99 protein-coding genes, 5 tRNA genes and 1 riboswitch (2 of these 105 cut by a window edge) are annotated in these 113,015 nt (G+C 66.9%); of the genes, 68 read left to right on the top strand and 36 right to left on the bottom strand.

Annotation, left to right across the window (positions count from 1 at the left end; translation table 11 throughout):
• From KK131_RS01045 to KK131_RS01035, 3 genes are all read left to right on the top strand, one after another.
• A protein-coding gene (locus tag KK131_RS01045; RefSeq protein WP_214556614.1) for a 3-hydroxybutyrate oligomer hydrolase family protein crosses the window boundary here: on the top strand, positions 1 to 1,645 show its 3' portion. Its footprint begins 149 nt before the window's first position; only the last 1,645 of its 1,794 coding nucleotides appear in the window; the start codon falls outside the window, past its left edge; the stop codon is at positions 1,643 to 1,645.
• A gap of 217 nt (positions 1,646 to 1,862) precedes the next feature.
• On the top strand, positions 1,863 to 2,372 hold the full coding sequence (locus KK131_RS01040; protein WP_214554635.1) for a peptidylprolyl isomerase: 510 nt from the start codon (positions 1,863 to 1,865) through the stop codon (positions 2,370 to 2,372).
• Positions 2,373 to 2,535: 163 nt separating this feature from the next.
• Positions 2,536 to 2,967, top strand: coding sequence for a YidB family protein (locus KK131_RS01035; RefSeq protein ID WP_214554633.1), 432 nt, complete (start codon positions 2,536 to 2,538; stop codon positions 2,965 to 2,967).
• Between the two features lie 39 nt (positions 2,968 to 3,006).
• Here KK131_RS01035 and KK131_RS01030 read toward each other — a convergent pair whose 3' ends face one another.
• Complete coding sequence (locus tag KK131_RS01030) at positions 3,007 to 3,261, bottom strand: GlsB/YeaQ/YmgE family stress response membrane protein (RefSeq protein WP_214554631.1); 255 nt, start codon at positions 3,259 to 3,261, stop codon at positions 3,007 to 3,009.
• A 162-nt stretch (positions 3,262 to 3,423) separates the two neighbouring features.
• Between KK131_RS01030 and KK131_RS01025 the strand changes: the two genes are divergently transcribed.
• From KK131_RS01025 to prpE, 3 genes are all read left to right on the top strand, one after another.
• The gene (locus KK131_RS01025; protein WP_214554630.1) at positions 3,424 to 4,623 is read left to right on the top strand and encodes a pyridoxal phosphate-dependent aminotransferase; all 1,200 of its coding nucleotides are present in this window, start codon (positions 3,424 to 3,426) and stop codon (positions 4,621 to 4,623) included.
• Between the two features lie 91 nt (positions 4,624 to 4,714).
• A complete protein-coding gene (locus KK131_RS01020) occupies positions 4,715 to 5,698 on the top strand; it encodes a malate dehydrogenase (RefSeq protein WP_214556613.1) in 984 nt (327 codons plus the stop codon).
• A 177-nt stretch (positions 5,699 to 5,875) separates the two neighbouring features.
• On the top strand, positions 5,876 to 7,777 hold the full coding sequence (prpE, locus tag KK131_RS01015) for a propionate--CoA ligase (protein WP_214554628.1): 1,902 nt from the start codon (positions 5,876 to 5,878) through the stop codon (positions 7,775 to 7,777).
• A gap of 131 nt (positions 7,778 to 7,908) precedes the next feature.
• Here the strand turns inward: prpE and ahpF are convergent, their stop codons facing one another.
• From ahpF to KK131_RS01000, 3 genes are all read right to left on the bottom strand, one after another.
• Complete coding sequence (gene ahpF, locus KK131_RS01010) at positions 7,909 to 9,504, bottom strand: alkyl hydroperoxide reductase subunit F (RefSeq protein WP_214554626.1); 1,596 nt, start codon at positions 9,502 to 9,504, stop codon at positions 7,909 to 7,911.
• Between the two features lie 133 nt (positions 9,505 to 9,637).
• Positions 9,638 to 10,201, bottom strand: coding sequence for an alkyl hydroperoxide reductase subunit C (gene ahpC, locus KK131_RS01005; RefSeq protein ID WP_214554624.1), 564 nt, complete (start codon positions 10,199 to 10,201; stop codon positions 9,638 to 9,640).
• A gap of 179 nt (positions 10,202 to 10,380) precedes the next feature.
• The gene (locus KK131_RS01000; protein ID WP_214554622.1) at positions 10,381 to 11,697 is read right to left on the bottom strand and encodes a dicarboxylate/amino acid:cation symporter; all 1,317 of its coding nucleotides are present in this window, start codon (positions 11,695 to 11,697) and stop codon (positions 10,381 to 10,383) included.
• 163 nt (positions 11,698 to 11,860) lie between these two features.
• Between KK131_RS01000 and prpB the strand changes: the two genes are divergently transcribed.
• The 7 genes from prpB (at position 11,861) to KK131_RS00965 (ending at position 18,554) form a co-directional block, all read left to right on the top strand.
• Entirely contained in the window at positions 11,861 to 12,745 is an 885-nt protein-coding gene (prpB, locus tag KK131_RS00995; RefSeq protein ID WP_214554620.1) for a methylisocitrate lyase, read from the top strand.
• 70 nt (positions 12,746 to 12,815) lie between these two features.
• Positions 12,816 to 13,961: a 2-methylcitrate synthase gene (prpC, locus tag KK131_RS00990; protein WP_214554618.1), complete on the top strand. Its 1,146-nt coding sequence runs from the start codon at positions 12,816 to 12,818 to the stop codon at positions 13,959 to 13,961.
• Positions 13,962 to 14,389: 428 nt separating this feature from the next.
• A complete protein-coding gene (locus KK131_RS00985) occupies positions 14,390 to 15,349 on the top strand; it encodes a hypothetical protein (RefSeq protein ID WP_214554616.1) in 960 nt (319 codons plus the stop codon).
• Between the two features lie 62 nt (positions 15,350 to 15,411).
• A complete protein-coding gene (locus tag KK131_RS00980) occupies positions 15,412 to 15,867 on the top strand; it encodes a hypothetical protein (protein WP_214554614.1) in 456 nt (151 codons plus the stop codon).
• Complete coding sequence (locus KK131_RS00975; RefSeq protein WP_214554612.1) at positions 15,864 to 16,568, top strand: C39 family peptidase; 705 nt, start codon at positions 15,864 to 15,866, stop codon at positions 16,566 to 16,568. Before KK131_RS00980 ends, KK131_RS00975 begins: the two co-directional genes overlap by 4 nt.
• Positions 16,569 to 16,666: 98 nt before the next feature.
• The gene (locus tag KK131_RS00970; RefSeq protein WP_214554610.1) at positions 16,667 to 17,095 is read left to right on the top strand and encodes a hypothetical protein; all 429 of its coding nucleotides are present in this window, start codon (positions 16,667 to 16,669) and stop codon (positions 17,093 to 17,095) included.
• Positions 17,096 to 17,159: 64 nt separating this feature from the next.
• Positions 17,160 to 18,554, top strand: coding sequence for an autotransporter outer membrane beta-barrel domain-containing protein (locus tag KK131_RS00965; protein ID WP_214554608.1), 1,395 nt, complete (start codon positions 17,160 to 17,162; stop codon positions 18,552 to 18,554).
• 54 nt (positions 18,555 to 18,608) lie between these two features.
• Here the strand turns inward: KK131_RS00965 and KK131_RS00960 are convergent, their stop codons facing one another.
• Positions 18,609 to 19,295, bottom strand: coding sequence for a TerC family protein (locus KK131_RS00960; protein WP_214554606.1), 687 nt, complete (start codon positions 19,293 to 19,295; stop codon positions 18,609 to 18,611).
• Positions 19,296 to 19,579: 284 nt separating this feature from the next.
• Between KK131_RS00960 and KK131_RS00955 the strand changes: the two genes are divergently transcribed.
• The 3 genes from KK131_RS00955 (at position 19,580) to KK131_RS00945 (ending at position 23,401) form a co-directional block, all read left to right on the top strand.
• The gene (locus KK131_RS00955; RefSeq protein ID WP_214554604.1) at positions 19,580 to 21,031 is read left to right on the top strand and encodes a bifunctional 2-methylcitrate dehydratase/aconitate hydratase; all 1,452 of its coding nucleotides are present in this window, start codon (positions 19,580 to 19,582) and stop codon (positions 21,029 to 21,031) included.
• A 361-nt stretch (positions 21,032 to 21,392) separates the two neighbouring features.
• Positions 21,393 to 22,502 (top strand): OmpA family protein, encoded by a 1,110-nt coding sequence (locus KK131_RS00950; protein ID WP_214554602.1) that lies wholly within the window; start codon positions 21,393 to 21,395, stop codon positions 22,500 to 22,502.
• A 125-nt stretch (positions 22,503 to 22,627) separates the two neighbouring features.
• Complete coding sequence (locus KK131_RS00945; protein WP_214554600.1) at positions 22,628 to 23,401, top strand: pseudouridine synthase; 774 nt, start codon at positions 22,628 to 22,630, stop codon at positions 23,399 to 23,401.
• A 6-nt stretch (positions 23,402 to 23,407) separates the two neighbouring features.
• Here KK131_RS00945 and kbl read toward each other — a convergent pair whose 3' ends face one another.
• The 3 genes from kbl to tdh form a co-directional block, all read right to left on the bottom strand.
• A complete protein-coding gene (kbl, locus tag KK131_RS00940; RefSeq protein WP_214554598.1) occupies positions 23,408 to 24,607 on the bottom strand; it encodes a glycine C-acetyltransferase in 1,200 nt (399 codons plus the stop codon).
• 79 nt (positions 24,608 to 24,686) lie between these two features.
• Complete coding sequence (locus KK131_RS00935; RefSeq protein ID WP_214554596.1) at positions 24,687 to 28,313, bottom strand: DUF748 domain-containing protein; 3,627 nt, start codon at positions 28,311 to 28,313, stop codon at positions 24,687 to 24,689.
• 186 nt (positions 28,314 to 28,499) lie between these two features.
• The gene (gene tdh, locus KK131_RS00930; RefSeq protein WP_214554594.1) at positions 28,500 to 29,534 is read right to left on the bottom strand and encodes an L-threonine 3-dehydrogenase; all 1,035 of its coding nucleotides are present in this window, start codon (positions 29,532 to 29,534) and stop codon (positions 28,500 to 28,502) included.
• Positions 29,535 to 29,685: 151 nt separating this feature from the next.
• Between tdh and KK131_RS00925 the strand changes: the two genes are divergently transcribed.
• The 9 genes from KK131_RS00925 (at position 29,686) to KK131_RS00885 (ending at position 40,908) form a co-directional block, all read left to right on the top strand.
• Positions 29,686 to 31,848: a S46 family peptidase gene (locus KK131_RS00925; RefSeq protein WP_214554593.1), complete on the top strand. Its 2,163-nt coding sequence runs from the start codon at positions 29,686 to 29,688 to the stop codon at positions 31,846 to 31,848.
• 118 nt (positions 31,849 to 31,966) lie between these two features.
• Positions 31,967 to 34,129: a S46 family peptidase gene (locus KK131_RS00920; RefSeq protein ID WP_214554592.1), complete on the top strand. Its 2,163-nt coding sequence runs from the start codon at positions 31,967 to 31,969 to the stop codon at positions 34,127 to 34,129.
• Between the two features lie 366 nt (positions 34,130 to 34,495).
• Positions 34,496 to 35,461, top strand: a complete 966-nt coding sequence (gene miaA / locus KK131_RS00915) for a tRNA (adenosine(37)-N6)-dimethylallyltransferase MiaA (RefSeq protein ID WP_214554591.1) — start codon at positions 34,496 to 34,498, stop codon at positions 35,459 to 35,461.
• A gap of 131 nt (positions 35,462 to 35,592) precedes the next feature.
• On the top strand, positions 35,593 to 35,880 hold the full coding sequence (hfq, locus tag KK131_RS00910) for an RNA chaperone Hfq (protein WP_214554590.1): 288 nt from the start codon (positions 35,593 to 35,595) through the stop codon (positions 35,878 to 35,880).
• 57 nt (positions 35,881 to 35,937) lie between these two features.
• On the top strand, positions 35,938 to 37,239 hold the full coding sequence (gene hflX / locus KK131_RS00905; protein WP_214554588.1) for a ribosome rescue GTPase HflX: 1,302 nt from the start codon (positions 35,938 to 35,940) through the stop codon (positions 37,237 to 37,239).
• Between the two features lie 180 nt (positions 37,240 to 37,419).
• A complete protein-coding gene (hflK, locus tag KK131_RS00900) occupies positions 37,420 to 38,493 on the top strand; it encodes an FtsH protease activity modulator HflK (RefSeq protein WP_214554587.1) in 1,074 nt (357 codons plus the stop codon).
• A complete protein-coding gene (gene hflC, locus KK131_RS00895) occupies positions 38,493 to 39,359 on the top strand; it encodes a protease modulator HflC (protein ID WP_214556612.1) in 867 nt (288 codons plus the stop codon). Before hflK ends, hflC begins: the two co-directional genes overlap by 1 nt.
• 10 nt (positions 39,360 to 39,369) lie before the next feature.
• Entirely contained in the window at positions 39,370 to 39,552 is a 183-nt protein-coding gene (locus KK131_RS00890) for a DUF2065 domain-containing protein (RefSeq protein ID WP_214554585.1), read from the top strand.
• Between the two features lie 63 nt (positions 39,553 to 39,615).
• The gene (locus KK131_RS00885; RefSeq protein WP_214554583.1) at positions 39,616 to 40,908 is read left to right on the top strand and encodes an adenylosuccinate synthase; all 1,293 of its coding nucleotides are present in this window, start codon (positions 39,616 to 39,618) and stop codon (positions 40,906 to 40,908) included.
• A gap of 83 nt (positions 40,909 to 40,991) precedes the next feature.
• On the opposite strand, the gene KK131_RS00880 is transcribed toward KK131_RS00885, so the two are convergent.
• Positions 40,992 to 41,504 (bottom strand): winged helix-turn-helix transcriptional regulator, encoded by a 513-nt coding sequence (locus tag KK131_RS00880; protein ID WP_214554581.1) that lies wholly within the window; start codon positions 41,502 to 41,504, stop codon positions 40,992 to 40,994.
• Positions 41,505 to 41,648: 144 nt separating this feature from the next.
• On the opposite strand from KK131_RS00880, the gene KK131_RS00875 reads away from it, so the two are divergent.
• From KK131_RS00875 to KK131_RS00860, 4 genes are all read left to right on the top strand, one after another.
• Complete coding sequence (locus tag KK131_RS00875; protein ID WP_214554579.1) at positions 41,649 to 42,929, top strand: D-amino acid dehydrogenase; 1,281 nt, start codon at positions 41,649 to 41,651, stop codon at positions 42,927 to 42,929.
• Entirely contained in the window at positions 42,929 to 44,002 is a 1,074-nt protein-coding gene (alr, locus tag KK131_RS00870; RefSeq protein WP_214554577.1) for an alanine racemase, read from the top strand. Before KK131_RS00875 ends, alr begins: the two co-directional genes overlap by 1 nt.
• Before the next feature lie 115 nt (positions 44,003 to 44,117).
• Positions 44,118 to 44,591 carry a helix-turn-helix transcriptional regulator gene (locus KK131_RS00865; RefSeq protein ID WP_214554575.1) on the top strand — a complete coding sequence of 158 codons (474 nt, stop codon included), beginning with the start codon at positions 44,118 to 44,120 and terminating at the stop codon, positions 44,589 to 44,591.
• On the top strand, positions 44,588 to 45,862 hold the full coding sequence (locus KK131_RS00860; protein WP_214554573.1) for a type II toxin-antitoxin system HipA family toxin: 1,275 nt from the start codon (positions 44,588 to 44,590) through the stop codon (positions 45,860 to 45,862). The genes KK131_RS00865 and KK131_RS00860 overlap by 4 nt, the downstream gene beginning before the upstream one ends.
• A 148-nt stretch (positions 45,863 to 46,010) precedes the next feature.
• Here the strand turns inward: KK131_RS00860 and KK131_RS00855 are convergent, their stop codons facing one another.
• Both KK131_RS00855 and KK131_RS00850 read right to left on the bottom strand, forming a co-directional pair.
• Entirely contained in the window at positions 46,011 to 47,030 is a 1,020-nt protein-coding gene (locus KK131_RS00855; RefSeq protein ID WP_214554571.1) for a hypothetical protein, read from the bottom strand.
• Between the two features lie 106 nt (positions 47,031 to 47,136).
• Positions 47,137 to 48,387, bottom strand: coding sequence for a S8 family serine peptidase (locus tag KK131_RS00850; RefSeq protein ID WP_214554569.1), 1,251 nt, complete (start codon positions 48,385 to 48,387; stop codon positions 47,137 to 47,139).
• Positions 48,388 to 48,508: 121 nt separating this feature from the next.
• Between KK131_RS00850 and KK131_RS00845 the strand changes: the two genes are divergently transcribed.
• The 3 genes from KK131_RS00845 (at position 48,509) to KK131_RS00835 (ending at position 50,160) form a co-directional block, all read left to right on the top strand.
• Complete coding sequence (locus KK131_RS00845; protein ID WP_214554567.1) at positions 48,509 to 49,000, top strand: RNA polymerase sigma factor; 492 nt, start codon at positions 48,509 to 48,511, stop codon at positions 48,998 to 49,000.
• Positions 48,997 to 49,749: a zf-HC2 domain-containing protein gene (locus tag KK131_RS00840; protein ID WP_214554565.1), complete on the top strand. Its 753-nt coding sequence runs from the start codon at positions 48,997 to 48,999 to the stop codon at positions 49,747 to 49,749. The genes KK131_RS00845 and KK131_RS00840 overlap by 4 nt, the downstream gene beginning before the upstream one ends.
• Before the next feature lie 144 nt (positions 49,750 to 49,893).
• The gene (locus KK131_RS00835; RefSeq protein ID WP_214554563.1) at positions 49,894 to 50,160 is read left to right on the top strand and encodes a hypothetical protein; all 267 of its coding nucleotides are present in this window, start codon (positions 49,894 to 49,896) and stop codon (positions 50,158 to 50,160) included.
• Between the two features lie 58 nt (positions 50,161 to 50,218).
• On the opposite strand, the gene KK131_RS00830 is transcribed toward KK131_RS00835, so the two are convergent.
• Both KK131_RS00830 and KK131_RS00825 read right to left on the bottom strand, forming a co-directional pair.
• Positions 50,219 to 51,271 (bottom strand): DUF4157 domain-containing protein, encoded by a 1,053-nt coding sequence (locus tag KK131_RS00830; RefSeq protein WP_345777235.1) that lies wholly within the window; start codon positions 51,269 to 51,271, stop codon positions 50,219 to 50,221.
• 371 nt (positions 51,272 to 51,642) lie between these two features.
• A complete protein-coding gene (locus tag KK131_RS00825; RefSeq protein ID WP_214554559.1) occupies positions 51,643 to 53,310 on the bottom strand; it encodes an adenylate/guanylate cyclase domain-containing protein in 1,668 nt (555 codons plus the stop codon).
• Between the two features lie 31 nt (positions 53,311 to 53,341).
• On the opposite strand from KK131_RS00825, the gene KK131_RS00820 reads away from it, so the two are divergent.
• Positions 53,342 to 55,999 carry a M1 family metallopeptidase gene (locus KK131_RS00820; RefSeq protein WP_214554557.1) on the top strand — a complete coding sequence of 886 codons (2,658 nt, stop codon included), beginning with the start codon at positions 53,342 to 53,344 and terminating at the stop codon, positions 55,997 to 55,999.
• Between the two features lie 167 nt (positions 56,000 to 56,166).
• Complete coding sequence (locus tag KK131_RS00815; protein ID WP_214556611.1) at positions 56,167 to 57,105, top strand: sensor domain-containing diguanylate cyclase; 939 nt, start codon at positions 56,167 to 56,169, stop codon at positions 57,103 to 57,105.
• Between the two features lie 56 nt (positions 57,106 to 57,161).
• Here the strand turns inward: KK131_RS00815 and gcvP are convergent, their stop codons facing one another.
• A complete protein-coding gene (gene gcvP / locus KK131_RS00810) occupies positions 57,162 to 60,029 on the bottom strand; it encodes an aminomethyl-transferring glycine dehydrogenase (protein ID WP_214554555.1) in 2,868 nt (955 codons plus the stop codon).
• Positions 60,030 to 60,068: 39 nt separating this feature from the next.
• Positions 60,069 to 60,169, bottom strand: a riboswitch (glycine riboswitch).
• 208 nt (positions 60,170 to 60,377) lie between these two features.
• Between gcvP and KK131_RS00805 the strand changes: the two genes are divergently transcribed.
• Positions 60,378 to 60,785 (top strand): VOC family protein, encoded by a 408-nt coding sequence (locus KK131_RS00805; RefSeq protein WP_214554553.1) that lies wholly within the window; start codon positions 60,378 to 60,380, stop codon positions 60,783 to 60,785.
• A 196-nt stretch (positions 60,786 to 60,981) separates the two neighbouring features.
• Here KK131_RS00805 and KK131_RS00800 read toward each other — a convergent pair.
• A tRNA-Leu gene (locus tag KK131_RS00800) sits at positions 60,982 to 61,068 on the bottom strand.
• A gap of 257 nt (positions 61,069 to 61,325) precedes the next feature.
• Here KK131_RS00800 and rnr point away from each other — a divergent pair.
• The 4 genes from rnr (at position 61,326) to sugE (ending at position 65,299) form a co-directional block, all read left to right on the top strand.
• A complete protein-coding gene (rnr, locus tag KK131_RS00795; RefSeq protein ID WP_214556610.1) occupies positions 61,326 to 63,893 on the top strand; it encodes a ribonuclease R in 2,568 nt (855 codons plus the stop codon).
• Complete coding sequence (gene rlmB, locus KK131_RS00790; RefSeq protein WP_214554550.1) at positions 63,890 to 64,636, top strand: 23S rRNA (guanosine(2251)-2'-O)-methyltransferase RlmB; 747 nt, start codon at positions 63,890 to 63,892, stop codon at positions 64,634 to 64,636. The genes rnr and rlmB overlap by 4 nt, the downstream gene beginning before the upstream one ends.
• Positions 64,633 to 64,902 (top strand): hypothetical protein, encoded by a 270-nt coding sequence (locus tag KK131_RS00785; protein ID WP_214554548.1) that lies wholly within the window; start codon positions 64,633 to 64,635, stop codon positions 64,900 to 64,902. Before rlmB ends, KK131_RS00785 begins: the two co-directional genes overlap by 4 nt.
• A 79-nt stretch (positions 64,903 to 64,981) precedes the next feature.
• Positions 64,982 to 65,299, top strand: a complete 318-nt coding sequence (gene sugE, locus KK131_RS00780; protein ID WP_214554546.1) for a quaternary ammonium compound efflux SMR transporter SugE — start codon at positions 64,982 to 64,984, stop codon at positions 65,297 to 65,299.
• A gap of 17 nt (positions 65,300 to 65,316) precedes the next feature.
• On the opposite strand, the gene phoU is transcribed toward sugE, so the two are convergent.
• The 6 genes from phoU to rnt all read right to left on the bottom strand — a co-directional run bounded on the left by phoU (position 65,317) and on the right by rnt (position 70,810).
• Complete coding sequence (gene phoU, locus KK131_RS00775; RefSeq protein ID WP_214556609.1) at positions 65,317 to 66,039, bottom strand: phosphate signaling complex protein PhoU; 723 nt, start codon at positions 66,037 to 66,039, stop codon at positions 65,317 to 65,319.
• A 169-nt stretch (positions 66,040 to 66,208) separates the two neighbouring features.
• Complete coding sequence (gene pstB, locus KK131_RS00770) at positions 66,209 to 67,018, bottom strand: phosphate ABC transporter ATP-binding protein PstB (RefSeq protein WP_214554544.1); 810 nt, start codon at positions 67,016 to 67,018, stop codon at positions 66,209 to 66,211.
• The gene (gene pstA / locus KK131_RS00765) at positions 67,011 to 67,877 is read right to left on the bottom strand and encodes a phosphate ABC transporter permease PstA (RefSeq protein ID WP_214554542.1); all 867 of its coding nucleotides are present in this window, start codon (positions 67,875 to 67,877) and stop codon (positions 67,011 to 67,013) included. Before pstA ends, pstB begins: the two co-directional genes overlap by 8 nt.
• Positions 67,877 to 68,896 carry a phosphate ABC transporter permease subunit PstC gene (gene pstC, locus KK131_RS00760; protein WP_214554541.1) on the bottom strand — a complete coding sequence of 340 codons (1,020 nt, stop codon included), beginning with the start codon at positions 68,894 to 68,896 and terminating at the stop codon, positions 67,877 to 67,879. The genes pstA and pstC overlap by 1 nt, the downstream gene beginning before the upstream one ends.
• Before the next feature lie 75 nt (positions 68,897 to 68,971).
• Positions 68,972 to 70,003, bottom strand: a complete 1,032-nt coding sequence (gene pstS / locus KK131_RS00755; RefSeq protein WP_214556608.1) for a phosphate ABC transporter substrate-binding protein PstS — start codon at positions 70,001 to 70,003, stop codon at positions 68,972 to 68,974.
• Between the two features lie 147 nt (positions 70,004 to 70,150).
• Positions 70,151 to 70,810 carry a ribonuclease T gene (gene rnt / locus KK131_RS00750; RefSeq protein ID WP_214554540.1) on the bottom strand — a complete coding sequence of 220 codons (660 nt, stop codon included), beginning with the start codon at positions 70,808 to 70,810 and terminating at the stop codon, positions 70,151 to 70,153.
• A gap of 195 nt (positions 70,811 to 71,005) precedes the next feature.
• On the opposite strand from rnt, the gene KK131_RS00745 reads away from it, so the two are divergent.
• Positions 71,006 to 72,262 carry a porin gene (locus KK131_RS00745; protein ID WP_214554538.1) on the top strand — a complete coding sequence of 419 codons (1,257 nt, stop codon included), beginning with the start codon at positions 71,006 to 71,008 and terminating at the stop codon, positions 72,260 to 72,262.
• A gap of 121 nt (positions 72,263 to 72,383) precedes the next feature.
• Here KK131_RS00745 and hflD read toward each other — a convergent pair whose 3' ends face one another.
• From hflD to KK131_RS00730, 3 genes are read right to left on the bottom strand one after another with little or no spacing between them, the layout of a single operon-like run.
• Complete coding sequence (hflD, locus tag KK131_RS00740) at positions 72,384 to 73,007, bottom strand: high frequency lysogenization protein HflD (protein ID WP_214554536.1); 624 nt, start codon at positions 73,005 to 73,007, stop codon at positions 72,384 to 72,386.
• 10 nt (positions 73,008 to 73,017) lie between these two features.
• Positions 73,018 to 74,166, bottom strand: a complete 1,149-nt coding sequence (gene mnmA / locus KK131_RS00735) for a tRNA 2-thiouridine(34) synthase MnmA (RefSeq protein ID WP_214554534.1) — start codon at positions 74,164 to 74,166, stop codon at positions 73,018 to 73,020.
• Positions 74,163 to 74,648: an NUDIX hydrolase gene (locus KK131_RS00730; protein ID WP_214554532.1), complete on the bottom strand. Its 486-nt coding sequence runs from the start codon at positions 74,646 to 74,648 to the stop codon at positions 74,163 to 74,165. Before KK131_RS00730 ends, mnmA begins: the two co-directional genes overlap by 4 nt.
• A 122-nt stretch (positions 74,649 to 74,770) precedes the next feature.
• Here KK131_RS00730 and clpS point away from each other — a divergent pair, with 122 nt between their 5' ends.
• Both clpS and clpA read left to right on the top strand, forming a co-directional pair.
• Complete coding sequence (clpS, locus tag KK131_RS00725) at positions 74,771 to 75,097, top strand: ATP-dependent Clp protease adapter ClpS (RefSeq protein ID WP_056385807.1); 327 nt, start codon at positions 74,771 to 74,773, stop codon at positions 75,095 to 75,097.
• A gap of 66 nt (positions 75,098 to 75,163) precedes the next feature.
• Positions 75,164 to 77,434: an ATP-dependent Clp protease ATP-binding subunit ClpA gene (clpA, locus tag KK131_RS00720; protein ID WP_214554530.1), complete on the top strand. Its 2,271-nt coding sequence runs from the start codon at positions 75,164 to 75,166 to the stop codon at positions 77,432 to 77,434.
• 98 nt (positions 77,435 to 77,532) lie between these two features.
• On the opposite strand, the gene infA is transcribed toward clpA, so the two are convergent.
• Together infA and KK131_RS00710 are read right to left on the bottom strand one after the other, a co-directional pair.
• The gene (gene infA, locus KK131_RS00715; RefSeq protein WP_007508585.1) at positions 77,533 to 77,751 is read right to left on the bottom strand and encodes a translation initiation factor IF-1; all 219 of its coding nucleotides are present in this window, start codon (positions 77,749 to 77,751) and stop codon (positions 77,533 to 77,535) included.
• 107 nt (positions 77,752 to 77,858) lie between these two features.
• Complete coding sequence (locus KK131_RS00710; RefSeq protein WP_214554528.1) at positions 77,859 to 78,134, bottom strand: polyhydroxyalkanoic acid system family protein; 276 nt, start codon at positions 78,132 to 78,134, stop codon at positions 77,859 to 77,861.
• 79 nt (positions 78,135 to 78,213) lie between these two features.
• Here KK131_RS00710 and KK131_RS00705 point away from each other — a divergent pair, with 79 nt between their 5' ends.
• From KK131_RS00705 to KK131_RS00655, 11 genes are all read left to right on the top strand, one after another.
• A complete protein-coding gene (locus KK131_RS00705) occupies positions 78,214 to 78,981 on the top strand; it encodes an FHA domain-containing protein (RefSeq protein ID WP_214554526.1) in 768 nt (255 codons plus the stop codon).
• 79 nt (positions 78,982 to 79,060) lie between these two features.
• Entirely contained in the window at positions 79,061 to 80,146 is a 1,086-nt protein-coding gene (gene serC, locus KK131_RS00700) for a 3-phosphoserine/phosphohydroxythreonine transaminase (protein ID WP_214554525.1), read from the top strand.
• A gap of 75 nt (positions 80,147 to 80,221) precedes the next feature.
• Entirely contained in the window at positions 80,222 to 81,310 is a 1,089-nt protein-coding gene (gene pheA / locus KK131_RS00695; RefSeq protein ID WP_214554524.1) for a prephenate dehydratase, read from the top strand.
• Entirely contained in the window at positions 81,307 to 82,617 is a 1,311-nt protein-coding gene (gene aroA, locus KK131_RS00690) for a 3-phosphoshikimate 1-carboxyvinyltransferase (protein ID WP_214554523.1), read from the top strand. The genes pheA and aroA overlap by 4 nt, the downstream gene beginning before the upstream one ends.
• Positions 82,618 to 82,679: 62 nt before the next feature.
• Positions 82,680 to 83,459 carry a 3-deoxy-manno-octulosonate cytidylyltransferase gene (kdsB, locus tag KK131_RS00685; protein ID WP_214554522.1) on the top strand — a complete coding sequence of 260 codons (780 nt, stop codon included), beginning with the start codon at positions 82,680 to 82,682 and terminating at the stop codon, positions 83,457 to 83,459.
• A 39-nt stretch (positions 83,460 to 83,498) separates the two neighbouring features.
• Positions 83,499 to 85,325, top strand: coding sequence for an excinuclease ABC subunit UvrC (gene uvrC / locus KK131_RS00680; RefSeq protein WP_214554521.1), 1,827 nt, complete (start codon positions 83,499 to 83,501; stop codon positions 85,323 to 85,325).
• Between the two features lie 72 nt (positions 85,326 to 85,397).
• Positions 85,398 to 86,009: a CDP-diacylglycerol--glycerol-3-phosphate 3-phosphatidyltransferase gene (gene pgsA / locus KK131_RS00675; protein ID WP_214554520.1), complete on the top strand. Its 612-nt coding sequence runs from the start codon at positions 85,398 to 85,400 to the stop codon at positions 86,007 to 86,009.
• 72 nt (positions 86,010 to 86,081) lie between these two features.
• Positions 86,082 to 86,157: transfer RNA gene (locus KK131_RS00670), tRNA-Gly, on the top strand.
• 145 nt (positions 86,158 to 86,302) lie between these two features.
• Positions 86,303 to 86,378: transfer RNA gene (locus KK131_RS00665), tRNA-Gly, on the top strand.
• An 84-nt stretch (positions 86,379 to 86,462) separates the two neighbouring features.
• A tRNA-Cys gene (locus KK131_RS00660) sits at positions 86,463 to 86,536 on the top strand.
• A gap of 248 nt (positions 86,537 to 86,784) precedes the next feature.
• Positions 86,785 to 87,171 carry an HU family DNA-binding protein gene (locus tag KK131_RS00655; protein WP_214554518.1) on the top strand — a complete coding sequence of 129 codons (387 nt, stop codon included), beginning with the start codon at positions 86,785 to 86,787 and terminating at the stop codon, positions 87,169 to 87,171.
• A 75-nt stretch (positions 87,172 to 87,246) separates the two neighbouring features.
• On the opposite strand, the gene KK131_RS00650 is transcribed toward KK131_RS00655, so the two are convergent.
• The 5 genes from KK131_RS00650 to KK131_RS00630 form a co-directional block, all read right to left on the bottom strand.
• Positions 87,247 to 87,333, bottom strand: a tRNA-Leu gene (locus KK131_RS00650).
• Between the two features lie 77 nt (positions 87,334 to 87,410).
• A complete protein-coding gene (locus KK131_RS00645) occupies positions 87,411 to 88,646 on the bottom strand; it encodes a TraB/GumN family protein (RefSeq protein WP_214554516.1) in 1,236 nt (411 codons plus the stop codon).
• Positions 88,647 to 88,783: 137 nt separating this feature from the next.
• Positions 88,784 to 89,674, bottom strand: a complete 891-nt coding sequence (locus KK131_RS00640) for a carbon-nitrogen hydrolase (protein ID WP_214554514.1) — start codon at positions 89,672 to 89,674, stop codon at positions 88,784 to 88,786.
• A 60-nt stretch (positions 89,675 to 89,734) separates the two neighbouring features.
• Positions 89,735 to 90,784 carry an agmatine deiminase family protein gene (locus KK131_RS00635; protein WP_214554511.1) on the bottom strand — a complete coding sequence of 350 codons (1,050 nt, stop codon included), beginning with the start codon at positions 90,782 to 90,784 and terminating at the stop codon, positions 89,735 to 89,737.
• 107 nt (positions 90,785 to 90,891) lie between these two features.
• Positions 90,892 to 91,257 (bottom strand): hypothetical protein, encoded by a 366-nt coding sequence (locus tag KK131_RS00630; protein WP_214554509.1) that lies wholly within the window; start codon positions 91,255 to 91,257, stop codon positions 90,892 to 90,894.
• 203 nt (positions 91,258 to 91,460) lie between these two features.
• Between KK131_RS00630 and KK131_RS00625 the strand changes: the two genes are divergently transcribed.
• From KK131_RS00625 to zipA, 13 genes are all read left to right on the top strand, one after another.
• A complete protein-coding gene (locus tag KK131_RS00625) occupies positions 91,461 to 93,374 on the top strand; it encodes an ATP-binding cassette domain-containing protein (RefSeq protein ID WP_214554507.1) in 1,914 nt (637 codons plus the stop codon).
• A 2-nt stretch (positions 93,375 to 93,376) separates the two neighbouring features.
• Complete coding sequence (locus KK131_RS00620; RefSeq protein ID WP_214554505.1) at positions 93,377 to 94,297, top strand: phosphoglycerate mutase; 921 nt, start codon at positions 93,377 to 93,379, stop codon at positions 94,295 to 94,297.
• The gene (locus tag KK131_RS00615) at positions 94,294 to 96,060 is read left to right on the top strand and encodes a DHH family phosphoesterase (RefSeq protein WP_214554503.1); all 1,767 of its coding nucleotides are present in this window, start codon (positions 94,294 to 94,296) and stop codon (positions 96,058 to 96,060) included. The genes KK131_RS00620 and KK131_RS00615 overlap by 4 nt, the downstream gene beginning before the upstream one ends.
• Before the next feature lie 66 nt (positions 96,061 to 96,126).
• On the top strand, positions 96,127 to 96,501 hold the full coding sequence (locus KK131_RS00610; protein WP_214554501.1) for an STAS/SEC14 domain-containing protein: 375 nt from the start codon (positions 96,127 to 96,129) through the stop codon (positions 96,499 to 96,501).
• 61 nt (positions 96,502 to 96,562) lie between these two features.
• Positions 96,563 to 96,685 (top strand): hypothetical protein, encoded by a 123-nt coding sequence (locus KK131_RS17705; RefSeq protein ID WP_284731438.1) that lies wholly within the window; start codon positions 96,563 to 96,565, stop codon positions 96,683 to 96,685.
• Positions 96,686 to 96,837: 152 nt separating this feature from the next.
• A complete protein-coding gene (asnB, locus tag KK131_RS00605) occupies positions 96,838 to 98,505 on the top strand; it encodes an asparagine synthase B (RefSeq protein WP_214554499.1) in 1,668 nt (555 codons plus the stop codon).
• A 99-nt stretch (positions 98,506 to 98,604) separates the two neighbouring features.
• Positions 98,605 to 99,730 (top strand): peptide chain release factor 2 gene (gene prfB / locus KK131_RS00600; RefSeq protein WP_214554497.1). Its coding sequence is split into 2 segments (ribosomal slippage): positions 98,605 to 98,679 and positions 98,681 to 99,730, totalling 1,125 coding nucleotides; the frame shifts between segments, so codons are not numbered across the junction.
• A gap of 42 nt (positions 99,731 to 99,772) precedes the next feature.
• Positions 99,773 to 100,099 carry a hypothetical protein gene (locus tag KK131_RS00595; protein WP_214554495.1) on the top strand — a complete coding sequence of 109 codons (327 nt, stop codon included), beginning with the start codon at positions 99,773 to 99,775 and terminating at the stop codon, positions 100,097 to 100,099.
• Positions 100,100 to 100,209: 110 nt separating this feature from the next.
• Positions 100,210 to 101,742, top strand: coding sequence for a lysine--tRNA ligase (lysS, locus tag KK131_RS00590; protein WP_214554493.1), 1,533 nt, complete (start codon positions 100,210 to 100,212; stop codon positions 101,740 to 101,742).
• A gap of 3 nt (positions 101,743 to 101,745) precedes the next feature.
• Complete coding sequence (locus KK131_RS00585) at positions 101,746 to 102,045, top strand: YciI family protein (RefSeq protein WP_214554492.1); 300 nt, start codon at positions 101,746 to 101,748, stop codon at positions 102,043 to 102,045.
• On the top strand, positions 102,042 to 102,302 hold the full coding sequence (locus tag KK131_RS00580; protein ID WP_214554491.1) for a BolA family protein: 261 nt from the start codon (positions 102,042 to 102,044) through the stop codon (positions 102,300 to 102,302). The genes KK131_RS00585 and KK131_RS00580 overlap by 4 nt, the downstream gene beginning before the upstream one ends.
• A gap of 134 nt (positions 102,303 to 102,436) precedes the next feature.
• Positions 102,437 to 105,946, top strand: a complete 3,510-nt coding sequence (gene smc / locus KK131_RS00575) for a chromosome segregation protein SMC (RefSeq protein ID WP_214554490.1) — start codon at positions 102,437 to 102,439, stop codon at positions 105,944 to 105,946.
• 10 nt (positions 105,947 to 105,956) lie between these two features.
• Positions 105,957 to 106,943 carry a cell division protein ZipA gene (gene zipA / locus KK131_RS00570; protein ID WP_214554489.1) on the top strand — a complete coding sequence of 329 codons (987 nt, stop codon included), beginning with the start codon at positions 105,957 to 105,959 and terminating at the stop codon, positions 106,941 to 106,943.
• 31 nt (positions 106,944 to 106,974) lie between these two features.
• On the opposite strand, the gene msrA is transcribed toward zipA, so the two are convergent.
• The 3 genes from msrA to KK131_RS00555 all read right to left on the bottom strand — a co-directional run bounded on the left by msrA (position 106,975) and on the right by KK131_RS00555 (position 109,659).
• On the bottom strand, positions 106,975 to 107,484 hold the full coding sequence (msrA, locus tag KK131_RS00565) for a peptide-methionine (S)-S-oxide reductase MsrA (RefSeq protein WP_214554488.1): 510 nt from the start codon (positions 107,482 to 107,484) through the stop codon (positions 106,975 to 106,977).
• Positions 107,481 to 107,930, bottom strand: coding sequence for a peptide-methionine (R)-S-oxide reductase MsrB (msrB, locus tag KK131_RS00560; RefSeq protein ID WP_214554486.1), 450 nt, complete (start codon positions 107,928 to 107,930; stop codon positions 107,481 to 107,483). Before msrB ends, msrA begins: the two co-directional genes overlap by 4 nt.
• 583 nt (positions 107,931 to 108,513) lie before the next feature.
• A complete protein-coding gene (locus KK131_RS00555) occupies positions 108,514 to 109,659 on the bottom strand; it encodes a carboxylate-amine ligase (protein ID WP_214554485.1) in 1,146 nt (381 codons plus the stop codon).
• 160 nt (positions 109,660 to 109,819) lie between these two features.
• On the opposite strand from KK131_RS00555, the gene KK131_RS00550 reads away from it, so the two are divergent.
• Positions 109,820 to 110,686: a DUF72 domain-containing protein gene (locus KK131_RS00550; protein WP_214554484.1), complete on the top strand. Its 867-nt coding sequence runs from the start codon at positions 109,820 to 109,822 to the stop codon at positions 110,684 to 110,686.
• A 445-nt stretch (positions 110,687 to 111,131) separates the two neighbouring features.
• Here KK131_RS00550 and KK131_RS00545 read toward each other — a convergent pair whose 3' ends face one another.
• Both KK131_RS00545 and KK131_RS00540 read right to left on the bottom strand, forming a co-directional pair.
• Complete coding sequence (locus tag KK131_RS00545; protein ID WP_214554483.1) at positions 111,132 to 112,070, bottom strand: Ku protein; 939 nt, start codon at positions 112,068 to 112,070, stop codon at positions 111,132 to 111,134.
• A gap of 30 nt (positions 112,071 to 112,100) precedes the next feature.
• Entirely contained in the window at positions 112,101 to 112,592 is a 492-nt protein-coding gene (locus KK131_RS00540) for a DUF6496 domain-containing protein (protein WP_214554482.1), read from the bottom strand.
• A 153-nt stretch (positions 112,593 to 112,745) separates the two neighbouring features.
• Here KK131_RS00540 and KK131_RS00535 point away from each other — a divergent pair, with 153 nt between their 5' ends.
• A protein-coding gene (locus KK131_RS00535) for an SDR family oxidoreductase (RefSeq protein WP_214554480.1) crosses the window boundary here: on the top strand, positions 112,746 to 113,015 show its 5' end (the start). 717 nt of this gene lie beyond the right edge of the window; the window shows 270 of its 987 coding nt (coding positions 1-270); it begins with the start codon at positions 112,746 to 112,748; its stop codon lies off the right edge, out of view.

Genomic DNA, 113,015 nt, shown 5'->3' with positions numbered 1-113,015 from the left:
GCCGTTCGCCCATCCGCTGGATCCCGGTGCGCAGGAGCTGCGCCGGCGCGCGATCCAGACCAGTTGGAAAGGCATCGCCGACCTCGGCCCGTTCGGCGGCTACGGCACGGTGTACGGCGGCGTGCCGGACGTGCCGGGCCGCGAGTACCAGGCATTCGCGCGCATTCCCGGCGCCCGTTCGCCGCATCGCGTGCTGTTGCAGCTGCCGGACAACTTCGACAGGCAGAAACGCTGCCTGGTGGTGACGGCCTCGTCCGGCTCGCGCGGCATCTACGGCGCGATCGCGCTGGCCGGCGCGTGGGGCTTGCCGCATGGCTGCGCGGTGGCGTACACCGACAAGGGCACCGGCGCCGGCTATTTCGACTACGCCGACGACAGCGGCGTGGCGCTGGACGGCCGCCGCGCGAAACGCGGCGACGCCACGCTGGAGTTCCAGCCATCATCGGCACCAGCGACGGCGGGCATCGCCATCAAGCACGCGCATTCGGGCGACAACCCGGAGGCCGACTGGGGTCGGCACGTGATCCAGGCGGCGCAGTTCGGACTGGCCATGCTCGACCGCGCGTTCCCCGCCGAGGCGCCGTTCACGCCGCAGAACACGAAGATCATCGCTGCCGGCATCTCCAATGGCGGCGGCGCCGTGCTGCAGGCGGCGGGGCTGGATCAGGAACACTTCTTCGCCGGCGTGGTGGCGCTGGAACCGAATGTGCACGTGCAGGATCGCGGCCGCGCACTGTACGACTACGCCACCGAGGCGGCGATCTGGCTGCCGTGCGCGCTGAGCGCCGATTATTTCGCTGCGGCGCCGTTGGCGCGCGGGCCGCGCGGCGTGCCGTTGCCGGCGTGGCCGATCCGCTGCGCCAGCTTGCGCGCGCAGGGCAAGCTCGGCGGCAACACCGTGTCCGTGCAGGCGGAGCAGGCGCGGCAATACCTGCACGCGCGAGGCTGGACCGACGAGGCGATGGGCACGGCCGCCAGCACGGCCGCGTTCGACCTGTGGCGGGTGATCGCCGCGGGCTACGCCTCGGCCTACCTGCGTCGCGGCGCCACCGACATGCCATGCGGCTTTCACTACGCGGCGATCGGCGTGGGCGGGTTGCCGGGCGTGGCCGATCCTGTCGCACGTGCGACCTGGTGGGCGGATGGTTCGGGCATTCCGCCCGGCAACGGCATCGGCCTGTTCGGCGGCGTGAATGTTTCGACCGACCCCACCCTGATCGGCAGCGAATGCCTGCGCGCACTGTGGACCGGCGACGACCACGAAGCGCAAGCCTTGCGCGCTTCGGTGGCCGCCACCGCGGCGCGGCTGCCGCGCAGGGACCTGCCGCTGTGGGTGTTGCACGGCGCCGGCGACGGCTTGCTGCCTACCGCGTTCAGTTCTGAGCCGTACGTGGCCTGGCTGCGCGACGAAGGGCGCCGGCCGATCTACTGGAAGGTGCCGCATGCGCAGCACTTCGATGCGTTCCTGGCGCTGCCCGGTTTCGGCGAGCACTACGTGCCGCTGCTGCCGTACGGCTATGCGGCGCTGGACCGGTTGTGGGCGCACCTGTACGAAGGCGCGGCGTGGCCGGTCGATGCACCGACGCCTGCGGCCACGCCGCGTGGTGCAGGGCCGCTGGAACGCGCCACGCTGGGCCTGCCCTAGAATCCGCCTCACCGTTCGCCCTGAGCGTAGGCCCGACGGGCCGAAGTCGAAGGGCTGCCCTTCGACTTCGCTGCGCCACGCTCGGGGCGAACGGTGGTTGAGACGCGGCTCGGCACGAAAACCACGGTCGCTGTTTCATCAGGCTCGCTGGGTTATTCTTGACGGCCCTCGTGCCCGTGTCGTGGCGCGGAGCAGCTTTCAAACCCAAGGATTTGCGATGACCATCAACGTCACCTTCACCACCAACCGCGGCCCGATCCACCTGCGCCTGCATGAAGACAAGGCGCCGGTCACGGTCGCCAGCTTCGTCAACCTGGCCCGCCGCGGCTATTACGACGGCCTGTCGTTCCATCGCGTGATCGCCGACTTCATGATCCAGGGCGGTTGCCCCGAGGGCAGCGGCCGCGGCGGCCCGGGCTACAAGTTCGAGGACGAGTTCAATCCGTCGCTGCGTCACGACAAGCCGGGCGTGCTGTCGATGGCGAACGCGGGCCCGCGCACGAATGGCAGCCAGTTCTTCATCACTCACGGTCCCACGCCGTGGCTGGACGGCAAGCACAGCGTGTTCGGCGAAGTGGTCGGTGCGGCCGACATGGACGTGGTCAACACGATCCGGCAGGGCGACACGATCGAGAAGGTCAGCGTGGACGGCGACGTCGATGCGCTGCTGGCGGCGCAGGCCGACCGCGTGGCGGAATGGAACGCGGTGCTCGACCAGCGCGGCTGAACCGGGCGCCATCGGACGACAGGAACCGCCGGCCGGCAGCCGGCGGTTTTTTTTTGTGGCATTTCCCGGCTGGTCTTCACGAAGCGTTGTCATGGCGAATTTCGAGGCGGCTTATGATCGGCGGGCTGCACATCCGATTCATCACTCTCCAGGGAGAACGACGATGTCATTCCTCAACGATTTGCTCGGTGGCCAGGGACAACAGGGAGCGCAGGCCGGCGCCGGTTCGCTGATCGCCGTCGCGGGGCAGCTGATCGAGAAGGCGGGCGGCGTGCAGGGCCTGGTCGGCATGCTGCAGCAGCATGGGCTGGGCGGCGCGGTGCAGTCGTGGGTCGGCACGGGCGCGAACCAGCCGGTGTCGGGCGACCAGTTGGGCCAGGCGCTGCAGAACGGCGGCTTGGGTACGCTGGTGCAGGAAGCCGCAGGCAAGCTGGGCATGGATCCGAATGTCCTGCTGGGCGGCTTGTCGCAGGTGTTGCCGCAGGCGGTCGACCACATGACGCCGGACGGCCGGGTGCCGGGCCAGGCGCAGGGCGGCGGTAGCGGCTTCGACCTGGGCATGCTCGAAGGGCTGGCCGGCAAGCTGCTCGGCTGAAGATCGTCCCGGTGGAGCAGGGCTCCACCGGGACGGCGGTCAGGCCGACTTGCGCTTGACCAGGTGATACAACAGCAGCAGCACGACCGCGCCGATCACCGAGGCGACGAAGCCGGCGGACTGTCCTTCCTGGTACCAGCCGAACACGTTCTGGCCGACCCAGGTCGCCAGCAGCGAACCGGCGATGCCGATGATGGCGGTGATGATGAAGCCGCCCGGGTCCTTGCCCGGCATCAGCAGCTTGGCCACCAGGCCGACAACCAGTCCGATCACGAATACCCAAAGCCAGTGCATGCGGATCTCCTTCGCAGGTGAGGTCTCACGGTACCCGTCGCGCGGGCGCGCCCATCATGCCCGTATCGTGTCGCTGTGGCGTGTAGGGCCGGCAGCCTGCGCCGGGCCCGGGCGGCGTGATAAAATGGACGCCTTTGCTTCCTCCCCCTGCGTGAGATACCCATGCCCCAGCTCGCCCAGCGTGTCGGCCGCGCCAAACCCAGCGCGATCATGGTGATTGCCGAGAAGGCGAAGCAGCTCAAGGCTGCCGGCCGCGACATCATCAGCTTCTCCATCGGCGTACCGAACTTCCTGCCCGGCGAGCATGTGTATGCCGCCGCGCGCGAGTCGCTGTCGCACGACTCCGGCCAGTACGGCAGCAACCGGGGCGCCGACGTGTTGCTGGATGCGTTCCTCAAGCACATCGAGGCGCTGGGCTTTTCCGGCTACGGCCGGATGAACCTGTCGATCGGCATCGGCGCCAAGCACGTGCTGTACAACCTGGCCGAGGCACTGCTGGACGAGGGGGACGAGATCTGTTTCGCCGCGCCGTACTGGACCACCTACCGCGACATCGCCGACATCATGGGCGCGAAGGTCAACGTGATGCATTGCGGGCCGGAGCAGAACTACAAGCTCACCCCGACCCAGCTCGACGCGGCGCTGGCGCGCAAGCCGCGGGTGTTCCTGTTCAACAACCCGTCCAATCCCACCGGCATGGTCTACAGCGCCGGGGAGATCGCCGCGCTGGCCGACGTGCTGGTGAAGCATCCGGATACCTGGGTGATCACCGACGACATCTACAACTCGATGGTGTTCGACGGCATCGGCTATCACAACTTCGTGTTCGCCAGGCCCGAGTTGCGCGACCGGGTGATCTTCGTCGACTCGGTGTCCAAGACCTATGGCATGCCGGGCTGGCGCGTGGGCCTGATCGCCGGCCCCGAGGCGGTGGCCAAGGCGGTGACCACGCTCAACTCCAACCACATCAGCAGCCTGCCGGAAGTGATCACCGCGGCGGCGGTGGCGGCATTCAGCGGTCCGCAGGACGTCCCGCGCGCCAGGTGCGCGGAGTTCGCCGGCAAGCGCGACATCGTGGTCGCCGCGCTCGGCGCGATTCCCGGCGTGGCCTGTCCGCGGCCGCAGGGCGCGTTCTATGCATTCCCCGATATTTCCGTGGCGTTCGGCAAGAGCCATCACGGCGCGAAGATCAACAACGACGTGGAGTTCTGCGCTGCGCTGCTGGAGGCCAAGGGCGTGGCCTGCGTGCCCGGTTCCGCGTTCGGCGAGCCGCGCGCGATGCGCATTTCCTACACTTGCCCGACCGCACAATTGCAGCCGGGCCTGCAACGCATCCAGCAGTTCTTCGCTGAACTGACTTGAAAAACGTGGATCGGGAGCCGGGCATGGGCGATCGCCCCGTGCGGCTCTTCCGATTCCCCATTCCCGATTCCCCATTCACGGAGATCAAATGATGAAAGCCCCCGTTCGAGTTGCCGTCACCGGCGCCGCCGGCCAGATCGGTTATGCCTTGCTGTTCCGCATTGCCGCCGGCGACATGCTGGGTCCGGATCAGCCGGTGATCCTGCACCTGCTGGAAATCACCCCGGCGCTGCCGGCGCTGCAGGGCGTGGTGATGGAACTGAACGACTGCGCGTTTCCGACCCTGGCCGGCGTGGTCGCCACCGACGACGCGAACGTCGCGTTCAAGGACGTCGACTACGCACTGCTGGTCGGTGCCCGCCCGCGCGGGCCCGGCATGGAGCGCAAGGATCTGCTGGAGGCGAACGGCGCGATCTTCGGCCCGCAGGGCAAGGCGCTGAACGCGCATGCCAAGCGCGACGTGAAGGTGCTGGTGGTCGGCAACCCAGCCAACACCAATGCCCTGATCGCCCAGCAGAATGCGCCGGACCTGGATCCGAAGTGCTTCACCGCGATGGTCCGCCTCGACCACAACCGCGCGCTGTCGCAGCTGGCCGAGAAGACCGGCAGCCACACCACCGACATCCGCAGGATGACGATCTGGGGCAACCACAGCTCGACCCAGTACCCGGACATCCATCACGCCACCGTCAACGGCAAGGCGGCGATGTCGCTGGTCGACCAGGCCTGGTACGAGAACGACTTCATCCCGACCGTGCAGCAGCGCGGCGCGGCGATCATCAAGGCGCGCGGCGCCTCGTCGGCGGCCTCGGCGGCCTCGGCCGCCATCGACCACATGCGCTACTGGGCACAGGGCACCGCCGAGGGCGACTGGGTCTCGATGGGCATCCCGTCCGACGGCTCGTATGGCATCAAGCCGGGCGTGATCTACGGCTACCCGGTGACCGTGAAGAACGGCAAGTACGAGATCGTGCAGGGCCTGGCGATCAACGACTTCTCGCGCGCCCGCATGGACGCCACCGACAAGGAACTGCGCGAAGAGCGCGCCGGCGTCGAGCACCTGTTCGCCAAGTGATGCCAGGATGGCGTCATCCCGGGCAGTGCAGGGATGCACGTTGATACGGGATCCAGTGACTCGAAACAGGCCGGCCTTGCCGGCCTGTTTTCATTCGCGCATACGCCGAAAGTCGAGTGCCGCGCCGCATCGTGTCTGGTCTAGGCTTGACCCGTCCCCAAGCCTGATGGAATGCGCATGCAGTACGAGGAATTCTACCGGCGGTCGATCGACGAGCCGGAGCGGTTCTGGGCCGAGCAGGCGCGGCTGATCCACTGGCATACGCCGCCGCAGCAGATTCTCGAGCAGTCGAATCCGCCGTTCCGGCGCTGGTTCGTCGGCGGCACCACCAACCTCTGCTACAACGCGGTCGACCGCCACCTGGCCGAGCGCGCCGGGCAGCTGGCGCTGGTGGCGGTTTCCAGCGAGACCGGCACTACCCGTGAGTTCACCTACCGTCAGCTGCACCGCGAGGTGAACGCGTTCGCCGCCGTGTTGCAGTCGCTGGGTGTGGGCAAGGGCGACCGCGTGGTGATCTACCTGCCGAACATCGCCGAGGCGGTGTTCGCCATGCTGGCCTGCGCGCGCATCGGTGCGATCCATTCGGTGGTGTTCGGCGGCTTCGCCTCGCACAACCTGGCGCTGCGCATCGACGATGCGCAGCCGAAGCTGCTGGTCTGCGCCGACGCCGGCATGCGCGGCGGCAACGTGATCCCGTACAAGCCGCTGGTCGACGCGGCGCTGGACGAGGCCTCGGCACCGCCGCCGCACGTGTTGATCGTCGACCGCAAGCTGGATCCGCAGATGACCCGCGTGGCCGGACGCGACCTCGACTACGCCGAATTGCGCATGCAGCATGAGGGCGCCGAGGTGCCGGTGACCTGGCTGGAGTCGAATGAGCCGAGCTATCTGCTGTACACCTCCGGCACCACCGGCAAGCCGAAGGGCGTGCAGCGCGACGTGGGCGGTTACGCGGTGGCGATGGCGCTGTCGATCCGCTACGTGTTCGACATCGCACCGGGGCAGGTGATGTTCGCCACCTCGGACGTGGGCTGGGCGGTGGGGCATTCCTACAACGTCTACGGCCCGCTGATAGGCGGAGCCACTTCCTTGCTGTACGAAGGGTTGCCGACGCGGCCGGATGCGGGCGTCTGGTGGCGGCTGTGCGAGCAGTACGGCGTGCGCGCGATGTTCTCCTCGCCCACGGCGATCCGCGTGCTGAAGAAGCAGGACGAGAGCTGGCTGAAGAAGTACGACCTGTCGAAACTGAAATGGCTGTTCCTCGCCGGCGAGCCGCTGGACGAGCCGACCGCGCAATGGATCACCGATGCGCTCGGCGTGCCGGCGATCGACAACTACTGGCAGACCGAGACCGGCTGGCCGGCGATCACCCTGATGCCGGGGCTGGAATTGAAGACGGTGAAGTTCGGTTCGCCCGGCCTGCCCGCGCCGGGCTACCGGATGAAGGTGATCGACGAGAACAGCGGCAAGGAAGTCGCGGCCGGGACCAAGGGCGTGCTGGTATTCCAGCCGCCGTTGCCGCCGGGCTGCCTGACCACCGTGTGGCGCGACGACGACCGCTACGTGCACAGCTACTTCAGCCACTTCAAGGAGCTGTTGTACAGCTCGCTGGACTGGGCGGTTCGCGACGAGGATGGCTATACGTTCGTGCTTGGGCGCACGGACGACGTGATCAACGTGGCCGGTCACCGCCTGGGCACGCGCGAGATCGAGGAGTCGGTGGCCAGCCACCCGGCGGTGGCCGAGGCGGCGGTGATCGGCGTGAAGGACGAGCTGAAGGGGCAGGTGCCGATCGTGTTCGCCACGCTGAAGCAGGATGCCGGTGACGGCGCCAGCGCTGGCGCGGTGGCGCGGGCGATGCAGCAGCGCGTGGTCGACCAGCTCGGCGGCGTGGCGAAACCCTCGCGCATCTACGTGGTGAATGCCTTGCCGAAGACCCGTTCCGGCAAGCTGCTGCGTCGCTCGCTGCAGGCGCTGGCGGAGCAGCGCGATCCGGGGGACTTGTCCACGCTGGACGATCCGGGCGCGCTGGACGATATCCGTCGTGCGCTGGAGCGCGGGCCGGATCAAGGGAGCTGAGTTATCAGCTGGTGGCCCTTCGACTTCGCTTCGCTACGCTCAGGGCGAACGGGTTGGCGGGTACCCCCAGCCGTTCACCCTGAGCGTAGGCCCGCAGGGCCGAAGTCGAAGGGCAATCAACACCGCAGTGTTCAAGCAGCTACCGCTTCTTTCTCCGTTGTCGCCACTGAAAGCGGGCTGCGGATCAGGTGGTCGAACGCGCTCAGCGCGGCGGTGGAACCGGCACCCATCGCGATCACGATCTGCTTGTACGGCACCGTGGTGGCGTCGCCGGCGGCGAACACGCCGGGCAGCGAGGTCTGGCCGCGTTCGTCGATGACGATCTCGCCGCGTGGCGACAGTTCCAGCGTGCCTTTCAGCCATTCGGTGTTCGGCAGCAGGCCGATCTGCACGAAGATGCCTTCCAGTTCGAGGCTGTGCGTCACGCCGCTGACGCGGTCCTTGTAGGCCAGGCCGCTGACCTTCTGCCCGTCGCCCAGCACTTCGGTGCTCTGCGCACTGACGATGACGTCGACGTTGGGCAGGCTGCGCAGCTTGCGCTGCAGGACTTCGTCCGCACGCAGCTTGCCGTCGAACTCGAGCAGGGTGACGTGGCTGGCGATGCCGGCCAGGTCGATCGCCGCCTCCACGCCGGAGTTGCCGCCGCCGATCACCGCCACGCGCTTGCCCTTGAACAGCGGGCCGTCGCAGTGCGGGCAATAGGCCACGCCCTTGTTGCGGTACTCGTCTTCGCCGGGCACGCCCATCTGCCGCCAGCGTGCGCCGGTGGAGAGGATCACGGTCTTCGACTTCAGCGTGGCGCCGTTGGCCAGTTCGATTTCGATCAGGCCGCCCGGCCCGCTGGCCGGCACCAGTTTCTCGGCGCGCTGCAGGTTCATGACGTCGACGTCGTAATCCTTGACGTGCTGCTCCAGCGCCGCGCCCATCTTCGGGCCGTCGGTGGCGGTGACCGAGATGAAGTTCTCGATCGCCATGGTGTCCAGCACCTGGCCGCCGAAGCGCTCGGCCGCCACGCCGGTGCGGATGCCTTTGCGTGCGGCATAGATCGCCGCCGCCGCGCCGGCCGGGCCGCCGCCGACCACGAGCACGTCGAACGTGCCCTTGGCCTTGATCTTTTCCGCTTCGCGGGCGCCGGCGCCGGTGTCGATTTTTGCCAGGATCTGCTCCAGGCTCATGCGGCCCTGGTCGAACACTTCGCCGTTGAGGTAGACGGTGGGCACCGACATCACCTGACGCGCTTCGACCTCGTCCTGGTACAGCGCGCCGTCGATGGCCACGTGCCGGATCTTCGGGTTCAGCACGCTCATCAGGTTCAGCGCCTGCACCACGTCGGGGCAGTTCTGGCAGGACAGCGAGAAATAGGTCTCGAAGCGGTACTCACCGTCGAGATTTTGTACCTGCTCGATCACATCCGCCGCGGTCTTGGACGGGTGTCCACCGACCTGGAGCAGAGCGAGTACGAGCGAGGTGAATTCATGGCCCAGCGGAATGCCGGCGAAGCGCACGCCGATGTCGCTGCCGACGCGGTTGATCGCGAACGAGGGCTTGCGCTCGTCGTCGTCGCGGCGAACCAGGGCGATCTGACCGGACAGCGAGACGATTTCCTCGAGCAGTTCGTTCAGTTCGGCGGACTTGGCGCTGTCATCCAGGGACGCAACGATCTCGATCGGCTGCGTGACCTTTTCCAGATAGGCCTTCAACTGGGTCTTGAGGTTGGCATCCAACATGACGGACTCCGTGGGTTTCATCAGGGTGCGCGTGGCGAGCGCCCGGGCGGACCCGGGCGTCGCTTTGTGCGGTATTTCGGTAGAGCGGACCCGGAAGAACTCCGGGTCCGTGGCGCTTTCGCGCGGAGGTGAATCAGATCTTGCCGACCAGGTCCAGCGACGGCGCCAGGGTCTTCTCGCCTTCCTTCCACTTGGCCGGGCAGACTTCGCCCGGATGGGCGGCGACGTACTGCGCGGCCTTCACCTTGCGCAGCAGCTCCTTGGCGTCACGGCCGATGCCGCCGGCCGTGATCTCGACGATCTGGATCTTGCCGGCAGGATCGATCACGAAGGTGCCGCGATCGGCGATGCCGGCGTCTTCAATCAGCACCTCGAAATTCTTCGAGATCTGATGGGTCGGATCGCCGACCATGGTGTAGTTGATCTTCTTCACCGCGTCGGAGGTGTCGTGCCAGGCCTTGTGCGCGAAATGGGTGTCGGTGGAGACCGAGTAGATCTCGACGCCCAGCTTCTGGAATTCGGCGTAATTGTCAGCCAAGTCCTCCAGCTCCGTCGGGCAGACGAAGGTGAAGTCGGCAGGGTAGAAGAACACGACGGACCACTTGCCCTTCAGGTCGGCGTCGCTGACTTCGATGAACTGGCCGGCCTTGAGGGCCTGGGCCTTGAACGGTTTCACTTCGGTATTGATCAGGGACATCTTTGCTTGCTTCCCGTGGTGGTTGAAGGATGAAACGAATGTTACGCACTCCAATTCGATAAATCTAATTGATTGTTGGCATCGATTCGATTGGCTGTGGCTATCATGCGACTATTCACATGTGCGGCCGGACGCGGCAGCTTCAAGCCCACCGGTCGGCTACGTCGTGCGCGGGGGAGTTACGGTGGCGCCGCGAGGCGGTCGCGCAACTGGTGGTCGACCACCGTGGCGGTGACGATGTCGCTGCCGACGTTCACCGTGGTTCGCATCATGTCGAGGATGCGGTCGACGCCGATGATGATGCCGATGCCCTCGGGCGGAATGCCGAACGTCGCCAGCAGGCCGGCGATCATCGGCAGCGAGCCGCCCGGGATGCCGGCCACGGCGACTGCGCTGAGCACCGACAGCAGCATCAGGATGGCCTGGTGGCTCAGGGTCAATTCCACGCCGAACGCCTGCGCCACGAACAGCACCACGCAGCCCTCGAACAGGGCGGTGCCGCTCATGTTCATGGTCGCGCCCAGCGGCAGCACGAAGCCGGCCGTGCTGGGCGCGAGCTTCAGTTCGTCGTGCGCCACCGCCAGCGAGGCAGGCAGGCAGGCGTTGCTGGAGCTGGTCGAGAACGCGGTGATCAGCAGCGGCCGGATCTGCCGGAAATACTCCAGTGGCGGGCGCCCGGCCAGGAAGCGCAGCCACAGCGACATGGTGCCGAACAGATGCAGCGCCAGCGCCACGGCGCAGCCGACCACGAACACCGACAGCGCCAGCAGCACGTCCACGCCGACCTTGACGATCACGCTGTAGATCATCGCCGGCACCGCATAGGGAGCCAGTTCCAGCGCGAAGCCGACGATCTTGGTCATCAGGTCGGTGATCGTGTCCAGCGCCATTTGCACCCGCTTGCGCTCTTTCTCCCGCAACTGGGTGGCCGCCGCACCAACCAGGATCGCGAACAGGATCAGCGGCAGCACGTCGCCCAGCGTATTGCGGCTGGGGCCGGCCACGGCGCCGACCAGGTTGCGCGGCATGAACATCTCCACCAGCGTGCCGAAGCTCATGCTGGGCTGGGCCGCCTTCTTGTCGATCGACTGCTGTGCGCTGCTGCCGTATTCCTGCATCAGCTGGGTGCGCGCCTGCTCGTCCAGGTGATGGCCCGGCTGCACCGTGTTCATCATCGCCAGGCCGATCATCACGGCGATGCCCATGTTGAGGAAGAACAGCAGGAAGGTGCGGCCGGCCAGCGGGCCGAGCCGGTCCAGCCGACCGAGTTGGGCCACGCCGGAGGCCAGCGAGGTGAACACCAGCGGGATCACCACGAAGAACAGCATGCGCAGGAAGATCTGCCCGAACGGGTCGAACACCGCGGCGGAGATCTTCTGCATCAGCGCCAGCGCGGGCGGATGCAACTGGCCGATGCCCAGCGTGGCCACGGCAGCGACCACGCCGATCACGAGGCCCCAGAGGATGCGTTTTGCGAGAGGAGTCGATGTGCTCATCCGGTTGAATGTACGGGGCCACGGAGGATTCGTCACGCAGGAATTTCCGGATCGCGGCGGAGTTCGCCGGGCCGCGCTTTTGCGGCCGCGGCAAGGGTGCCAAAAGGTCCAATCCCGGCGACAAGCCGCCGTAGGCTAAAATAGGCGTTTTGACGGAGGCTACATGACACAGCCAGCATCCCCGGGCGCACGTTTCCGCGCGGAACTTGCCGCCGAGCAGCCGTTGCAGGTCATGGGGGCGATCACCGCCTACGCCGGCCTGATGGCCAAACGCGTCGGCTACAAGGCGCTGTACCTGTCCGGCGGTGGCGTGGCCGCCAATTCGCTGGGCATGCCTGACCTGGGCATCAGCACGATGGAGGACGTGCTCACCGACGCGCGCCGCATCGTCGACGCCACCGGGCTGCCGTTGCTGGTCGATATCGACACCGGCTGGGGCGGCGCATTCAACATCGCGCGCACGATCCGTTCCTTCATCGGCGTCGGCGTGGCCGCGGTGCACATGGAGGACCAGGTCGGCCAGAAGCGCTGTGGTCATCGTCCGGGCAAGGAAGTGGTGCCGAAGGAGGAGATGGTCGACCGCGTCAAGGCAGCGGTGGATGCGCGTACCGATCCGGGCTTCGTGATCATGGCGCGCACCGATGCCGCTGCCGTGGAGGGCGTCGATTCGGCGATCGAGCGCGCCTGCGCCTACGTCGAGGCCGGTGCCGACATGATCTTTCCCGAGGCGATGAAGACGCTGGATGACTACCGCCGTTTCAAGAGTGCGGTGAAGGTGCCGATCCTCGCCAACCTCACCGAGTTCGGTTCCACCCCGTTCTTCACCACCGACGAATTGCGCGAAGCCGGCGTGGACATCGCGCTGTATTGCTGCGGCGCCTATCGCGCGATGAACAAGGCCGCGCTCAATTTCTACGAGACCGTGCGCCGCGAAGGCACGCAGAAGAACATCATCGGTACCTTGCAGACGCGCGAGGAGTTGTACGACTTCCTCGGCTATCACGCCTACGAGGACAAGCTCGACACGCTTTTTTCGAAGCAAAGTTGACCGTTGCCGCGCGGAGGGCCCGTAGCGGTCCTTCGCCAAAGAGCACAAACCTGCACCCTGGAGATTTCCGATGAGCGAGCAAGTCCTACCCAAGGCCAAGAAATCCGTCGCCCTGTCCGGCGTGGCCGCGGGCAACACCGCGCTGTGCACGGTCGGCCGCAGCGGCAACGACCTGCACTACCGCGGTTATGACATCCACGACCTGGCCGCCAAGGGCTGCTTCGAGGAGGTGGCTTACCTGCTGGTGCACGGCGTGCTGCCGAACTGGACCGAGTTGAACAACTACCGTGCGCGGCTGAAGCGCCTGCGCGGCCTGCCGGCGCCGGTCAAGGCGGCGATGGAGCTGCTGCCGGCCGCCACCCACCCGATGGACGTGCTGCGCACCGGCTGCTCGGTGCTCGGCACCGTGCTGCCGGAGAAGGACGACCACAACGTCACCGGCGCGCGCGACATCGCCGACCGCCTGATGGCCAGCTTCGGCTCGATGCTGCTGTACTGGTACCACTTCAGCCATAACGGCAAGCGCATCGAGACCGAGACCGACGACGACTCGATCGCCGCGCACTTCCTGCACCTGCTGCATGGCAAAAAGCCGAGCGATCTGCACGCGCAGGCGCTGGACAAGTCGCTGGTGCTGTACGCCGAGCACGAGTTCAATGCCTCGACCTTCGCCGCCCGCGTCATCGCCGGCACCGGTTCGGACATCTACTCGGCGATCACCGGCGCGATCGGTGCGCTGCGCGGCCCGAAGCACGGCGGCGCGAACGAGGTGGCGATGGAGATCATCGCGCGCTACCGCAGCGCGAACGACGCGGAAGCGGACATCCGTGCCCGCGTCGAGCGCAAGGAAATCATCATCGGCTTCGGCCACCCGGTTTACACCGTGTCCGACCCGCGCAACGAGATCATCAAGGAGATCTCGCGCAAGCTGTGCACCGACGGCGGCAACCCGACCCTGTTCGACGTCTCCGAGCGGATCGAAAAGGTGATGGGCGAGGTCAAGAAGATGTTCCCGAACCTCGACTGGTACTCGGCCAGCGCGTACCACATGATGGGCGTGCCCACCGCGATGTTCACGCCGCTGTTCGTGATCGCGCGTACCTCCGGCTGGAGCGCGCACGTGATCGAGCAGCGCGAGGACGGAAAGATCATTCGCCCCAGCGCGAACTACACCGGCCCGGAAGACCAGGCCTACGTGCCGATCGACAAGCGCTAGGCAGGCATTTTCCGATACGAGAAAGGGAGGGAGCCGCGAGGCTCCCTTTTCGTGTCGGCGAGGTGAAGATTGCTTGAACCGAAACTGACTCGCGGGACGGTCGGCGCGCGAGGGACCTTCTCGCTGTATCACTCCTGTTACAGGTGTAAGTACCTTGCTTCCAGTCCATCCGTATAGCTAACCGTGCTGCAGTGCGGTTTACCGGTCTGACAGCGGCGAGGACTGTTGCAGGGGCGAATCGGGTTGCCGTGTCATGGGTGTGAACAAAGCTGCAGTTCATTGGCAGGTTTGTGGGTCAGTGGACTGATTTTTCGCGAGATTGCGCCGGTCCCGGTGAAATTTTCCCGCTGGCTCAAAAATTGCCTCGGAGTGTTTGCTGCAAAGCGAGCAAAAAACAGGGGGTCACCGCATCGTTCGGGAGAACAAACATGCGAAAGACTCTTTTAATGACAGCGATATGCATCGGTTTGGGGATCACGCTCCCCGCCCTGGCCGACGATACCCAGACCGGCGGTGCCGGAGCGACTGCGCAACGGCACTCCACAGCCACCCAGATCAACGACAGTTCGACCGACAGTTCCACTCATTCGCGTCAGCGCAACAACAACGGCGATTCCTACGCCAATGGGCAGGGCAGCTCGGCCGCCAACAACGGCGGCACGGCGAGTTCGTCGATAGCGTCCTCGTTCAACACCAACAAGGCGATCGCGATCAGTCGCCTCGATGGTGTGGTGACCGACATCCGCGCGCACGACATCGGCAACGTCGCGTGGAATACCGGCAACGCCAATGGCGGCAGGGGCGGCTCTGGCGGTGACGGCTATGGCGGCTGGGCTTCTGGTGGCCGCGGCGGCTCGGGCGGCGATGGCGGGAACGCCCGCTCGCGCAGCGGTTATGCCGGTGGATCGGGTGCCGACAGCGGCTATGTCGGCGCACTCAGCGGCGCGAAAGGCGGCGATTCGAATGGCGACAACTACGCCGATGCACGGGTCCGCTCGCGCGGGGCGTCCAGCACCGGAGGAACGGCGACCGGCGGCAATGGCACCTGGGCCGGCGGAGCAGGCACCAGTGGTGCGGCGACTGCAAGCAGCGGAGCGGCGACTTCGACCGGCGGCAGCAGCGGTGCAGCTGACAGCACCGGCGGCATGGGCGGAGCCGGCGGCAGCGGCGCGTCCGGAACCGGCGGCGAAGGTCTGGCCGGTTCCGGCGGAGCCGGTGGTGCGGGCGGGTCGAACATGGTGGATGCCGGCACGTTCGACATGTCCAACCACATGGACGGCGCAGCCGCGGCTGCGGCAGGCGTCACGGTCATGGCGCAGAACAGCGGCGTCGGCTCGCTGATCCAGCAGAGCGTGAACGTCCAGGCCAATCTCAACATTGGTCCGTGACCGAAGCCTTGCACGGTGGGGCGCCTGGCGCTCCACCGTGCTTCCTGAGCAGAGCGTTTCGGGTGCCGACGACATCGGCGTTCGCGGATGCCCCGTCGTGCGCAGTCGTCATGGGGACAGGAGACAGCACCATGCGAACAGTCAATCTCATGTCGTGGTCCGCGATGTTGTTGCTTGGCACGATGACGTGGAATGCAGCCGCGACGCAGCCGGCGGCCCAGTCCCCGGCAACCACCGTGGCGACGCCTTCCGCCCGGCCTGCCTGGCTTGATGGGTGGGGCCGCAGCGCGGACAGCAAGGTCCTGGCGATGTCCAGTGGCGGCAACGGGGTCAGCGAAACCATCACCCTGAACGGTACGGTGGCGAACAACACCGTCGATCACGTGATGACCGGATCGAACGTGATCGGCAACGGCGCCTTCAATGGCGCCGCCGGCGTGCCGATGGTGATCCAGAACACCGGCAACGGCGTGCTGATCCAGAACGCCACCATCCTCAATGTGCAATTCCAGCCATGACGGGCCGGTTGCGCCATGCGTGCTGGCTGGCCCCGGCGTTCGTCGTCGGGCTGCTGGCTTCGGCGCCGCTGGCGGCCTCGTCGGTCGCGCTGCCCGGCGTGCAGGGCGGCAGTTACGGCCTGCACCTGACCAGCCTGAAGGAAATCCGCTACCGCAACACGATTCGACAGAAATACGATTTCAGCTGCGGCTCGGCAGCCGTGGCGACCCTGCTCACCTACCAGTACGGCTACCCGGTGGACGAGCGGCAGGCGTTTGCGCAGATGTATGCGCACGGCAATCAGCCGAAGATCAACCGGGAAGGCTTCTCGCTGCTCGACATCAAGCGCTTCCTGCAAGCCAACGGTTTCGAAGCCGACGGTTTCCAGGTGCCGCTGGACAAGCTGCAGGAAGAAGGGCTGCCTGCCATCGTGCTGATCGACGAAAGGGGCTACCACCACTTCGTGGTGATCAAGGGTATGCGCGCGGGCCGCGTCCTGCTGGGCGATCCCGCCCGCGGCACGCGTTCGATTCCGCGCGCGCAGTTCGAGGCGGCGTGGAAGAACCGCCTGGTATTCGTGGTCCACAACCGGCGTGCCCTGGCGGTATTCAACAACCGCGACGACTGGCGCGCTGCGCCGATGGCACCCATCCATTCCGTCATCGACCGCACCGGCCTGGGCAACATCACCCTGCCCAAGCGCGGTCCGGGGGACATCTGAGTGCCGTCATGAATCCTGTCCGGATCGATTTTCCCTGCTTCCGCGCGCTGGCCGGCCTGGCACTGATGGTCGGTGTTGCACATGCGCAGGAGCCGCCGATGGCGCCGGCGTACTGGCCGGCTGCCGTGAGCGAGCATCGCCTCGATGCGGTCCGCGGCGGGTTCGACTTCGGCCACGGGTTGCTGGCGTCCTTCGGCATCGAGCGCGCCGTCTACATCAACGGCAACTTGGTCGCCAGCAGCAGCGTGCAGGTGCCGGACATCGGCCGGATGACGCCCGATCAGGCCGCGGCCCTGGCGGCCGCCACGGGCACGGTCAAGGTAATCCAGAACGGCGCGGGCAACAGCGTCGATACGTCTGCGTTCAACCAGGTGACGGCCGCGACGGTGATCCAGAACAGCCTCGACAACCAGGACATCCGCAGTCTGACCACGATCCATGCCGCGGTGAACAGCCAAGTCGTCTTCCGCAGCCTGAACCTGCAGCAAAGCCTGCAGGCCGGGCTGATCGGATCGCTCGGGCACTGACCCGGACATGACGTAGCCGGGCCTGCGCCACCGTAGGGTGCCATCCGATCAGCGAGGAAACGCGATGTCCCGCAAATCATGGCGAAGCAGATGCTCGACCGGCTGCGCGGGGTTGCTTCTGCTCGGCGGAGTGGCCAGCGCGCAGGATCCGCCGTCGCCCGAGGCGCTGCCGCCGACAGGTTCGGGCGAACTGTCGGCGGTGATCCGCCAGAGCATGCGCGAGCAGGATGCGCGCATCGCCGCGATGCGCGCCGAACTGGCTGCCCAGAACGCGCAGATCGAAGCCATGAAGCGCGAGCTTGCGTCGCAGCAGGCGGATTACCGCGCATTGCGGCGAGCGGTCGGACTCGACACGCTCGAGCAGCAGCGGGCCGGCAACGTCCGCGCGGGCGGTCCGGGTGCCAGCGCGCTGCCGATGCCGGTGGGCGAAGTGTCCGCTGAGGCCGTGCCGTCCAGACAGACGCCGGACCGCCCGGTGGGGCAGGCGCCCGAGCGCGATGAGCGGCCGCCGGCCGTGGCGCCGATCTTCAACCAGCCGGGCGTGTTGACCCCGCGCGGCAAGCTGGTGGTGGAGCCTTCCTATCAATTCGGTTACTCGTCGGCGGACCGGGTGGCCCTGATCGGCTACACGGTGATTCCGGCGATCCTGATCGGCCTGATCGACGCGCGCCAGGTCAAGACGACCACGCAAACCGGCGCGGTCGCGCTGCGCTACGGGCTCAGCAACCGGCTGGAGATGGAACTGCGGGTACCGTATGTCTACGGCCACACCGACACGATCAGCCGCGAGATTTTCACCGGCAGCGCCACCGACAAGGTGTTCACTTCCAGCGGCCACGGCATCGGCGACATCGAAGCCACCGCCCGTTACCAGCTCAACGACGGCGGCGCGGACCGGCCTTATTACGTGGGCTGGTTGCGCTTCAAGTCGCGCACCGGCAGGGATCCGTTCGAAGTCACCACCGATTGCGTCAACCGCTGCGTGCAGAATGCGACCGGTACCGGGCTGCCGCTGCAGTTGCCGACCGGTTCGGGTTTCTATTCGCTGCAGCCTGGCGTTACCTGGTTGTACCCGTCCGACCCGGTGGTGTTCTTCGGCAACCTCAGTTACCTGCACAACTTCCCGCGCCACAACGTCAGCCGCACCGTGCTGCTCGGCGGCAAGGAGCCGCTGGGCACGGTGCGGGTGGGCGACATCGCCGATGTCAGCATCGGCATGGGCCTGGCGCTGAACGACAAGGCGTCGATCAGCATCGGCTACGACCAGAGCTTCATCGGCATCACCAAGCAGAACGGCAAGACCGCGCCCGGTTCGGCCAAGAGCGTGCTGGGCACCTTGCTGATCGGCGGCTCCTACCGCTTCAGCGACAAGCGCAGCATGAATTTCACGCTCGGTGTCGGGGTGACCCGCGACACGCCCGACGCCACCGTGACGGTCAGGGTGCCGATGATGTACTAGCGCGCACGAGGCTTTCGACGAACGTGGCCGGGGGGCATGGCGCCCGGCAGGGCCTCAGTCAGCGGACAGCTTCAGGCGCTGCCGTCGCCGCTGCAGCAGCCAGCCCCCGCCGCAGATGCCGATCACCGCCAGCGCGTCCAGGCCGTATTTCGCCCAGCTGTGCGCGTCGAACCAGCCGCTGACCAGGTGGTCGTGGGCGATCATGCGCCCGGCCGTGATCGCGATCGCGGCGGCGCCGATGTACATGATGATGGGGAAGCGGTCGATCAGTTTCAGGATCAGGGTCGAGCCCCAGACCACCAGCGGCACGCTGATCAGCAGGCCCAGGATGACCAGAAGCAGGTGTCCTTTCGACGCGCCGGCGATGGCCAGCACGTTGTCCAGGCCCATCAGCGCGTCGGCGGCGATGATCGTGCGCAGCGCGCTCCAGAACGTATTGCCGGCCTTGATGTTGGGGCCTTCGTCGTCGCCGTGGTTCAGCAGTTTCCAGGCGATCGGCAGCAGCAGCACGCCACCCGCCAGCATCAACCCCGGCAGCTTTAGCAGGTAGACGACGACGGCGGTGAGCGCGAAACGAACCGCGACGGCACCGAACGTGCCCCAGAACACCGCTTTCTTCTGCAATTCCCTGGGCAGGCGGCTGGCGGCCATGGCGATGACGATGGCGTTGTCGCCAGCCAGCACGAGGTCGAGCAGGATGATGGCCAGCAGGCCGGAGAGGAAGTCGGGACCAAATTCCATGCAGGTTTCCATGCGCGTCTGAGAATGCAGTGGGCACGGACGCGCGCGGCCCGTGGCCACCGCAAAAGTCTCGTTCGCAAGGTAACTGCCGGATGACCGGAGCGAAGGCCCGCTCGTGTTGACGATCACCGCACCGGGGCAGGCGAACCTGCCGCGGGAACTACTCCCTTTTGGGTGAGCGGCGATTGTCGGCGGGCGGCATGCTCGCGGTCAAGCGACGCACAGGGCATCCTTGCCGTCGCAGTCGGCTAAAATGGCGGTTTTCCCTGCCGCGAGATTCCGCCATGAGTGCGCACGACATCCGTTCCGCCGTCCGTCCCGATCCCGACCAGCCGCTGCTCGACATCGCCGATTACGTCGTCGACTACCGGATCGATTCGAAGGAGGCCTACGACACCGCGCGCTACATGCTGCTGGATTCGCTTGGCACCGCCATGCTGGCGATGAAGTTTCCCGAGTGCGTGAAACACCTCGGTCCGCTGGTGCCCGGCGCCACGCTGCCGGGTGGCGCGCGCGTGCCGGGTACCAGTCATGAACTGGATCCGGTGCAGGCCGCGTTCGCGATCGGCACGCAGATCCGCTGGCTCGATTTCAACGACACCTGGCTGGCGGCCGAGTGGGGCCATCCGTCGGACAACCTCGGCAGCATCCTGGCGGTGGGCGACTACCTCAGCCGCAAAGCGGAGCGCGAAGGCGGCCAGCCGCTGACCGTGCGCGACGTGCTGGGCTATGCGATCAAGGCGCACGAGATCCAGGGCTGCTACGCGTTGCTGAACAGCTTCAACCGGGTCGGCCAGGACCACGTGATCCTGGTGCGGCTGGCGTCCACTGCCGTCGCCACCGCGATGCTCGGCGGCGACAAGGAGCAGATCACCACCGCCGTGTCGCACAGCTGGATCGACAACGGCGCGCTGCGCACCTATCGCCACGCGCCGAACACCGGCCCGCGCAAGAGCTGGGCCGCCGGCGACGCCTGCCGCCGCGCGGTGACCCACGCGATCAATGCGGTCTATCGCGGCGTGGTCGGCTATCCGTCGGCGCTGTCGGCGAAGACCTGGGGCTTCTACGACGTCGCGTTCAAGGGCAAGCCGTTCGAGTTCGAGCGCCCGTTCGGCAGCTACGTAATGGAGAACGTGCTGTTCAAGATCAGCTACCCGGCCGAGTTCCACGCGCAGACCGCGGTGGAGTGCGCGATGCAACTGCATGGCGTGGTTGCCGACAAGATTGATCAGATCGACAAGATCGTCATCGAGACGCAGGAGGCCGGCTGCCGCATCATCGACAAGACCGGCCCGCTGGCGAACTATGCCGACCGCGACCACTGCATCCAGTACATGGTGGCCGTGCCGCTGATCTTCGGCCGGCTGGTGGCCAGCGACTACAACGACGAGGTGGCCGCCGATCCGCGCATCGACGCACTGCGCGACAGGATGACGGTTATCGAGAACCCGCAGTTCACGCGCGACTACTTCGACCCCGCCAAGCGCTATATCGGCAATTCGGTGCAGGTGTTCTTCAAGGACGGCAGCAGCACCGAGAAGGTTTCGATCGATTATCCGATCGGCCATCGCAAGCGCCGCGCCGAAGGTATCCCGGTGCTGCTGAAGAAGTTCGAGGCGGCCATGCGCGACCATTTGCCGGCGCACCAGGTCAAGGCCATCCTGGCTGCGGTGAAGGATCCGGCGAAACTGGACGCGATGCCGCTCAATCACTTCCTGGGGCTCTTCACATTGTAAAGACGATGTGAGTGGAAGATTAAGCCGGGAGGACAGAGGTCGCCATGGAGCGCCCTTGCCAACCGTTTACCGTTCTATCGCCGAGCAAACATAAAGCTGCATGTGCCAAACCGGGAAGGATTTGAAGGATGCATGCAGTCTGCGCGAGCTAATGAACTTTCCTGAACGAAGCCTCACCAGCAAATGGATCCATTGTTGTCAAAACGCTTCCTGCTTAACGATTTTGCTACAATCCCCGCCGCTTGTCGCATAAACGCCAAGCAGGGGCTGTAAAAGCTCTGAATGACGTAGTTCAGTTCTGACGCGCGACTTCCGGTTGGGGTTGAACGGACGCGAAACCTAATAAATGAGGAGACACCTGATGAAACGTAAGGGCTTGTATTTTCTGATCGCGCTGGCCCTGGGCGGCGTAGGTGCCGTTCATGCGCAGGACACGACTGCTCCCGCAACCACCGAGTCGGCCACCTCGTCCTATGACGGGCGCTGGTATATCGCACCGACCGTGGGTGGTTATTACAACGACACCGACCGCAATACCAATAGCCGTCAGTTCTATTACGGCCTGGGTGTGGGTCGCTTCATTTCGCCGAATGCATCGCTTGATTTGTTCATCGATCGTACCAAGCGCGATACCGACGCCGGTGGCAGCTGGGCCAACAACAGTGTCGGTGCCGCAGTGCGTTTCTATGCGGGTGACTGGAACGCCTGGCGTCCGTACCTGCTGGCTGGCGTGATGGGCAGCAACCATCACAGCAGCGGTGACAGCGGCTGGTCCCCGGCGGCCGAGCTGGGCGGCGGCATCTCCAAGACGATCACCGACAGCTCCGACGTGCGTATCGAAGCCGGTTATCGCTATGACTGGGACAACAAGACCCAGCCGGCGCAGGATGGTTACGGCGACTGGTTCCTGGGTTTCAGCATCGTGTCGCGTTTCGGCGCCCCGGCGGCGGCTCCGGCTCCGGTCGCGGCGACTCCGCCGCCGGCTGATTGCTCGACGATGGACAGCGACGGCGACAGCGTCAACGACTGCGACGACAAGTGCCCGGGCACGGCTGCCGGCACGATCGTCGGTCCGGACGGCTGCCCGCAGAAGGTCGTGATCGACCTGCGCGGCGTGAACTTCAAGTACGACCGTCCGAAGAAGGGCGAGACCGACATCTCGAAGTCGCTGGCCGAGCCGAGCGCCGATTCGATCGCCGTGCTGAACCAGGCCATCGACACCCTGCAGCGTTACCCGCAGGTGAAGGTGACGGTTGCCGGTTACACCGACTCGAAGGGCACCGACGAGTACAACCAGGCCCTGTCCGAGCGTCGCGCCTCGATCGTCTACAACTACCTGACCAGCCATGGCATCGATGCCAGCCGTCTGGAAGGCCCGATCGGTCATGGCGAGAACAACCCGATCGGCGACAACGCCACCGACGCCGGTCGCGCGCAGAACCGTCGCACGGAGCTGCAGGTTCAGCAGTAATCGAACCGCAGCAACACGGCAATGAAAAAAACCCGGCTTCGGCCGGGTTTTTTTTTGCCTGTCAGTCAGTGACGCAGTGCTGCGTCTTCTTGTTGCACTGTGGCTCCTGCCTATACGCTAGCGCGATGTCCCGCCCGCCTTCTTTCCATCCCGCGCGTCCCGCTGCATCCGCGCAACCACCACGGCATGGACTGGCTCGCGTGCTGTCCAAACTGGGTGCCTGTTCCCGCAGCCAGGCCGAGCAATGGATTCGCGCCGGTCGCGTCGGCCTGGATGGACGCGTGGTCCGCGATCCGTATCACCCGACCCTGCTCGATCGGCAGCAGATCACCGTCGATGGCCATCCGGTGAAGCCGGCCGAGTGCGTCTATGTCGCCTTCAACAAGCCGCGTGGACTCGTGGTCAGCGCGGCCGACGAGCACGGCCGCGCGACGGTCTACACCGCGCTGGCTGCGGCGGGCTTGCCGTGGCTGGGGCCGGTCGGTCGACTGGACAAGGCCAGCGAAGGCCTGCTGCTGTTGAGCAATGACACCACCTGGGCGGCCGGCATCACCGATCCGGCCACGCACCTGGAGAAGACCTATCACGTACAGGTGGCCGGCCAGCCGGACGCAGCGGTACTCGCCGCGATGCTGGCGGGTATCGACGATGCCGGCGACCTGCTGAAGGCGCGCCGGGCCACGCTGCTGCGCGCGGGCGAGAAGAATGCCTGGCTTGAGGTGGTGCTGGACGAAGGCCGCAACCGGCATATCCGCCGGTTGCTGGCTGCCCTGGGTTTCGACGTGCTGCGGCTGATCCGGGTGTCCATCGGAACGCTTGCGCTGGGCGAACTGGCGAAAGGGCAGTGGCGACAGCTGAGCGCGGACGAAGTGGAGGCGCTCGACACCCGCAAAGGCTGAGAGCCGTCAGCCGCCGATCACGCCCAGCTTCCGGCCCACCTTGGTGAACGCGGCAATCGCCCGGTCGAGATGCTCGCGGGTATGCGCCGCGCTCATCTGCGTGCGGATGCGCGCCTGGCCCTGCGGCACCACCGGGTAGAAGAAACCGGTGACGTAGATGCCTTCCTCCAGCAGGGCGGTGGCCATCGCCTGCGCCTTCGGCGCGTCGTAGATCATCACGGGCACGATCGGGTGCACGCCCGGCTTGATGTCGAAGCCGGCGGCGGTCATCTTCTCGCGGAAGTAGCGCGTGTTTTCCTTGAGCCTGTCGCGCAGGTCGCCGGCGCTGGAGAGCATGTCGAACACCTTGATCGCCGCGGCGACCACGTGCGGCGGCAGCGAGTTGGAGAACAGGTAGGGACGCGAGCGCTGGCGCAGCAGCTCGATCACTTCCTTGCGGCCGGTGGTGAACCCGCCCAGCGCGCCGCCGAGCGCCTTGCCCAGGGTGCCGGTGAAGATGTCGATCCTGTCCATCACGCGGTTGACCTCGGCCGAGCCGCGGCCGCTGTCGCCGAGGAAGCCGGTGCAGTGGCATTCGTCGATGTGCACCATGGCGTCGTATTTCGCCGCCAGCGCGGTGATCTGGTCGAGCTTGGCGATGAAGCCGTCCATCGAGAACGCGCCGTCGCTGCTGATCAGCTTGGTCCGCGCGCCGGCCGCGTCGGCCGCCTGCAGCTGCTTTTCCAGGTCGGCCATGTCGCTGTTCGCGTAGCGGAAGCGCCTGGCCTTGCACAGGCGGATGCCGTCGATGATCGAGGCATGGTTCAGCGCGTCGGAGATCACCGCGTCTTCCTCGCCCAGCAGCGGCTCGAACAGGCCGCCGTTGGCGTCGAAGCAGGCGGCGTAGAGGATGGTGTCCTCGGTGCCGAAGAACGCGGCGATCTTCGCTTCCAGCTGTTTGTGCAGGTCCTGCGTGCCGCAGATGAAGCGCACGCTGGCCATGCCGAAGCCGTGGCTGTCCAGTGCATCCTTGGCGGCCTGGATCACCGCGGGATGGTCGGCCAGGCCGAGGTAGTTGTTGGCGCAGAAGTTCAGCACCTTGCGGCCGCCTTCCAGCTCGATCTCGGCGGACTGCGGCGAGGTGATGATGCGCTCGGCCTTGAACAGGCCTTGTTCGCGGATGGCGTCGAGTTCGCTGGCGTAGCGCGCCTTGGCTGAGTAGCTCATGGGGAATTCCGGCGGTGGGCAAAGCGCCATTGTAGGACGCCAGCCGATCGCCGCGCATGCGGGTCGTGCTGCGCGACGATCAATGCAGGCCGAAATCCGCGCGCGTGCTCTTGCCCTTGTCGTTGATGCCCGAGGCGTCGAGCTTGGGCGGCTTGATCGCGATCCGCTTGTCGTCCAGCTTGCCGTGCAGCCAGTCCTGCACGGCGGCGGCACGACGCCCGGCGAGCGCGCGCATCGCCGCGGCGTCCGTGTCCACGTGGGTTTCCAACAGGCTGCGCATCTCGTCCGGCTCCAGCGACTTGCTGAGGCCGAGAACGTTCTTGGGTTTTTCGAAGTCGGCATGACGGTAGGCGCGTCGCAGATAGCGCTCGTGTTCGTCGGGCGTCACCGTCACCTCGGCCAGCGCTGTCGCCGAGGCGTCCGCGGCGACCTTGTCGCCCGACTCCTTGGCCAACTTCTCGCGGCGGACCTGGTCATCCACCGTCACCTTGCGCAGGCCGGCTTCGTCCAGCGACGGGTCCGCCCGGCCGCTGATGTCCAGGGTGAGCGCGCTCTTGCGGCTGAGCATCTGCACGATCTGGCCGAGGCGCTCCTTGGCGGGTCCATCCAGCACCGCCGAACCCGGCGCGAACTCGACGTAGCCGAGATCCTCGTGGCTGCCGCCGAACGCCGAGGCGAGCAGGCGGAACGGCGCGGTGGCGGCCTTGGCGATGAGGTTGCCGAACGCGCGCATGATCATGCCGCCGAGGCTGAACTGCGGATCGTCCAGCGAGCCGGACACCGGCACGTTCACGTCGATATTGCCCTCGGTATCCTTCAGCAGGGCCACCGCCAGCTTCACCGGCAGGTGCGACACGCCGGGGCTGTCCATGCGCTCGCCGAAGGTCAGCTGGGTGATGAAGATGTGGTTGTCGGCGTTGAGCTTGCCCTGGTCCAGCAGGTAGTGCACGTCGGCGGTCAGGCGGCCCTTGGTGATGGGGTAGCCGGTGTACTTGCCGGAGTAGGCGCTGAGCCGGGTCAGCTCGACGTCGGTCGCCTTGCCCTTGATGTCGAGGAAGGCCACCGGCACCAGCGGGTTGATGCTGCCGCCGATGTCCACCGGCGAGGCATCGTCCAGCTTCGCCTGCGCCACCAGTTCGGCGGGCGGTTCACCAGCGGTGGTGCCGAACGCGCCGATCCTGCCGGTGAGGCTGGTGAGGTTGGCGGTGTAGTTGGGCTTGATGAAGTTGTCGGTGTAGTTGAGCTGGCCGTTGGCCAGGGTGACCTCGCCGATATGGATGTCCGCGGCAGGTGCCGTGGATGCGCTGGACATCGGCTGCGGCGCCGTCGGCGCGTTGTTCGCGGCGCGGGTCACCGAGACCGGCGCCTGCTCGCCGTTGGCGATCACGTCGGACAGGTTCAGGCGCCCGTTGCTGTTGACGATGACGCGCGCGTAGAACGCGTCCAGCACCAGCCCGCCCAGGTGCACGCGCGGCGTGCCATGGCCGTAGCGCAGGTCGATGCGCGAACCGCTCAGCGAGCGCCAGCGCATGAAGTCGTCGCCGGTGAGCTTGTCCTGCATGCGCACGCGCTCGAACGCGGCATTGCCCGTGTAGTCGAAACGGGGCTCGGAACGGCGGCCGTCGTAATGCAGCTTGCCGTCGCTGCTGAGGCGGGCGCTGGTGATATCCACGTTCAGCGGCACGCTGGCGTAGGGCACGAAGCCGGCGATGTCCAGCCGCTTGGTGGTCAGCTGCAGATCGGCCACCGCGGGCAGCGGCTGCAGCGTGCCGGCGGTGGCGAAGCTGCCCTTGCCGATCCGACCTTCCAGCTTGACCCGGCGCGGCTGGTCGAGCTTGTCGCTGAGTTCTTCGATATTGCCGTTGAGCGCCTCGATGAGCAGCGGTGTCGGCCTGGCGCCGTCGATGCTGCGATCGGTGAGGCGCAGCGAACCCTGTTCGACGCCGAGGCGGGCAATGCTCCAGCGCCAAGCCGGGCCTTCGTCGTTGCCGGCAGACGCGGCGTGCTTGCTGGCGAACAGGCTGGTCAGGTTGATCTTGTCGTCGCGCTCGCGCACGGCGTCGACCTGCAGGCCGTTCGCCGTGAGCTTGTCCAGTTGCGCGTTGCGGGCAGCCAGGTCGAGGCGGGTAATGCCGGCATCCAGCTTGCGCCAGGCCACCGGCGCGGCCAGCTCCTTGGCCTGTGGTTCCAGCGCGAAGTCGCTGATGCCGAGTTGGGCCGGCTCGACGTGCACGTTGAATGCCTTGCCCCAGTTCAGTCGCAGCTGGCCGCTGGCGTCGAGCCTGCCTTTCGCGATGCGTGCCGCGGTGGCGGATGCGGCCAGCGCCTGCAGCGGCGGCAGCGCTACTTGTTTCAGCTCGACCGTGCCGGCATAGCGGCTGGCGGCGAGGTCAACGGCGCCACGTACGCTGAGGCTGCCGCCGGCGAGCTGGCTGGCCAGGTCGAGTTTGCCGGGCGGTCCGGCGAGCGTGCCCAGGCCGAGCAGGCTGCCGTGTAATCCAGTCAGCTGCAGCTTGGCCTGGCTGGCATCGGTATAGGCAAGTGCGCTGTCCTGCAGCGTGAGTGCGGCGATGCGCAGGTCGGTCGGCGGCGACGCCTTGTCATCGGCTTTCGCCGGAGGCGGCATGAGCGTATCGAAGTTGCTGTGGCCACCGGCGTGCTGGGTGTAGAACAGAGCGGCGCGTTCCAGCTGCATCGCGCCGAGGTGGTAGCGCGAGGCCAGCGGCTGCACGTCGATCAGTTCGATGTTGCCGTGCCCCAGCCGGGCGATGGCGTCGCCGCGGCTGCTGTCGAGCGTGAAGTCGTCCACTTGCAGGTTGCCGGTGAGCTGCAACTGCGGCGTCGGCTGCGTCTGCACGAAGTGCAGGGACAGCTTGCCGCTGAGCAGGCCCTTGGGAATCGCCACCGGCATCGCCGCCGGCACGTAGCCGAGGTAGCGCGGCAGGTCGAGCCGGTCGAGCTGGAAGCCGATGGTCGACTCGCGACTGCTGGCGAACGGCTTGGTCTGGCCGTCGATGCGCAGCGGGCTGCCGTCCATCGTCATGGCCAGCAGCGGCTGCACGAAGATGTCGGTGGAGCTGGGCAGGTTGGCCAGGAACGGGATGCCCAGTTCGAGCTTCTCGATGTGGTGCTGGGCGCCCAGCAGCTGATCGTCGAAGCGGATGTCGCCGCCGTGGACGCTGATGTTGGAGAGCGAGAAACGCGCCGGCTGGCTGTCCGCCGGCGCCGGCTTCGCGGTGAAGCGCTCGATCAGGTCGGTGAAGTTGAAGCGCTGGTCCTTGCTCCGCGTGATCGCGATCCGCGGTTGGTCGAGCCGCAGTTCGTCCAGCACCGGGGCCAGGCGGAACAGCGAGCTCCACGATGCGTTGAGCGTGAGCTGGTCGACGTCGACGAACGGGGTCCGGCCGTTTGCCTCTGGCAGGTGCAGCTTGCCGACCCGCAGGTTCAGCGTGAACGGATTGAAGCGCACCTGGCCGAGACTCAGCGGCCGTCCCAGCATCTCCACGGAGTGGTTCTGCAGGTAGTTGCGCAGCAGCGGCGGGGCGGCAAGGAAGCCGAGCAGGGCGTAGACCAGCAGCACGGCGGCGAGGATCGCGGCGATGCGGCGGGCGCGGGGCGAATGACTCAGCTGCTGTGCACGCGTGCGTGCGGGACCCCAGGCTGCACACAAGGACGCGCGCAGCCGCGACAAGCTCGACCCGGACATACCGACTCCCTGGAGATGCTGAATGGCTTGGTTCGGCCCGCTCCGCCTTCGTGGCGGGTGGGCTGGTGACAGAATCTACCGCGAGCGGGCTTAACGCGGGAACACCGCACGCGATCCTCAAGCCGATCGCGAGCGGTCAGGGTCAGTGGTTCGGGGACGTGCGACGACCGGCCGTCGCCTCGCGGCTCAATGCCAGGAACAGACCACCTTGCCGCAGGTGCCGGCGTCCATCAGGTCGAAGCCCTTCTGGAAGTCGTCGATGCGGATCTGGTGGGTCAGCACCTTCTGCAGCGGGAAGCCGGTCAGCACCATCTGGGTCATCTTGTACCAGGTCTCGTACATGCGCCGGCCATAGATGCCCTGCAGGGTGAGGCCCTTGAAGATCACCCGGTCCCAGTCGATGCCAGCGCCCTTGGGCTGGATGCCGAGCAGGGCGATCTTGCCGCCGTGGTACATGCAGTCGAGCATGTCGTTGAACGCGCGCGGGTTGCCGCTCATTTCCAGGCCCACGTCGAAGCCCTCCATGTGCAGGTCCTTCATCACGTCCCTGAGCGACTGGTTGGTGACGTTGACCACGCGCGTGGCCCCCATGTCGGCGGCCAGCTTCAGGCGATAGTCGTTGACGTCGGTGACCACCACGTTGCGCGCACCCACGTGCTTGGCGATGCCGGCGGCGATGATGCCGATCGGGCCGGCGCCGGTGATCAGCACGTCCTCGCCGATCATGTCGAACTCCAGCGCGCAGTGCGCGGCGTTGCCGTACGGGTCGAAGAACGCGGCCAGCTCGGACGGAATCTGGTCGGGGATCGGCCACAGGTTCGAGGCCGGCATGGTCATATACTCGGCGAACGCGCCGTTACGGTTCACGCCGATGCCGATCGTGTTCGGGCACAGGTGCTGGCGGCCGGCGCGGCAGTTGCGGCAATGGCCGCAGACGATGTGGCCCTCGGCCGAGACGCGGTCGCCGATCTTGTAGCCGGTCACGCCCGGGCCGATCTCCGCGATGCGGCCGACGAACTCGTGGCCGATGGTGAGGCCCGGCTTGATCGTGCGCTGGCTCCACTCGTCCCACTTGTAGATGTGCAGGTCGGTGCCGCAGATCGCGGTCTTCTCGATCTTGATTAGCACCTCGTTCGGGCCGACCTGCGGCAGCGGCACTTCTTCCATCCAGATGCCCTGCTCGGGCTTGCGCTTGACCAGGGCTTTCATCGTCTGCGGCATGGGGAATCCATCGGTTGGCCCGCGGGGAGGGCGGGGAAACGGCGATTATAGAACGCGGCTGCCGGCAACGGTTTTCGGGCCGGCATCTTGCCGGGGACGCCCCGGCAAACTATGGTCGCAAGTTTATGCGATTGCTTGCGAGGCAGGTTCGATGCGATTGAAAAGGATGCTGTGGTCCACCGCGGTGGCGATGTCGCTGAGTCCGCTGGCGCAGGCGGACGAGGGCATGTGGATGCCCTCGCAGCTGCCGTCGATCGGCCAGCCGTTGAAGGCTGCCGGCTACCGGGGCGATCCCGCCGCGCTGGCCGACCTGACCCGGCCGCCGCTCAGCGCGGTGGTCAAGGTCGGCGGCGCCACCGGCGCCTTCGTCAGCGGCCAGGGCCTGGTGCTGACCAACCACCACGTCGCGTTCGGGGTGATCCAGTACAACAGCAACGCGCAGCGCAACCTGATCGAGCAGGGCTACGTGGCGGCCGACCGCAGCGAGGAACTGCCGGCCAATCCGGACTTCCGCCTGCGCGTCACGGTCGGCTTCGACCAGGTCACCGAGCAGGTGCTGGCCCATGCCCGCGGCAAGACCGGCCGTGCCTACTACGACGCGGTGGATGCGGCGAGCAAGGCGCTGATCGCCGCCTGCGAACGCGAAGCCGGCATGCGCTGCAGCGTCGCCAACATGTTCTACGGCCGCGATTTCTACCTGGTGAAGCAGTTGGAGCTGCGCGACGTACGGCTGGTCTACGCGCCGCCGCGCGCGATCGGCAACTACGGCGACGAGGTGGACAACTTCATGTGGCCGCGCCACAGCGGCGACTTCACCGTGCTGCGTGCCTACGTCGGGCCGGACGGCAAGCCGGCGGATTACTCGAAGGACAACAAGCCCTACACACCGCCCGCGCATCTGCGGGTCGCCAGCGAAGGCGTCAACGCCGGCGACTACGTGATGCTGGCCGGCTATCCCGGCATCACCTACCGTCATCGCAGCGCCGCCGAGTTCGCCGACCAGGTGCAGTGGCGCCTGCCCGCGGCGGTGGCGGCGATGAAGCAGCTGCAGGATGTGATCGAGGACGCCGGCGAGAAGGACGCGCAAGCGAAGATCCGCTACGCCTCGCAGCTGCAGTCGCTGAAGAACGGCATCAAGCGCTACAGCGGCGAACTGGACGGACTCCAGCGCAGCGATGCGGTCGCCGTGCGGCAAAAGGACGAAGCGGCGATGCTGGCCTGGCTGGACAGGCAGGGCACGGCGAAGACGCTGCGCCCGCAGATCGACGCCGCGATGGCGTCGGTCGCCGGCGGCAACGCCACCCGCGAGCGCGACCTGCTGCTCGGCCTGATCCAGTCGCAGACCCAGCTGATGCGTTCGGCATTGCGCCTGCAGCGGCTGCTGGCGCACGAGCGCGCCAAACCGGACGCCGAGCGCGAGAACGGCTACCAGCAGCGTGACGAGGAGCTGATCGCCAGCCAACTGCGCCAAGTCCAGCGCCGCTACGATCCGGCGGTCGAGAAGCGCCTGCTGACGGCGCTGCTGATCCGCTACCAGCAGTTGCCCGCCGCGCAGCACGTGGCCGAGTTCGACGCCGCGTTCGGCCGCACCCCGGCCGAATTGGCGGCCACGCTGGATCGCGTCTACGCCGCCACCGGGTTGGGCGACGAAGCGCAGCGCCTGCGCTGGATGGACGCCGACGCGGCGACACTGGCCGCGACCGACGACAGCCTGCTGCAACTGGCCGCGAAGCTGCAGCCGGCGCTGCTGCGCATCGACGACGAGCGCAAGGCGCGCGACGGCGAGTTGCTGCGGCTGCGTCCGGCCTACATGCAGGCGCTGATCGCCTACCGCGAACAGCAGGGCCGCGCGGTCTATCCGGATGCGAACTCCACCCTGCGCGTGAGCTACGGCAAGGTCACCCCGCTGAAGGCGCGCGACGCGGTGGGCTACGAACCGCTGACCAGCACCGTCGGCATCGTCGAGAAGAACACCGGCGTGGCGCCGTTCGATGCGCCCAAGCCGTTGCTCGACGCAATCGCCAAAGCTGACTACGCCGGCTACCTGGACCCGAAGTCCGGCACCATGCCGGTGAATTTCCTCAGCAACCTCGACACCACCGGCGGCAACTCCGGTTCGCCGGTGCTGAACGCGAAGGGCGAGCTGGTCGGCCTCAACTTCGACAGCAACTGGGAAGCGGTCAGCGCCAGCTGGATGTTCGATCCGCGCTACAAGCGCGCGATCCACGTCGACATGCGCTACATGCGCTGGCTGATGGACAAGGTCTATCCCGCGCCGTGGCTGCTGCAGGAACTGGGCGTGCCGGCGCACTGAATGTCGCAGGCATGACTTGCGGCATATGCCGCGGCCATCCGGGTCGGGCATAAGTCGCAAGTTATTGCGTTACCTTTTTTGCCCGCTTTCGCGGGCCGATTTTCATCAGGAGATTCCCGTGCGTCGTCTATTGCTCGCTGCCGCCGTATCCATCGGCCTCATCTCGTCCGCCCATGCCGTCGAAGGCATGTGGCAGCCCGCCCAACTGCCGGGCATTGCCGCCACGCTGCAGCAGCACGGCCTGAAGCTGGACCCGAAGACGCTGACCGACCTCACCGCCTATCCGATGGGCGCGATCGTGAGCCTGGGCGGCTGCACCGCCTCGTTCGTCTCGCCGGAAGGCCTGGTGGTAAGCAACCACCACTGCGTCTACGGTGCGCTGCAGCTGAACTCCACGCCGGAAAACAATCTGATCGAGAAGGGTTTCCTGGCGAAGACCAAGGCGGACGAACTCTCCGCCGGCCCGTCCTCGCGCATCTTCGTCACCGAGGAAATCCGCGACGTCACCAAGGCGATCACCGCCAAACTCAATGACGGCATGAGCGGCGCCGAGCGCTACAAGGCGATCGAGCTGGCGATCAAGGAGCAGGTCAAGGCGTGCGAGAGCGAAGGCTACCGCTGCGACGTCTACACCTTCCACGGCGGCTACAGCTACCAGTTGATCAAGCAGCTGGAGATCAAGGACGTGCGCCTGGTCTACGCGCCGCCGGAATCGATCGGCAAGTTCGGCGGCGACGTCGACAACTGGATGTGGCCGCGCCACACCGGCGACTTCGGCTACCTGCGCGCCTACGTCTCGAAGGACGGCAAGTCGGCCGCCTTCTCGAAGGACAACGTGCCGTACCGACCCAGGCACGTGCTCAAGGTGAACCCGCAGGGCGTGGAAGCGGGCGACTACGTGATGGTGGTCGGCTACCCGGGCCGCACCAACCGCTATCGCCTTGCCGACGAAGTGCAAAGCTCGATCGACTGGGTCTACCCGACCCAGATCAAGGTGTACGAAGACACGCTGAACATCATCAACACCGCCGGCAAGACCGACCCCAAAGTGGCGGTGAAGTACGCCAGCATGGTCGCCGGCCTCAACAACTACCTGAAGAACTTCGGCGGCCAGCTCGAAGGCCTGCATCGCGCCGACGCGGTCATGGTGAAGCGCGCGCAGGAAGTGCAGTTGGAGGCCTGGCTGAAGCAGCAGGGCGGCGCCGAGAATACCGCGCTGGCGGCTGACATCGGCAAGCTGCGCCAGCAGATCGCCGCCGACCGGGCCAATCGCGAGCGCGACCTGGCCATCAGCCTGGTCAGCCGCGCCTCGCTGTTCAGCACCGCGGTCCGACTGACCCACCTGGCGAAGGAGCGGCCCAAGGCCGACCTCGACCGCGACGCCGGCTACCAGCAACGCGACTGGGTGCGCATCGAAGGCGGCCTGAAGCAGATGGATCGCCGCTACGATCCGGGCGTCGACCAGCAGTTCATGGTCTACGGCCTGCAACGCTACGTGGCGTTGCCGCAGGCGCAGCGTCTGCCTGCGCTGGACGCCTGGCTCGGTGATGCGAAGACCGCGGCTGCGATCAAGGTGAAGGTCGCCGCGCTGTACGCCGGCAGCAAGCTCAGCAACGTCGACGAGCGCATGAAGTGGTTCGGCGCCGACAGCAAGGCGATCGACGCCAGCTCCGACAGCATGCTCGAGCTGGCCCGCGCGGTGCAGCCGCAGCTGAAGGCGCTGGAAGACGCATCCGATGCCCGCGACGGCGAGATGAGCAAGCTGCGTCCGCGCTACATGCAGGCGATGATCGCGTGGAAGGATTCGCAGAAGCTGCCGGTCTACCCGGACGCCAACAGCTCGCTGCGCGTCACCTTCGGCAACGTGCAGGGCGTGGCGCCGCGTGACGGCGTCAGCTACGCGCCGTTCACCACCGCGCAGGGCATCGTCGAGAAGGACACCGGCGTCGAGCCGTTCAACTCGCCGAAGGCCGAGCTGGCCGCGATCAAGGCGAAGGCGTTCGACGGCTATGCCTCGCCGAAGCTGGGCACGCTGCCGGTCAACTTCCTCGCCGACCTGGACATCACCGGCGGCAACTCCGGCTCGCCGGCGATGGACGCGAACGGCCAGCTGGTCGGCCTGGCGTTCGACGGCAACTGGGAGTCGGTCAGCGGCGACTGGTTGTTCAACCCGCAGCTCAACCGCTCGATCCAGGTCGACGTGCGCTACATGCTGTGGGTGATGCACCACCTCGACCGCGCCGACAACCTGCTGAAGGAAATGGGCGTGCCGGCGAAGTAAGCCGCTCGTTCGTGCAAGCACCGGGGCCCGCGTCATCGACGCGGGCCTTTGCGTCTGCCGTTCAGAACATCCGCTCGCGCAGCGAACGGTAGACCAGCGCGAAGACGACGCTGATCACGATGCAGACGACATACCAGAACTCGTGGTTGTCCCTGTGCCAAAGCGGTGTGTACACGGCGGTTCTCCGTCGGCTCTCCCCCTGACACGCCTGAAGCATCGGTGATGCCAGAGGCGCAGATGCCCCGGCAAGCGGCTGCCGTACTCATTTGCAGAGGCAGAACCGATGCGCCGCACGGCGCAACCTGTAGCAGCCGTGATACAGCTTGTATCGAGGTGAAACGACATCGCCCTGCTTACAATGCGCCCATGCCCGTCGACCGCCGCCCCCTCGCCATCTTCCTGATGGGCCCCACCGCCTCCGGCAAGACCGCGCTGGCATGCGGGCTGAGCGAGCAGTTTCCGCTGGACTTGGTCAGCGTCGATTCGGCGCTGGTCTACCGCGGCATGGACATCGGCACGGCAAAGCCTGACCCGGCGACGCTGGCGCGCTACCCGCATGCGCTGGTCGACATCCGCGATCCCGGCCAGCCGTATTCGGCGGCGGATTTCTGCGCCGACGCGCTGCCGGTGATGCAGCGGATCGGCGCGCGGGGCAGGGTGCCGCTGCTGGTCGGCGGCACCGGGCTGTACTTCCGCGCGTTGCAGCAGGGGCTGTCCGATCTGCCGGAAGCCGACCCGGCGACCCGCGCGCGACTGGCCGCCGAAGCGCAACAGCTCGGCTGGCCGGCCATGCATGCGCGACTGGCGACGCTCGATCCGGCCGCCGCCGGCCGGATCGGCTGCAACGACGTGCAGCGCCTGCAGCGCGCACTGGAAGTGATCGAGCTGACCGGCCGGCCGCTGTCCGAGTTGCAGCGCGGCGGGGTGGCGCGCTTTCCGTGGCGGGTGCTCAAGCTGGCCCTGCTGCCGACCGACCGGCGCGTGCTGCACGAGCGCATCGCCCGGCGTTTCGATGCGATGCTGGCGGAGGGTTTCCTGGACGAGGTGCGCGCGCTGCGTGCGCGCGGCGACCTGCACGCCGACCTGCCGGCGATCCGCGCGGTCGGCTACCGGCAGGCGTGGGAGCATCTGGATGGCCAGACCGAGGCGGCCGAATTCCGCGATCGCGCCATCTTCGCCACCCGCCAGTTGGCCAAGCGGCAGATCACCTGGCTGCGCAGCGACTACGGCGCCCGCCTGTTCGACCCGGACCGGCCCGGTCTGGCCGCCCGCGCCGCGGCGGCCGTACAGCTGTTTCTGGACGGTCCGGGCGGGCCAGCGCCGCCAGCGTGACCCAGCGCACTTGCACGGCGCAAAAATCTTCTTTCATCAAGTATTTGAAAGCAGTTAACATCCCAGCATGTTGGACCGGGGCGCCGTCGGCGTTTTTTCTCCGGTCCGTCCGTGCAAGGGGAGAACAAGAAATGTCCAAGGGGCAGTCGTTGCAGGATCCGTTTCTGAATGCGTTGCGGCGCGAGCGCGTGCCGGTGGCCATCTATCTGGTCAACGGCATCAAGTTGCAGGGGACGGTCGAGTCGTTCGACCAGTTTGTGGTGTTGCTGCGCAACCAGGTGAGCCAGATGGTCTACAAGCACGCCATCTCCACCGTGGTGCCGAGCCGCAACGTACGTATCGGCAATGGCCACGACGGCCATGATGGCCACGACCATCCATCCGACGCGCCGGCCGCATCCGCCGACGCGGACGCTTGATAGAGGCGCGGTCCGCCCGCATGAAGTGGGTCTGCTCCTGAAGGATCACGCCCACCAGTGTTCGATAGACAAAAGAAAGGCGATCGCGCCGTCCTGGTCCTGCCGCATTCCCGCGGTGAAGGCGATGCCGCGCGTCGCGCCGAGGAATTCGCCGAGCTGGCGAAGTCCGCCGGGGCCGAGGTGCTGGGCGTGATCAGCGCCCGCGTCGAAGATCCCAACCCGCGCTACTACATCGGCACCGGCAAGGCGAACGAGGTGGCCGAGGCGGCACGGGCGCTGGAGGCCGACCTGGTGCTGGTCGACCACGTGCTGACCCCGGTGCAGGAACGCAACCTCGAAAAACACCTGGGCATCCGCGTGGTCGACCGCGCCGGCCTGATCCTGGACATCTTCGCCCAGCGCGCCCGTTCGCACGAAGGCAAGCTGGAAGTGGAACTGGCCCAGTTGAAGCACCTGGCCACCCGGCTGGTGCGCGGCTGGACCCATCTGGACACCCAGCGCGGCGGCGCCATCGGCAATCGCGGTCCCGGCGAAACCCAGCTGGAAACCGACCGCCGCCTGCTCGGCGAGCGAGTCAAGATGCTCACCAAGCGGCTGGAAAAGGTGCAGACCCAGCGCGGCCAGCAACGCCGCGCGCGGTTGCGCAACACGGTGCCGCGCGTGGCCCTGGTCGGCTACACCAACGCCGGCAAGTCGACCCTGTTCAATGCGCTGACCACCGGCGACGTCTACGCCGCCAACCTGCTGTTCGCCACGCTCGATCCCACCGTGCGCAAGCTGGAGGACCTCAGCTGCGGCCCGGCCGTGCTGGCCGATACCGTCGGCTTCATCCGCGAGCTGCCGCACGACCTGGTCGCCGCGTTCCGCGCCACCCTGGCCGAGGCGCGCGACGCCGACCTCTTGCTGCATGTCAGCGACGCCGCCGACGAGGAGCGTGATCGCCTGCATCGTGTGGTCGACAACGTGCTGGAGGAAATCGACGCCGGCGACGTACCGCAGCTGCACGTGATGAACAAGATCGATCTGGCTGGCGCCGAGCCGCGGATCGAACGCGACGGCACCGGCAAGCCGGTGCGGGTGTGGCTGTCCGCTGCCACCGGCGTCGGGCTGGACCTGCTGCGCCAGGCGCTGGGCGAGCTGCTCGGCGGCGAGCGGGTGCAATCGGCGCTGCAGTTGCCGTTGTCGGCCGGGCGCCTGCATGCGCGGTTGAAGGCCGCCGGTGCGATCACCGGCGAGACGGTGGACGAACATGGCTGGCAGCTGCGCATCGACGCGCCGCGCAGCGTGATCGCCCCGATCAGCGGCGGCGACCCGACCGAGACCCAGTTGCTCCGTCAGCTGCTGGCTGTGGCGGAATGACGCCAGCGCACGGCGCGCGGCGTCGGCCGCGCTCTGCTAGAATCCCCAACGTTTGCGCGGCCCCGAAAGACGGCCGGCGCGGCACCCCGACAGCTTTGGCTGAATCTCATGTGTAACCCGGTGCAACGCGTGTTCCGGCCGTGGTTGCCGGCCTCCCGACGGCCCCTAGGAGACTGACTCGTGGCATGGAATGAACCCGGCAACAACGGGCAACGTGATCCGTGGAACAGGAATCGCCAAGGCGGCAAGTCGCCGCTGGACGACCTGCTCAACAACGCCAGGAAGCGCCTGGGCAAGATGGGGCAAGGCCCCGGCAGCATCCTCACCGGCGTGGCGGTGGTGCTGGTGGTCGGCCTGCTGTTCAGCAGCTACACCATCATCGGCGCGCGCCAGGCCGGCGTGGTGCTGCGCTTCGGCGAGTATTCGCGCACCTTGCCGCCGGGCTTCCACCTGAAGCTGCCGCAGCCGATCGAGTCGGTCACCAAGGTCGAGGCCACGCGGATCCGCTCGGTCACCGACAAGGTGGCGATGCTGACCAAGGACGAGAACATCATCACGATCGACTTCACCGTGCAGTACCAGGTGGACGATTCGCGCAAGTACCTGTTCTCGCTGAACGATCCGGACGGCACCATCGGCGCCGCCGCCGAGGCCGCCGTGCGCTCGGCGATCGGCAGCAGCGACATGGACCAGATCCTGTCCGCCGCCGGCGCCAGCCTGGTCGCCCAGGCGCAGGAAACCCTGCAGAAGACCCTGGACACCTACGACTCCGGCCTGCGTGTCACCGAAGTCAGTTTCCAGAACGTGGCGCCGCCGAACGAGGTGAGGGACGCGTTCGACGACGTCAACAACGCCCGCGAAGACAAGCAGAGCATCGAGAACGCCGCTCTGGCCTACGCCAGCAAGGTGGTGCCGGTGGCACGCGGCGATGCCGCGCGCATCGCCGCCGAGGCGGCCGGCTACAAGGCCGAGCGCGTGGCCCGGGCCACCGGCGACGCCGCCCGCTTCGAATTGCTGCTGAAGCAGTACAGGGCCGCGCCGGAAGTGACCCGCAAGCGGCTGTGGCTGGAAACGATGGAACAGGTGATGGCGAAGAACCCCAAGGTGATCGACGGCTCCGGCGGCCGCAACATCATCAACCTGCCGGCGCTGCAGGGCACGCCGGCCGCGGCGCAGCCCGATGCGGGCACGACCGGTGCGGTGGTGTCGCCGCCGCCGGCCGGCAGTGCGGCCGACAAGGGGACGCAGCCATGATGAAGATCAGTTCCATCGTCATCGCGGTCCTGGTGGTCCTGCTTGGCCTCAACAGCATGTTCGTGGTCAGCGAGGGGCACAGCGCGCTGCTGCTGCAGTTCGGCCGCATCGTGCACACCGACTACCAGCCGGGCCTGCACTTCAAGCTCCCGGTGATCCAGCAGGTGATGCATTTCGACAAGCGCATCCTGTCGTTGGACGCGCCGCCGGAGCGCTATTTCACCTCCGAAAAGAAGAGCGTCAACGTCGATTTCTACGTGAAGTGGCGCGTCGCCGACAACGCCGCGTACTACCGCGCCACCGGCGGCGACCAGCTGCAGGCGGCACAGCGGCTGACCCCGATCGTGAAGGACGCGCTGCGCTTCGAGTTCAACGCGCGCACCTTGCCCGACCTGATCTCCGGCGGGCGCAAGGACATCACCGAGCGCGTGCGTGCGCAGACCGACGCCTCGGCGCGCAAGAACCTCGGCATCGCCGTGGTCGACGTGCGCATCAAGCGCATCGACCTGCCGAACGAGGTGAGCGAATCGGTGTACAAGCGCATGCGCGCCGAGCGCCTGCAGCTGGCCAACGAACTGCGCTTCACCGGCCAGGAATCGGCCGAGACGATCCAGGCCGACGCCGATCGCCAGGGCCAGGTGCTGCGCGCCGATGCCCAGCGCGACGCGGCCAAGGTGAAGGGCGAGGGCGACGCGGAAGCAGCCGCCATCTACGCGCAGGCGTACACCCAGGACCCTGAATTCTTCACGTTCTACCGCAGCCTCGCCGCGTACCGTAGTTCGTTCGAGGACGGCAAGGGCGTGCTGATCCTGAAGCCCGACGACGAATTCCTGCGCTACTTCGAACAGCCCGCGCAGAAACGCTGAGTCGGCCCCGATGCACCAGCTGACAGCCGCGCTGTGCCTGATGCTGGTGATCGAGGGCCTGCTGCTGTTCGCGGCGCCGCAAGGCTGGCAGGCGATGGTGCGCGAGGCGCTGAAGCTGCCGCCGCGCACCTTGCGGCTGTTCGGCGCCGGCGCCATGGCGGTCGGGCTGGTGCTGTTGCAGTTTTTCCATTGATACGTGTGGTCCCGCCGACGGGACGCCACAAACCTGAGCGAGAACATCTCGGAGTAATGCAGCATGGGCAAGTCAGTAGTCATTCTGGGGGCGCAGTGGGGCGACGAGGGCAAGGGCAAGATCGTCGACCTGCTGACCGAGCGGGTCAGCGCGGTGGCGCGCTTCCAGGGCGGCCACAACGCCGGCCACACGCTGGTGATCAAGGGCAAGAAGACCGTGCTGCACCTGATCCCCTCGGGCATCCTGCGCGAAGACGCGCTGTGCCTGATCGGCAACGGCGTGGTGCTGTCGCCGGCCGCGCTGATGACCGAGATCGCCGAGCTCGAAGCGAACGGCGTCGAGGTGCGTTCGCGCGTCAAGATCAGCCCGGCCACGCCGCTGATCATGCCGTACCACATCGCGGTGGATAAGGCGCGCGAGATCGCCGCCGGCGGCAAGGCCATCGGCACCACCGGCCGCGGCATCGGCCCGGCCTACGAGGACAAGGTCGCCCGCCGCAGCGTGCGCGTGGCCGACCTGATGTACCCGCACGAGCTGCCGGCGCTGCTGAAGACTGCCGTCGAGTACCACAACTTCATCCTCACCCAGTGGCTGAAGGCCGAGCCGGTCGACTACGACGCCGTGCTGAAGGACGCGCTGGCCTGGGGCGAGTACATCAAGCCGCTGGTGGACGACGTGGCCACCATCCTGCACGACGTGCGCAGGGACGGCGGCAACATCCTGTACGAAGGCGCGCAGGGCGCGCTGCTCGACATCGACCACGGCACCTATCCGTACGTCACCTCGTCCAACACCACCATCGGCGGCGCGCTCGCCGGTACCGGCGTGGGCGTGGGCGACATCGACTACGTGCTGGGCATCTGCAAGGCCTACGCCACCCGCGTCGGCAGCGGTCCGTTCCCGACCGAGCTCAACGACGACATGGGCGAGCTGCTGCGCAAGAAGGGCAACGAGTTCGGCGCCAGCACCGGCCGTCCGCGCCGCTGCGGCTGGATCGACCTGGTCGCGCTGAAGCGCGCCACCCAGATCAACGGCATCAACGGCCTGGCCATCACCAAGCTCGACGTGCTCGACGGCCTGGACACGGTCAAGGTGTGCATCGCCTACGAATACCGCGGCAAGCGCCGCGAGCTGGCCCCGCTCGACGCGGACGGCTGGGACGAGTGCAAGCCGGTCTACCTGGAATTCCCCGGCTGGCAGGAATCCACCGCCGGCATCCGCGACTGGAACCAGCTGCCGCCCGCCGCGCGTGCCTACCTGCGTGCGGTCGAGGAACTCTCCGGCTGCCGCCTTGCCCTGGTCGCCACCGGCGCGGACCGCGACGACACCATCGTGCTGGACGACCCGTTCGCCTGATTGCCGCCACACCGTCGTTGCATTACGCCGACAGACCCCGCCATGCGGGGTCTGTCCGTTTCGGTCGGTGGATCGGTTTCCTGCTACCCCGCGGCGTCGCCTTCGCTGCGCCCGCCGCGCTCGCCCACCGGCAGGCTGAGCGTCTCCTTGACCTCTTCCATCACGATGTAGCTTTTCGAATCGCGCACGTTCGGCAAGGTCAGCAAGGTGTTGCCGAGCAGCTTGCGGTACGAGGCCATGCCGGAGATGCGCGCCTTGATCAGGTAGTCGAACGCGCCCGAGACGAGGTGGCACTCCAGCACGTTGGGCAGGCGCAGCGCGGCGTTGCGGAATTCCTCGAAGATGTTGCCCGACTTGTACGCCAGGCTGATCTCCACGAACACCAGCAGGCCGGCGCCGACCAGGTGCGGGTCGAGCCGCGCGTGGTAGCCGGTGATCACGCCGTCGCGCTCCAGCCGGCGCACGCGCTCGGTGCACGGCGTGGTGGACAAGCCGACCCGCTCGCCCAGCTCGGTGAACGAGATCCGTCCCTCGTCCTGCAACACCCGGAGGATTTTCCGGTCGATTTTGTCGAATTCCCGCCGTTTCACCGCCATGGGATCACCAAGGATTGCCAATATGGCAGTGATTTTACCCGCTAACATGGCGAAAGACAGAAAATAAGATTGGTCGATCGTTCCTATACTCCTCGGGATCATTCCTGCGGCTGGCCGCAGGCCAACCGGCGGAAGGGGAGCGCGATGCGGGTACTGATATTGGGCAGCGGCGTGATCGGAACGTGCAGCGCGTGGTACCTGGCGCAGGCCGGTTTCGAGGTGACCGTGGTGGATCGCGAAAGCGCGCCGGCACGCGAAACCAGCTTCGCCAACGCCGGCCAGATCTCGCCCGGCTACGCCTCGCCGTGGGCCGCTCCCGGCGTGCCGCTGAAGGCCTTGAAGTGGTTGTTCATGCGCCACGCGCCGCTGGCGATCCGGCCCGGCCTCGACCCGCAGCAATACCTGTGGCTGCTGCAGATGCTGCGCAACTGCACCGCCAGCCGCTACGCAATCAACAAGGCGCGCATGGTGCGCCTGTCCGAATACAGCCGCGACTGCATGGACGAATTGCGCGCCGAAACCGGGCTGGATTACGAAGGCCGCCAACTCGGCACCGTGCAGCTGTTCCGCACTCAGGCGCAGCTGGACGACGCGGCCAAGGACATCGCCGTGCTCGAGCAGTACGGCGTGCCGTACGAACTGCTCGACCGCGCCGGCATCGTGCGGGTGGAGCCGGCGCTGGTCGCGGTGGTCGACCAGCTCAGCGGCGCGCTGCGCCTGCCGAACGACCAGACCGGCGACTGCGAGCTGTTCACCCGCCTGCTCGCCGCGCGGGCGCAGGCGGCCGGCGTCGAGTTCCGTTTCGGCACCACCGTGGAAAAACTCGAACACGACGGCGGCCGCCTCACCGGCGTGCGCATCGACGGCAAGCTCGAACGCGCCGACCGCTACGTGCTGGCGCTGGGCAGCTATACGCCGCGGCTGCTGGCGCCGCTGGGCATCCGCCTGCCGGTGTACCCGCTGAAGGGCTATTCGCTGACCCTGCCGATCACCGATCCGGCGATGGCGCCCACGTCCACCATCCTCGACGAAACCTACAAGGTGGCGGTGACCCGCTTCGACCAGCGCATCCGCGTCGGCGGCATGGCCGAGGTGTCCGGCTTCGACCTGTCGCTGTCGCCGCGCCGCCGCGCCACCCTGGAAAAAGTGGTCGGCGACTTGTACCCGTGCGGCGGCGACCTGAGCCGATCCACCTTCTGGACCGGCCTGCGCCCGGCCACGCCGGACGGCACGCCGGTGGTCGGCGTCACCCGGCTGGACAACCTCTACCTCAACACCGGCCACGGCACCCTGGGCTGGACCATGGCCTGCGGTTCCGGCCGCTACCTGGCCGACCTGATCGCCGGGCGCAAACCGCAGATCAGCAGCGAGGGCCTGGACATCTCGCGCTACAGTTCACGCCCCACTGCGGGAGTCCACGCCTGATGCGCCCGGCACGTGCCCTGATCGACCTGGCCGCCCTGCGCCATAACTACCGCCTGGCGCGCGAACTGGGCGGGCGCAAGGCGCTGGCCGTGGTCAAGGCCGACGCCTACGGTCACGGCGCCGTGCGCTGCGCGCAGGCACTGGAAGGCGAAGCCGACGGTTTCGCGGTGGCCTGCATCGAGGAAGCATTGGAACTGCGCGAAGCCGGCATCCGCGCGCCGATCCTGCTGCTGGAAGGTTTCTTCGAAGCCGACGAACTGGCGCTGATCGACGCCCACGACCTGTGGTGCGTGGTGCAGGCCGAGTGGCAGATCGACGCGATCGAGCGCGCGCGCCCGAGCAGGCCATTCACGCTCTGGCTGAAGCTGGATTCGGGCATGCACCGGCTCGGCCTGGCCGCGGCGGACTACCGCGCCAGCCTGCAGCGCCTGCAGGCCATGCCGCAGGTGCGCGAGGTGGTGGCGATGACCCACTTCGCCCGCGCCGACGAACTCGACTGCGCGCGTACCGACGAGCAACTGGCGCTGTTCCACCAGGTGTGCGACGAGCTGCACTTGCCCGCCAGCCTCGGCAATTCCCCCGCGCTGCTCGGCTGGCCCACCGCGCAGGGCGAGTGGGCGCGGCCGGGCCTGATGCTGTACGGCGCCACGCCGTTCGCCGGCCCGCATCCGGTCGCCGACCGCCTGCAGCCGGTGATGACGGTGACCTCGAAGGTGATCGGGGTGCGCGAACTGGCGGCAGGCGAACCGATCGGCTACGGCGCGCATTTCGTCACCTCGCGCCCCAGCCGCATCGGCGTCGTTGCGATGGGCTACGCCGACGGCTACCCGCAATTCGCCCCCAACGGCACTCCGGTCGTCATCGACGGCCGGCCCGGCGCACTGGTCGGCCGCGTGTCGATGGACATGCTCACCGTCGACCTCACCGACCATCCCGCCGCCGGCCTCGGCAGCGAGGTCGAACTGTGGGGCAGGCAGGTATCGGTCAGCGAACTGGCACTGCACAGCGAAAGCAGCGCCTACCAGCTGCTGTGCGGACTGAAGCGCGTGCCGCGCAATTACGTCGGCGAGTGAGGCATGCCAATTCCTCCGCTGCCGGCAGGGAAAGCTCTTCAAGGCAATCTCGACTCGCCCGATGACGTCATTCCCGCGAAAGCGGGAATCCAGGTTGCTGTTCCGCGGGATCGAAATGGATGACCAGCTTCGCTGTTGTAAAGCTCTTCCCGCTTTCGCGGGAATGACGAGCAAAAAGGCGGTTGTTTCGAGTCTTCCTATCTATTGCGAGGCTTTTCGCTCCACAGCCAAGCTGCGCCCATCAGTTCAATCATTGTTCCCGATCGGGATAATTTCTCTTGACTCGCCCGGTTGCATGAACAATTATCCCGGTCGGGATAATTACTCGTGGCGGACGACCATGAACACGCCATTACCCCGATCGGGAAAAGGCCCAGCGGTCTCTCCCGACGTCGAGATGATTGCGCAGGCCATTCGCGAGGCACGTCGACGGCATGGCCTGACGCAAACCCAGTTGGCCGGCCTGTCAGGCACGGGGTTGCGCTTCATCAGCGAACTGGAACGAGGCAAGCCCAACGTGGCCTTGAACAAGGTGCTTGGGGTGCTTGCCGTGCTGGGTCTGCGCATACAGGTCGGAGGCGGGCCGTGACCGACAAGCTCCAGGTCCGGCTGTTCGACCGGCATGTAGGCGAGTTGGGCATCGCCGGCGAAGTCCGCGCGCCGGAGGATTGGCGTTTCACCTACGCCGCCGAGTACCTGGCGTCGGTGCAGCCGGTCGCCTTGTCGGTGAGCCTGCCACTGCGCGCGGAGCCGTTTGTCGGTGCCCTGACCCGCAACTGGTTCGGCAACCTGTTGCCCGAAGGCCCGGTGCGCGAGGCCATTGCGGCGCGGCTGCGCATCTCGGTGTGGGACGACTTCGAGTTGCTGGCCGCGATCGGCGGCGAGTGCGCCGGTGCGGTCAGCATCGTGTCGCCCGATGCCACCGTGGCCGGCCCAGCGGATGTCTCGCTGGACCTGGAAACCTTGCTCGTCGCACAGGGTGGCGAGACCGGCGAGGCTTCCCTGGCGCTGATGGGTACACCGCGCAGGCTGTCGCTCGCCGGTGCACAGGACAAGATCGCCGTCGTGCTCGGCGCCGACGGTTCCATCCGGCTCCCCGTGATCGGCGAGATCACCACGCACATCCTCAAGCCGGACAGCCTGCGCATCCGCGGCCTGCGCGATTTCGAGGCGTTCGGCCTCGCGCTCGCGCGTGCGGCAGGCCTGCAGGTGGCAGCATCCTCGATCGTCACCGTGGCCGGGCACAAGGCATTGCTGGTCGAACGCTACGATCGCCACGTCGCGAAGAACGGCGATCTCGCCCGCCTGCATCAGGAAGACTTCTGCCAGGCGCTGGGCTATCCGGGCGAGCTCAAGTACGAAGCCGGTGGCGGTCCGACGCTGGCCCTGTGCGCCCACTTGATCCGCCAGCAACTGCGGCTGGGTCCCATCGCCGTGCAGGCGTTGCTGGACTGGGTGATCTTCAACGTGATCATCGGCAACGCCGACGCACACGCCAAGAACCTCGCCCTGCTTTGCGGCCCGGATGGCCTGCGTCGCCTTGCGCCGTTCTACGATCTGGTGCCGACCATCGCGATATCGGAGCAGCTGATCGAACGAAAGCCCGCGCTGGGCATCGGCAACGCGGCGCGCATCGACGAAGTGAGTGCCGCAGACTGGCAACGGTTCGCCGAAGCGACCGGCTATGCCCCGCGTTTCGTGCAGCGCCGGGTGGTCGAGCTTGCCGGCCTGGTGCTGCACGCCATGGCCGGTACAGCGAGCATGTTGACGGAGCAGGGCGCTGGCCGGGCGCGGATCGAAAAAGCCCGGGTAGCCATCAGCCGTAACGCGCAACGCCTGCTTGCTTCCCTGCAGGCATGATCTCCATGCAACCGGACTCGACTGCGTGCTGACACCGACCAAGCCGGAAATCGCAAGGCGGGACGATTGCGCCATGGCTGATGGATTTGCCGGGCCGACGAAAGAGCCCCCGCGTGCGGGGGCTCCTGGTTTTCACGGTGCTGCTGGCTCAGTGCTGCTGCGCGTTCGCGCTGGCGCCGGCATCGCCGTCGGTCTGCGCCGAGGTGGAGATGCCGTTGCGGGCCGAGCCGTGGGCGCGGGCCTGGCCGCTGGCGTTGGTCGAGCCACTGGCGCCGGAGGTCGAGCCGGCGTTGGCGTTCGTGTTGCCGTTGGCTGCGCCGGAGCCCGACACGTCGATCGTCTTGTCACCGGCGCTGCGCATGGCGTTGGACGCCGACGGCAGCAGACCCGGCTTCGGGGCCGTTTCGCTGCCTGACTGGGTGCTGGTGGTGTTCGAGCCGGTCGAGGTTGCCTGCGATGCGCTGCCGGTCGCGTCCATGCCGAGCGAGCCGGCGGTCTGGGCCGACTGTGTGCCGCTGGCGGTGGCTTGGCGGGCGGCGCTAAGGCCGGCAGTGGCCGAGCCCTCGGCTGCACCTTCGGCGTTCGCGGAGGCGTTGCCGGCCGCGCTCTGCGCGCGGTTCAGTGCGCCCTGGGCGCCGCGTTTGGCCGTCGAGACGGCTGAACGCGATTGGCCGATGGCCTGGTCCGCGGCGCCAGCTACGGCATTGCGCGTGCCTGAGGTATCGACCGCGCTGGCCGCAGACGAGCCCAGTTGCCCCGCGCCATCCAGCGCAGCGCTATTGCCGTTGCCGGCGTTGGCGCCGGCCGCACCGGTGAGGCCGGCTGCGGTGTCGGCGGCGGCCTGGCCATTCATCTGGCGGGTGGCCTGTGCGGCGGTGTCCGTCGCCGAAGCGGCGGTCGCGGCGGCGCGCTGACGCAGGCGCTCGGCGCGCCGTTCGGCAGCTCGCGTGTTGATGTCGGGGGCATGGAGGTTGCCCATGCCGCGCGCGGAGCCGCCGATCTGGCCGCCCACCTGGCCCATCGTGGATTGGATCGGGCCGTTCATCCCGCCGGTGAGGCCGCCGCCACCCAGGATCTGGGCGTGTGCCGGAGCCATCGCGGCCAGTGCCAGGGCGCCGGCAAACAGGGCGACGTTGAGAGTCTTGTTGTTGAGGGTCGTGTTGCGCATGGGAGGACCTCCTGCCAGCGGCGGATCCGCGGCTTCCAGAGTCCTGTACGTCCATGGCTTGGGGATCCTTCCATACCGGCGGGCGGCGGTCGGTTTTCATTCAGGTTCAGGGCGACAGCAGGCCGTAGCCGTAGCGCGGGTCGTGGCCCGGGGCGCCGAGGGGGCGGGCCTCGCCGATCAGTTGCTGCTGCACCTGCGCCGCGGCGCTCGCGCGGGGAGAGTCCAGCAAGCGGGCGGCTTTTCGCGCCGCGATCGGCGCCGCGAACGAGGTGCCGCGCAGCGCGTCGCGGCCGCTGCCGACCACGCCGGATGCGCAGAAGTCCACCTGGTCGCCACTGCCGGATTCGGGCAGCACGCGATCGTGCGCGTCGACGCCGCTGACGCCGATCACGCCCGGATACGCCGCAGGAAACAGCGGCGGCGCGGCGGGTCCGTCGTTGCCGACCGCGCTGACCAGCACGTGGCCGCGCGCGATCATCGCCTGCACCGCGCGCGCAAGCACCGGGTTGTCGGGCCCGACCAGGCTGATGTTGATCACCGCCACGCGCTCGCGCGCCATCCACGCGAGCGCGTCCACGAGGTTCGAGGTGGCGCCGCCGACCGCGTCGCCGCACCACAGGTCGGCGGCGTACAGCGTGTCCGGATCGCCGTCGACGAGGCGCGCGGCAACCGCGGTGCCGTGCCGCGATACGGTGGCCGTCTTGCAGCCATGCTGTTCGATGCGCGCGCGTGCGAACGCGGGGTCGGCCGGGTCGACGCCGCCGTCGATCAGCCCCACGCGTCGCGTCGGTGCACTGGACGGCGGAGCCGCCGAGCTGGTTGCGTTGGCCACGTCGCCATCGCCCGCGGGCAGGTAGAGGTGCTGGTAGGTGAACGTCGCGTCCGGCGCTGCCTGCTGCAGGACGCGCATGGCCTTGGCCGTGCGGCGACTGCGGGTGTCGTGCAGCACCACGAAGTCCAGCCCCAGCGTCGCGTCCGCCGGCGTCGCGCGATCCACGCTGAAACCCAGCGCCCGTACCGCATCGCGTTGCGCATCCGACAGGCCCATGGCGAGAAATTCGCCGCGCAGGATCGGCGCGCCGTGGGGATCGACATCGACGCGTCGGGGCTCGCTGCGTCGCAGCGCGTCGATCTGCAGTTTTCGCGTGAGGGCCAGCGATCCGCGCAACAGGTCGTCCACGCTGCGCAAGGGCGTGGCGGGAACCACGCGCGGCAGGCCCACGTCGGGTATCTGCATGTTCGGCAGGCCCTGCACAGGCCCCAGTACCTGCGCCCGCGCAGGCGTCGCGCCGGCCGCGGCCAGCGCGATGGCCAGCAACGGAACGAGCAGGGCGGACGGGCGGCGGTGCAGGGGCATGGTCAACGACCTCGGGAGCAACCGGGTCGGATGCTAGCATTGGCCCGCTTTACGCCCTCGAACTGTGCCGGTGCGGGCGAGGGAAGGAATCCTTCCCTCCGGACGTAATGGAAGGTGATGCGTGAATTCGAGCGACGCCGTGCGCGAAGGACTGATCCCGCTGCTGCCGCGCCTGCGTCGCCTGGCGCGGGCGCTGGCCGGGCAGGTTGCCGACGCCGACGACCTGGTGCAGATCGTGCTGGAGCGCGCCCTGGCCCGGGCCGCGCAGTGGCGGCCGGATGCCGCGCTGGACAAGTGGGTGTTCGCGATCGCGCGCAACGCCTGGCGGGACGAGTTGCGCGCGCGCGGCAGGTCGCAACACCTGTTCGCGCCCGAGGAAGCCGGCGAGATGGCCGCCGACCGTGCCAGCGCACAGCCCGCGCAGCAACTGGAATTGGCGATGGCGCTGGCGGCGTTGCCGCCGGACCATCGCGAAGTGGTGGCCCTGGTGCTGGTCGAGGGCATGTCGTACGGCGAGGCCGCCGAGCTGCTGGAAGTGCCGGTGGGCACCGTCACCAGCCGCCTGGCCCGCGCCCGCGCCACCTTGCAGGCCCATCTTGGGAAAGACACATGAACCCGATCGACGACGACACCTTGCAGGCTTACGTGGACGGCGAACTCGACGCGGCCAGTGCCGCGCGCATCGAGGCGGCGCTGGCGCACGATGCCGCGCTCGCCCGCCGCGTGCAGCAGGCGCGCGACGTGCGTGCGCAGCTGCGCGCTGCGTTCGATCCGGTGCTCGACGAGCCGGTGCCGGCGCGTTTGTCCGCCTTGCTGCAGCCGCGATCCGCGCAGGCGGCGATATCGGCCGCGCCGCGCGTCGTGCCGACGGGCGGGCATGGTACGACCCGCCGCCGCGTGACCCGTCGCTGGTTTGTGCCGGGCGCCGCGCTGGCCGCATCGGTGGCGCTGCTCGCCGTGGCCTTGTGGTGGTGGCAGCCAGGCGGCGATCTGGTGCGCATGCAGGGCGGCCAGTCATTCGCCGCCGGCGCCTTGACCCGTGCGCTCGACGAGACGCTGGCGAGCGAACCGAAGGCGAATGCGCCGGTCGCCATCGGCTTGAGTTTCCGCAGTGGCGACGGACGCATCTGCCGCACCTTCGTATTGCGCTCCCCGCCGGCGCGAGCCGGCCTTGCCTGTCACGAGAGTGCGGGCTGGGTGCTGCCCGTGCTCACGGCGGCGACCTTGCCGGAAGGCGGCGAACTGCGCCAGGCGGCGAGTGCCTTGCCGCCCGCGGTGCAGGCCGCGGTCGACGCGCGTTTGCGCGGCAATGTGTTCGATGCGCAGCAGGAGCGCGCGGCGCGCGACGCCGGCTGGCGCTAGGTACGCGGCGTGTCGTCACGCGTCGCCCCTGCTGTCGTGACGGACAACGAGTCCTGAGCAGGACGTTGACTCGCACTTCGCATCGGCGTCGCTACCGTCAGGACGAACGGCCCGATACGTCGGGCTGCCAGGAGGAACCCTTCCATGTCCGATGAAAATGCGAAGACGCCGGCCGGCTACATCGCCGATACGGTGGCGCAGCTCAAGGAGATGCGGCATTACTCGAAGAACAACGTGGAAGCGCTGACGGCGGCTTGGCTGCTGTTCGACGGAGAATTGTCCAAGCTCAAGCAGGCGGAGAAGCTCGCCGACCTGATGGACCGCCAGGGACAACTGCACGAGGCGCTGGAAACGGTGATCGCCGACCTGGAAGAGGTGCTGGCGAAGATGCAGCCGGAGCCGGAGGAGTAATTCCGGGTGCGGCGGCAGCACGAAAGCGTATCTGTTGCCCGCCATTTGGACGGCGCCGTCAAAGCCTGGCTTTCGGCGCCTGGGGGTCGCGCTTCTTCAGCGTATCGGGAGCCTTCGCACCGGCGGCCACGTCGACGGCGTAATGCTCGTAGGAGTAGGCGTTGTCTTCGGGGTGCAGGGTGGGGTAGTTCTTGTCCTTGACGTCGGTGTCGCCGCAGCCGCCGAGGTTGTGGATGACTTCGTGCAGCAGGATGGCGCCGGCGTCCTTGCAGGTTTCCGAGCCGAATTGCGGGTAGATGGTGATCTTGCTGCCGGGGCATTCGGCTTCGGCGCAGGGGTCGAGGATCTTGCCGCCCTCCGCGCTCTTCACGTCTTTCGGGGCGCAGGTATAGGCTTTCGAAGCCGCTTCGCCCTGGGCGCGCTTGAAGCGGTCCTTGACGATGTCCAGATCGCTCGATGGCAGGCTGCCGAAGTGTTTGTTCATGGCGGTGCCCTCCCAGCTCATCGGGAAGTCCCGGTTCAGCGCGACCAGTGCGCGTGCGGCGAGTTCGCCCGCGCGCTTGATCGCCGACTCGACCAGCTTCCTGCGGTCGTCGTTGCAGCCCTTGAAGTTCGCCGGCGCGGCCTTGTCCTTGTCCGCCGGTTTGGGTTTGTCGTCCGGCTTGCGCTGCAGGCGGGTGCCTTGCGCCTGCTGCACGACGTGGGTCAGTTCGTGCGCCAGCAGGTGCCGGCCTTCGCGCGTGTGCGGCGCGTAGCGTCCGGCGGCGAACACCACGTCGTGGCCGACGGTGTAAGCCTGCGCGTCGACGTCACGTGCGGATTGCCGGGCCGTCGCGTCCGTGTGCACGCGGACGGTGGAGAAGTCGTGGCCGAAACGTTCCTCCATGGGTTGGCGCACGTCCGCCGGAAGTGGCGCCCCCGCGCCGGCGAGGGCGTGGCCGACGCTGTCGGGGACTTCTGCGCTGGCGGCATGGCCGATGGCGTACCGCTGGATGGCCGGCACTGCGCTGCCGCGCACTGAAGCGGGGCTGGCTGTCACGCGATCGGCGATGCGATCGGCTTCGCGTTCGAGCGCGTCGTGGACGGATCCGGCGGCAAGCCGGCGCTGCACGCCGTGGCGCTTCCCCGCGCACGTGCCGCATTCGGCTTCACCGTGGCTGTGCGTGCCGCAGCTGCATTTGCGCTGCAGCCGGACGGCCCTGGGCGGTGGCGCGAAAGTGGATCGTCGGGCAACGGTGACGGGTGCGTAATCGCTCATGGCGGTACCCCTCGGCTGACCAGCGCAGCATAGCGCTGGCGGGATCGTGGAGCGTGAAGACGCAGCGGCCCGATCTGCGGCTTCGTACTTGTCTGTCTGGCGGGATGGCGTCGGCAGCGATGGCGGCGCCCGCCTGGCGCGGGGATGGCCCGGGACGTTGGCACAGGCGCGGTGAAGGAGTAGCTGCCGCTGCAAACGGGCGGGGTTTGTCCGCTGCGGAGCGGCTACGGCGCGTGCGCGTACGGGGGCTGGCGGAACTCCATGGCGGCAAGCCGGAACGGCTCGGGCGCCACCTCGAAATACCGATGGCCGGCGAGGCTGGGCGATAGCCGGGCAGCGTCGGACGACCAGCTGTCGAAGGCGGTCAGCGCGGCGACGTAATGCTCGTCGATCTGCTTTAGCGCCTTGCTCACGTTGTCGTCGACCAGCATCACGTCGCGGTCGCGCGGTGCAAAGGTGACCATCTTGGCCGAACGGTTGACGCACTGGCCCATCACCGTAGGCGTCTGGAACTGTTGCGGCCCCATATTGGTCGATACCACCGGGCCCAGCGCGATGGTGATGCGCAGCTTCACCGCCTCGGCGACGTCTGCCGCCAGGCCCTGCCAGCGCTGGGCCTTGAAAGCCCTGAACCCGCCGAGCAGATCGGCGGCGGCGCAGATCGCCCGCAAAACCGGATTGCTCATCGGCGCATGGCTGTCAAAGCCGACGTAATGAAAGCGGATCAGCGTTCCGTCGCCATTGAATTTTTCAACGATGCCGGAAAACGGGCCGATCCGCTTGTAGATGTTCTGGCTGAAGCGGTTGATCAGGCGCGCCGCATCAATCAGCGGCAGCTCGTCGAACAATGCCGACGATTGGGTAAGGTCGACATACATGATCACCGCGTTCTCGAGGTTCAGTTCGTCTTGCAGCCCGAGCACGCGCATGGCTTCGGGGTTGGACTGGAAATAATGCAGCGTGCCCGCCATGCCGGCGTCGCTGGTTTCCTGCAGGGTTTCGAGCAGTTGCCTGCGGTCGTCGCCCTGGAAGCCCTGCTCGTCGAGGCTGTAGGCGTTGCCCGGCAGGGTCTTGTTGAAGACCTGCACGATGCCGATCTGCCGGCCCTGCCAGCGCACCGGCGACACCAGTGTGTGCATCGGCACGAAGCCGGACTGCTTGTCGTATGAAGCGACGTGGCGGACGTTGGCCTGCAGGTTGTTGCTGCCGATCAGGGCGGCCTTGTCCCAGCATTCGCCGACGACGGTCCAGCTCTCGACCAGTTTCATCTTGAGGATGGCTGCAGTGGCGCCGGGATCAATGTTCCAGGCGGCGACAAAGGCGAAGCTGCGCGGCGAGGCGGTCTTTTCGTCGCCGGCGTTGAACACCGGGATATAGAGCGACGCGGCCTGCGCACGCAGGGTGCCGGCCAGGCTCTCGATCATTTCGGTGAGTTGCGCGCGCAGCCGGATCAGGTCGCGGTGGGCGGGGACGCCGTCTTCCTCGGCGCTCTTGGCGCGCGACTGCGCCTTCAGCAGATCAGCCTCCAGGCGGGTGATCTCGGCTTCCTTGATCTTCAGCTCGGTGTCTTTGCCGGTCACGACCTTGTCGTGATAGAGCTTGGCCAGCGTGGCGATGCCGCAGGCGCCGATGAAGGCGCCGGCGATCTTGGCATATTCGATCCATTCGATCACGGTGCCTCCCGCGAAATCTTCTGGCTGCCCGCGACGACCTTGGTGGCGGCCGTGCGTGCCACGGAATATAGCGCGATTGCCTGTCGTCGACCGGCCGCGGTTCGTCCGGCTGGCATGCGCCATCCAGGGCATGACTTCCGGCCGTATCCGACGGGTGGCCCGGCGCCCCACTATCGCGCAGCGTGGGGAGGGCCGTCGGTCCTCCCCATGGCTGGCCACCTACTCCCTCGATCCACATGGAAGGACTCTCATGCGCAGCACCTTGCTGGTTTCCGCGATTGCCCTGGCGCTCGCCGGTGTCTCGATGACGGCCGTGGCCGAAACGCCCGCTGCCGCGTCCACGGCGGATCTCGCCACCACCCAGCTGCCGCGCACCGTGCGGCCCAGCCACTACGACGTGGCGGTGACGCCGCATGCGGACAAGCTGAGTTTCGACGGCAAGGTCACGGTGACGGTCGACGTGCTGCAGCCGACCACCAGCATCACGCTGAACGCGATCGACATGGCGTTCTCCTCGGTGCACCTGACGCCGACGCGGCTGCGGATGGCGGTGGCCGACCCCAGGGTATCGGTGGACGCGCAGGCGCAGACGGCCACCTTCACCTTCGACCGCGCGCTGCCACCGGGCAACTACAAGCTGGCGATGAGCTACACCGGCAAGATCGGCACCCAGGCCACCGGCCTGTTCGCGATCGACTACGACACCCGGGCGGGCAAGCGGCGCGCGCTGTATACCCAGTTCGAGAATTCCGACGCGCGCCGCTTCATTCCGTCGTGGGACGAGCCGGCGTACAAGGCCACGTTCGACCTCGAAGTGACCGTACCCAGGGGCGAGATGGCGGTGAGCAACATGCCGGCGGCGTCGACCGCGGACCTCGGCAACGGCCTGGTCCGCGTGCGTTTCCAGCCGTCGCCGAAGATGTCCACCTACCTGCTGTTCTTCGGCCTGGGCGAGTTCGACCGCGCCACCGCCATGACCGACGGCACCGAGATCGGCGTGATCACGCAGAAGGGGCTGGCGTCGCAGGCCGGCTTCGCGCTGGCGTCGTCCTCGGCCGTGCTGCGCGAGTACAACGACTACTTCGGCGTGCCGTACCCGCTGCCGAAGCTGGACAACATCGCCTCGCCGGGGCGCAGCCAGTTCTTCTCGGCGATGGAGAACTGGGGCGCGATCTACACCTTCGAATACGCGCTGCTGCTGAACCCCGCCATCTCGACCCAGGCCGACAAGCAGGCGGTCTTCAACACCGCCGCGCACGAGATGGCGCACCAGTGGTTCGGCGACCTGGTGACGATGCATTGGTGGGACGACCTGTGGCTGAACGAGGGCTTCGCCTCGTGGATGGCCGCGCGCACCACCGAGAAGCTGCACCCGGAATGGAATACCGCGCTGGATGCGGTGGGCACGCGCGAGTCGGCGATGTCGCAGGACGCGGCGGTGACCACGCATCCGGTGGTGCAGCACGTGGAGACGGTGGAGCAGGCCAGCCAGGCGTTCGACTCGATCACCTATGCCAAGGGCGAGGCGGTGATCCGCATGCTGGAAGGCTACGTGGGCGCCGACACCTGGCGCGCCGGCGTGCGCAACTACATCAAGGCGCACGCCTACGGCAACACCCGGTCCGACGACCTGTGGCGCGAGGTGCAGGCGGTGGCGGGCAAGCCGATCACCGCGATCGCGCACGACTTCACCCTGCAGCCGGGCATCCCGCTGATCCGCGTGGACGCGGCCGCGTGCAGCGGCGGCAGGACCACGCTGAAACTGAGCCAGGGCGAATTCACCAAGGACCGCCCGGACAAGAAGCCGCTGGGCTGGCACGTGCCGGTGATCGCGCAGGGCATCGGTGGCGCGCCGGCGAGCACCCTGGTGACCGACGGCAAGGCCACCCTGACGGTGCCCGGCTGCGCGCCGGTGATCGTGAATGCAGGGCAGAGCGGCTACTACCGCACGCTGTACGCGCCGGCCCAGTTCGCCGCGATCAAGGGCGCGTTCGCCAGGCTCGCGCCGATCGACCAGCTCGGCCTGATGAGCGACACCTGGGCGCTGGGCATGGCCGGCCTGCAGAACGCATCGACCTACCTGGACCTGGTCCAGGCCACCCCGGCCGATGTCGACCCGCAGATCTGGGGCGAGATCGCAGGCACCCTCGACGGCCTGGACAACTACTACCGCGGCGATACCGCACGCCAGGCGCGCTTCCGCGCGTTCGCGGTGAAGCGGCTGGCGCCGGTGTTCGCACGCATCGGCTGGGAGGCGAAGCCGGGCGAGAGCGATCCGGTGGCGATCCTGCGCACGCAGCTGATCGGCGCGCTGGGCAACCTGGGCGACAGCGGGGTCATCAACGAGGCGCGCCGTCGCTTCGCGGCACAGGAACATGATCCGCAGGCCGTGCCCGCGGCGTTGCGCAAGACCATCTTCGCGATCGTGGCCAGGCACGCCGACGCCGCCACCTGGGACCGGCTGCACGCGATGGCGAAGGCGGAGAAGACCCCGCTGATCAAGGACCAGCTGTACTCGCTGCTGTCCTATGCCGACGATGACGCCCTGGCCCGGCGCGCGCTGGAGCTGGCCATCACCGACGAGCCGGGAGCGACCAACAGCGCCGGCATGATCGGCATCGCCGCCTACCAGCATCCCGAGATGGCGTTCGACTTCGCGCTGGCGCACCGCGCCAAGGTGGATACGCTGGTCGACTCGACCTCGCGCAGCCGCTATTACCCGCGCCTGGGTGGCGCCTCGTTCGACCCGGCGATGATCGGCAAGATCAAGGCCTACGCCGATGCTTACATTGCCACCGGCTCGCGTCGCGCCGCCGACGCCACCGTCGCGAACATCAAGTACCGCATGATGATCCGCAACGAACGGCTGCCGGCGATCGACGCCTGGTTGGCGCAGAACGGCGACTGAGCGGGGGCGGTTTGCAAACTGCATCAGCGGAAGGCTCCGCCCGGAGGGCTTTCCGCCGGTAGGTAGTCGGCGTTATCCGGACGCACGTGGTGGCCGGCTTCGTGCGTCGATCGCTTGATATATATTTTGCGCGGCTGCAGGGCAGGACATTCCCGGGGATCGGCAAGATGGTGGATATCGACAATCGGATGGCGCCGGGCAGCGCCGTCTACAAGACGCTGCTGGAGTCGACCAGGGCGATTCCGTGGAAGATCGACTGGGCCAGCAAGCAGTTCGCCTATATCGGGCCGCAGATCGAGGCGCTGCTGGGCTGGGCGCCATCGAGCTGGGAGAGCGTGGGCGACTGGGCCAGCCGCATGCATCCGGCGGACCGCGAGTGGGTAGTGGATTTCTGCGTGGCGCAATCGCAGGCGGGGGTGGACCACGAGGCCGACTACCGCGCGCTGACCCGCGACGGCCGCTACGTGTGGATCCGCGACGTGGTGCACGTGGTGCGCAACCCCGACGGCACGGTCGACTCGCTGGTCGGCTTCATGTTCGACATCAGCGAGCGCAAGCGCACCGAGCAGCAGCTGATCAGCCTGCAGAAGGAGATGGAGGAGCTTTCCTTCCGCGACGGCCTGACCGGCGTCGCCAACCGGCGGCGCTTCGACGCGATCATCGAACTCGAATGGAGCAACGCGCGGCGCAACCGGCAACCGCTGTCGATGCTCATGATGGATATCGACTATTTCAAGCAGTACAACGACCGCTACGGTCACCTGGAAGGCGACGCCTGCCTGAAGCACGTGGCGCGCATCCTGAATTCGGCCGCGACGCGCGCACGCGACCTGCTGGCCCGCTTCGGCGGCGAGGAGTTCGTGCTGGTGCTGCCGGAAACCGACGAGGCCGCCGCAGGCAAGCTGGCCGAACGCTGCCGCGACCTGATCCTGGCCGAGCAGATCCCGCACGAACCCTCCCCGATCGGCCCCGTGCTGACGATCAGCATCGGTGCGGGCACCGTGATTCCCGGCCACGACGACGAACTGCGGCCGTTCATCGACGCGGTGGACAAGCGCCTGTACCAGGCGAAGCAGCAGGGCCGCAACCGCATCGTGGTTGGATGAAAGAAAAGGCCCCGCATGCGGGGCCTTTTCTGTTCAGTACGAATCGACGAAGCGGTTTATGCCTCGGCTTCTTCCTTGTACGCATCCACCGGGATGCAGGCACACATGATGTGTTTGTCGCCGTAGACGTTGTCGACGCGGGCGACCGGCGGCCAGTACTTCTGCAGCTTCAGGCTGGCCAGCGGGAAGGCGGCCAGTTCGCGCGGGTAGGCGTGGGTCCACTCGCTGGCGCTGACCATGGTGGCGGTGTGCGGGGCGTTCTTCAGCGGGTTGTCCTCGCGGTCCAGCTTGCCTTCCTCGATCGCGCGGATCTCGTCGCGGATCTGGATCATCGCGTCGATGAAGCGGTCCAGCTCGTAACGCGATTCGCTCTCGGTCGGTTCCACCATCAAGGTGCCGGACACCGGAAAGCTCAGCGTCGGCGCGTGGAAGCCGAAGTCGATCAGCCGCTTCGCCACGTCCTCGGCGCCGATGCCGGTGGCGTCCTTGAGCGGGCGCAGGTCGAGGATGCACTCGTGCGCCACCAGCCCGTTGCGGCCGGTGTACAGGGTGGGGTAGTGCGGCTCCAGCCGCCTGGCGATGTAGTTGGCGTTGAGCAACGCGACCTGGGTGGCTTTGCGCAGGCCCTGCTGGCCCATCAGGGTGATGTACATCCAGCTGATCGGCAGGATGCTGGCGCTGCCGAAGCTGGCCGCCGAAACCATGCCGACCGGGCTTTCCTCGCCGAACTTCCTCGGCAGGAACGGTTCGAGATGCGACTTCACCGCGCACGGGCCGACGCCCGGGCCGCCGCCGCCGTGCGGAATGCAGAAGGTCTTGTGCAGGTTCAAGTGCGACACGTCCGAACCCCACTTGCCGGGCTTGGCCACGCCGACCAGCGCGTTCATGTTGGCGCCGTCGGTATACACCTGGCCGCCGTGCTGGTGGACGATGTCGCAGATCGCCACGATGTCTTCCTCGAACACGCCGTGCGTGGACGGATAGGTGATCATCAGCGCGGCGAGGCGGTCGGAATACTTCTCGGCGGCGCGGCGGATGTCCTCGACGTCGACGTTGCCGTTGCCGTCGCACTTGGTCACCACCACCGTCATGCCGCAAAGGTGCGCGGAGGCCGGGTTGGTGCCGTGGGCGGATTCGGGGATCAGGCAGATGTCGCGATGCTCTTCGCCGCGCGAGCGGTGGTAGGCGCGGATCGCCAGCAGGCCGGCGTACTCGCCCTGCGCGCCGGAGTTCGGCTGCAGGCTCACCGCGTCGTAGCCGGTGCATTCGACCAGCATCGCTTCCAGGCCGTCGATCAGTTCCTTGTAGCCCTGCGCCTGCGCGGCCGGGGCCAGCGGGTGGATGTTGGCGAACTCCGGCCAGGTGACCGGGATCATCTCGGCGGTGGCGTTGAGCTTCATGGTGCACGAGCCCAGCGGGATCATGGTGCGATCCATCGCCAGGTCCTTGTCGGCCAGCGCGCGCATGTAGCGCAGCAGTTCGTGCTCGCTGTGGTGCGTGTTGAACACCGGGTGGGTGAGGAACGCGCTCTGGCGCAGCAGCGTGCGCGGCAGCGCGTCGTGGACTTCGGCATCGAGCGCGTCGATGTTGGCTTCTGCGCCGAACAAGCCCGCCAGTGCGACGACATCGGCGCGGGTGGTGGTCTCATCCAGGCTGATGCCGAGGCTGTCGGCATCCAGTTCGCGCAGGTTGATGCCGGCAGTGCGAGCATTGGCATGGACAGCGGCGGCATCGATGCCGGTGATGTGCAGCGTATCGAAGAAATCGCTGCCCACCTTCACGCCGGCCCGACGCAGCGCGACGGTCAGGATCACGGCGAGGCGATGCGTGCGGCGCGCGATGCGGGCGAGCCCGGCGGGACCGTGGTAGACCGCGTACATGCTCGCCATCACCGCCAGCAGCACCTGCGCGGTGCAGATGTTGGAGGTGGCCTTCTCGCGGCGGATGTGCTGCTCGCGCGTCTGCAGGGTGAGGCGGTAGGCGGCCTTGCCTTCGGTGTCGATCGACACGCCGATCAGCCGGCCCGGCATCGAGCGCTTGTACGCGTCGCGGCAGGCCATGAACGCGGCGTGCGGACCGCCGAAGCCGAACGGCACGCCGAAGCGCTGCGAGTTGCCCACCACGATGTCCGCGCCCCATTCGCCGGGTGCGGCGATCAGGGTCAGCGCGAGCAGGTCGGTGGCGACCGCGACCAGGCCGCCGCGCGCGTGCACGGCGTCGGCGATCGCCTGGTAATCGTTGATGCTGCCGAAGGTGTCCGGGTACTGCAGCAGCACGCCGAACGCGTCGGTGCCGGCCGCATCGCTGTCCGCGCCGACCACCAGCTCGATGCCCAGCGGCTCGGCGCGCGTGCGCACCACTTCCAGCGTCTGCGGGTGCACGCCGTTCGACACGAAGAACACGTTCGACTTCGATTTGCACGAGCGCTTGGCCAGGGTCATCGCCTCGGCCGCGGCGGTGGCTTCGTCCAGCAGCGAGGCGTTGGCGATCTCCATCCCGGTGAGGTCGGCGCACATCGTCTGGAAGTTGATCAGCGCCTCCATGCGGCCCTGCGAGATTTCCGCCTGGTACGGCGTGTACGCGGTGTACCAGGCGGGGTTCTCCAGGATGTTGCGCAGGATGACGTTCGGCGTGAGGGTGCCGTAGTAGCCCTGGCCGATGAAGCTGCGGAACACCTGGTTCTTGTCGGCGATCGCGCGGATCTTGGCCAGCGCTTCCTCTTCGGTGATCGCCTCCGGCAACGCCAGCGGCGCGGCGGACTTGATCGAGCCGGGGACGATGGCGTCGGTCATCGACTCCAGCGAATCGTGGCCGATCACGCGCAGCATCTGCGCGATCTCGGCGTCGTCCGGACCGATGTGGCGTTCGATGAACGCGCCGTGGTGTTCGAGGTCGCGCAGGGAAGGAGTGGGGTTGTGGCTCATGAGTGGGCATCCGAAGACTCGCGTGCCGTGCCGCACGCGGGGCGCCCCTCTGTCCTTTTGCCTGAGAGTTTGGAAGCGCGGTGCCTGCGCTTCGTGCCCCTTCGGCGCCGGATTCAACCGGTCTCTCCAGAGTGTTCGCACATGATGGTATGGGAGCCTGAGCGATTACGGGCGTTGCGTCTTCGGCAGCGGCACGTGCCCGGTCAAGGGCTGCCCGCTTCTCCCACCATGCGTTTACCGCGGCGATTATACAGGGCGGGCGGCGCGTGTTGCGGCTCGCCGGGGTGTGGTTCAGAAACCTCCCGCGTTATGCTCGGACATCCCATTCCCCGACCCGCCGGAGCTCCCATGATCCGTATCGGCGAAATCGACCACGTGGTGTTGCGCGCCATCGACATCGCGGCCATGCAACGCTTCTACTGCGAGGTGCTCGGCTGCCGCGAGGAACGCCGGCAGGACGAGATCGGCCTGGTGCAACTGCGCGCCGGTGCGTCGCTGATCGACCTGGTATCCGTCGACGGCAAGCTTGGCCGCCACGGCGGCGCCGCGCTGGGCAGGGAAGGCCACAACATGGATCACCTGTGCCTGCGCGTGGAGGACTACGACGAGGCGGCGATCCTGGCACACCTCAAGGCGCACGGCGTGCGCATCGGCGAGCTGGGCTCGCGCTATGGGGCCCGGGGCGAAGGCCCGTCGATCTATCTTTACGACCCGCAGGGCAACATGGTCGAGCTGAAGGGACCGGCGGCGGGTTGAGCCCTCTCCCTGCGGGAGAGGGGTTGGGGTGAGGGTTCGGGCGAAGCATGAACTCGACGCGACAACCGAACCCTCATCCGTCGCTGCGCGCCACCTTCTCCCGACAGGGAGAAGGAAAAGCCAAGGTGGCCTTCCTGACTTTAATCAAACCCTGAAAAGACGAAGGCCGCCTCGAGAGGCGGCCTTCGTTTACAATTGGTGCCCAGGAGAGGACTCGAACCTCCACGGAGTTGCCCCCGCTAGCACCTGAAGCTAGTGCGTCTACCAATTCCGCCACCTGGGCAGGTGTCACGTCGCTCGGCGAGCTGCGTGAGCCGCGTAATTTAGGCATCTGCCGACGGCTTGTCAACACTTTTCACATCCATTCTCTGCGACGTGGCATTCTCCGCGGCGCAAACATCACAAGGACCCTGAGTGACCAGAAAAACTCCCCCCCGTTCCGGCAATCCCCGCGACACGCACTCCGCGAAGAAACCCGCCAGTCGGGCGCCGCGAGCCGTCGCTGCGCCGGACAAGCGCAGCAAGGCTGCCGCGGGCGCCGTGCGCGACCCGTACGCCGATCGCGAGGCGCAGCGTTATGCGCGCCCGATTCCCAGTCGCGAGGCGATCCTCGACCTGCTCGAGCAGCGCGGCGAACTGCTGACCGAGGCGCGCATCGCCGCGGCGCTGGAAATCCACGATGAAACCGACCTCGAGGCGCTGCGCAAGCGGCTCGCCGCGATGGTGCGCGACGGCCAGCTGTTGCTGGGCCGGCGCGGCGGCTACGCGCCGACGCGGAAACTCGACCTGATCGCCGGCGTGGTGCTGGCCAATGCCGAAGGCTACGGTTTCCTGCGTCCGGACGAGGGCGGCGACGACCTGTACCTGTCGCCGCAGCAGATGCGCGCCGTGATGCACGGCGACCGCGTGCTGGCCAGTGTGGTCGGCATCGACCGCCGCGGGCGCCGGCAGGGTGCGATCGCCGAAGTGCTGCAGCGGCGTTCGCCGCGGCTGGTCGGCCGGGTGGTGATCGACGATGGCGTGACCCTGGTGACGCCGGACGACCGCCGCCTGAACCAGGACGTGATGATCAAGCCCGGCCGCGAGCTGGGCGCGCGTTCCGGCCAGATCGTGGTGGCCGAGATCACCGACCCGCCGACCTTGCAGCGTGGTCCGATCGGCGAGATCCGCGCGGTGCTGGGCGAACGCCTGCAGCCGTCGCTGGTGGTGGAAATGGCGATCGCCAGCCACGACCTGCCGCACGAATGGCCGGCCGAGGTGCTGCGTGATGCCGCGCAGGTGGAGTCGGTGGTGACCGCCGCCGAGCGCGAGGGCCGTACCGATATCCGCAAGTTGCCGCTGGTCACGATCGACGGCGCCGACGCGCGCGATTTCGACGACGCGGTGTATGCCGAGCCGAAGCGTGGCGGCGGCTGGCGCCTGATCGTGGCGATCGCCGACGTCTCGCACTACGTACGGGCCGGCAACGCGCTGGATCGCGAGGCGCACGAGCGCAGCACCTCGACCTACTTCCCCGGCTTCGTGGTGCCGATGCTGCCGGAGACCTTGTCCAACGGCATCTGCTCGCTGAATCCGAACGTCGAGCGGCTGTGCATGGTCTGCGACATGCTGGTCGACGCCGAAGGCAACGTGGCCAAGTCGAAGTTCTACGACGCGGTGATGCTGTCGCACGCGCGGCTCACCTACGACAAGGTGTGGCAGGCCGTGGGCCTGAACGACGCTGACGCTCGGCACGAAGTCGCCGACGTGTTGCCGCAGCTGGAGAACCTGCACGCGCTGTACAAGGCGATGGCGGCGCAGCGCAAGCGCCGCGGCGCGATCGACTTCGAGACGCCGGAGGTGAAATTCCGCCTCGACCAGACCGGTGGCGTCGAGTCGATGGGTGCCACCGAGCGCAACGACGCGCACAAGCTGATCGAGGAATGCATGATCGCCGCCAACGTGCAGGCGGCGCTGTTCCTGGAGAAGAAGAAGATCCCCGCGCTGTTCCGCGCGCACGAACCGCCGCCGGCGGAGAAATACGAGGATCTGCAGCAATTCCTGCGCGAGTTCAAGTTGCGCATGCCGCCGGTGGATGAAGTGACGCCGGCGGATTTCGCCGAGATCCTGCGCATGGTGCACGACCGTCCCGAGCGTGAACTGATCCAGTCGGTGCTGCTGCGCTCGCAGAGCATGGCGGCCTACCAGCCGGACAACCGCGGTCACTTCGGCCTGTCGCTGCAGGCGTATGCGCATTTCACCTCGCCGATCCGCCGTTATCCGGACCTGCTGGTGCATCGTGCGATCCGCTACGCGCTGACCGGCCGCAAGCCGACCGACTACGCCTACACGCCCGCCGAGATGGCGGCGATGGCGATCCACTGCTCGCAACGCGAGCGCCGTGCCGAGGAAGCCGAGCGCGACGTCGACGAGCGCTTCAAGTGCGCGTGGATGGAAAAGCACATCGGCAGCGAGTTCGAGGGCGTGGTCACCGGCGTCACCTCGTTCGGCCTGTTCGTGGAACTGGACGAGTCGAAGGTGTCCGGCCTGGTGCACATCAGCCAGCTGATGAACGACTACTACCACTTCGACGCGATCCGCAAGTTGCTGAAGGGCGAGCGCACCGGCGCGCAGTTCCGCCTGGGCGACCACGTGCGCATCCAGGTGCTGCGCGCCAGCCTGGAGGACCGCAAGATCGACTTCCGCCTGGTCTCGCCGCGCACGCCGGTCGCGGCGCCGACCGCCAGCGGCAAGGCCTACGATTATGCAGCCGCGGGCGAGCGGTATTCGTTGCCGAAGAAGGCTGCCGCCACCACCAAGGCGCCGGGCATGTTAGGGCGCGCCGCCAAGGCGATCGGCCGTGCGTTCGGCCGCAAGGAAGCCGAAGTCGCTGCTCCTGCACCGGCGCCACGCAAGGCGGCAGTGAGCGATAATCCGCCGCCGCGCGCACAGCCGGCGGCGACGCGCCAGCACGCCGGCGGGCAGCATCAGGGCCGCCGGGCCGAGCCGTCGTCCGACCGTCGCCCGCGCAAGGGCGGTTCCGCCAAACGCGGGCCGGCCCCGGCTGCCGCTCGGCCGGCACCGAAGAAGCGCGGCGGCCGCAAACCGAAACCGAAAGGCAAGCCATGAGCGAGAGCTGGATCGTCGGGATCAACCCGGTCGAAGGTGCGTTGAGCAACGATGCCGAGCGCGTGCGCGAAGTGCTGGTCGAGAACGGCCAGCGCAATGCCCGCGTGCTGGATCTGGCCGAGCGCGCGAAAAAACTGAAGATTCCGGTGCAGCACCGTCCGCGCGACGAGCTGGACAAGCTGGCTGGCGAGGCGCGTCACCAGGGCGTGGCGGCGCGCTACGAGGCGGCACCGGCGGCGCATGAAAGCGACCTGGCCGCTCTGCTGGAGCGCGACGGCAGCGATACGCTGGTGCTGGTGCTCGACGGCGTCACTGACCCGCACAACCTTGGTGCCTGCCTGCGCAGTGCGGCGGCGGCGAAAGTCACCGCGGTGATCGTGCCGAAGGACCGCGCGGTCGGACTGACCCCGGTGGTGCGTCGCGCCTCGGCCGGCGGCGCCGACCGGGTGCCGCTGATCGCGGTGACCAACCTGGCGCGCACGCTGCGCGAATTGAAGGATGCCGGCGTGTGGATCACCGGTCTGGCCGGCGACACCGACACTACCATCTATGGCGTCGACTTCAGGGGTCCGGTGGCGCTGGTGCTGGGCAGCGAAGGCGAGGGCATCCGCCGGCTCACCCGCGAGCTGTGCGATTTCGTGGCGAAGATCCCGATGCCCGGGTCGATGGAAAGCCTCAACGTTTCCGTCGCCACCGGCGTGGTGCTGTTCGAGGCATTGCGCCAGCGGGGTGCAAAACGATGAGTTTCTTCTGGTACGACTGGGCCGGTTACCTCGGCGTGGCGCTGGTGCTGCTGGCGTTTTTCCTGCTGCAGGAACGCAAGCTGCAGGGCAGCGGTCTGGTCTACCAGCTGATGAACGTGCTGGGTGCGATCGGCGTGATGCTGTCGCTGGCTTTCGGCAGCTTCAACCTGTCGGCGTTCATTATGCAGGTGGCCTGGTTGCTGATCGGCAGCTACGGTATCGTGCGCGGCATCCAGCGACGCCGCGAAACGCGCGAGCGGCCATAGATTGCTTGCTGGCGCGAGGACGACCCCGCGCACTTTTCCATCGCGGGGACGGCCCTGCAGCAAACCGAGGAGCGTCCCCATGGCGTGGATCTATCTGCTGCTGGCCGGCCTGTTCGAAATCGTGTGGGCTATCGGTCTCAAGTACACCGACGGCTTCAGCCGGCTGTGGCCCAGCGTCGGCACGCTGGCGGCGATGGCAGTGAGCATCGTGCTGTTGGCGATGGCAGTGAAAACGCTGCCGATCGGCACCGCGTATGCAATCTGGACCGGCATCGGCGCGGTCGGTGCGGTGGCGCTCGGCATCGTGCTGTTCGGCGATCCGGCCACGCTGCCGCGGCTGCTGTGCGTTGCGCTGATCCTGATTGGCATCGTCGGCCTCAAGCTCACGGCGAGCTAGCAGGAACAGGTAAACGCCTACTCGCCGAGCTTGGTGATTTCCGGGCTCGAGGTGAGGTCGCGCTTGCTGCGCTGCTTGTCCAACTGCTCGCCGGTGACCTGGAACCACACGTTCTCGGCGATGTTGGTGGCGTGGTCGCCGATGCGCTCGATGTTCTTGGCCATGAACAGCAGGTGGGTGCACGGGGTGATGTTGCGCGGGTCTTCCATCATGTAGGTGAGCAGCTGGCGGAAGTAGCCGGTATAGGCCTCGTCCAGCACCACGTCGTCCTTCCACACCTGGTAGGCACGCTCGGCATCGCGGTCGCGGTAGGCTGCCAGCACCTCGCGCACTTCGCCGGCGGCCAGCCTGGCCAGCTGATGCAGGCCGCCGACCGGCGCCACCGGCGCCACCATCGACAGCGGGATCGAACGCTTCGCCACGTTGGCGGCGTAGTCGCCGATGCGTTCGATGTCCGAGGCGATGCGCAGCGCGGCATACACGTTGCGCAGGTCGCCGGCCATCGGCGCGCGCAGCGCCAGCAGGCGCACCACGTCGTGGCCGATTTCCTGTTCCAACTGGTCGATCGCGTCGTCGTTGCCGACCACGCGCTGGGCGGCGCGCTCGTCGCGGCGTTCGAGCACGTCGATGGCGGCTTCCAGCTGGGTCACCGACAGCTCGCCCATGCGCACGATCTCGCCGGTGAGCCGGGCCAGTTCGCTGTCGTAGCTCTTGATGATGTGGTCGGTGCCGGTGTTCATGGGTTGCCTCATGTCTTGTTTCCTTCTCCCTTCGGGAGAAGGTGCCCCGAAGGGCGGATGAGGGTGCGGGCGGAGCGAAGTGCCGAGGCTTCGCCCGTACCCTCACCCCAACCCCTCTCACCCGCAAGGGGACTCCCTTCGGTCGCCAATGGGAGAGGGGAGTTATTTATCAGCCAAACCGCCCGGTGATGTAATCCTCGGTCTGTTTCTTGCCCGGCTTGGTGAAGATCTTTTCGGTCTGGTCGAACTCGATCAGCTCGCCAAGATACATGAAGGCGGTGAGGTCGGAGACGCGCGCCGCCTGCTGCATGTTGTGCGTGACGATGACGATGGTGAACTGGCTTTTCAATTCTTCCACCAATTGCTCGATGCGGCTGGTGGCGATCGGGTCGAGTGCCGAGGTCGGCTCGTCCAGCAGCAGCACCTCGGGCTTCAGCGCGATCGCGCGGGCGATGCACAGGCGCTGCTGCTGGCCGCCGGAAAGGCCAAGCGCGTTCTGCTTGAGCTTGTCCTTCACCTCGTCCCACAGCGCTGCGCTGCGCAGGGCCTGCTCCACGCGGCCTTCCATGTCCGGCTTCGACAGTTTCTCGTGATGGCGGATGCCGTAGGCGACATTCTCGAAGATCGTCATCGGGAACGGTACCGGTTTCTGGAACACCATGCCGACCTTGCTGCGCAGGCGGTTCAGCGAATAGCCGGGGGCCAGGATGTTCTCGCCGTCCAGTTCGATCGAGCCCTTCGCCTCGAGCTTCGGGTAGATCGCGTAGATGCGGTTGAAGATGCGCAGCAGGGTCGACTTGCCGCAGCCGGACGGGCCGATGATCGCGGTGACCTGCTTCTCCGGGATATCCATGCTGATGCCTTTCAGCGCCTGGAAACCGCTGTAGTAGAAATGCAGGTCGCGCACGACGAGCTTGGGGGCGACAGCCGCCGCTGCCGCCACCGGTGCCGGGTTCGTGGCGAGGGCGGAATCAGTCATGGGACACCTTGGTGCGGGAAAGGATCAGGCGGGAGGCCAGGCTCAGCAGCAGCACGAACATGGTGATCACGAACGCGCCGGCCCAGGCCAGCGCGTGCATCGCGTCGCCCGGGTCGTTGGCGTACTGGTAGATGATCTGCGGCAGGCTGGACATCTTCTCGATCGGGTTGATCGCCATGTAGTTGTTGCCGAACGCGGTGAACAGCAGCGGCGCGGTCTCGCCGCTGATCCGCGCCAGCGCCAGCAGCACGCCGGTGATGATGCCCGAGCGCGCGGCGCGGATCAGGATCTGCAGGGTCAGCTTCCACTGCGGCACGCCGAGCGACAGCGCCGCCTCGCGCAGCGTGGACGGCACCAGCCGCAGCATCTCGTCGGTGGTGCGCACGATGACGGGCAGCGCGATCAGCGCCAGCGCCACGCCGCCGGCGAAGCCGGAGAACGTGGTGGTGCCATGGGTGAGCGCGGTGCTCGGCAGCACGATGATGGTGTAGACGAACAGGCCCATCACGATCGACGGCGCCGACAGCAGGATGTCGTTGAGGAAGCGGATCGACTCGCCCAGCCGGGTGCGGTCCGCGTACTCGGCCAGCCAGGTGCCGGCCAGCACGCCGATCGGCGTGGCGATGCCGATGCCGATGAAGTTGATCACCAGGCTGCCGACCATGGAGTTGAGCAGGCCGCCGTCCTCGCCATAGGCGGTGACCTTGGTGAACAGCTTCAGGTCCAGCGCACTGATGCCCTGGCGCAGGGTTTCCCACAGGATCCAGGCCAGGAACGCCAGGCCGACCAGGGTGGCCAGCGTGCTCAGCACCATTGCCAGCGCGTTGGTGAGGCGGCGGCGCAGGTAGGGCGAGTTCATCAGCGGCCCTCCTTGCTGGCCAGCCGGCGCAGCATCAGCCGCGCGATCAGCAGCACGATGAAGGTGACCACGAACAGCAGGAAGGCCAGCGCCATCAGCGCGGACTTCTGCAGGCCGGCCGCCTCGCTGAACTGGTTCGCGATGGTCGAGGCGATCGAGGTGCCGGGATCGAGCAGCGAGGCTGACAGGTGCATCGCGTTGCCGAGCACGAAGGTCACCGCCATGGTTTCGCCCAGCGCGCGGCCGAGGCCGAGGAAGATGCCGCCGATCACCGCCGAGCGGGTGTACGGCAGCACGATGTCCCAGGACACCTCCCAGGTGCTGGAGCCCAGCGCATAGGCCGATTCCTTCAGCCGAGTCGGCACGGTCTGGAACACCTCGCGCATCACCGAGGAGATGAACGGGATGATCATGATCGCCAGCACGATGCCGGCGACCAGGATGCTGGCGCCGAACGGATAGTCGCTGCCGAACAGCTTGCCGACGAACGGCACGTGTTCGGCCACCCACGACAGCCTGCCGTCGTCGGGCTTGTTGCCGAGGTTGCTGGTCAACCACGGTTTGACGTGATCGGCAAAGAATGGGGCGAAGATGAACAACCCCCACATGCCGTAGATGATCGAAGGGATGCCGGCCAGCAGTTCGATCGCCGAGGCGACCGGCGTGCGCAGCCATGTCGGCGCGACTTCGGAAAGGTAGACCGCGATGCCGAAGCTGATCGGCACGGCGATCAGCAGCGCGATGAACGAGGTGATCACCGTGCCGTAGACCGGCACCAGGGCACCATAGACGTCGTTGCCCGGGTCCCACTCCGAGCTGACCAGGAAGTGCCAGCCGAAGGTGCCGAAGGCGTCGCGGCCACCCCACAGCGTGGCGCCGGCGGCACCGAGCAGGGACGCCAGCACGATCAGCGCACAGCCCTTCAACAGCCAGCGGAACAGCCGCTCGTGGCGGGCATCGCGACGGCTGCGCTGTTCCAGGATGTCGGTGGTTGAAATGGCTGTTTCGATCGCTGCCATGAGAGTCCAGTGGTGCGGGATGGAAACTCGCACTCCCCCGCCGACCGGGCCGGCGGGGGAGTGCGCTTTACTGCATCAATGCTTGAACTCGGACGCCCAGTACGCCTCGATCTGGCTGACCAGCGTCGCCGGCAGCGGCACGTAGTCCAGCTCGCTGGCGGCCTGCTGGCCCTGCTCCAGGGCGGACTTGAAGAAGTCGAACGCGACCTTGCTGTTGCCGGCATTCTTCGGCGACTTGTACATGATCACCCAGGTGGTGGCGGTGATCGGCCACGCCTGGTCGCCCGGTGCATTGGTCATGATCAGGTTGAAGTCCTTCGCGCTGGCCCAGTCGGCCGTCGCGGCGGCGGCGGCGAAGCTGGCGGCGGTCGGCGAGACGACGTTGCCGGCGGCGTTCTTCAGGTCGACCCAGCTGATCTTGTTCTTCACCGCGTAGGCGTATTCGACGTAGCCGATCGAGCCCTTGATCTGGCGCACGTACTGCGACACGCCTTCATTGCCCTTGCCGCCCACGCCGGTCGGCCATTCCACGGCCGTGCCGAACTTCACCTTGCTGGCCCACTCCGGGCTGACCTTGGACAGGTAGTTGGTGAAGTTGAACGAGGTGCCCGAACCGTCCGAGCGATGCACCACGGTGATCTTGCCGGCCGGCAGGCCGAGGCCGGCGTTCAGCGCGGCGATCTTCGGGTCGTTCCAGTTGGTGATCTTGCCCAGGAAGATGTCGGCGAGGGTGGCGCCGTCCAGCTTGATCTGGCCTGCCTTCACGCCGGCGATGTTGACCACCGGCACGATGCCGCCGACCACGATCGGGAACTGGCCCAGGCCGTACTTCTGCAGGTCCTCGGCTTTCATCGGCGCGTCGGAGGCGCCGAAGTCGATGGTGCCTTCCTTGATCTGCGCGATGCCCGCGCCGGAGCCGACCGACTGGTAGTTGAGGTGGTGGCCGGTCTTCTCCGCGTACGCGGCCGACCACTTGGACATGACCGGGTAGACGAAGCTGGAGCCGGCGCCGGTGATGTCGGTGGCGTGCGCGGCCACACCGAAGGTCGAGGCCACGGCAAGCGTGGCGACGGCGGCGAAGCGAAGCGGGAGTTTGTTGATGGTCAACACGGTAGCTCCTTGGAGGGAAGTCGGATGCGACCCCGCCATTTCAGGCTTTTCGTGTTGCCATTGGATGAAATGAATGTTTCAGGCAGATGACAATCTGTCACATGGCCGCTTCGCGGGGTGGCGGCCCGCACGAAACGACCGGGATCAGGCCGCGTCGAGGCCGCTGTGGGCCTGCTCGAACAACTCCAGCTGGCGCCAGCGGTTGACCACGCTGCAGAACAGTTCGGCGGTGCGCTCGGCGTCATACACCGCCGAATGCGCCTCGCGGCTGTCGAACACATGGCCGGCGGCCAGCACGGCCTTGCTCAGCACGGTCTGGCCGTACGCGAGGCCGCCAAGGCTGACCGTATCGAAGCAGCTGAACGGGTGGAACGGATTGCGCTTGTGGCCGCAGCGGCGCACCGCCTGGTTCAGGAAGCCCAGGTCGAACGCGGCGTTGTGGCCGACCAGGATCGCCCGCTGGCAGCCGGCCTCGCGCACCGCCTCGCGCACCACGTGGAAGACATGGTCCAGGGCCTGGCGCTCGGCCAGTGCGCCGCGCAGCGGATTGGTCGGGTCGATGCCGGTGATCTCCAGCGAACGCGGGTCCAGGTTCGCGCCGGGGAACGGTTCCACATGGGTGGACACGGTGGCCTGCAGCTTCAGGTAGCCGCCTTCGTCCATCGCCAGCGGCACCGCGGCGATTTCCAGCAAGGCGTCATGTTCGGCATCGAAGCCGCCGGTTTCCACGTCGACCACCACGGGCAGGAAGCCGCGGAACCGCTCGGCCATGCGCGGCGCGGCGCTGTTGCTCAGAATATCCATCGGCGAAGCATATCAGCCGCGTCACGCGGCGTGAGATGCGCCACTTCCGCGGCTTGGCGGATGCCTTGTCTTGAATATGTCATCAAAGCTGCACCCAACCGTAAAATTCCCCCGGCAGAATTGTTAACCAATCGCTAGCCGGCCATCGGATCGACGGGGCGATCGAGATGCTTTCCACCACTTGCGGAGAATCACATGCGTTCCAAATTGATTGCGGTGGCGATTGCCGCCGGCCTTGGCCTGACCAGTTTCGCCGCCTCCGCGGCACCGGCGCAGAACAGGACGGCCGCCGCCAGCAGCAGCGAAGTCGAGCAGCTGAAGGCACAACTGGCCGCGCTGCAGGCCAAGGTGGAGGAACTGGAGCAGCGCACCGACGCACAGTCCGACATCAACGTCAGCACCGGCCAGGCGGTGGAGAAGGCCACCAACGTGACCACGGCCAGCGACAAGAAGCTCGCCGCGCTGGAGAAGGCGATCAACAACACCACGCTGTCGGGCAAGATGTTCTTCGACTTCACCAGCATCGACGACAAGAACAGCGACAAGGGCAAGAGCGACAAGTCCGGCATCGGCCTGGACGTGAAGCGCTTCTACCTCGGCGTCGACCACAAGTTCAACGACATCTGGTCGGCCAACCTCACCACCGACTTCAACTACTCCAGCAGCGACGGCCAGACCAGCCTGTTCGTCAAGAAGGCCTATGTGCAGGGCAAGTTCGACGACGCCGCGGTGTTCCGTATCGGTTCGGCCGACATGCCGTGGGTTCCGTTCGCCGAGAAGTACTACGGCTTCCGCTACGTCGAGAACACCCTGATCGACCGCCTGAAGTACGGTACCTCGGCCGACTGGGGCCTGCACCTGGGCGGCGACATCGGCGCCAGCAAGTCGCTCAATTACGCGGTGTCGGTGGTCAATGGCAACGGCTACAAGAACCCGGGCCGCAGCAAGGGCGTGGACTTCGAAGGCCGCGTGGGCTTCGTGCCGTTCGAGAACATGGTCGTGGCGGTCGGCGGCTACAGCGGCCACCGTGGCCAGGAAACCGAGAACATCGACGCGGTGCATACCGCCGAGCGCGGCGACTTCATGCTGGCCTACGCCAGCAAGGCCTTCCGCCTAGGCGCCGAGTATTTCACCGCGAAGAACTGGAACAACGTGCTCAGCCCGCTCGCCGACAAGGCCGACGGTTATTCGCTGTGGGGCAGCGTGGCGGTGGCCGACAACGTGAACCTGTTCGCCCGCTACGACAGCGCCAAGCTCAGCAAGAGCCTGGACCGCGACGCCAAGGACACCTATTACAACGCCGGCGTCGAGTACCAGGTGACCAAGGGCTTCAAGCTGGCCGGCGTGTGGAAACACGGCAAGGTCGACAAGTCGGTCGCCACGCCGGTGCCGCCACACGTGCAGAACACCAAGACCAACGAGATCGGCGTGTTCGGCGAAGTGTCATTCTGATGCAATGCGCAGGCGGCATGCTGCCTGCGCGGAACGAGTGACGGACGGTCTATCGCAACGGAGTTCCACCCATGGACGGAAAACGGCGGGCATCAGCCCGCCGTTTGCTTTTCCGCCGCCGTCAGCGATTGTCCAGCGTGGCTCCGGTCAGCAGGCCGCGGGCCAGCATGCTGCACTGGCGCCGGTACAGCAGCAGCTGCCACTGGCGCCCGCCGAGCTGCCGCCACAGCACCGCCGAGCGCACGGCGGCGAGCAGGTTGGTGCGCACCTTTTCCACCACGGCGGTCTGCTGCAATTGTTGCGGGTTGCCGCTGACCATCACGCGCGGCTTGAGGATCGACAGGGTGGATGCATAGACCTCGGCCAGCCGACTGTTGACCTGGCTGGAGTCCTGGCCGAAATGCTCGACCTGCCGCTGCGCGGCAACGATGCCCTGCTGCAGTTTATCGAGCAGGTCCGCGCGTGCCGACAGGCTGCGCTCCAGCCGCATCACGGTCACCGTCATGCGCGTCACCGACATGTCGGGGGTGCTTTCGTCCAGCTGTGCGATCAGGGTACGCAGGCCGAGCCGCACGTTCGAGATGTTGCCGTACACGCCGACCACCGAAGGCGCATCGATGCGGAACACGCTGGCCACGCTGGCTTCCATCGCGGCTTCGTCGCAGCGCCCTTCGTTGGCCAGCTGCTGCGCCAGCGCGCAGGCCTGGAACAGGCCGGCGAGGGCGATCACGCGCTCTTCAGTCATGGAAAAAGTTTCAAACACGGGATGCCGGTTCTCTTGCTGGGGATGTGGAAGTCGGAGCGAATGCCGGCAGCAGGCCGCCGTAAGGCGCATCGGTGGCGGCGATCACCGCGCCGCCGAGACAGGCTTCGCCATCGTAGAGGACCACCGACTGTCCGGGGGTAACCGCACGCTGGGGCTCGTCGAAGCGTACCTCAAGGCCGGCGTCGGTCACGCTGACCATGCAGGCCTGGTCGGCCTGGCGGTAACGGGTACGCGCGGTGCAGCGGAAACGGGCGGAGGGCGCGGCGCCATCGACCCAGGTCGGCGTCTCCGACAGCAGCCGATGCGAGTACAGCCAGTGGTTCTCGCCGCCCTGGGCCACGTACAGCACGTTCGCCGCCACGTCCTTGCCGACCACGTACCAGGCTTCGCCGGTGGCGCCGTGGCGGCCGCCGATGCCCAGCCCGTTGCGCTGGCCCAGGGTGTAGTACATCACGCCCTGGTGTTCGCCGATCAGTTCGCCGTCGGGGGTGCGCATCTCGCCGGGACGGGCCGGGATGTACTGCGACAGGAAGCCGCGGAAATCGCGTTCGCCGATGAAGCAGATGCCGGTGGAATCCTTTTTCGCATGAGTCGGCAGGGCCGCCGCGCGGGCCATCTCGCGCACGCGCGGCTTCTCGATCCCGCCCAGCGGGAACAGCGTGGCAGCCAGTTGCTGCTGGCCCAGCGCATGCAGGAAGTAGCTCTGGTCCTTGGCCGCGTCCACCGCGCGCAGCAGCCGGTAGCGGCCGTCCCTGCAGTCGACGCGGGCATAGTGGCCGGTGGCGATCCTGTCGGCGCCCAGGGCACGGGCCTCGTCGAGGAAGGTCTTGAATTTGATCTCGCGATTGCACAGCACGTCGGGGTTCGGCGTGCGCCCGGCGCGATACTCGGCAAGGAAGTGCTCGAACACGCCGTCCCAGTATTCGGCGGCGAAGTTGCGCGCGTGGAACGGGATGCCGAGCCGGCCGCACACGGCCACGGCATCCTTGCGGTCGGCGTCGGTGGTGCAGGGGCCGCTGCGGTCGTCTTCCTCCCAGTTCTGCATGAACAGGCCTTCCACCTGGTAGCCGGCCTGTTGCAGCAGCAGGGCGGCGACCGAGGAGTCGACGCCGCCGGAAATGCCCAGCATCACCTTCATGGCATGCCGCCTTCAGGTAGATGACTCAGCGCACACAGCGGCAGCCGCTGTCCGCCCAGCCAGAGGTCGATGCTCTGCAGGATCATCGGGCTGCGCAGGCGGTCGCCCAGCGCGGCGATCTCGGTGCGGGTGAGCCACAGTGCGCGGCGGATGTCGGTATCCAGCGGGCGGTCCGGGTCGTGGCTCACCGCATGGGCGGCAAAGCTGAAGCGGACCACGGCGTCGCCGTGCTCGGTACTGCGCCACTGGTGCACGCCGATCAGGTGCTGCAGTTCCACCGTCCAGCCGGTTTCTTCCAGCGTTTCGCGCAAGGCCGCCGCGGCGAGGCTTTCGCCGTCGTCCAGGTGGCCGGCCGGCTGGTTGTAGACAAGCCGGCCGTTGACCTCTTCTTCCACCATCAAATACCGCTCGCCATCGGCCACCACGCAGGCGACGGTGACGTGCGGGCGCCAGATCTCGGCGGGGATGGTGGAATCGGCCATGGCGGTGCGAGCGGGGGCTGGAAAAGCAGCCATTGTGCCATCACCTCCCTTGTCACACCTCTGCGGGGTGGAAGCGGCACCGCGGCGTATACTTCGAACCAGAGATCACACTCCAAGAAACCATGGCCCACGAACCCGAACATGAGCAAGACAGCGGCCGCGGCCTGGCGCTGGAAACCGCGAAGCCCGAGGTGGCGCGACCACCGCTGTTCCAGGTGCTGCTGTTGAACGATGATTTCACCCCGATGGACTTCGTCGTCGAGGTGCTGCGTACCTTCTTCAACCTGGACCAGGAGCAGGCGGTGCAGGTGATGTTGCACGTACACACCCGCGGGCGGGGCGTTTGCGGCGTTTTTACCCGTGAAGTGGCCGAAACCAAGGTAACCCACGTCAACGAATATTCACGTTCCCATCAGCACCCGTTGTTGTGCACTATGGAAAAGCTCTGAGCGACCCCATTTCGTGCCCATTGCGGCGCTGAAGGCCGCTCACAATGCAAAGCGGAGACGATCCGAATGTTCAGCAAGGATCTGGAAGTCACCATCGGCCATTGCTACAAGCAGGCCCGCGAGCAGCGCCATGAATTCATGACGGTGGAGCACCTGCTGCTGGCGCTGACCGAAAACCAGTCGGCGCTCGGCGCCTTGCGCGCCTGCGGCGTGGACCTGCCGCGGTTGTCGGCCGACCTGGAACGCATCATCAGCGAGACCGTGCCGGTGCTGCCACCCGGCGACGAGCGCGACACGCAACCCACGCTGGGCTTCCAGCGCGTGCTGCAGCGCGCGGTGTATCACGTGCAATCCTCCGGCCGGAAGGAGGTCACCGGCGCGAACGTGCTGGTGGCGATCTTCGGCGAGAAGGATTCGCACGCGGTGTACTTCATGCACCAGCAGGAGATCACCCGGCTCGACGTGGTCAACTACATCTCTCACGGCATCGCCAAGATCGGCGACGAGCCGGCCGCCGGCGTGTCCGGCGGCGAGCGCGAGGGCGAGGAGGGCGGCGAGCCGAAGGGCAACCCGCTGCACGAGTTCGCCAGCAACCTCAACGAGCTGGCGCTGGAAGGCAAGATCGACCCGCTGATCGGCCGTACCGACGAGATCGAGCGCACCATCCAGGTGCTGTGCCGCCGGCGCAAGAACAACCCGCTGTACGTGGGCGAGGCTGGCGTGGGCAAGACCGCGCTCGCCGAGGGCCTGGCCAAGCGCATCGTCGACGGCGAGGTGCCCGAGGTACTGGAGGACGCCACGATCTGGTCGCTTGATCTCGGCGCGCTGGTGGCCGGCACCAAGTACCGCGGCGACTTCGAGAAACGCCTGAAGGGCGTGATCGCGCAGTTGAAGAAGCAACCGGGCGCGATCCTGTTCATCGACGAGATCCACACCATCATCGGTGCCGGTTCGGCCTCGGGCGGCACCATGGATGCGTCGAACCTGATCAAGCCGATGCTGGCTTCCGGCGAGCTGCGCTGCATCGGTTCGACCACGTTCCAGGAATACCGCGGCGTATTCGAGAAGGACCGCGCGCTGGCCCGCCGCTTCCAGAAGATCGACGTGGTCGAGCCGACCGTGGCCGACAGTATCGAGATCCTCAAGGGCCTGCGCTCGCGCTTCGAGGAACACCACCACGTGGCGTATACCAACGAGGCGCTGAAGGCCGCGGTGGACCTGTCGGTGAAACACATCCCCGACCGGCTGCTGCCGGACAAGGCGATCGACGTGATCGACGAGGCCGGCGCGCGCCAGCGGCTGTTGCCGGAAGACCAGCGCACCGGCACGGTCGACGTGGGCGAGGTCGAGTACATCGTCGCCAAGATGGCGCGGATCCCGGCCAAGCAGGTGTCGGCGTCGGATCGCGACGTGCTGCGCAATCTCGAGCGCAACCTCAAGATGGTGGTGTTCGGGCAGGACCCGGCGATCGAGGCGCTGGCCGCGTCGATCAAGATGGCCCGTTCGGGCCTGGCCGATCCGTCCAAGCCGATCGGCTGCTTCCTGCTGGCCGGTCCGACCGGTGTGGGCAAGACCGAGGTGACCAAGCAGCTGGCGATGCAGCTGGGCATCGAGATGATCCGCTTCGACATGTCCGAGTACATGGAAAGCCACTCGGTCTCGCGGCTGGTCGGCGCGCCCCCGGGCTACGTCGGTTTCGACCAGGGTGGCCTGCTGACCGAGGCGGTGACCAAGCATCCGCACGCGGTGCTGTTGCTGGACGAGATCGAGAAGGCGCACCCGGACGTGTTCAACATCCTGCTGCAGGTGATGGACCGCGGCGTACTGACCGACACCAACGGCCGCGAGGCGAACTTCAAGAACGTGGTGGTGGTGATGACCACCAACGCGGGTGCGGCGATCGCCGCGCGGCGCAGCATGGGCTTCGTCGAGCAGAAGCACGAGTCGGACGCGATGGAAGTGATCCGCCGCATCTTCACGCCGGAGTTCCGCAACCGGCTGGACGCGATCATCCAGTTCGCCGCGCTCGATTTCGAGCACATCCTGCGCGTGGTCGACAAGTTCCTGATCGAGCTGGAAAGCCAGCTGACCGAGAAGCGGGTGAGCCTGGACGTGGATGCCGCCGCCCGCCGCTGGCTGGCCGAGCATGGCTTCGACCCGCAGATGGGCGCACGGCCGATGGCGCGGGTGATCCAGGAGAAGGTGAAGCGCGCGCTGGCCGACGAATTGCTGTTCGGCAAGCTGGCCGAGGGCGGCGTGGTCCACCTGAGCGTGGTGGATGGCGAGCTGAAGGTCGACTGCAAGGCGGCGGAGAAGCTGCCGGCCGTGGTCGAGTAAGCCGAACGCCGGGCAAAGCAAAGGCGGCGCATTGCGCCGCCTTTGTCATGTCCGGCGCCGCCACCTCGCGGGCGCGGCAGCCTCCAACACCGCCGCACTTACTTCATGCGGTACGTGATGCGTCCCTTGCTCAGGTCGTACGGGGTCATTTCGATCTTGACCTTGTCGCCGGTAAGGATGCGGATGTAGTGCTTGCGCATGCGGCCGGAAATATGGGCGATGATCACGTGCCCATTTTCCAATTGCACACGAAACATGGTGTTCGGCAGGGTCTCCTGGACCGTGCCTTCCATTTCGATGACGTCGTCTTTGGCCATGTGTTCCGGGGTTCACGCACAGCCGTCATGGCTGCGTAAGCCGTCGATTATGCCACGGATGAGTGCATGGTTAAAGAATCATCAACGCGGACCCGGCCAGCTCGCGGTCAGGCGAAATGCTCGTCCAGCTTGCGCCGTATTTCCTGCTCGACCATGCCTTTCAGTGGCGCCAGCAGCAGCCCCAGCTCGGCCTTGACCTGGATCGCGTCGCTGCCGACGGCGATCGAGCCGCTGACGCCGGGTCGGGAAAACAGCAAGGTGTCGTCCTGCCAGCGCCCATCCATGCCGAATTTCTCGTGCATGCGCGCGGCCACCTGGTCGACCACGGCGCGGGCTTCGGCGATCGACAACTGGTGCGGGCGGCGGATATCGATCTTGGGCATGGTGGACTCCAGGCAAAGACACATCTTAATGCGATGCGGCTGCATGCTAGAGTTTCGTGGTCTTTCAAGTGGTTGATCCATGCGTATCGAATTTCCCAATGCGGCCCGTGAGGATTTCCATTGGGCGCAGACGCAGTTGCGCATCGGCAGCGCGCCCGACAACGACCTGGTGCTGGCCGCCAGCCAGGCGGCACCGCATCACTTGCGCATCCAGCAGGATCGCCGCGGCTGGGTGTTGCAGGTGCTGCCGTCGGCCGACCGCATCCACGTCAATGCTCGGCCGGTGCGCGAACGCGCCTTGCTGCGCGCCGGCGACGTGGTCAGCGTGGGCGACTGCCGCCTGCTGCTGCGCGCCGACGAGGACCCGGCGCGGCGCCCACCGCTGAACGTGCCCGAACAGGGACGCTGCACGGTGGCCTTGCGTGCCGTGGCCGGCCCGCTGTCCGGGCGGGTGCTGCCGTTGCAGGACAGCCTGACGTTCGGGCCGCACGGCGATTGCCCGCTGGAACTGCCGCAGGGCGACATCGTGGCGCTGCGGATTTTCTGGGCGGACGGCCAGCTGTGGCTGGAAACCACCCAGTCGTGCGAACGCCACCCCCTGCGTGTCAACGGCGTGGCGGTGCAGAAGCTGGCCTTGCAACCCGGCGACCAGCTTGGCGTGGCGATGCACCGCTTCGTGGTCGACGGGCCGGGCATGGAGCCGGAGCCGGAGATCGCGATGGCCGAACCGTTGCCGCAACGGCTGCCGGAAGACGCTGCCGGCCCCAGCGGCGAAGTGTGGTGGCTGATCGTCACCGCTGCCGTGCTGGCCCTGGGCATCGCACTGGTACTGCTGATCCGGTTCTGAGAGCACCGCCGAGGGTTGACCGCGCCATGCTGCGCCGCGCCATAATGCACGGAACACCTTCGACAGGACGCAGGCGCACGTGAGCAGAGTCTGGAATTTCAGCGCCGGCCCGGCGGCGCTGCCGCAGGCGGTACTCGAACGCGCCCAGCGCGAGATGCTGGACTGGAACGGCAGCGGTGCCTCGGTGATGGAGCAGTCCCACCGCGGCAGGCGCTTCATCGCGATGGCCGCCCAGGCCGAGGCCGACCTGCGCGATCTGATGCAGATCCCGGCCGACTACGCCGTACTGTTCCTGCAGGGCGGCGCCACCCAGCACTTCGCGCAGATCCCGATGAACCTGGCCGGCGAGGGCGACAGCGCCGACTACATCGTCAGCGGGCACTGGAGCGCGAAGGCAGCCAGCGAAGCCAGACCCTATGTGCGGGTGAACGTGGCGGCCAGCGCCGAAGCGGACGATTACCTGAAGCTGCCGCCGCGCGACAGCTGGCAGCTCGATCCGAACGCCGCCTACGTGCATTACACGCCGAACGAGACGATCCACGGCGTGGAGTTCCACGGGGTGCCCGAGGTCGGCGCGCCGCCGCTGGTGGCGGACATGTCCTCGAACATCCTGTCCGAGCCGCTGGACGTCGGCCGCTTCGGGCTGATCTACGCCGGCGCGCAGAAGAACATCGGTCCGTCCGGCCTGGTGCTGATGATCATCCGCCGCGACCTGCTGCAGCGGGCCGGCCGGCCGATGGCGCGGATCTTCCGCTACGCCGAGCACGCCGCCGCCGATTCGATGCTCAACACGCCGAACACCTGGGGCTGGTACGTGGCCGGGCTGACCTTCCAGTGGCTCAAGGCGCAGGGCGGGCTGGGCGCAATGGCCGAGCGCAACCGGGCCAAGGCCGAGCTGCTGTACCGGGCCATCGACGGCTCCGGCGGCTACTACCGCAATCCGATCGAACCGTCCGCGCGCTCGCGCATGAATGTGCGCTTCACCCTGCACGACGCTGCGCTGGACGCCGCGTTCCTGCAGGAGTCCGAGGCGGCCGGCCTGCTTGCGCTGAAGGGCCACAAGGCACTCGGCGGCATGCGCGCCTCGCTGTACAACGCGGTGCCGCCGGAGGCCGTCGAGGTGCTGGTGGCGTTCATGCGGGATTTCGCGCAGCGGCACGGCTGACCGGGCAATGCCGGAATTTTTCAGGCAAGATGCCGCTTCATCATTTGGACTTCTATCCATCCAGGCGGCCAAAGCATGACCGATCCGAAAACACCGTTGAGCGAGATGCGCGAACGCATCGACAGCATCGACCGGCAGATCCAGCAGCTGATTTCCGAGCGCGCGAACCATGCGCGGACGGTGGCGAAGGTGAAGGGGGAGGGGCTTTCCGCGATCGACTATTACCGTCCCGAGCGCGAGGCCCACGTGCTGCGCATGGTGGTGGACCGCAACGAGGGTCCGCTGTCCGACGCCGAGATGGTGCGGCTGTTCCGCGAGATCATGTCGTCCTGCCTGGCCCAGGAGGATCCGCTGAAGATCGGCTTCCTGGGACCGGAAGGCACCTTCAGCGAACAGGCCGTGCGCAAGCATTTCGGCCATGCCGCCTACGGGCTGCCGCTGGGCAGCATCGAGGAAGTGTTCCAGGAGGTCGCCGCCGGTCATGCCGACTTCGGCGTGGTGCCGGTGGAGAACTCCGGGCAAGGCATGATCCAGGTCACCCTGGACATGTTCCTCACCTCCGAGGCGACCATTTGCGGTGAGGTGGAGCTGCGCGTGCACCAGTGCCTGCACTCGCTGACCGGCCAACTGGAAGACGTGCGTCGTGTCTACGCGCACGCGCAGTCGCTGCAGCAGTGCAAGACCTGGCTGCGCATCAACCTGCCCGACGTGGAATGCATCGCGGTGGGCAGCAATGCCGAAGCCGCCCGACTGGCCCGGCACGCCGACGATGCAGCGGCGATCGCCGGCGAGACGGCGGGCAAGGTCTACGGCCTGAAGACCGTGGCCAAGGGCATCGAGGATCGCGCCGACAACACCACGCGCTTCCTGGTGATCGGCCGTTCGCTGTTTCCGCCCTCGGGCAACGACCGTACCTCGCTGCTGATCACCGTCAACGACAAGCCGGGTGCGCTGTACGACGTGCTCAGCCCGTTCGCGAAGCACGGCATCAGCCTGAACCGCATCGAGTCGCGGCCGGCGCATACCGGCAAGTGGCAGTACGCGTTCTTCATCGACGTTTCCGGCCATATCGACGGCGATGCGTTGCAGGCCGCGGTGCAGGATATCGGCGCATCGGCCGCCACCATCCGCGTGCTGGGTTCCTACCCGGTGGCCTTGCCTTGAACGTTCGCCTGGACTGGAGCAGCCGGCCGGGTCGGCCACTGCACGGCAGCGTGCGCGTGCCCGGCGACAAGTCGGTTTCGCATCGCGCGCTGATGCTGGCTGCGATCGCCGAAGGAGAGTCGCGCATCCGCGGCTTCCTCGAAGGCGAGGACACCCGCGCCACCGCCGCCGTGCTGGCGCAGCTCGGCGTGCGCATCGACACGCCGTCGGCCGGCGAGCGCGTGGTGCATGGCGTGGGCCTGCACGGTCTGCGCGGCGCGGCGCAATCGCTGGATTGCGGCAACGCCGGCACCGGCATGCGCCTGCTGACCGGCCTGCTGGCCGGACAGGCGTTCGACAGCACCCTGGTCGGCGACGCCTCGCTGTCGAAACGGCCGATGCGCCGGGTGACCGATCCGCTGGCCCTGATGGGCGCGCGCATCGACACGCACGACGGTCTGCCGCCGCTGCACGTGCATGGCGGCCAGCCGTTGCAGGGCATCCGCTACGAACTGCCGGTGGCCAGCGCGCAGGTGAAGTCCGCGCTGCTGCTGGCCGGCCTGTACGCCGCCGGGGAAACCGAAGTCATCGAACCGCACCCGACCCGCGACTACACCGAGCGCATGCTGGCCGCGTTCGGCTGGCCGATCGCGTTCGCACCGGGCCGCGCGAAACTTGAAGGCGGCCATGCGCTGCATGCTACCGACGTCGAAGTGCCGGCGGATTTTTCCTCGGCGGCGTTCTTCCTGGTCGCCGCCAGTATCGTGCCGGGCGCCGAACTGCGCCTGCCGGCGGTGGGCCTCAACCCGCGCCGTACCGGCCTGCTGCAGGCGCTGCGCCTGATGGGTGCGGACATCACGGTCGAGCACGAGCGCGAGGCCGGCGGCGAGCCGGTCGGCGATCTCGTGGTGCGCCACGCGCCGCTGCATGGCGTCGAGCTGCCCGAAGCGCTGGTGCCGGACACGATCGACGAGTTCCCCGCGCTGTTCATCGCCGCCGCGGTGGCCAACGGCACGACGGTGGTTCGTGGTGCGGCCGAATTGCGGGTGAAGGAATCCGACCGCATCGCCACGATGGCCAGCGGCTTGCGCACGCTCGGCGCGGCGATCGAGGAAACGCCGGATGGCGCGATCATCCACGGCGGCCGGCTCGGCGGCGGCACGGTGGAAAGCCACCTCGACCATCGCATCGCGATGAGTTTCGCGGTGGCCGGACTGGTTGCCACCGAGCCGGTACGGATCCATGACTGTGGCCATGTGGCCACGTCGTTTCCCGGTTTCCTGGAATTGGCCAATGGCTGTGGCTTCGCGCTGCGCGGTGCGGGCTGAACTGTCCGCGCCGTGCATGTATCGTTGCGGCAAGGCTTGCCTCCTGGTTGAAGATCGTCCTCATGTCCAATGTCGTACCGCCATTCATCGTCGCCATCCCCGCCCGTTACGGCTCGACCCGCCTGCCGGCCAAGCCGCTGCGCGAGATCAACGGCGTGCCGATGGTGGTGCGGGTGGCGCAACGCGCCCTGCAGGCCGGCGCGAGCCAGGTGGTGGTGGCGGTGGATGACCCGCGCATCGCCGACGCGTTGGCCGGGCAGGATGGCGTGGACGTCTGCATGACCCGCAGCGATCACGCCTCGGGCAGCGACCGCCTGGCGGAGTGTGCGCAGCACTACGGCTGGGCCGCCGACAGCATCGTGGTGAACCTGCAGGGCGACGAACCGTTTGCGCCCGCCGCCGGCATTCGCGCGGTGGCGCAGGCGCTGGCCGGCGACGACGCGCCGATGGCGACCCTGGCCACACCGATCATCGACGCCGAGGAACTGTTCGACCCGAACGTGGTGAAACTGGTGCGTGCCGTCGACGGCCGCGCGCTGTACTTCAGCCGGGCACCGTTGCCGTGGGCGCGCGATGCGTTTGCCACCGACCGCAACGCGCTGCCATCCGGCTCGCCGTTCCTGCGGCACATCGGCATCTACGCGTACCGGGCCGGCTTCCTGGACCGCTACAGCCGCCTGCCGCGCACGCCGCTGGAACAGACCGAATCGCTGGAGCAGCTTCGCGTGCTGGAGCATGGCCACGCGATCGCGGTGCGGCTGACTCCGGAGCCGTTTCCGCCAGGCATCGACACCGAAACCGACCTGGAACGCGCGGAGCTGTGGTTGCGCACGCAGCATTGAGCCTCCATCTGCATGGGTCATCGCCACTAGAATGATCCCATGCAGTCCGCGCAACCGCTCCCCTTCGACGGCAAGGCCTTCGTCCGCACGCTGACCTCCTCGCCCGGCGTCTATCGTCATTTCGACGCGGCCGGCGAGCTGCTCTACGTGGGCAAGGCCGGCAACCTCAAGAAGCGCGTCGGCAGCTATTTCCTGAAGCCGCACATGGAGCCGCGCATCGCGGCGATGGTGGCGCAGATCGCCCGCGTCGAGATCACCGTGACGCGCACCGAGGGCGAGGCGCTGCTGCTGGAATCGCAGCTGATCAAGTCGCTCAAGCCGCGCTACAACATCCTGCTGCGCGACGACAAGAGCTACCCGTACATCTACCTGTCCGGCGGCGAGGACTACCCGCGGCTGGCCTTCCACCGCGGCGCGAAGAACCTGCCAGGGCGCTACTTCGGGCCGTACCCGAGCACCTACGCGGTGCGCGAAAGCCTCAGCCTGATGCAGAAGCTGTTCAAGGTGCGCCAGTGCGAGGACAGCTACTTCCGCAACCGCACGCGGCCCTGCCTGCAGTACCAGATCGGCCGCTGCAGCGCGCCCTGCGTGGGGCTGATCAGCGTGGAGGATTACCGCGGCGACGTGCGCCATGCGGAAATGTTCCTGGAAGGGCGCAGCAACGCAGTGATCGACGAGCTGGCCGAGGCGATGGAGCAGGCCAGCAAGGCGCTGCAGTTCGAACGCGCGGCGAAACTGCGCGACCAGGTGGCCGCCCTGCGCCAGTTGCAGGCGCAGCACCACGTGCAGGGCGCCAGCGCCGACATGGACGTGATCGCCTGCCGCATCGAGGCGGGCATGGCCTGCGTCAGCGTGCTGTTCTTCCGCAACGGCATCAGCCTGGGCACGCGCGATTTCTTCCCGCGCCTGCCGCTGGATGCCGAGCCGGCCGACGTGCTGGCGCAGTTCATCGCGCAGTACTACCTGGACCGGCCGGTGCCGCGCGAGCTGATCCTGGGCGAACCGCTGGCCGACCAGGAGATTCTCGCCGAACTGCTCGGCCAGCATGCCGGCCATGGGGTAGAGCTGAAATCCAGCGTGCGCGGCGAGCGCGCGCAGTTCCTGCAGATGGCCGAGCGCAACGCGCAGGCCTCGCTGACCGCGCGGCTGGCCAGCCGGCAGACCCTGGGCACGCGTTTCGACGACCTGCAGAAGGCGCTCGGGCTGGCGGCGCCGCCGCGGCGCATCGAGTGCTTCGACATCAGCCACACGATGGGCGAGCTGACCGTAGCCTCGTGCGTGGTGTTCGGGCCGGAAGGTCCGGAGAAATCGCACTACCGCCGCTTCAACATCGCCGGCATCACGCCGGGCGACGACTACGCGGCGATGCACCAGGCGCTGACCCGACGCTTCCGCAAGGTGGCCGAAGGCGAGGGCGCGCGTCCCGACATCCTGCTGATCGACGGCGGCAGCGGCCAGGTGGCGCAGGCGCTGGACGTGTTGAAGGAGCTCGGCGTCGACGGCATCGAAGTGGTGGGCGTGGCGAAGGGCCCGGGCCGGCGTGCCGGCGAGGAAACGCTGGTGCTCGCCGACTCGGGGCGCGAATTGCATCCGGGGTCGTCGTCGCCCGCACTGCATCTGGTCGCGGCGGTACGCGACGAGGCGCATCGTTTCGCGATCAGCGGCCATCGCAAGCGGCGCGAGAAGGCGCGCGAGCGCAGCGTGCTGGAGGACGTGCCGGGCATCGGTGCACGCCGGCGTTCCGCCTTGCTGAAGGCGTTCGGCGGCATGCAGGGGCTGGAGCGCGCGGGCGTCGAGGAACTGATGCAGGTGAAGGGCATCGACCGCGGCCTGGCCGAACGCATCTACGCCAGCCTGCATGGCTGAGCATTGGCGAGCGCTTTCACTCGGCAGTGGCGTGCCGGCATGCGAAACTGGCGCAAACCACTGGAACGAACCATGCACATCAACCTGCCGACCTGGCTGACCCTCTTCCGCGTTGCCCTGCTGCCGGTCATGGTGGTGGTGTTCTACCTGCCGTTTCCGGGTCACAACATCACCGCGGCGATCGTGTTCGTGCTGGCTGCGGTCACCGACTGGCTCGATGGTTATCTCGCGCGGCGGATGAACCTCACGTCGGCGTTCGGCGCGTTCCTCGATCCGGTCGCCGACAAGCTGATGGTGGCGGTGACCTTGTTCCTGCTGGTCGAGTCGCATCGCGGCGGCTGGCCGGGCGTCCTGATGGCGGTGACCGCGGCGGTGATCGTGGGGCGCGAGATCAGCGTGTCCGCGCTGCGCGAGTGGATGGCCGAGATCGGCATGCGCGCCACCGTCAAGGTCGCCTTCATCGGCAAGTTGAAGACGGTGATGCAGATGGTCGCGCTGGTAGTGCTGATCGTGCAGCACGAGAAAGCCGCCGAAGCGCTGCGGCTGTACCACATCGGCGAGGCCTTGCTGGTGATCGCCGGCGTGCTCACGATCTGGTCGGGCCTGTACTACCTGCGCGCCGCCTGGCCGATCCTGAGCGGCGGTACGCCGGGACAGGCGTCCGTGGACAAGGACGATATCTGAGTGCCGGGGGCATGGCCCGATCGGCACGGGCTTGACGATCCGCTTTCACGTATTAGAATGCGCGGCTCCAATGCGGGAATAGCTCAGTTGGTAGAGCACGACCTTGCCAAGGTCGGGGTCGCGAGTTCGAGTCTCGTTTCCCGCTCCAGTTTGCAGACAAGGCCCCGATCCGTTCGGGGCCTTGCCGTTTCAGCGGCCTGCAGGGACTGGGCAGGGCGCTGGAATCCGGGTCGAAAAGCGCTGTCGCAGCTATTCACAAGTGACTGCGTTCTGCTATGATTCGCGGCTCCGATGCGGGAATAGCTCAGTTGGTAGAGCACGACCTTGCCAAGGTCGGGGTCGCGAGTTCGAGTCTCGTTTCCCGCTCCAGTTTCAATGCAGAACCTCGGCTTTCCGGGGTTTTGTTTTTTAGAGGCAACCTGCGATCATCATGGTCGCGCTTCACGAAGCAATGGCCTGGTGGCAGAGTGGTCATGCAGCGGACTGCAAATCCGCGTACGCCGGTTCGATTCCGACCTAGGCCTCCATTGCGCAACCGGCTGCCAGCCAGCCCCGAAAACCCGCCGATGGCGGGTTTTTTGTTGTCGGTCCATCTGGCCGGCATACGCCAGATTGCACGAAGTAGTGAGCACTTTCGTCCGTATGGCTGAAGATTTTGCGACCGGGAAACGTCTTTTATTGTCCGACCCGTTGGCGGCACCGCTGAATTCCCCTACATTCAGCGTGCCGTGAGGCATGCAAACAATCCATCACCACGTAGACGAGGGGGAAATTCATGGCAAAGACGCAGAAAGCAGCGGCCAAGAGCAAGCCGGCACCCAAGGCCAAGGCCGCATCGGCTGCACCCAAGCCGATCAAGGAAGTCCTGAACAAGTCCAGCCTGGTAGCGCACATCGTGGAAGCCAGTGGCGTGGTCGCCAAAGACGTTCGCGCCGTGCTCGCCGCGCTGGAAGGCGCGGTCGCCGGTTCCGTGCACAAGAAGGGCGCCGGTTCGTTCCAGTTGCCCGGCCTGCTGAAGATCACCGCGGTGAGCGTGCCGGCCAAGCCGAAGCGCAAGGGCATCAACCCGTTCACCAAGGAAGAGCAGTGGTTCGCGGCCAAGCCGGCATCGGTCAAGGTCAAGATCCGCCCGCTGAAGAAGCTGAAGGATGCGGCGGCCTGATCCAGGCCAGGCGTCATCGTGGAGTGCGGCGACATTCGCCGCACTCCATCGTTTGATCGGGCATCAAGCGGTTATTGGTGCCCGGGGCGGGGATCGAACCCGCATGGCCGTGAGGCCGAGGGATTTTAAGTCCCTTGCGTATACCAGTTTCGCCACCCGGGCCGGACATCGAAGCGCGTTTGCAGGGAGCCTGCAGGCGGCGCGCATCGTAACATGCGCCTTTGCTGCCGCAGCCGTGGTCAGAACAGGCTCTTGAAGATGTGGATGCCGGCGCTGTACTCGCCGATGATGGTGCCCACGCTGACCAGGAAGAAATTCAGCAGGGTGCGTGCGACGCGGTTCTTCCACCAGCCGCTCCAGTGCACGATGTCGTCGCGCAGGGTGTCGAAATCGACCACTCGCGGGCGGCGCACCCAGGCTTCGGCCATCGCGCTGATGCCGCCGGCCGGAATGCCGGGACGGAACGGCTTGATCGGCGCGGCGACGAACGCGGCGGTGATGCTGAACGGGTGTGCGCCGGCGACCAGCGCGCCGAGTGCGGCGAAACCGCCGGTGAACAGCACCCAGGCCAGCAGCGCCTGCGTGCCCAGCGACGCGTTGCGGTGGAACGCCCAGGCGATCGCGGCGAATACCAGCAGCACCAGGGCGGCGGCTACCCACTTCGGCCAGCGCGCCTTGGGCGGCGAGACGGCCAGCTCGGCGACCTTGGCGGCGGGATCGTCCTGCTGTTCGCGCAGCAAGGTACAGAGGCCCTTGAGATGGCCGGCGCCGATCACTACCAGCACGCGGCGGTTTTCCGCCGTGCCCGGGCGGGCCGCTTCCTCGCGCAGGCGCGCGGCCATGAACGCATCGCGTTCGCCGATCAGGCTGTCGTAGAGTGGCTTCGAGCCGCTGGCGAATTCGCTGAACGCGCTTTCCAGCAGGTCGCCCTGTTTCAGTTTCTCGATCTCGCCCTGTTCGATGTCCTCGCGGTCGAACACGCTGGCCAGCAGGCCACCGAGCAGACCGAAGCGCTGCCAGAAACCCACGCTGCGCCAGGCGCGCTTGAGTGTCGTACCGACTTCGCGGTCGATCAGCCACAGCGGCAGGCCGCGTTGTTCGGCGCCATCCATCGCCGCCTTCATCTCGGCACCGGGCTGGATGCCGGACTGGTCGGCCAGGCGCTTCTGGAACGTCGACAGCACCAGGCTGGCGGCGACCATGCCGGCCTTGCCCTGGCGGATCACCTTGAACAGGTCCAACTGCCTGAATGCTTCCGGATCGCGCATGCTCTGCGCGCGGCTGTCGCACAGTTCCACCGCCACGGCGTCGAAGCGTTCGCTGGCCAGCAAGGCATCGACCGCCTCCATGCTGCTGCGCGAGACGTGCGCGGTACCCAGCACTACGTATTCCACGCCGTCGCGCTGCACGCGCTCGATCGGCTGGCCCCGCAAGGCGGCAGGCAACGCGGTGATTTCGGTTTCGGGAACGCTCATGCGGTCAGCAGGCCGGTCGTAGGGGGAATCCAAGCATGGGGACGACGGCCATGCGGAACAAGCCGAAACTTGAAAGTGCGGCCATGGATGGCTGCCTTTTGATCTTCGCGATCAAGGACGATCACAAAAATACAGGTTCAGTCACGGAAGCGCTTGAGCAGGTCGGCGTAGGCATCGATGCGGCGGTCGCGCAGGAACGGCCAGATCCGCCGCACGTGCTCGCTGCGCGCCAGGTCGACCTCGGCCAGCAGCAGCTCGCGCGCATCGGTACCGGCCTGGGCCAGGAACTCGCCCTGCGGACCGGCGGCGAAACTCGATCCCCAGAACTGGATGCCGGCGCCCACGCCCGACGGATCGGCCTCGAAGCCGGTGCGGTTGCACGACAGCAGCGGCAGGCCGTTGGCCACGGCATGGCCGCGCTGCACGGTGGTCCACGCGTCGCGCTGGCGATCCTTCTCGGCCTGCTCGTCGTTCGGGTCCCAGCCGATCGCCGTGGGGTAGAGCAGCAGTTCGGCGCCGGCCAGCGCCATCAGGCGGGCCGCCTCCGGATACCACTGGTCCCAGCACACCAGCACGCCGAGGCGGCCGACCGACGTGTCGATCGGCTCGAAGCCGAGGTCGCCCGGGGTGAAGTAGAACTTCTCGTAGAACGCCGGATCGTCCGGGATGTGCATCTTGCGGTAGGTGCCGGCGATCGCCGCCGAGCGGTCGAACACCACCGCGGTGTTGTGGTACAGGCCCGCGGCGCGGCGCTCGAACAGCGAGGCGACGACGACCAGCTTCAGCTCCTCGGCCAGCTTGCCGATGCGTGCGGTGCCCGGGCCGGGGATGCTCTCGGCCTGGTCGAAGATCTCCACCGACTCGTGCTGGCAGAAGTACGGGCCGTTGTGCAATTCCTGCAGCAGCACCAGTTCGGCGCCGGCCGCGGCGGCTTCGCGCAGGCCGGCTTCGATGGCGTCCAGGTTGGCGTCGCGGCTGCCGCGGTCGGTTTCCTGCAGCAGCGCGACCTTGAGGGTCTTGCGGATCATCGGCGTGAATCCTCGGCGTGTAGCCAAGTGTGACAGGCCGTACAGTTTAGCCGATGCGGCTCAGGCCAGCCCGGCGGGCAGCTGCATGGTGATGCAGTGCAGGCTGCCGTTCTGCCAGATCAGCGGGTGGCACGGCACCTGCACCACCTCGCGGCCCGGGTGCGCACTGCCGATGATGCGCGCGGCCTCGTCATCCGCCTTGTCGCCGTAGGCGGGCACCAGCACGGCGCCGTTGACGATCAGGTAGTTCGCATAGGACGCGGCGAGCCGTCGACCCTCGTCGAGGATGGGTTGTGCCCACGGCAGCGGGTAGAGCCGGTACGGGCGGCCATCGACGGTGCGCAGCGCGGCCAGCTCGGCGGCCATCCGCTGCAGTTCGTCGTGGTGCGGGTCGCCAGGGTCGTCGCAGGCCTGGAACACGATGCGCTCGTCCGGGGCGAAGCGGGCGAGGGTGTCGATGTGCGCGTCGGTGTCGTCGCCTTCGAGGTAGCCGTAGTCCAGCCACAGCACGCGCTCGGCGTGCAGGCTGTCGCGCAGGATCGCGCTCATCTCCTCGCGCGACTGTTCCGGATGCCGCTGCACCAGGCAGCGCCAGGTGGTGAGCACGCTGCCCGCGCCGTCGCTCTCGATGCCGCCGCCTTCCAGTGCCCAGTCGATGCGTTTGTGCGCGGCATGGCCGAATACGCCGGCGTCGACCAGGCCGGCGACGAGCGCATCGTCCTGCTCGGCGTCGAACTTGCCGCCCCAGCCGGTGAAGCGGAAATCGGTGAGCTGGAAATATCGTCGGGAATCGGCGGCCTCGCCGCCCATCAGGGTGATCGGGCCGGAATCGCGCAGCCAGGTGTCGTCGTACGGCAATTCGACGAAGCGGATCTTCGCGAGATCCACGCCGGCGTCACGCAGTTGCGACTGCACGTGGGCGTTCAGCGCGGCATCGGCCACCACGATGACCAGCCGCTGGAACCGTGTCACCGCCGCGGCCAGCGCCACGTAGGTGGTTTCCACCGCGGCTAGGCGTTCGGCCCAGTCGGTACCGGCGTGCGGCCAGGCGATCAGCACGGCGGCCTGCGGTTCCCATTCCGCCGGCAGGCGCAAGGAGTGGTCGGTCATGCTGGGCGATCTCGTGCAGGTGAGGGCCGCAAATTGTACGACGCGAGGGCCGCGCACACGAACGACGCGGCCCGTGTCGCCACGGGCCGCGTCGGTTGGAAGTCAGCTCAGTTGACGGCCGCCGGATCGGTGTTGTTGCCTGCCGGCGTGTTCAGCACCGCATGGATCACGTGGCTGTGCTCGAAATACACGATGAAGTTCGAGTACTCCCAGCGGTTGATCTGCGGGTGCTTCTTCGTGTCGCCGCCGCGAGGCGAAAGCTTGCGCTGCGGCGCGCCCCAGGTCTTCTCGACCTGCGCCATGCTCAGCCCGCGGCGGGGCAGGTTCATGTCCTTTTCCTGCTGTACGCGATGGATCAGCAGGCTGTCGCCATGTTCCGTCCGCGATTGCGCCGCACTGGCCGGCTGTGGCGTGGCAAGGCCGGCAGCGGCCAGCATGACGACGATCGGCAAACTGCTCGTGAACTTGACCATGGCTCCCCTCTCCATACAAGGCTGTATGCGGCGTCGTTGTAGCAGAACCGCTTGTGCTGCGCCATGCCGATGGCCGCCGATTGCGATGGGTTCGGCATTCGTCATCGCGCGGCGGCACCAGGCGGTTCGCCGAGAATAGCGCCATCGCCGCTATCATGGGCGGCTGCGGGCGACTGCCTGCCCCGTTCCGATCCAGGCTTTTCATGATTTCCTTTCGACATTTCGCCTTGCGCCGCGGCAGCCGGCTGCTGCTTTCCGACATCGACCTGGTGATCCAGAGCGGTTGGCGGCTGGGCGTGATCGGCCGCAACGGCTGCGGCAAATCCAGCCTGTTCGCTGCCCTGCAGGGCAGCCTGGAGAGCGATGCCGGCGATCTCGACATGCCGGCCAGGCTGCGGCTGGCCTCGGTGTCACAGGAAACCCCGGCGCTGCCGGACGCGGCGATCGACTACGTGCTGGGCGGCGACGAGGAGCTGGCTGCCGCGATGCGCGACGAGGCCGATGCCGGCGATCGCGGCGACATGGAGGCGATGGCGAAGGCGCATCACCGCATCGAGGAACTGAACGGCTACGACGGCCGCGCCCGCGCCGGCCGCCTGCTGCATGGCCTGGGTTTCCCGCCGGAAACGCACGAGCGCGCGGTGAAGGAATTCTCCGGCGGCTGGCGCGGCCGGCTGAACCTGGCGCGCGCGCTGATGTGCCCCTCCGACCTGTTGCTGCTCGACGAGCCGACCAACCATCTCGATCTCGACGCCGTGCTGTGGCTGGAAGAATGGCTGCGCCGCTACCAGGGCACCTTGCTGATCATCTCGCACGACCGCGAATTCCTCGACGGCGTGATCACCCACACGCTGCATCTCAACGACGGCAAGGCCAAGCTCTATACCGGCAACTACAGCGCGTTCGAACGCCTGCGCGCCGAGCAGTTGCGCCAGCAACAGATTTCGCACGAACGCGAACAGGCCGAGCGGGCGCACCTGCAGTCTTTCGTCGACCGCTTCAAGGCCAAGGCCAGCAAGGCCAAGCAGGCGCAGTCGCGGATGAAGCGGCTGGAGAAGCTGGCCGGCACCGAGGCGGTGCGCGCCGAGCGCCCCTTCAGCTTCCAGTTTCCCGCGCCGGGGCGGTTGCCCGATTCGATGCTGCAGCTGGAGGACATCGCCGCCGGCTACCTGGCCGATCCGTCTACGCACGCCGACGAGGTGGCGAACATCGTGCTCTCCGACGTGCGTTTCAGCATCGAGGCCGGCGAACGGATCGGCCTGCTTGGCCCGAACGGCGCCGGCAAGTCCACCCTGGTCAAGACCCTGGTCGGCGAACTCGAACCGTTCAGCGGCGAGCGCAAGGCGCACAAGGACCTGAAGATCGGCTACTTCGCCCAGCACACGGTGGAAAGCCTGCGCGAAGGCGCCAGCGCGCTCGATCATCTGCAGGACAAGGCGCCCGGTGTGGCCAACCAGGTGATGCGCGATTTCCTCGGCACCTGGAACTTCGCCGGCGACCGCGCGTTCGAGTCGGTCGATGGTTTCTCCGGCGGCGAGCGGGCGCGCCTGGCACTGGCGCTGATCGCGTGGGACAAGCCGAACCTGCTGCTGCTCGACGAGCCGACCAACCATCTCGACCTGGACATGCGCGAGGCGCTGGCCGATGCACTGGCCGACTTCGACGGCGCGCTGGTGCTGGTCTCGCACGACCGCCATCTGCTCGGCATGGTCTGCGACAGCTTCTGGCGTGTCGCCGATGGCGTGGTGGAAAGCTTCGATGGCGACCTGGACGACTACGCGCGCTGGCTGAAGACGCGTACCGCCGCGAACAAGAAGACGGCCAGGCCGGTGGTGGCCAAGGTGGCGGAGGTTTCGCCGGAGGAGCGCCGGCGCCAGGCAGCCGCGCAGCGCGAGAACGAGAAATCCGCGCGCCAGCGGGTGAAGAAGATCGAGACCCGCGCCGCCACGATCGATGCCGAACTGGCCACGCTGGAAACTCAGCTGGCCGACCCCGCCACCTACGACGGCCCGACCAGCGAGATGATGCGGCTAAGTCAGCGCCAGACCGAACTGCGCCGCGAGAAGGAAGCGCTGGAAACCGAGTGGCTGGCCCTGGTCGAACAACTGGAAGCCTAGACATGCCGACGCCGGAGCAATCGTTGCAACTGTGGCTGCCCGCGCTGGCGCATTTCGAACCGTCCCATCCGCTGCGCGAATGGCTGCCCCGCGCCGACCGCCTGCCGAGTGGCGGCGTCGGCTACCTGGGCGGCCTGGGCGATCACTTCCCTGGCGTCGACGCCGACGTGCCCGCCGCGGCGATCACCCGCGAATTTCTCGCCGGCGATGCGTCGGACGGCGTTTGGCTGTCGGCCGATCCGGCCTGGGTGCAGCCCGACATGAACGGCGTGCGCCTGCTGGCCTGCGGCCAGATGCGGCTGGGCATGGACGAGGCGCAGGCACTGGCCGAGCCGCTGCGACCGGTGTTCGACGAAGCCGGCATGCAGCTGGAGATTTCCACCCCGGATCACTGGCACCTGCGCCTGCCGGGCGATACGCCGCTGCCCGGTTTCGCCGTGCCCGAGCAGGCGCTGGGCGAGGACCTGGCGCAGCATCTGCCGCAGGGTACGGAAGGACGCCGCTGGCGGGTCCTGCTCAACGACGTCCAGGTGCTGCTGCACCAGCATCCGCTGAATGCCCGGCGACAGGCGCGTGGGCAATCACCGGTCAACAGCCTGTGGCTGTGGGGCGGCGGCCGCCTGCCGGATGCCTTGCCCGGCAACGTGCTGGGCGTGGTCAGCGACGACCTGCTGCTGCGCGCGCTGGCCGCGCGTGCCGGCATCGCCCAGCAGCCGCGCACGGCCGATGCCGTCGCCGCCGGCGGAACGGGCTGGCTGATCGACCTGCAGGATCTGCCGGCGCACGAGATCGCCTCGCGCTGGTGGCCGGCGTTGCTGCCGCTGCTCGGTCGCCAGTCCGTCGTGCTGCACTTCGCCAGCGGCGAACGCTGGCGGCACAAACCATTCCACCGCTGGCGCTTCTGGCGCGGGGCAGGGCGTTGAGCGTGCTGCAGCTGCGCCGGCGCGAAAGCAAGGGCGTGCCGCATGGCTGGCCGGCTTCGGTGCATCCGGTGCTGCAGCAGGTCTACGCCGCGCGCGGCGTGCTGGAGCCGGGACAGGTCGAACACCGATTGGCGCGAATGCTGTCGCCGCAGCTGCTGGGGGGGATGGCGCAGGCGGTCGGGCTGCTCGCCGAGGCGATCCGCGGCGACTGGTCGATCCTGATCGCCGGCGACTACGACTGCGACGGCGCCACCGGCACCGCCGTGGCCGTGCGCGGGCTGCGCTTGCTCGGCGCGAAGCGGGTCAGCTACGCCATCCCGAATCGCTTCATCCACGGCTACGGCTTGAGCCCGGCGTTGGTCGCCTCGCTGCAGCCCACGCCGCGGCTGATCGTCACCGTCGACAACGGCGTGGCCAGCATCGCCGGCGTGGCCGCGGCGAAGGCTCGCGGCATCCGCGTGATCGTCACCGACCATCACCTGCCCGGCGAGCAGTTGCCGGCGTGCGACGCGATGGTGAACCCGAACCTGGCCGGCGATGCATTCCCCAGCAAGGCGTTGGCAGGTGTCGGTGTGATGTTCTACCTGCTGCTGGCGCTGCGTGCGAAGTTGCACGAGGACGGCGCGTTCGGCACAGCGAAGCCGGACTTGTCGTCGTTGCTCGACCTGGTTGCGCTGGGCACGGTGGCCGACCTGGTACCGCTGGATTTCAACAATCGCGTGCTGGTCGAAGCCGGCCTGCAGCGCATGCGCGGCGGCCGGGCCTGCGCCGGCATCACGGCGCTGGTCGAGGCCGGCAAACGCAGCGTCGCGACGCTGTGTTCCACCGACCTGGCCTTCACCGTGGGGCCGCGGCTGAATGCGGCAGGGCGGCTGGAAGACATGCGCCTGGGCGTGGAATGCCTGCTCACCGACGACGTGGCGCAGGCGCGCCGCTGCGCCGAACAACTCGACGCGATCAACCGCGAGCGGCGCGATCTGCAGGCGTCGATGGTGGCCGAGGCCGAAGTGATGGCCGCCGGCCTCGGTCATACCGATGCGGTGGGTGTGGCGCTGTTCGAGCCGTCGTGGCATGCGGGAGTGGTCGGCCTGGTCGCCTCCAAGCTGAAGGAGCGGCTGCACCGCCCGGTGGTCGCGTTCGCTCCCGCCAGCATTGAAGAGTGCGGCGAGGGATCGCCGCCTTTTGATTCTCGCGCACAGGAAGTGCGCACAGGCAACGCCACTCTGCGCGGCTCGGCGCGTTCGATTCCCGGTTTCCACATCCGCGATGCGCTGGCCGCGATCGACGCGCGCCAGCCTGGCCTGATCGAACGCTTCGGCGGCCATGCGATGGCTGCGGGCCTGAGTCTGAAGACCAGTGACTATGCGCGCTTCGCCGCCGCCTTCGACGCGATCGCGCGCGAACTGATCGAGCCCGAACGCCTGCAGGCGGTGCTCTACACCGACGGCGAACTGCCGCCCGGCGCCGCCACGCTGGCACTGGCCCGCCAGCTGCGTGAGGCCGGACCGTGGGGACAGGCGTTCCCCGAGCCACTGTTCGACAACCTGTTCGAATGCGCCGGCTGGAAGCTGATGGGCGAGCGCCACCTGCGCCTGCAACTGCGCGACCCGCGCGATGGCGCGCTGCATGACGCGGTGATGTTCAACGCATATCACGGCCAGCCACCCCCGCCGCAGCTGCGCGCGGCCTACGAGCTCACCATCAACGACTGGCAGGGCCGCGAGACGCCGCGCCTGCTGCTGCGGCATCTCGAACCGGCCTGATTTCCTTGCGTGTTTTTCACGCGGCCTGCTCCAAACTGGCGTCCACCTCACCCATGGAGAACGCCCGTGATCTCACTGATCGAAGGACTGCCGTCCGGCACGCTGGGTTTCCGCGCACATGGCCAGGTCACGGCGGCAGATTACGAAAACGTCATCGTGCCGGATGTGGAGGCGGCGTTCGCGCTGAACCGCAAGCTGCGCCTGCTGTACGTCACCGCCGATGACTTCACCGGCTTCGACCCTGGCGCGATGTGGGACGACGCCAAGCTGGGCTTGCGCCATTTCAGCGGCTGGGATCGCATCGCGCTGGTGACCGACGTGACCTGGCTGCGCGGCACCGCGATAGCCTTCAGCTTTGCCATCCCGGCGCAGTTCCGCCTGTTCCACGGTGCGGACATCGAGGAAGCCACCCGCTGGATCACGGCTCCGGGCGACAACTGATGCGCCCGACGGGACGCCTGGGGCACTTGCCAAGACCAGGATGATCTGTTCAAGTCTGCCCATGCATTCCGTCACCGCCAGCATCATGAACTCCGCCGCGCCCTCCGCGCGGGGCTTCGTGCCGGCCGGCAACAACAATAATCGCGCGAACAATAACGCCAACTTCTGGCGGGCCGGCGCGTAGCTTCAAGCTTCCGAAACATACGCGAAAAAGGCCCGCCCAGAGCGGGCCTTTTTTTGTTCTTCACTTCACGCGAATCCGTTCGCGAACAGCAAGACCGGCCACCCATGGCCGGACTTATCAACAAAGCCGATCCCAATCAAAGGACAGCAAGCATGTGTTCGATCTTCGGAATGTTCGACCTGCAGCCGGGCGACGACCTGGCGGCGCTGCGCCGGCAGGCGCTGGAACTGTCGCAGCGCCAGCGTCATCGCGGGCCGGACTGGAGCGGGGTGTTCGTCGATGCCGGGGTGATCCTGGTGCACGAGCGGCTGGCCATCGTCGACCCGGCCAGCGGCGCGCAGCCGCTGCGTTCGCGCGACGGCGCGCTGGCGCTGGCGGTGAACGGCGAGATCTACAACCACCGCGAACTGCGTGCGGCCAGCGATTACGACTTCACCACGGGCTCGGACTGCGAGGTGATCAACGCGTTGTATCGCGAGCACGGCAGCGACTTCGTGAACAGGCTCAACGGCATCTTCGCGTTCGCACTGTGGGACGGCGAGGCGCAGCGCTACCTGGTCGCGCGCGACCCGATCGGCGTCTGCCCGCTGTACTGGGGCCACGACGCGCAAGGCCGCCTGTGCGTGGCGTCGGAGATGAAGGCGCTGGTCGGGGTGTGCGCCGACGTGGCGCCGTTCCCGCCCGGCCACGTCTACGACAGCGCCAGCGGCGAGCTGCGCAGCTACTACGCCAGGCCATGGCGCGACTACGCCGCCACGCGCGGCCATGACGTGTCTGCTCCGGCCTTGCGCAAGGCGTTCGAGCAGGCCGTGCATCGCCAGCTGATGACCGACGTGCCGTATGGGGTGCTGCTTTCCGGCGGGCTGGATTCGTCGCTGGTCGCCGCCTGCGCCGCGCAGTTCGCGCGCGAGCGGGTCGAGGACGACGACCGCAGCGAGGCCTGGTGGCCGCGCCTGCATTCGTTCGCGATCGGGCTGGATGGTTCGCCCGACCTGGCGGCGGCGCAGGTCGCCGCCGACGCGCTGGGCACCGTGCATCACGGCTTCGTCTACACGTTCTGGGAAGGACTGGATGCGTTGCCCGAAGTCATCCGCCACATCGAGACCTACGACGTCACCACCATCCGCGCCGCCACGCCGATGTACCTGCTGGCGCGGCGGATCAAGGCGATGGGGGTGAAGATGGTGCTGTCCGGCGAGGGCTCGGACGAGATCTTCGGCGGCTACCTGTACTTCCACAAGGCGCCGTCGGCCGAGGCATTCCACGAGGAGACCGTGCGCAAGCTCGACGCGCTGCACAGTTACGACTGCCTGCGCGCGAACAAGGCGATGATGGCGTGGGGCGTGGAGGCGCGCGTGCCGTTCCTCGACCTGGAGTTCATCGACGTGGCAATGGGCCTGGACGCCGCGCACAAGATGGCCGGGCAGGGGCGCATCGAGAAGGCGGTGCTGCGCGAGGCGTTCGATGGCGCACTGCCGGATGCGATCCTGTGGCGGCAGAAGGAGCAGTTCAGCGACGGCGTCGGCTATGGCTGGATCGACGGGCTGAAGGCGCACGCGGAGCAGGCGGTCAGCGACCGCGAGTTCGCCGCGGCGGCGGCGCGCTACCCGTTCAACACGCCGGCGACCAAGGAGGCGTACTTCTACCGGCGCATCTTCGAGCAACACTTCCCCGGCGAGGCCTGCGCCGCGACCGTGCCTGGCGGCAAGTCGATCGCCTGCTCCTCGCCGGCGGCACTGGCGTGGGATCCGGCGTTCGCGAGCGCGGCCGATCCGTCGGGCCGGGCGGTCAAGGGGGTGCATCAGCAGGCGCTGGCCTGAACGGCGAGTCGTGGCCAGCCGCCCGCCGCGAGCGCGGCGGTGCGGCCTCGCGGGAGCGTCTGTTATCCTACTCAGCTTGCATCCAACCCTGATACCGACATGATCGAGACCAATCCCATCCATGCGCAGATCGCCGACCTTCGTGGCCGGGTCGAGTCGCTTAGGGGGTATCTTTGACTACGCTACGAAAAGCGAACGTCTGGAAGAAGTAACCCGCGAACTGGAAATTCCCACCGTGTGGGACGACCCGGCGCGCGCGCAGGAACTGGGCCGCGAACGCGCCCGCCTGCACACCATCGTCCACGGCATCGACACGCTGACCGCCGGGCTGAATGACGCCGGCGACCTGCTGGAAATGGCGATCGCCGACGGCGACGACGACACCGCGCAATCGGTGACCGACGACCTGACCAAGCTCGAGGCGCAGGTCGGCAAGCTGGAATTCCAGCGCATGTTCTCCGGCAAGATGGACGCGATGAACGCGTTCGTCGACATCCAGGCCGGCGCCGGCGGCACCGAGGCGCAGGACTGGGCCGAGATGCTGCTGCGCATGTACCTGCGCTGGTGCGAATCGCGCGGCTGGAAGACCGAGTTGATGGAGGTCAGCGGCGGCGACGTGGCCGGGATCAAGTCCGCCACGTTCCGCGTGGAAGGCGATTACGCTTACGGCTGGCTGAAGACCGAGATCGGCGTGCACCGGCTGGTGCGCAAGAGCCCGTTCGATTCGGACAACCGCCGGCATACCAGCTTCACTTCGGTGTTCGTGTCGCCCGAAGTCGATGACGACATCGACATCGAGATCAACCCGGCCGACCTGCGCACCGACGTCTACCGTTCGTCCGGCGCCGGCGGCCAGCACGTCAACAAGACCGAGTCGGCGGTGCGCATCACGCACATCCCGACCAATACGGTCGTTGCCTGCCAGACCGGCCGCAGCCAGCACGCGAACCGCGACACGGCGATGAAGATGCTGGCCGCGAAGCTGTACGAGCTGGAAGTGCAGAAGCGCAATGCCGAACGTGACGCGCTGGAAGCGACCAAGTCCGACATCGGCTGGGGTAGCCAGATCCGCAACTACGTGCTGGACCAGAGCCGCATCAAGGACCTGCGCACCGGCATCGAGCGTTCGGACACCCAGAAGGTGCTGGACGGCGACCTCGACGAGTTCATCGAGGCCAGCTTGAAATCCGGCCTCGAGGCCGGCGCCAAGCGCATCGACGCGTGACGCCCGATTCCTTCCGCTTTGCTCACTGACGAGGTGGCCCGCATGAACAGCAAGAAGATCTGCGCAATCCTGATCGCCTTTGCCGCATTGGCCGCGTTCGGCGCGGCGGCGCAATCGCAGCAAGGCAGCGCCGGCCAGAGCATCAAGCAGGATGCCAAGGCCGTCGGCCACGGCGTCGCCGACGGCGCGCGCGATGTCGGCCACGCGACCAAGCACGTCGCCAAGAAGGTCGGTCACGGCGCCAAGGAAGCCGGCACCGGCATCGGCCATGGCGCGAAGAAGGCCGGCGTCGCCATCGGCCACGGTGCGCGCGAAGGCTGGGATGCGACGAAGCATGCGGTCAAGCAGGTGTTCGGCAAGGGCGATTGACGCGCCGTGCCGCCGCGGTAGAGACAACGGTATCCATCAGTTTGGCAACCTGACGATAGACGAAGAGGCGTCCGCCGACCGGCGCGGGCGCAGGCAGCAATGGAATCCCCATGAGTGAAACGACCGATACCCTTCCCATCGACGAGAACAGGCCCGACGACAATCGGCTGATCGCCGAGCGCCGCGAGAAACTGAAGGCGCTGCGCGGGCAGGGCATCGCGTTTCCGAACGATTTCAAGGTCGACAGCTTCGCCGGCGACCTGCAGGCCGAGTTCGCCGACAAGGACGTGCACACGGCCGAAATCGTCGAGGCGGCTGCGCGCCGGGTGAAGATGGCCGGGCGCATCGTGCTCAAGCGCGTGCAGGGCAAGGTCAGCTTCGTGCAGCTGCAGGATTTCAGCGGACGCATCCAGCTGTTCGTCCACCAGGGCACCATCGGCGAGACCTATGAGGCGTTCAAGGGCTGGGACGTGGGCGACATCGTGGGCGCCGAAGGCGTGCTGATGCGCACCAGGACCGGCGAGCTTTCCGTCCGGGTCGACCATCTGCGCCTGCTGACCAAGAGCCTGCGCCCGCTGCCGGACAAGTTTCACGGCCTGGCCGACGTGGAGCAGCGCTATCGCCAGCGCTACGTCGACCTGATCGTCACCGAGGAAGCGCGCCGCACCTTCATGCTGCGCTCGAAGATCATCGGCACCATGCGCCAGTGGCTGGAAGCGCCCGCGCGCCGCTTCATGGAAGTGGAGACGCCGATGATGCACATCATCCCCGGCGGCGCCACGGCCAAGCCGTTCGTCACCCATCACAACGCGCTGGACCTGGACCTGTACCTGCGCGTGGCGCCGGAGCTTTATCTCAAGCGTCTGGTCGTCGGCGGCTTCGACCGCGTCTACGAGATCAACCGCAACTTCCGCAACGAGGGCGTGTCGACCCGGCACAACCCCGAGTTCACCATGCTGGAGCTGTACCAGGCCTACGCCACTTATCACGAGATCATGGACCTCACCGAAGCGGTGATCCGCGACACCGCGCTGGCCGTGCTGGGCACCACGCAGCTGGAATGGGACGGCGCCGCGATCGACCTCGGCCCGGCATTCCGTCGCTGGCGCATGGAAGACGCGGTGCTGGAACACAATTCCGAGATCCGGCGCGAGGAACTGCGCGATCGCGAGGCAATGGCCGCGCACGCCAGGCGCCTCGGCGTGCAGGTCAAGCCCGGCTACGGCTGGGGCAAGCTGCTGCTGGAAATCTTCGAGAAGACCGTCGAGCACACGCTGGTCCAGCCTACCTTCATCACCGACCACCCGGTCGAGGTGTCGCCGCTGGCGCGCGAGAGCGATACCGACAAGGGCATCACCGACCGCTTCGAGCTGTTCGTCAACGGCAAGGAGCTGGCCAACGGCTTCTCCGAGTTGAACGACCCGGAAGACCAGGCCGCGCGCTTCCAGGCCCAGGTCGACGCCAAGGACGCCGGCGACGACGAGGCGATGCACTTCGACGCCGACTACATCCGTGCACTGGAAGTGGGCCTGCCGCCTACCGGCGGTCTCGGCATCGGCATCGACCGCCTGGTGATGCTGCTGACCGGCTCGGCTTCGATTCGCGACGTGCTGCTGTTCCCCTATATGCGCCCGGAGGCTTGAACCATGTGGTACGCGATCATCGGCACCGATAACCCCGGCTCGCTGGAGGCGCGCAAATCCGCGCGCCCGGCCCATATGGCCCGCCTGCAGCAGTTGCAGAACGAAGGCCGCATGCTGCTTGCCGGCCCGTTTCCGGCGATCGACGCGGAAGATCCGGGCCCGGCCGGTTTCAGCGGCAGCCTGATCGTGGCCGAATTCCCCTCGCTGGCCGAAGCCGAGGCCTGGGCTTCGGCCGATCCCTATCTCGCCGCCGGCGTCTACCGCGAAACCACGGTCAAGCCGTTCCGCAAAGTGCTGCCGTGAACGCGGGGCAGCCCGTCATCGCGCAGATCCGCGAGCGCCTGCAGGCCGCGTTCGCGCCGACCGAGCTGGACGTGGTGGACGAAGGCCACAAGCACGCCGGCCACGCAGGGGAGGGCAAGGGCCACTTCCACGTGCGCATCGTCAGCGCCGCCTTCGCCGGCCAGTTGCCGATCAAGCGTCACCGGATGATCTATGCGGCGCTGAACGGGCTGATGGATCATGGCATCCATGCCTTGTCTATTGATGCAAAAGACTAATAATAACAATTAGATAGTTATCATTATTGAAGTGCTATCTCATGTCGACGCGCATTGCAGCTCCGCCCCGCGTTTGGCACAGTGACCTGTCGCCCGGCTCCGTGGGCGTTATCCGATGACCCATTGATGACCGCATGCGCCTGACCACGATCAAACTCGCCGGTTTCAAGTCCTTCGTGGACCCGACCACCCTGCACCTGCCGAGCAACATGATCGGCGTCGTCGGCCCGAACGGCTGCGGCAAATCCAACATCATCGATGCGATCCGCTGGGTGATGGGCGAGAGCGCGGCCAGCCGCCTGCGCGGCGATTCGCTGACCGACGTGATCTTCTCCGGCTCCAACACGCGCAAGCCGGTGGGGCAGGCCACGGTCGAGCTGATCTTCGACAATGCCGACGGTTCCATTCAGGGCGAGTACGGCCAGTACGCCGAGATCTCGGTGAAGCGCCAGGTCACCCGTGACGGCCAGTCCGCCTACTTCCTCAACGGCGCGCGCTGCCGCCGGCGCGACATCACCGACCTGTTCCTCGGCACCGGCCTGGGGCCGCGCAGCTACTCGATCATCGAACAGGGCATGATCAGCCAGATCATCGAGGCGCACCCGGAAGAACTGCGCACGCATCTGGAGGAAGCCGCCGGCATCTCCAAGTACAAGGAGCGCCGCAAGGAAACCGAGAGCCGCATCAAGGCCACCCGCGAAAACCTCGACCGCGTGCGCGACGTGCGCGACGAGGTGGACAAGCAGCTCGAACACCTGAATCGCCAGGCTCGCGCGGCCGAGCGCTGGAAGGCCTTGAAGGAAGAACAGACGCGCAAGGAAGCCGAGCTGCGCGCGCTGGAATACCGCGGCCTGAAGAGCCAGCACGACGGCGAGGGCGAAGGCCTGTCCGCCGCCGAGATCGAGATCGAGAAGCAGCTGGCCGGCCAGCGCCAGATCGAGGCGCAGCTGGAAAGCGTGCGCGAACGCCACACCGACGCCAGCGAGCACCTGAATGCCGTGCAGGCCGAGGTATACAAGGTCGGCGCCGAGATTGCCCGCGTCGAGCAGCAGGTTCGCTACAACAAGGAAACCGCCGATCGCCTGCAGCGCGCCCATGGCGATGCCGAACGCGAGCATGCCGAACTGGCCGCGCACATCGCCACCGACCGCGAGCAGGTCGAGGCGCTGCGCCAGGCGCTGGCCGAAGGCGATCCGAAACTCGAGGCCCTGCAGCAGCTGCAGGACGACACCGCCGAAGCCCAGCGCAGCACCGAGGCGAAGCTGGCCGACTGGCAGCAGCGCTGGGACAACCACACCCGCAACGCCGGCGAATCCAACCGCGCGGCCGAGGTGGAACGCACCAAGCTCAACTACCTCGACCGCCAGGCGATCGACCTGTCGCGCCGGCGCGAGGCGCTGGAAGCCGAGCAGAAGGCCACCGACCTAGCCGCACTGGATGCCACCGGCCAGCAGTTGATCGACGAACATGAAACCCAGCGCGAACGCATGGAAACCCTGGGCAGCCTGCTCGACCAGCACAAGTCCAGCCACGCGAAGGTGCTGGAAGAAGAACGCCAGGTGCAGTCGACGCTGAACGAGGCACGCCAGCAGTTGCAGGCGGCGCGCGGCCGGCACGCTTCGCTGGAGGCACTGCAGCACGCCGCACTGGGCCAGGAAGAGAGCGCCGCCAGCAGCTGGCTGGCCCGGCTGGGGCTGGACCGCTCGCGCCGCCTGGGTGAATCGCTGCAGGTCGAAGCCGGCTGGGAAACCGCGGTGGAAACCGCATTGAGCGGCTTCCTCGACAGCGTGCTGGTGGATGGTTCGCATGCACTCGCCGCCGAATTCAACGCACTCGAGAACGCCGACGTGGCGCTGCTCGACGCCGCCGACGGCGGCGCCAACACCGCCGGGACGCTGGCTGCCCACGTGCGCGGTCCGGCCGCGGCGCTGGCGATCCTCGGCCATGTGCTGACCGCCGAATCCCTCGATGAAGCGCATCGGCGCGTGGCCGCGCTGTCGGCGCTGGCGCCGTACCAGTCGGTGATCACCCGCAGCGGCGAATGGCTGGGGCCGGGCTGGGCGCGCGTGCGCCGCGCGCAAGGCAGCCAGGTCGGCGTGCTGGCGCGCGAGCGCGAGCTACGCCTGCTGGTCGAGCAGGTCGCCACGCTGGAAGCGCAGTTGGAGGAAGCCAGCGAGCGGCTCGACGCGCTGCGTACCAGCAAGTTCGAGGCCGAACGCGCGCGCGACGATGCGCAGCGCGAGCTGTACAACGCGCATCGCCGCCAGTCCGAACTGGCCGGCCAGCTGCAAAGCCATCGCGGCAAGCTGGAAACCGCGCGCGCGCGCGCCGAAAAAGTCACCGGCGAGCTGGCCGACCTGGCCACGCAGATCGAGGAACTGCAGAGCCAGACTCGCGAGGCACGTGCACGTCTGGACGAGTCGGTCGGCCTGATGGGCGACCAGGAGGACCAGCGCCGCGAGCTGGAAAACGAGCGCCGCACGCTGCTCGAAGCGCGCGAGGAGGCGCGCATGAATGCGCGCGAGGCCGCCGAGCAGTCGCATTCGCTGGCCTTGGCGCTGGAGTCGAAGCGTTCTTCGCTGAGCTCACTGGAACAGGCGCTGGGTCGCATGGACGCCCAGTTGCGCCAGATCGAGGCGCGCCGCAACGAGATCACCGAACAACTCGCCGCCGGCTCCGACCCGATCGCCGAACTCGAGGCCGAACGCCAGGCCTACCTGGACCAGCGCCTGCTGGTCGACAAGCAACTGGTCGAGGCGCGCCGCGCGCTGGAAGACTGCGACGTCGAATTCCGCAAGCTCGAACAGCAACGCCATCTGGCGGAGCAGGGCCTGTCCAGCTTGCGCGAGAGCCTGTCCGAGAAGCGCCTCGCCGCCCAGGCGCTGCAACTGCGCGCCGAGCAGCTGGCGGCGGCGATCACTGCGTCCGGTTTGGAACTGGAGACTCTGCTGGCCGAACTGGCCGAGGACATCGACGCCAACCAGTGGCGCCAGCAGCTCAACGACATCGGCCAGAAGATTGCGCGGCTGGAGCCGGTAAACCTCGCCGCGATTCAGGAACATGCCGAGCAGAGCGAGCGCAAGACCTACTTGGACAACCAACTGGCCGACCTGGTCAGTGCGATGGAGACGCTGGAAGGCGCGATCAAGAAGATCGACCGCGAGACCCGCCAGCGCTTCAAGGAAACCTTCGACAAGGTCAACGCCGGCGTGCAGGAACTGTTCCCGCGCCTGTTCGGCGGCGGCCATGCCTACCTGGAACTGACCGGCGACGACCTGCTCAACACCGGCGTGTCGATCATGGCGCGGCCGCCGGGCAAGCGCGTGTCCAACATTACCTTGCTGTCCGGCGGCGAGAAGGCGCTGACCGCGGTGGCGCTGGTGTTCGCGATCTTCAGCCTCAATCCCGCGCCGTTCTGCCTGCTCGACGAGGTGGACGCGCCGCTGGACGAAGCGAACGTGGGACGTTTCTCCAGCATGGTGCGCGAGATGAGCGAAAAGGTGCAGTTCATCTTCATCAGCCACAACAAGGCCACCATGGAAGCGGCCACCCAGCTGTGCGGTGTGACCATGCGCGAGCCGGGCGTGTCGCGGCTGGTGCAGGTGGATCTGGCCGAAGCGGCTAAACTGGCAGGAGCTGCCTGAGGACCCCATGATGACGCTGCAACCCGTGCTTGCCTTTGCCTGGAATCCTGCCGTCGGCATTCCGCTGCTGATCGTCGGCGTGATCGTGCTGGCGCTGATCTGGCTGTTCGGCCAGCCGAAGAAGGAGCAGGGCAGGCGCCGGGTCGTGTCGGACCAGCATGCCGGCGAGCGTCGCGAACCGACTCTGGGTGAGCCGGGCGACGATCCTGTGTCGAGCGATCTCTTCGCCGACGGTGCAGGTCCGAGGCAGGGTGAACTGGAGATCGGCCTGCGCGAGGAACTCGAACGGCTGGGTGCCACGCTGTCCGGCGAACGCGCCAAGCCTTCCATGCCCATCGCACCCAAGGCAAAGCAGCCCAGGCAGCAGCCCAAGTTGGCCGATCATGTCGCCTCGATCATCGATGCCTTGCGTGCGCCCAGTTCCAGCGAGCCGGCGGCACAGGACGTCCCACCAGCGGCGGAGGAAACGCCTGCGCCGGCGGCGCCAGCGACTGCCACGACAACCGGTACGCCGCCGCGCTCCGATCTTGGCCGGCGTCCGCCCCAATTGCCGGTAGAGCGCATCGTCACGCTGTTCGTGGTGGCGCGCGACGCAGGGCGTTTCCATGGCCCGGACCTGGTCGTGGCCGCCGAGAAAGCCGGCCTCGAATTCGGCGACATGGGCATCTACCACCGCCTGGTCGACGGCAAGCGCGAGCTGGGACCGATCTTCAGCGTCGCGAACATGCTCAAGCCGGGCAATTTCGACCTGGCGCGGCTGGATACCTTGCACACGCCCGGGGTGAGCTTCTTCATGACCTTGCCGGCGCCGCTGCCCGCGCTGGACGCTTGGGACGCCATGCTGCCCACGGCGCAGCGCCTGGCCGAATTGCTGGATGGTCAGGTGCTCGATGAAGAGCGCAACGCGCTCGGGCGCCAGCGCATCGCCCACATCCGCGACCAGCTGCGCGGCTGGGACCGCGACCACGAAGGCAAGGAAATCATCTTCGGACGCTGAGCCTTCCCGCGCTGGCTTGCTGCCGCTGCCATCAGCCGGCGACGTTGCGGCGGGGCAGTTTCCAATCAGGCCGGATGAAGTGGCAGGTGTAGCCATCGGGATAATGCTCGAGGTAATCCTGATGCTCAGGCTCGGCTTCCCAGAAGTCGCCGACCGGCGCCACTTCGGTCACCACCTTGCCGGGCCACAGGCCCGAGGCATCCACGTCGGCGATGGTGTCCTCCGCGATTCGCTTCTGTTCCTCCGACGCGTAGAAGATCGCCGAGCGGTAGGAACTGCCGCGATCGTTGCCCTGGCGATTCAGGGTGGACGGGTCGTGGATCTGGAAGAAGAATTCCAGCAGCGTGCGGTAGCTGATTCGCGCGGGATCGAACACGATCTCGATCGCCTCGGCGTGGCTGCCGTGGTTGCGATAAGTTGCGTTCGGCACGTCGCCGCCGCTGTAGCCGACTCGCGTCGAAACGACGCCGTCCTGGCGGCGGATCAGGTCCTGCATGCCCCAGAAGCAGCCGCCGGCCAGAATGGCACGTTCGGTTCTCATCGCACGTCCTCCACCTGGTCCAGGTAATCGCCGTAACCCTCGGCTTCCATGTCGTCGCGATGGACGAAGCGCAGCGAAGCCGAGTTGATGCAGTAGCGCAACCCCCCGCGATCGGCCGGGCCATCGGGGAAAACGTGGCCGAGGTGGCTATCGCCGTGTACCGAGCGAACTTCGGTGCGAATCATGCCGTGCGAGGCGTCGCGCAGTTCATTGACGTGGGCCGGCTCGATCGGCCTGGTGAAGCTCGGCCAGCCGCAGCCCGACTCGAATTTGTCGGACGAGGCGAACAGCGGCTCACCCGACACGACGTCGACATAGATGCCAGGCTCCTTGTTGTGCAGGTATTCACCGGTTCCGGGGCGTTCCGTGCCGCTCTGCTGGGTTACCCGGTATTGCTCGGGGCTGAGACGCGACAAGGCATCGGGGTTTCTGGCGTAGCGGGACATGTCGAGTCTCCCTTGGTTCGTTTCAGTCAATCTGGGTGTAGGGAAGATGGCTGTCACCAGGCGCGTATCCAAGCCCTAGGTACGGTGATCATTTTATATTACATAATATACATTATGCGAAATTATACATAAGGTGGTGCGCGAGCAGCACGGCCTGCCCGGGCTTGTCTTGTCTATCACCATTCGTGACTCAACGCCCTACTGGATGGCATTTGGTGTCTATGCGATTGCGATGGTACGGCCATGTCCTGGAGCGCTGCGATTGCCAACCTAGTTCATCGCTGGCATCTCAAGTGCGAAACGGCTCAAGGGCTGCAACATGAACTGTTGGATACGGTTACTCGACGTGCGACGGTGAAACCTGAGTCTCAGATGTTTCAATCGGGCCCGTTGGTAACGACCCGTGGCACCCGGCAATGGCGTTCCGCCGCCATTGTGGGATTGATATTGCCGACTTCACTAGCGGTGCCCTCTTCCGTCACCTCGCAACAATCGTTGCGAGGTCGCACGCGCATCGCGGATCAAGTGCAGCGGGTGCCACGCCAAGCGCGTACCCATCAGAAAATGGGCGATGCATGGGGCCTCACTCTGCTGAAGCGGGAATGCTGGTTTCAGCCAGCCAGTCAACCACTGCGCGCAGCGCATCGGCGTTGCTCGATCCCGCATCCCGCAGGCTGCGATAGAGCGCCAGTTGCTCGTGTGCGCTGGTGCCGCGGGCAAAGATCGTGCCGAGGTGCTGCAACGATGCCTCGCAGCCGAACTGCTGCGCGTCTTCCGATACAAGCTTGATCGCGGCGTCCAGTACGCGCGCGCACTCGACCGTTTCGCCGGCATGTTCGTCGATGAAACGCGCGTCGAGGCCGAAGCGCTTTGCGCGCCAGCGATTCTCGTCGATTATCCGGCGCGTCAAGGCGGTTCGAGCCATGCCGAGTTCGGGCCTGCGCACATGGACGCGAACCAGGCAGCGGAACAGCGCGGCCAACGCGAGAGCGTCATCGAGGTGCGTGCAGGCGTCGGCGATGCGCAGCTCGAGCGTGGGATAGTGCTGTGCGGGACGGATTGCCCACCACAGGAAGCTTGCGTCCTTGATGGCATCAACCCTTTTCAGCAGTTCGCAAAAGGTTCGGTACTCGGCCTCGTCGGCGAAGAAGTCCGGTATGCCCGCGCGTGGCCATTCGTCGTAGGCGGACTGTCGATAGCTGAGCAAACCCGTGCATCGGCGGTTCCAGAAAGGCGACGAGGTCGACAGCGCAAGGAACAATGGAAGCCATGGCATGAGGCGATTCATCAACGTGACGCGATCGACATTCGCCGGCGGCGCAACGTGCACGTGCAGGCCGCATAACAGGTTCCGGCGTCCAATCATCTGGAAATCGTCGATGATGCGTGCGTAGCGCGATTTGTCTGTATGCGATTGCTGATGCCAGGCGCTGAGCGGATGCGTGCCGGCCGCGACGAGCCTTAACCCGGCGGCATCAGCGAGCTCGGCGATGCCACGACGCAACCGCTTCATTTCCATGTGCGCCATCGCCACGTGGTCGAATACGGGCGAGCAGATCTCGATTTGGGATTGCAGCAATTCGTTGTCGACATGGGCGCCGAAGCGTTGTCGACACAGCTTCAGGAATCCCTTGGGCACGCGCGATGGAGCGCGACGCGTCTTGCGACTGACCAGAAAGAACTCTTCCTCCACACCGAACGTATAGGCGTTGAAAGGTTCTGCAGCCATCTTGAGCTCCGATGCTGACGAAGCGTCAGCATCGTGCAAGGCCAATGAGGATTCCGTTAGCAGAGGTACCGAATGGATGGCGGGGTATCTCCCTTTCATCGTGGAATGACGGTTGGCGCTGTAGCGTCGCTCATGACGCATGGCGCTCGCGGGATCTTCCATGGCCAAATTGCGTATTGGCATCTCCGGCTGGCGTTATCCGCCATGGCGAGGCAGGTTCTATCCGGAAGGCCTTCCGCAACGGCTGGAACTGCACTACGCCTCGCGACAGCTGGATACCATCGAGATCAATGGCTCTTTCTACTCGCTGCAGCGTCCCGACAGCTGGCAAAGCTGGTACCGCGATACGCCACGCGGCTTTGTCTTCGCCGTGAAGGCGCCGCGCTTCATCACCCATGTACGCAGGCTGCGTGAGGTGGAAAAGCCGCTGGCGAATTTCCTTGCCTCCGGCGTGCTGGAGCTGCGGGAGAAACTCGGACCCGTGCTCTGGCAGTTCCCGCCCAACCTGAAATACGACGCCGAGTTGTTTGATTCATTCCTTTCGCTGCTGCCGAGGGACAGCGAAAAGGCGGCGGCCATGGCCAGACAGCATGACGGCCACGTCAGGCACGTCGGCGAGGTGTCGGCGGACCGGAAGCGCCGCCTGCGCCACGCCATTGAAGTGCGTCACGAGAGTTTCGACGATGCAGACTTCATCCGCCTGCTGCGCCGACATCGCGTCGGACTGGTGGTCTCCGATGCCGCGTCGAAATGGCCGAAGCTGCAGGATGTGACCGCCGGTTTCGTATACATGCGCCTGCATGGCGACAAGGCCTTGTATGCGAGCGGCTATAGCGACGCCGCACTGGATGGCTGGGCGCGACGGATTCGCGCGTGGATGAGGGGGAAGCAACCACGCGATCCCCACAATCGCGCCAGCCGCCATCGGCCTCCTGCACGCAAATCGCGCGACGTCTACTGTTATTTCGACAATGACATCAAGGTGAAGGCACCTTTCGACGCGATGGAATTGCGTGCCAGGCTGTAATCGCTCTTTCGCGTTAAGTCCCGGCGGCATGCATTGCGTCCAGGCCTTGGTCAGATTTCTGGATGCCAAACCCGTGAGGATTATGGCCGCGGCGCAGCCGCATCCCCAACGGCCGCGTTGACACTTCGCATGCATCGCCTTCAATGCTGCTCCGGCAAGCTCCGACCGTCGGTCTGCCACACCGACAACCACCACCTGCCCACTCATGGGAGTTGCTGAATGAACACGACCGCCCTCCCGCGCTGTGCCCACCCCGCCTGTACCTGTACGGTTCCCGTCGGCGACGCCTATTGCAGCGAACACTGCCGCAAGCGCGTGGAGTCGCCGACGTCCAGTGAGCCCGAAGGCTGCCAATGCGGCCACCTGGAGTGCGACGCCGTGCGTGCCGAAGCCGAGAGGATGAAATAGCCGCGCTCGCTGATCTGCCTGCCTACGGCAAGCCTGCTCAGCCTGTCTTGCGAGCTGCCGCGCGCTTCGCGGTCTTCTTCGCGGGCGCTTTTTTCTTCTTTGAAGCGGCGGTGGGTTTCTTTCGCACGGCGGCCTTCCTCACCGCTTTCTCTGGCGTCTTTTTCGCCGGTGTGCGCCTTTTGCTGGCCAGGCTCTTTTGCAGCAGCGACATGAAATCGACCACGTTGGTGGTGGCGTTCTCCGATATGCCGCTCTCGTTCTCGGGCTCGGGCGAGACCACGCCCTTGGATTTCATGCGCTTCTCGAGCACCTTGCGCAGGCGGTCGCGGAATTCATCGCGGTAATCCGACGGCGTCCATTCGTCGCTCATGGATTCAATCAGCTGCTCGGCCATCCGGATCTCCGTGGCCGAGATACGGTAGTGCGACGTGGTGCCCTCGGGAATCTTGTAATCCTCCACGTCGACCAGTTCCTGCGGGTAGCGCATCAGCATCAGCATCAGTGCGTTGCCGCGCGGCATCACCGCGGAGAGGTACTCGCGCGTGCGGATTACCACCCGCGCGATGCCGATGCGTCCGGTGCGCTTTAGCGTCTCGCGCAACAGCACGTAGCCCTTCTCCGCCTTCTTTCCGGGAACCAGGACGTAGGGCTTCTCGAAGTATTCCGGCCCGATCGAGTCCGCGTCGACAAAGGCTTTCACGTCGACCACTTCCCGTCCTTCTGAAGCAGCCGACTTGATGTCCTCCGGCTCCAGCACGATGTAGCTGCCCTTGGCGTATTCGAAGGCCTTGACGATCTCCTTCCAAGGCACCTCCTCGCCGGTTTCAGCGTTGACACGCTCGTAGCGCACAGGCGTGTTGTTGCGGCTGTCCAGCATGCGGAAATGCAGGTCGACGCTGCGTTCGCCGGACATCAGCGAGACCGGCACGTTGAGCAAGCCGAACGAGAGGGTTCCGGTCCAGATGGGACGTGCCATGGCTTGCGGCCTCCGGCGAAATGGTTTCGATCAGGACGTCTTCCTGGCGCGCGTCCTTGCCGCTTTCTTCGCGGCCGCCGAACGGCCTGCGGCACCCTTGGTATGCGCTGCCTTCTTGGCTGACGCCGAGCGCGAACCGGCGGTGCGCTTGGCGGCACTCTTCCTGGCGTGGGACGACAAGGCGGACTTCGACGCCGCCTTGTGGCCTTCCTTCTTCAACGCCGCGGTGGTCGCCCTCGAGCGTTTCGCCGCGGGTTTGTGCTGTTCGTGCGAGGCGGCTTCATCCTGCGCGGCCTTCTTCCGGGTCGACTTGCTGGCGGTCTTGCTGGCAGGCACTTTCACTCCGGCACGCCTGGCCTTCGACAGGCCGATCGCAATGGCCTGTTTGGTCGAGCGTGCGCCGTGCTTGCCTTCGCGTACGTGTTCGATCTCCTCATGCACGTACTCCCCGGCCTGGGTGCTGGGAGCTTTTCCTTCCTTCTTGTCCTTGGCCGCGGCGCGGCGGGTGCGATGTTCGGGCATGACAGTCTCCGGCAGTGAAGAGAAATGTCGCACGCGAACTATTCCAGTTTCGACGTGGAAGTGCTGTCAAGAGCGCCGTGATCCGCGCTTCACCTGCGACGTACGCATCGCCCGCTAACGTGACGTGCATTCCCGACGATGGAGTATGGCAACATGGTTGCATCCAAGCGCACCGCCAAAGCTGCCGGGACCGTCGCACGCCAACGTGCGATCGCGGCTGCCGATCACGACGGGGAACGCGTGGTAAAGCCGGAAACGGCATTGTCGAAAAAGCCCGCGGCGAAAACGGACAAACCGAAAAATCCCCTGCCTGCCCAGCACATGCAGAAACCGGGCCTCGAACAACAGCTCGATCCCCGTCCGCAATTCCTGGCGCCGAGCTACATCGGTAGCGGCAAGCTGGCCGGCATGACCGCCCTGATC

Origin of the sequence: Rhodanobacter sp. LX-99, from assembly GCF_018599185.1 — a bacterium.
Lineage (GTDB): Bacteria > Pseudomonadota > Gammaproteobacteria > Xanthomonadales > Rhodanobacteraceae > Rhodanobacter.
This window is presented reverse-complemented; position numbering and strand designations above follow the sequence as displayed.

What these genes read in the sequence shown, in the direction of transcription:
- KK131_RS01040 (WP_214554635.1), top strand. Translation starts at nt 1,863, where the DNA reads ATGACCATCAACGTCACCTTCACCACCAACCGCGGCCCGATCCACCTG.
- KK131_RS01035 (WP_214554633.1), top strand. Translation starts at nt 2,536, where the DNA reads ATGTCATTCCTCAACGATTTGCTCGGTGGCCAGGGACAACAGGGAGCG.
- KK131_RS01030 (WP_214554631.1), bottom strand. Translation starts at nt 3,261, where the DNA reads ATGCACTGGCTTTGGGTATTCGTGATCGGACTGGTTGTCGGCCTGGTG.
- KK131_RS01025 (WP_214554630.1), top strand. Translation starts at nt 3,424, where the DNA reads ATGCCCCAGCTCGCCCAGCGTGTCGGCCGCGCCAAACCCAGCGCGATC.
- KK131_RS01020 (WP_214556613.1), top strand. Translation starts at nt 4,715, where the DNA reads ATGAAAGCCCCCGTTCGAGTTGCCGTCACCGGCGCCGCCGGCCAGATC.
- prpE (WP_214554628.1), top strand. Translation starts at nt 5,876, where the DNA reads ATGCAGTACGAGGAATTCTACCGGCGGTCGATCGACGAGCCGGAGCGG.
- ahpF (WP_214554626.1), bottom strand. Translation starts at nt 9,504, where the DNA reads ATGTTGGATGCCAACCTCAAGACCCAGTTGAAGGCCTATCTGGAAAAG.
- ahpC (WP_214554624.1), bottom strand. Translation starts at nt 10,201, where the DNA reads ATGTCCCTGATCAATACCGAAGTGAAACCGTTCAAGGCCCAGGCCCTC.
- KK131_RS01000 (WP_214554622.1), bottom strand. Translation starts at nt 11,697, where the DNA reads ATGAGCACATCGACTCCTCTCGCAAAACGCATCCTCTGGGGCCTCGTG.
- prpB (WP_214554620.1), top strand. Translation starts at nt 11,861, where the DNA reads ATGACACAGCCAGCATCCCCGGGCGCACGTTTCCGCGCGGAACTTGCC.
- prpC (WP_214554618.1), top strand. Translation starts at nt 12,816, where the DNA reads ATGAGCGAGCAAGTCCTACCCAAGGCCAAGAAATCCGTCGCCCTGTCC.
- KK131_RS00985 (WP_214554616.1), top strand. Translation starts at nt 14,390, where the DNA reads ATGCGAAAGACTCTTTTAATGACAGCGATATGCATCGGTTTGGGGATC.
- KK131_RS00975 (WP_214554612.1), top strand. Translation starts at nt 15,864, where the DNA reads ATGACGGGCCGGTTGCGCCATGCGTGCTGGCTGGCCCCGGCGTTCGTC.
- KK131_RS00970 (WP_214554610.1), top strand. Translation starts at nt 16,667, where the DNA reads ATGGCGCCGGCGTACTGGCCGGCTGCCGTGAGCGAGCATCGCCTCGAT.
- KK131_RS00965 (WP_214554608.1), top strand. Translation starts at nt 17,160, where the DNA reads ATGTCCCGCAAATCATGGCGAAGCAGATGCTCGACCGGCTGCGCGGGG.
- KK131_RS00960 (WP_214554606.1), bottom strand. Translation starts at nt 19,295, where the DNA reads ATGGAATTTGGTCCCGACTTCCTCTCCGGCCTGCTGGCCATCATCCTG.
- KK131_RS00955 (WP_214554604.1), top strand. Translation starts at nt 19,580, where the DNA reads ATGAGTGCGCACGACATCCGTTCCGCCGTCCGTCCCGATCCCGACCAG.
- KK131_RS00950 (WP_214554602.1), top strand. Translation starts at nt 21,393, where the DNA reads ATGAAACGTAAGGGCTTGTATTTTCTGATCGCGCTGGCCCTGGGCGGC.
- KK131_RS00945 (WP_214554600.1), top strand. Translation starts at nt 22,628, where the DNA reads ATGTCCCGCCCGCCTTCTTTCCATCCCGCGCGTCCCGCTGCATCCGCG.
- kbl (WP_214554598.1), bottom strand. Translation starts at nt 24,607, where the DNA reads ATGAGCTACTCAGCCAAGGCGCGCTACGCCAGCGAACTCGACGCCATC.
- KK131_RS00935 (WP_214554596.1), bottom strand. Translation starts at nt 28,313, where the DNA reads ATGTCCGGGTCGAGCTTGTCGCGGCTGCGCGCGTCCTTGTGTGCAGCC.
- tdh (WP_214554594.1), bottom strand. Translation starts at nt 29,534, where the DNA reads ATGCCGCAGACGATGAAAGCCCTGGTCAAGCGCAAGCCCGAGCAGGGC.
- KK131_RS00925 (WP_214554593.1), top strand. Translation starts at nt 29,686, where the DNA reads ATGCGATTGAAAAGGATGCTGTGGTCCACCGCGGTGGCGATGTCGCTG.
- miaA (WP_214554591.1), top strand. Translation starts at nt 34,496, where the DNA reads ATGCCCGTCGACCGCCGCCCCCTCGCCATCTTCCTGATGGGCCCCACC.
- hfq (WP_214554590.1), top strand. Translation starts at nt 35,593, where the DNA reads ATGTCCAAGGGGCAGTCGTTGCAGGATCCGTTTCTGAATGCGTTGCGG.
- hflC (WP_214556612.1), top strand. Translation starts at nt 38,493, where the DNA reads ATGAAGATCAGTTCCATCGTCATCGCGGTCCTGGTGGTCCTGCTTGGC.
- KK131_RS00890 (WP_214554585.1), top strand. Translation starts at nt 39,370, where the DNA reads ATGCACCAGCTGACAGCCGCGCTGTGCCTGATGCTGGTGATCGAGGGC.
- KK131_RS00885 (WP_214554583.1), top strand. Translation starts at nt 39,616, where the DNA reads ATGGGCAAGTCAGTAGTCATTCTGGGGGCGCAGTGGGGCGACGAGGGC.
- KK131_RS00880 (WP_214554581.1), bottom strand. Translation starts at nt 41,504, where the DNA reads ATGGCGGTGAAACGGCGGGAATTCGACAAAATCGACCGGAAAATCCTC.
- KK131_RS00875 (WP_214554579.1), top strand. Translation starts at nt 41,649, where the DNA reads ATGCGGGTACTGATATTGGGCAGCGGCGTGATCGGAACGTGCAGCGCG.
- alr (WP_214554577.1), top strand. Translation starts at nt 42,929, where the DNA reads ATGCGCCCGGCACGTGCCCTGATCGACCTGGCCGCCCTGCGCCATAAC.
- KK131_RS00865 (WP_214554575.1), top strand. Translation starts at nt 44,118, where the DNA reads ATGGATGACCAGCTTCGCTGTTGTAAAGCTCTTCCCGCTTTCGCGGGA.
- KK131_RS00855 (WP_214554571.1), bottom strand. Translation starts at nt 47,030, where the DNA reads ATGCGCAACACGACCCTCAACAACAAGACTCTCAACGTCGCCCTGTTT.
- KK131_RS00850 (WP_214554569.1), bottom strand. Translation starts at nt 48,387, where the DNA reads ATGCCCCTGCACCGCCGCCCGTCCGCCCTGCTCGTTCCGTTGCTGGCC.
- KK131_RS00840 (WP_214554565.1), top strand. Translation starts at nt 48,997, where the DNA reads ATGAACCCGATCGACGACGACACCTTGCAGGCTTACGTGGACGGCGAA.
- KK131_RS00835 (WP_214554563.1), top strand. Translation starts at nt 49,894, where the DNA reads ATGTCCGATGAAAATGCGAAGACGCCGGCCGGCTACATCGCCGATACG.
- KK131_RS00820 (WP_214554557.1), top strand. Translation starts at nt 53,342, where the DNA reads ATGCGCAGCACCTTGCTGGTTTCCGCGATTGCCCTGGCGCTCGCCGGT.
- KK131_RS00815 (WP_214556611.1), top strand. Translation starts at nt 56,167, where the DNA reads ATGGTGGATATCGACAATCGGATGGCGCCGGGCAGCGCCGTCTACAAG.
- gcvP (WP_214554555.1), bottom strand. Translation starts at nt 60,029, where the DNA reads ATGAGCCACAACCCCACTCCTTCCCTGCGCGACCTCGAACACCACGGC.
- KK131_RS00805 (WP_214554553.1), top strand. Translation starts at nt 60,378, where the DNA reads ATGATCCGTATCGGCGAAATCGACCACGTGGTGTTGCGCGCCATCGAC.
- rlmB (WP_214554550.1), top strand. Translation starts at nt 63,890, where the DNA reads ATGAGCGAGAGCTGGATCGTCGGGATCAACCCGGTCGAAGGTGCGTTG.
- KK131_RS00785 (WP_214554548.1), top strand. Translation starts at nt 64,633, where the DNA reads ATGAGTTTCTTCTGGTACGACTGGGCCGGTTACCTCGGCGTGGCGCTG.
- sugE (WP_214554546.1), top strand. Translation starts at nt 64,982, where the DNA reads ATGGCGTGGATCTATCTGCTGCTGGCCGGCCTGTTCGAAATCGTGTGG.
- phoU (WP_214556609.1), bottom strand. Translation starts at nt 66,039, where the DNA reads ATGAACACCGGCACCGACCACATCATCAAGAGCTACGACAGCGAACTG.
- pstB (WP_214554544.1), bottom strand. Translation starts at nt 67,018, where the DNA reads ATGACTGATTCCGCCCTCGCCACGAACCCGGCACCGGTGGCGGCAGCG.
- pstA (WP_214554542.1), bottom strand. Translation starts at nt 67,877, where the DNA reads ATGAACTCGCCCTACCTGCGCCGCCGCCTCACCAACGCGCTGGCAATG.
- pstC (WP_214554541.1), bottom strand. Translation starts at nt 68,896, where the DNA reads ATGGCAGCGATCGAAACAGCCATTTCAACCACCGACATCCTGGAACAG.
- rnt (WP_214554540.1), bottom strand. Translation starts at nt 70,810, where the DNA reads ATGGATATTCTGAGCAACAGCGCCGCGCCGCGCATGGCCGAGCGGTTC.
- KK131_RS00745 (WP_214554538.1), top strand. Translation starts at nt 71,006, where the DNA reads ATGCGTTCCAAATTGATTGCGGTGGCGATTGCCGCCGGCCTTGGCCTG.
- hflD (WP_214554536.1), bottom strand. Translation starts at nt 73,007, where the DNA reads ATGACTGAAGAGCGCGTGATCGCCCTCGCCGGCCTGTTCCAGGCCTGC.
- mnmA (WP_214554534.1), bottom strand. Translation starts at nt 74,166, where the DNA reads ATGAAGGTGATGCTGGGCATTTCCGGCGGCGTCGACTCCTCGGTCGCC.
- KK131_RS00730 (WP_214554532.1), bottom strand. Translation starts at nt 74,648, where the DNA reads ATGGCCGATTCCACCATCCCCGCCGAGATCTGGCGCCCGCACGTCACC.
- clpS (WP_056385807.1), top strand. Translation starts at nt 74,771, where the DNA reads ATGGCCCACGAACCCGAACATGAGCAAGACAGCGGCCGCGGCCTGGCG.
- clpA (WP_214554530.1), top strand. Translation starts at nt 75,164, where the DNA reads ATGTTCAGCAAGGATCTGGAAGTCACCATCGGCCATTGCTACAAGCAG.
- infA (WP_007508585.1), bottom strand. Translation starts at nt 77,751, where the DNA reads ATGGCCAAAGACGACGTCATCGAAATGGAAGGCACGGTCCAGGAGACC.
- KK131_RS00710 (WP_214554528.1), bottom strand. Translation starts at nt 78,134, where the DNA reads ATGCCCAAGATCGATATCCGCCGCCCGCACCAGTTGTCGATCGCCGAA.
- KK131_RS00705 (WP_214554526.1), top strand. Translation starts at nt 78,214, where the DNA reads ATGCGTATCGAATTTCCCAATGCGGCCCGTGAGGATTTCCATTGGGCG.
- pheA (WP_214554524.1), top strand. Translation starts at nt 80,222, where the DNA reads ATGACCGATCCGAAAACACCGTTGAGCGAGATGCGCGAACGCATCGAC.
- kdsB (WP_214554522.1), top strand. Translation starts at nt 82,680, where the DNA reads ATGTCCAATGTCGTACCGCCATTCATCGTCGCCATCCCCGCCCGTTAC.
- uvrC (WP_214554521.1), top strand. Translation starts at nt 83,499, where the DNA reads ATGCAGTCCGCGCAACCGCTCCCCTTCGACGGCAAGGCCTTCGTCCGC.
- pgsA (WP_214554520.1), top strand. Translation starts at nt 85,398, where the DNA reads ATGCACATCAACCTGCCGACCTGGCTGACCCTCTTCCGCGTTGCCCTG.
- KK131_RS00655 (WP_214554518.1), top strand. Translation starts at nt 86,785, where the DNA reads ATGGCAAAGACGCAGAAAGCAGCGGCCAAGAGCAAGCCGGCACCCAAG.
- KK131_RS00645 (WP_214554516.1), bottom strand. Translation starts at nt 88,646, where the DNA reads ATGAGCGTTCCCGAAACCGAAATCACCGCGTTGCCTGCCGCCTTGCGG.
- KK131_RS00640 (WP_214554514.1), bottom strand. Translation starts at nt 89,674, where the DNA reads ATGATCCGCAAGACCCTCAAGGTCGCGCTGCTGCAGGAAACCGACCGC.
- KK131_RS00635 (WP_214554511.1), bottom strand. Translation starts at nt 90,784, where the DNA reads ATGACCGACCACTCCTTGCGCCTGCCGGCGGAATGGGAACCGCAGGCC.
- KK131_RS00630 (WP_214554509.1), bottom strand. Translation starts at nt 91,257, where the DNA reads ATGGTCAAGTTCACGAGCAGTTTGCCGATCGTCGTCATGCTGGCCGCT.
- KK131_RS00625 (WP_214554507.1), top strand. Translation starts at nt 91,461, where the DNA reads ATGATTTCCTTTCGACATTTCGCCTTGCGCCGCGGCAGCCGGCTGCTG.
- KK131_RS00620 (WP_214554505.1), top strand. Translation starts at nt 93,377, where the DNA reads ATGCCGACGCCGGAGCAATCGTTGCAACTGTGGCTGCCCGCGCTGGCG.
- KK131_RS17705 (WP_284731438.1), top strand. Translation starts at nt 96,563, where the DNA reads ATGCATTCCGTCACCGCCAGCATCATGAACTCCGCCGCGCCCTCCGCG.
- asnB (WP_214554499.1), top strand. Translation starts at nt 96,838, where the DNA reads ATGTGTTCGATCTTCGGAATGTTCGACCTGCAGCCGGGCGACGACCTG.
- KK131_RS00595 (WP_214554495.1), top strand. Translation starts at nt 99,773, where the DNA reads ATGAACAGCAAGAAGATCTGCGCAATCCTGATCGCCTTTGCCGCATTG.
- lysS (WP_214554493.1), top strand. Translation starts at nt 100,210, where the DNA reads ATGAGTGAAACGACCGATACCCTTCCCATCGACGAGAACAGGCCCGAC.
- KK131_RS00585 (WP_214554492.1), top strand. Translation starts at nt 101,746, where the DNA reads ATGTGGTACGCGATCATCGGCACCGATAACCCCGGCTCGCTGGAGGCG.
- smc (WP_214554490.1), top strand. Translation starts at nt 102,437, where the DNA reads ATGCGCCTGACCACGATCAAACTCGCCGGTTTCAAGTCCTTCGTGGAC.
- zipA (WP_214554489.1), top strand. Translation starts at nt 105,957, where the DNA reads ATGACGCTGCAACCCGTGCTTGCCTTTGCCTGGAATCCTGCCGTCGGC.
- msrA (WP_214554488.1), bottom strand. Translation starts at nt 107,484, where the DNA reads ATGAGAACCGAACGTGCCATTCTGGCCGGCGGCTGCTTCTGGGGCATG.
- msrB (WP_214554486.1), bottom strand. Translation starts at nt 107,930, where the DNA reads ATGTCCCGCTACGCCAGAAACCCCGATGCCTTGTCGCGTCTCAGCCCC.
- KK131_RS00555 (WP_214554485.1), bottom strand. Translation starts at nt 109,659, where the DNA reads ATGGCTGCAGAACCTTTCAACGCCTATACGTTCGGTGTGGAGGAAGAG.
- KK131_RS00550 (WP_214554484.1), top strand. Translation starts at nt 109,820, where the DNA reads ATGGCCAAATTGCGTATTGGCATCTCCGGCTGGCGTTATCCGCCATGG.
- KK131_RS00545 (WP_214554483.1), bottom strand. Translation starts at nt 112,070, where the DNA reads ATGGCACGTCCCATCTGGACCGGAACCCTCTCGTTCGGCTTGCTCAAC.
- KK131_RS00540 (WP_214554482.1), bottom strand. Translation starts at nt 112,592, where the DNA reads ATGCCCGAACATCGCACCCGCCGCGCCGCGGCCAAGGACAAGAAGGAA.